This is a genomic window from Clostridia bacterium (genome assembly GCA_014360065.1).
In the GTDB taxonomy this organism is placed as follows: domain Bacteria; phylum Bacillota; class DSM-521; order Neomoorellales; family JACIYF01; genus JACIYF01.
Window position 1 is genome coordinate 1 of sequence record JACIYF010000002.1, and the last position, 91,556, is coordinate 91,556.

General features: G+C 55.6%; 87 protein-coding genes, 2 tRNA genes, 2 pseudogenes and 1 riboswitch. Of the genes and pseudogenes, 19 read left to right on the forward strand and 72 right to left on the reverse strand.

The window, feature by feature from the left end:
• The 33 genes from H5U02_00645 to H5U02_00805 form a co-directional block, all read right to left on the reverse strand.
• The coding region (locus H5U02_00645; protein MBC7340961.1) for a hydrogenase formation protein HypD at window positions 1-308 on the reverse strand (308 nt) is incomplete at its 3' end.
• The gene (locus tag H5U02_00650) at window positions 286-513 is read right to left on the reverse strand and encodes a HypC/HybG/HupF family hydrogenase formation chaperone (GenBank protein MBC7340962.1); all 228 of its coding nucleotides are present in this window, start codon (window positions 511-513) and stop codon (window positions 286-288) included. The genes H5U02_00650 and H5U02_00645, both read right to left, overlap by 23 nt.
• Window positions 504-2,804: a carbamoyltransferase HypF gene (gene hypF / locus H5U02_00655; GenBank protein MBC7340963.1), complete on the reverse strand. Its 2,301-nt coding sequence runs from the start codon at window positions 2,802-2,804 to the stop codon at window positions 504-506. The genes H5U02_00650 and hypF overlap by 10 nt, the downstream gene beginning before the upstream one ends.
• Window positions 2,765-3,424 carry a hydrogenase nickel incorporation protein HypB gene (gene hypB / locus H5U02_00660; protein ID MBC7340964.1) on the reverse strand — a complete coding sequence of 220 codons (660 nt, stop codon included), beginning with the start codon at window positions 3,422-3,424 and terminating at the stop codon, window positions 2,765-2,767. The genes hypF and hypB overlap by 40 nt, the downstream gene beginning before the upstream one ends.
• A 54-nt stretch (window positions 3,425-3,478) precedes the next feature.
• Window positions 3,479-3,832: a hydrogenase maturation nickel metallochaperone HypA gene (locus H5U02_00665; protein ID MBC7340965.1), complete on the reverse strand. Its 354-nt coding sequence runs from the start codon at window positions 3,830-3,832 to the stop codon at window positions 3,479-3,481.
• The gene (gene hycI, locus H5U02_00670) at window positions 3,816-4,352 is read right to left on the reverse strand and encodes a hydrogenase maturation peptidase HycI (protein MBC7340966.1); all 537 of its coding nucleotides are present in this window, start codon (window positions 4,350-4,352) and stop codon (window positions 3,816-3,818) included. The genes H5U02_00665 and hycI overlap by 17 nt, the downstream gene beginning before the upstream one ends.
• Complete coding sequence (locus H5U02_00675; protein ID MBC7340967.1) at window positions 4,352-4,789, reverse strand: CGGC domain-containing protein; 438 nt, start codon at window positions 4,787-4,789, stop codon at window positions 4,352-4,354. The genes hycI and H5U02_00675 overlap by 1 nt, the downstream gene beginning before the upstream one ends.
• A gap of 7 nt (window positions 4,790-4,796) precedes the next feature.
• Window positions 4,797-6,668, reverse strand: coding sequence for an FAD-dependent oxidoreductase (locus tag H5U02_00680; protein MBC7340968.1), 1,872 nt, complete (start codon window positions 6,666-6,668; stop codon window positions 4,797-4,799).
• Window positions 6,669-6,683: 15 nt separating this feature from the next.
• A complete protein-coding gene (locus tag H5U02_00685; protein ID MBC7340969.1) occupies window positions 6,684-7,625 on the reverse strand; it encodes an NADH-quinone oxidoreductase subunit H in 942 nt (313 codons plus the stop codon).
• Between the two features lie 2 nt (window positions 7,626-7,627).
• Entirely contained in the window at window positions 7,628-9,385 is a 1,758-nt protein-coding gene (locus H5U02_00690) for an NADH-quinone oxidoreductase subunit C (GenBank protein ID MBC7340970.1), read from the reverse strand.
• A gap of 50 nt (window positions 9,386-9,435) precedes the next feature.
• Window positions 9,436-9,900, reverse strand: a complete 465-nt coding sequence (nuoB, locus tag H5U02_00695; GenBank protein MBC7340971.1) for an NADH-quinone oxidoreductase subunit NuoB — start codon at window positions 9,898-9,900, stop codon at window positions 9,436-9,438.
• 1 nt (window position 9,901) lies between these two features.
• Window positions 9,902-11,749 carry a hypothetical protein gene (locus H5U02_00700; GenBank protein MBC7340972.1) on the reverse strand — a complete coding sequence of 616 codons (1,848 nt, stop codon included), beginning with the start codon at window positions 11,747-11,749 and terminating at the stop codon, window positions 9,902-9,904.
• Window position 11,750: 1 nt separating this feature from the next.
• Window positions 11,751-12,122 carry an NADH-quinone oxidoreductase subunit K gene (locus H5U02_00705; protein ID MBC7340973.1) on the reverse strand — a complete coding sequence of 124 codons (372 nt, stop codon included), beginning with the start codon at window positions 12,120-12,122 and terminating at the stop codon, window positions 11,751-11,753.
• Entirely contained in the window at window positions 12,116-12,976 is an 861-nt protein-coding gene (locus H5U02_00710; GenBank protein MBC7340974.1) for a hypothetical protein, read from the reverse strand. Before H5U02_00710 ends, H5U02_00705 begins: the two co-directional genes overlap by 7 nt.
• The gene (locus tag H5U02_00715; protein ID MBC7340975.1) at window positions 12,969-13,256 is read right to left on the reverse strand and encodes a DUF4040 domain-containing protein; all 288 of its coding nucleotides are present in this window, start codon (window positions 13,254-13,256) and stop codon (window positions 12,969-12,971) included. The genes H5U02_00710 and H5U02_00715 overlap by 8 nt, the downstream gene beginning before the upstream one ends.
• Window positions 13,256-13,591: a monovalent cation/H(+) antiporter subunit G gene (locus H5U02_00720; GenBank protein MBC7340976.1), complete on the reverse strand. Its 336-nt coding sequence runs from the start codon at window positions 13,589-13,591 to the stop codon at window positions 13,256-13,258. The genes H5U02_00715 and H5U02_00720 overlap by 1 nt, the downstream gene beginning before the upstream one ends.
• Entirely contained in the window at window positions 13,588-13,851 is a 264-nt protein-coding gene (locus tag H5U02_00725; GenBank protein ID MBC7340977.1) for a cation:proton antiporter, read from the reverse strand. The genes H5U02_00720 and H5U02_00725 overlap by 4 nt, the downstream gene beginning before the upstream one ends.
• Window positions 13,848-14,390: a Na+/H+ antiporter subunit E gene (locus tag H5U02_00730; GenBank protein MBC7340978.1), complete on the reverse strand. Its 543-nt coding sequence runs from the start codon at window positions 14,388-14,390 to the stop codon at window positions 13,848-13,850. Before H5U02_00730 ends, H5U02_00725 begins: the two co-directional genes overlap by 4 nt.
• Window positions 14,391-14,997: 607 nt before the next feature.
• A complete protein-coding gene (locus H5U02_00735; protein MBC7340979.1) occupies window positions 14,998-16,029 on the reverse strand; it encodes a DUF1646 family protein in 1,032 nt (343 codons plus the stop codon).
• Window positions 16,030-16,736: 707 nt separating this feature from the next.
• The gene (locus tag H5U02_00740) at window positions 16,737-18,131 is read right to left on the reverse strand and encodes a sigma-54-dependent Fis family transcriptional regulator (GenBank protein MBC7340980.1); all 1,395 of its coding nucleotides are present in this window, start codon (window positions 18,129-18,131) and stop codon (window positions 16,737-16,739) included.
• Between the two features lie 16 nt (window positions 18,132-18,147).
• Window positions 18,148-19,506 (reverse strand): GAF domain-containing protein, encoded by a 1,359-nt coding sequence (locus tag H5U02_00745; GenBank protein MBC7340981.1) that lies wholly within the window; start codon window positions 19,504-19,506, stop codon window positions 18,148-18,150.
• Window positions 19,507-19,518: 12 nt separating this feature from the next.
• Window positions 19,519-20,511, reverse strand: a complete 993-nt coding sequence (locus H5U02_00750; GenBank protein ID MBC7340982.1) for a uroporphyrinogen decarboxylase — start codon at window positions 20,509-20,511, stop codon at window positions 19,519-19,521.
• The gene (locus H5U02_00755) at window positions 20,508-21,146 is read right to left on the reverse strand and encodes a cobalamin B12-binding domain-containing protein (GenBank protein MBC7340983.1); all 639 of its coding nucleotides are present in this window, start codon (window positions 21,144-21,146) and stop codon (window positions 20,508-20,510) included. The genes H5U02_00750 and H5U02_00755 overlap by 4 nt, the downstream gene beginning before the upstream one ends.
• Window positions 21,147-21,732: 586 nt before the next feature.
• The gene (locus H5U02_00760) at window positions 21,733-22,344 is read right to left on the reverse strand and encodes an XTP/dITP diphosphatase (GenBank protein ID MBC7340984.1); all 612 of its coding nucleotides are present in this window, start codon (window positions 22,342-22,344) and stop codon (window positions 21,733-21,735) included.
• A complete protein-coding gene (gene rph / locus H5U02_00765) occupies window positions 22,319-23,113 on the reverse strand; it encodes a ribonuclease PH (protein ID MBC7340985.1) in 795 nt (264 codons plus the stop codon). Before rph ends, H5U02_00760 begins: the two co-directional genes overlap by 26 nt.
• Entirely contained in the window at window positions 23,082-23,948 is an 867-nt protein-coding gene (locus H5U02_00770; protein ID MBC7340986.1) for a glutamate racemase, read from the reverse strand. Before H5U02_00770 ends, rph begins: the two co-directional genes overlap by 32 nt.
• An 80-nt stretch (window positions 23,949-24,028) precedes the next feature.
• Window positions 24,029-24,580, reverse strand: coding sequence for a GerMN domain-containing protein (locus H5U02_00775; protein MBC7340987.1), 552 nt, complete (start codon window positions 24,578-24,580; stop codon window positions 24,029-24,031).
• 207 nt (window positions 24,581-24,787) lie between these two features.
• Window positions 24,788-25,894 (reverse strand): histidinol-phosphate transaminase, encoded by a 1,107-nt coding sequence (locus tag H5U02_00780; protein ID MBC7340988.1) that lies wholly within the window; start codon window positions 25,892-25,894, stop codon window positions 24,788-24,790.
• A 198-nt stretch (window positions 25,895-26,092) separates the two neighbouring features.
• Window positions 26,093-26,524 carry an ACT domain-containing protein gene (locus H5U02_00785; protein MBC7340989.1) on the reverse strand — a complete coding sequence of 144 codons (432 nt, stop codon included), beginning with the start codon at window positions 26,522-26,524 and terminating at the stop codon, window positions 26,093-26,095.
• A gap of 23 nt (window positions 26,525-26,547) precedes the next feature.
• Window positions 26,548-27,849, reverse strand: a complete 1,302-nt coding sequence (locus tag H5U02_00790) for a phenylacetate--CoA ligase (GenBank protein MBC7340990.1) — start codon at window positions 27,847-27,849, stop codon at window positions 26,548-26,550.
• A 59-nt stretch (window positions 27,850-27,908) separates the two neighbouring features.
• Window positions 27,909-28,949 carry a SpoVR family protein gene (locus H5U02_00795; protein MBC7340991.1) on the reverse strand — a complete coding sequence of 347 codons (1,041 nt, stop codon included), beginning with the start codon at window positions 28,947-28,949 and terminating at the stop codon, window positions 27,909-27,911.
• A 30-nt stretch (window positions 28,950-28,979) separates the two neighbouring features.
• Window positions 28,980-30,083, reverse strand: coding sequence for a DUF444 family protein (locus H5U02_00800; protein ID MBC7340992.1), 1,104 nt, complete (start codon window positions 30,081-30,083; stop codon window positions 28,980-28,982).
• Between the two features lie 73 nt (window positions 30,084-30,156).
• A complete protein-coding gene (locus tag H5U02_00805) occupies window positions 30,157-31,776 on the reverse strand; it encodes a protein prkA (GenBank protein MBC7340993.1) in 1,620 nt (539 codons plus the stop codon).
• 132 nt (window positions 31,777-31,908) lie between these two features.
• On the opposite strand from H5U02_00805, the gene H5U02_00810 reads away from it, so the two are divergent.
• The 3 genes and pseudogenes from H5U02_00810 to H5U02_00820 all read left to right on the forward strand — a co-directional run bounded on the left by H5U02_00810 (window position 31,909) and on the right by H5U02_00820 (window position 34,778).
• The gene (locus H5U02_00810; protein MBC7340994.1) at window positions 31,909-32,643 is read left to right on the forward strand and encodes a glucose-6-phosphate isomerase; all 735 of its coding nucleotides are present in this window, start codon (window positions 31,909-31,911) and stop codon (window positions 32,641-32,643) included.
• Between the two features lie 992 nt (window positions 32,644-33,635).
• Window positions 33,636-33,722: pseudogene (locus H5U02_00815) on the forward strand (LysM domain-containing protein).
• A gap of 876 nt (window positions 33,723-34,598) precedes the next feature.
• Entirely contained in the window at window positions 34,599-34,778 is a 180-nt protein-coding gene (locus tag H5U02_00820) for a hypothetical protein (GenBank protein MBC7340995.1), read from the forward strand.
• Here the strand turns inward: H5U02_00820 and queG are convergent.
• Genes queG through H5U02_00835 form a run of 3 tightly spaced genes read right to left on the reverse strand, consistent with a single transcriptional unit; the run spans window position 34,775 to window position 37,313 of the window.
• Complete coding sequence (gene queG / locus H5U02_00825; protein ID MBC7340996.1) at window positions 34,775-35,836, reverse strand: tRNA epoxyqueuosine(34) reductase QueG; 1,062 nt, start codon at window positions 35,834-35,836, stop codon at window positions 34,775-34,777. The two genes, H5U02_00820 and queG, sit on opposite strands and share 4 nt — an antisense overlap.
• A gap of 26 nt (window positions 35,837-35,862) precedes the next feature.
• On the reverse strand, window positions 35,863-36,774 hold the full coding sequence (locus H5U02_00830) for a quinate 5-dehydrogenase (protein MBC7340997.1): 912 nt from the start codon (window positions 36,772-36,774) through the stop codon (window positions 35,863-35,865).
• Window positions 36,771-37,313, reverse strand: coding sequence for a transcriptional regulator (locus H5U02_00835; GenBank protein ID MBC7340998.1), 543 nt, complete (start codon window positions 37,311-37,313; stop codon window positions 36,771-36,773). The genes H5U02_00830 and H5U02_00835 overlap by 4 nt, the downstream gene beginning before the upstream one ends.
• Window positions 37,314-37,752: 439 nt before the next feature.
• Here H5U02_00835 and H5U02_00840 point away from each other — a divergent pair, with 439 nt between their 5' ends.
• On the forward strand, window positions 37,753-38,412 hold the full coding sequence (locus H5U02_00840; protein MBC7340999.1) for a CBS domain-containing protein: 660 nt from the start codon (window positions 37,753-37,755) through the stop codon (window positions 38,410-38,412).
• Between the two features lie 2 nt (window positions 38,413-38,414).
• On the opposite strand, the gene dusB is transcribed toward H5U02_00840, so the two are convergent.
• From dusB to H5U02_00920, 16 genes are all read right to left on the reverse strand, one after another.
• Window positions 38,415-39,407 (reverse strand): tRNA dihydrouridine synthase DusB, encoded by a 993-nt coding sequence (dusB, locus tag H5U02_00845; GenBank protein ID MBC7341000.1) that lies wholly within the window; start codon window positions 39,405-39,407, stop codon window positions 38,415-38,417.
• Between the two features lie 42 nt (window positions 39,408-39,449).
• The gene (locus H5U02_00850) at window positions 39,450-40,244 is read right to left on the reverse strand and encodes a type III pantothenate kinase (GenBank protein ID MBC7341001.1); all 795 of its coding nucleotides are present in this window, start codon (window positions 40,242-40,244) and stop codon (window positions 39,450-39,452) included.
• Between the two features lie 226 nt (window positions 40,245-40,470).
• On the reverse strand, window positions 40,471-41,514 hold the full coding sequence (locus H5U02_00855; protein MBC7341002.1) for a P1 family peptidase: 1,044 nt from the start codon (window positions 41,512-41,514) through the stop codon (window positions 40,471-40,473).
• 50 nt (window positions 41,515-41,564) lie between these two features.
• Entirely contained in the window at window positions 41,565-42,110 is a 546-nt protein-coding gene (locus H5U02_00860; GenBank protein ID MBC7341003.1) for a biotin transporter BioY, read from the reverse strand.
• Complete coding sequence (locus H5U02_00865) at window positions 42,107-43,177, reverse strand: biotin--[acetyl-CoA-carboxylase] ligase (GenBank protein ID MBC7341004.1); 1,071 nt, start codon at window positions 43,175-43,177, stop codon at window positions 42,107-42,109. Before H5U02_00865 ends, H5U02_00860 begins: the two co-directional genes overlap by 4 nt.
• A 156-nt stretch (window positions 43,178-43,333) precedes the next feature.
• Window positions 43,334-43,717 (reverse strand): aspartate 1-decarboxylase, encoded by a 384-nt coding sequence (locus H5U02_00870; GenBank protein MBC7341005.1) that lies wholly within the window; start codon window positions 43,715-43,717, stop codon window positions 43,334-43,336.
• 126 nt (window positions 43,718-43,843) lie between these two features.
• Complete coding sequence (locus tag H5U02_00875) at window positions 43,844-44,689, reverse strand: pantoate--beta-alanine ligase (GenBank protein MBC7341006.1); 846 nt, start codon at window positions 44,687-44,689, stop codon at window positions 43,844-43,846.
• 27 nt (window positions 44,690-44,716) lie between these two features.
• Entirely contained in the window at window positions 44,717-45,649 is a 933-nt protein-coding gene (locus tag H5U02_00880; GenBank protein ID MBC7341007.1) for a DUF2520 domain-containing protein, read from the reverse strand.
• A 316-nt stretch (window positions 45,650-45,965) separates the two neighbouring features.
• Window positions 45,966-46,838 (reverse strand): 2-amino-4-hydroxy-6-hydroxymethyldihydropteridine diphosphokinase, encoded by an 873-nt coding sequence (gene folK, locus H5U02_00885; GenBank protein MBC7341008.1) that lies wholly within the window; start codon window positions 46,836-46,838, stop codon window positions 45,966-45,968.
• A 2-nt stretch (window positions 46,839-46,840) separates the two neighbouring features.
• Entirely contained in the window at window positions 46,841-48,058 is a 1,218-nt protein-coding gene (gene folP / locus H5U02_00890; protein MBC7341009.1) for a dihydropteroate synthase, read from the reverse strand.
• 74 nt (window positions 48,059-48,132) lie between these two features.
• Window positions 48,133-48,651, reverse strand: a complete 519-nt coding sequence (locus H5U02_00895) for a transcription repressor NadR (protein MBC7341010.1) — start codon at window positions 48,649-48,651, stop codon at window positions 48,133-48,135.
• A gap of 53 nt (window positions 48,652-48,704) precedes the next feature.
• Window positions 48,705-49,154 (reverse strand): nucleoside-diphosphate kinase, encoded by a 450-nt coding sequence (ndk, locus tag H5U02_00900; protein MBC7341011.1) that lies wholly within the window; start codon window positions 49,152-49,154, stop codon window positions 48,705-48,707.
• Window positions 49,155-49,391: 237 nt separating this feature from the next.
• The gene (locus H5U02_00905) at window positions 49,392-51,401 is read right to left on the reverse strand and encodes an ATP-dependent metallopeptidase FtsH/Yme1/Tma family protein (GenBank protein ID MBC7341012.1); all 2,010 of its coding nucleotides are present in this window, start codon (window positions 51,399-51,401) and stop codon (window positions 49,392-49,394) included.
• 191 nt (window positions 51,402-51,592) lie between these two features.
• Window positions 51,593-53,071, reverse strand: a complete 1,479-nt coding sequence (gene tilS, locus H5U02_00910) for a tRNA lysidine(34) synthetase TilS (protein MBC7341013.1) — start codon at window positions 53,069-53,071, stop codon at window positions 51,593-51,595.
• Between the two features lie 76 nt (window positions 53,072-53,147).
• The gene (locus tag H5U02_00915; GenBank protein ID MBC7341014.1) at window positions 53,148-55,805 is read right to left on the reverse strand and encodes a SpoIIE family protein phosphatase; all 2,658 of its coding nucleotides are present in this window, start codon (window positions 55,803-55,805) and stop codon (window positions 53,148-53,150) included.
• 350 nt (window positions 55,806-56,155) lie between these two features.
• Window positions 56,156-56,229: transfer RNA gene (locus H5U02_00920), tRNA-Met, on the reverse strand.
• Between the two features lie 212 nt (window positions 56,230-56,441).
• Here H5U02_00920 and larE point away from each other — a divergent pair.
• On the forward strand, window positions 56,442-57,251 hold the full coding sequence (larE, locus tag H5U02_00925) for an ATP-dependent sacrificial sulfur transferase LarE (GenBank protein MBC7341015.1): 810 nt from the start codon (window positions 56,442-56,444) through the stop codon (window positions 57,249-57,251).
• Here larE and H5U02_00930 read toward each other — a convergent pair.
• Complete coding sequence (locus H5U02_00930) at window positions 57,240-57,908, reverse strand: lactate utilization protein (GenBank protein ID MBC7341016.1); 669 nt, start codon at window positions 57,906-57,908, stop codon at window positions 57,240-57,242. The two genes, larE and H5U02_00930, sit on opposite strands and share 12 nt — an antisense overlap.
• A gap of 207 nt (window positions 57,909-58,115) precedes the next feature.
• Between H5U02_00930 and H5U02_00935 the strand changes: the two genes are divergently transcribed.
• Window positions 58,116-58,565: an MgtC/SapB family protein gene (locus H5U02_00935; protein MBC7341017.1), complete on the forward strand. Its 450-nt coding sequence runs from the start codon at window positions 58,116-58,118 to the stop codon at window positions 58,563-58,565.
• Between the two features lie 20 nt (window positions 58,566-58,585).
• Here H5U02_00935 and H5U02_00940 read toward each other — a convergent pair whose 3' ends face one another.
• Window positions 58,586-59,176 (reverse strand): HTH domain-containing protein, encoded by a 591-nt coding sequence (locus H5U02_00940; protein ID MBC7341018.1) that lies wholly within the window; start codon window positions 59,174-59,176, stop codon window positions 58,586-58,588.
• Between the two features lie 219 nt (window positions 59,177-59,395).
• The gene (locus H5U02_00945) at window positions 59,396-59,797 is read right to left on the reverse strand and encodes a DMT family transporter (GenBank protein MBC7341019.1); all 402 of its coding nucleotides are present in this window, start codon (window positions 59,795-59,797) and stop codon (window positions 59,396-59,398) included.
• Window positions 59,798-60,206: 409 nt separating this feature from the next.
• On the opposite strand from H5U02_00945, the gene H5U02_00950 reads away from it, so the two are divergent.
• Window positions 60,207-61,238, forward strand: coding sequence for a peptidoglycan-binding protein (locus H5U02_00950; GenBank protein MBC7341020.1), 1,032 nt, complete (start codon window positions 60,207-60,209; stop codon window positions 61,236-61,238).
• Here H5U02_00950 and H5U02_00955 read toward each other — a convergent pair.
• The 10 genes from H5U02_00955 to H5U02_01000 all read right to left on the reverse strand — a co-directional run bounded on the left by H5U02_00955 (window position 61,222) and on the right by H5U02_01000 (window position 69,050).
• Window positions 61,222-62,283, reverse strand: a complete 1,062-nt coding sequence (locus H5U02_00955) for a hypothetical protein (GenBank protein ID MBC7341021.1) — start codon at window positions 62,281-62,283, stop codon at window positions 61,222-61,224. The two genes, H5U02_00950 and H5U02_00955, sit on opposite strands and share 17 nt — an antisense overlap.
• Before the next feature lie 41 nt (window positions 62,284-62,324).
• Window positions 62,325-62,744: a 4Fe-4S binding protein gene (locus tag H5U02_00960; GenBank protein MBC7341022.1), complete on the reverse strand. Its 420-nt coding sequence runs from the start codon at window positions 62,742-62,744 to the stop codon at window positions 62,325-62,327.
• A 91-nt stretch (window positions 62,745-62,835) separates the two neighbouring features.
• A complete protein-coding gene (locus H5U02_00965; GenBank protein ID MBC7341023.1) occupies window positions 62,836-63,711 on the reverse strand; it encodes a CoB--CoM heterodisulfide reductase iron-sulfur subunit B family protein in 876 nt (291 codons plus the stop codon).
• A 2-nt stretch (window positions 63,712-63,713) separates the two neighbouring features.
• Window positions 63,714-64,325, reverse strand: coding sequence for a 4Fe-4S dicluster domain-containing protein (locus tag H5U02_00970; GenBank protein ID MBC7341024.1), 612 nt, complete (start codon window positions 64,323-64,325; stop codon window positions 63,714-63,716).
• A 42-nt stretch (window positions 64,326-64,367) separates the two neighbouring features.
• A complete protein-coding gene (locus H5U02_00975; protein ID MBC7341025.1) occupies window positions 64,368-64,811 on the reverse strand; it encodes a 4Fe-4S dicluster domain-containing protein in 444 nt (147 codons plus the stop codon).
• A 78-nt stretch (window positions 64,812-64,889) separates the two neighbouring features.
• Complete coding sequence (locus H5U02_00980; protein MBC7341026.1) at window positions 64,890-65,927, reverse strand: CoB--CoM heterodisulfide reductase iron-sulfur subunit A family protein; 1,038 nt, start codon at window positions 65,925-65,927, stop codon at window positions 64,890-64,892.
• A gap of 93 nt (window positions 65,928-66,020) precedes the next feature.
• On the reverse strand, window positions 66,021-66,989 hold the full coding sequence (locus tag H5U02_00985; protein ID MBC7341027.1) for a CoB--CoM heterodisulfide reductase iron-sulfur subunit B family protein: 969 nt from the start codon (window positions 66,987-66,989) through the stop codon (window positions 66,021-66,023).
• The gene (locus tag H5U02_00990; protein MBC7341028.1) at window positions 66,973-67,686 is read right to left on the reverse strand and encodes a 4Fe-4S dicluster domain-containing protein; all 714 of its coding nucleotides are present in this window, start codon (window positions 67,684-67,686) and stop codon (window positions 66,973-66,975) included. Before H5U02_00990 ends, H5U02_00985 begins: the two co-directional genes overlap by 17 nt.
• A gap of 49 nt (window positions 67,687-67,735) precedes the next feature.
• A complete protein-coding gene (locus H5U02_00995) occupies window positions 67,736-67,981 on the reverse strand; it encodes a hypothetical protein (GenBank protein ID MBC7341029.1) in 246 nt (81 codons plus the stop codon).
• 334 nt (window positions 67,982-68,315) lie between these two features.
• The gene (locus H5U02_01000; protein ID MBC7341030.1) at window positions 68,316-69,050 is read right to left on the reverse strand and encodes a TerC family protein; all 735 of its coding nucleotides are present in this window, start codon (window positions 69,048-69,050) and stop codon (window positions 68,316-68,318) included.
• 1,014 nt (window positions 69,051-70,064) lie between these two features.
• Here H5U02_01000 and H5U02_01005 point away from each other — a divergent pair.
• The 3 genes from H5U02_01005 (at window position 70,065) to H5U02_01015 (ending at window position 71,159) form a co-directional block, all read left to right on the forward strand.
• A complete protein-coding gene (locus tag H5U02_01005; protein ID MBC7341031.1) occupies window positions 70,065-70,604 on the forward strand; it encodes a hypothetical protein in 540 nt (179 codons plus the stop codon).
• Window positions 70,520-70,786 (forward strand): hypothetical protein, encoded by a 267-nt coding sequence (locus H5U02_01010; protein MBC7341032.1) that lies wholly within the window; start codon window positions 70,520-70,522, stop codon window positions 70,784-70,786. The genes H5U02_01005 and H5U02_01010 overlap by 85 nt, the downstream gene beginning before the upstream one ends.
• A gap of 274 nt (window positions 70,787-71,060) precedes the next feature.
• Window positions 71,061-71,159: transfer RNA gene (locus H5U02_01015), tRNA-Sec, on the forward strand.
• Window positions 71,160-71,204: 45 nt separating this feature from the next.
• On the opposite strand, the gene H5U02_01020 is transcribed toward H5U02_01015, so the two are convergent.
• The 4 genes and pseudogenes from H5U02_01020 to H5U02_01035 form a co-directional block, all read right to left on the reverse strand.
• On the reverse strand, window positions 71,205-72,410 hold the full coding sequence (locus tag H5U02_01020) for a homoserine O-acetyltransferase (GenBank protein MBC7341033.1): 1,206 nt from the start codon (window positions 72,408-72,410) through the stop codon (window positions 71,205-71,207).
• Complete coding sequence (locus H5U02_01025) at window positions 72,407-73,726, reverse strand: O-acetylhomoserine aminocarboxypropyltransferase/cysteine synthase (GenBank protein ID MBC7341034.1); 1,320 nt, start codon at window positions 73,724-73,726, stop codon at window positions 72,407-72,409. Before H5U02_01025 ends, H5U02_01020 begins: the two co-directional genes overlap by 4 nt.
• 72 nt (window positions 73,727-73,798) lie before the next feature.
• Window positions 73,799-73,917, reverse strand: a riboswitch (SAM riboswitch).
• 152 nt (window positions 73,918-74,069) lie between these two features.
• Window positions 74,070-75,227, reverse strand: coding sequence for a phosphotriesterase-related protein (locus H5U02_01030; protein ID MBC7341035.1), 1,158 nt, complete (start codon window positions 75,225-75,227; stop codon window positions 74,070-74,072).
• A 496-nt stretch (window positions 75,228-75,723) separates the two neighbouring features.
• Window positions 75,724-76,907: pseudogene (locus H5U02_01035) on the reverse strand (AMP-binding protein).
• Window positions 76,908-77,204: 297 nt separating this feature from the next.
• Here H5U02_01035 and H5U02_01040 point away from each other — a divergent pair.
• Complete coding sequence (locus tag H5U02_01040; GenBank protein MBC7341036.1) at window positions 77,205-78,425, forward strand: sigma 54-interacting transcriptional regulator; 1,221 nt, start codon at window positions 77,205-77,207, stop codon at window positions 78,423-78,425.
• 160 nt (window positions 78,426-78,585) lie between these two features.
• Here the strand turns inward: H5U02_01040 and H5U02_01045 are convergent, their stop codons facing one another.
• Complete coding sequence (locus H5U02_01045) at window positions 78,586-80,289, reverse strand: formate--tetrahydrofolate ligase (protein ID MBC7341037.1); 1,704 nt, start codon at window positions 80,287-80,289, stop codon at window positions 78,586-78,588.
• 948 nt (window positions 80,290-81,237) lie between these two features.
• Between H5U02_01045 and H5U02_01050 the strand changes: the two genes are divergently transcribed.
• The 3 genes from H5U02_01050 to H5U02_01060 all read left to right on the forward strand — a co-directional run bounded on the left by H5U02_01050 (window position 81,238) and on the right by H5U02_01060 (window position 83,846).
• Entirely contained in the window at window positions 81,238-81,966 is a 729-nt protein-coding gene (locus tag H5U02_01050) for a polysaccharide deacetylase family protein (GenBank protein ID MBC7341038.1), read from the forward strand.
• Between the two features lie 132 nt (window positions 81,967-82,098).
• Window positions 82,099-82,965: a phosphosulfolactate synthase gene (locus H5U02_01055; GenBank protein MBC7341039.1), complete on the forward strand. Its 867-nt coding sequence runs from the start codon at window positions 82,099-82,101 to the stop codon at window positions 82,963-82,965.
• 86 nt (window positions 82,966-83,051) lie between these two features.
• Window positions 83,052-83,846 carry a 2-phosphosulfolactate phosphatase gene (locus H5U02_01060; GenBank protein MBC7341040.1) on the forward strand — a complete coding sequence of 265 codons (795 nt, stop codon included), beginning with the start codon at window positions 83,052-83,054 and terminating at the stop codon, window positions 83,844-83,846.
• On the opposite strand, the gene H5U02_01065 is transcribed toward H5U02_01060, so the two are convergent.
• Window positions 83,843-85,027, reverse strand: coding sequence for a D-alanine--D-alanine ligase (locus H5U02_01065; protein MBC7341041.1), 1,185 nt, complete (start codon window positions 85,025-85,027; stop codon window positions 83,843-83,845). The two genes, H5U02_01060 and H5U02_01065, sit on opposite strands and share 4 nt — an antisense overlap.
• A 244-nt stretch (window positions 85,028-85,271) precedes the next feature.
• Between H5U02_01065 and H5U02_01070 the strand changes: the two genes are divergently transcribed.
• Together H5U02_01070 and H5U02_01075 are read left to right on the forward strand one after the other, a co-directional pair.
• Window positions 85,272-85,886 (forward strand): sigma-70 family RNA polymerase sigma factor, encoded by a 615-nt coding sequence (locus H5U02_01070; protein ID MBC7341042.1) that lies wholly within the window; start codon window positions 85,272-85,274, stop codon window positions 85,884-85,886.
• Complete coding sequence (locus H5U02_01075) at window positions 85,828-86,661, forward strand: DUF4367 domain-containing protein (GenBank protein MBC7341043.1); 834 nt, start codon at window positions 85,828-85,830, stop codon at window positions 86,659-86,661. The genes H5U02_01070 and H5U02_01075 overlap by 59 nt, the downstream gene beginning before the upstream one ends.
• Before the next feature lie 16 nt (window positions 86,662-86,677).
• On the opposite strand, the gene H5U02_01080 is transcribed toward H5U02_01075, so the two are convergent.
• The gene (locus H5U02_01080) at window positions 86,678-87,898 is read right to left on the reverse strand and encodes an MFS transporter (protein MBC7341044.1); all 1,221 of its coding nucleotides are present in this window, start codon (window positions 87,896-87,898) and stop codon (window positions 86,678-86,680) included.
• Window positions 87,899-88,018: 120 nt separating this feature from the next.
• Between H5U02_01080 and H5U02_01085 the strand changes: the two genes are divergently transcribed.
• From H5U02_01085 to H5U02_01095, 3 genes are all read left to right on the forward strand, one after another.
• Complete coding sequence (locus tag H5U02_01085; GenBank protein MBC7341045.1) at window positions 88,019-88,294, forward strand: YqhV family protein; 276 nt, start codon at window positions 88,019-88,021, stop codon at window positions 88,292-88,294.
• Between the two features lie 141 nt (window positions 88,295-88,435).
• Window positions 88,436-89,890 carry a glycosyl transferase gene (locus tag H5U02_01090; protein ID MBC7341046.1) on the forward strand — a complete coding sequence of 485 codons (1,455 nt, stop codon included), beginning with the start codon at window positions 88,436-88,438 and terminating at the stop codon, window positions 89,888-89,890.
• Window positions 89,891-90,132: 242 nt separating this feature from the next.
• Window positions 90,133-91,395 (forward strand): CoA transferase, encoded by a 1,263-nt coding sequence (locus tag H5U02_01095; protein ID MBC7341047.1) that lies wholly within the window; start codon window positions 90,133-90,135, stop codon window positions 91,393-91,395.
• The last annotated feature ends 161 nt before the right edge of the window (window positions 91,396-91,556 follow it).

Below are 91,556 nucleotides of genomic sequence, written 5' to 3' on the forward strand. Positions count from 1 at the left end.
ATCAGACTGGACCGGCTGCCTGGTACCCGCATCATATCGCCAAAGGTAGTAACAATAACTCCGGGTAGCCTGGCCAGGCCAATCATTTTATCGATATCCCCGGTATCGGTAACGCAGACGGGGCAGCCAGGACCGCTTTTAAGACGAAGTTCCCCCTTGAGAAGCTCCCTTATGCCACTGCGGGAAATGGCTACGGTATGAGTACCGCATACCTCCATAAAGTTAAGCGGCCTGGAGATCTTTTGCTGGAGCCTCTCTAAAATGCGTTGCCCGAGTTTTAGGTCTTTAAACCTCTGTAGTAACTCCATTGATTTCCTCCCATAATTTTAGAGTTTCCAGGGCTTCTTCCATATCAAGCTTACTTATGGCATACCCGGCGTGGAGGAGAACAAAATCTCCCACCTTGACTTCCGGCGTTACCCCAATGCTGATGCGACGCCGATTACCCATTATATCTACCCAGGCATACAGACCTTCAATTTTATATATCTTAGCCGGTACAGCTAGACACATGCTGCACTCCTCCAGTAGGCAATTGTCGCCTGACCTAGAGCCAGGCCTCCGTCATTGGTGGGTACCTGATGGTGGTAGTAAACGTCAAAACCTAATTCCGTTAATTTCCGGCGGGCCATTACCAGCAGGTAAGGATTTTGCCACGTTCCACCGCTTAAGACTACTTTGTTAAGGCCATTTTTGGCTCTTACCTCAGTTGCTCCTTGGCAAACCATCGCCACTAAAGTATTATGAAATTTAGTTGCAATCAAGGTTTTATCCGTACCCCTTTTTAAATCCTCGAGGATGCCCGCCAGGACTTCGGCCGGATAAAGTACTCCTTGCCGTATTTCAAAGGGATAGGATTCGCTGTACCCTCCACGCACAAGTTCGGCCAACTCCACTGCCGCCTGACCCTCGTAGAAATTTTCCCGGCAGACCTGCAACAGAGCTGCTACCGCATCAAAAAAACGACCGCAGCTGGAAGTCAAAGGAGAATTAAATTTGCTTTGGAGCAACTTGCCTACCAGGGCAACTTCCTTGTCCGAACAAGGAATAAAATTCCGGTAGCGCTCTATGCCTTCGTGACCGAAATATTGGTAGAGGTAAGCTAAGGCCATACGAAAGGGCTGGCGAACGGCTGCTTCTCCCCCTGGTAAGGGGACATAGGCTAATTGGACCTCACGCTGAAAGGAGCAAAAATCACCGCGTAGTATCTCAAAACCCCAGATGCAGCCGTCCGTCCCGTACCCGGTGCCATCACAAATTATACCGATGACCTCTTCCTGCAGTCCGTTCTCAGCCAGGCAAGAGGCCAGGTGGGCGTGGTGGTGTTGGACAGGTATAAACTGTTCAGCCGGCAGCTCTCGCGCCAGGCGGGAAATGCGGTAATTGGGGTGCAGATCATAGGCAATAACCTGGGGCACAATATTTACCAGTCGGGTTAGGGAAGCCAGGGAGGAGTGGTAAAAGGCAACACATTCCTCAGAACTCGTTTCACCGATGTACTGGCTAAAGAAGGCGCGGTTACCTTTTACCAGGCAGAAAGTATTTTTCATCTCGCCACCAGTACCCAATACACTTAACTCCCTGGGCGGGGCCGGTATTTCTAAGGGGCTGGGGACATAACCCCGGGAGCGCCGCCAAAATTGCAACTCGCCATCCATTACCTTTACTACCGAATCGTCACAACGATTTTCGATTTCCCGGTTATGCCAGAGAAAATAGTCCGCCACCTGTCCTAACTGAACCAGGGCTTCTTCATTATTCTTAACAAGGGGTTGGCCACTGGGGTTGCCACTGGTCATCACCAGGGCTTCGACTTTCCCATCAAAGAGTAGCAAGTGTAACGGCGTATAAGGTAACATGACGCCAAGGCTTTTAAGGTTGGGGGCCAGATTATCAGGTAAAGGGCTCCCGGGCTGGCGTTCCAGAACAACAATGGGGGCTGCCGGGCTAAGTAAAACTCGGGCCTCTTCGGGACTCACCCGGCAGTATTTCTGGACTGTATCTAAATCACGGCACATGATTGCCAAAGGCTTGGCCGGACGCCTTTTGCGCCGCCTTAACTCGCCAATAGCCATAGGATTACGAGCATCACAGGCCAGGTGAAAACCGCCCAACCCTTTAACAGCAACAATTTTCCCAGCCAGGATAAACTGGCGAAAACATTCCGCCCAATTTCCGGCAACCTCTCTTCCATTTCTATCTACTAGGAAAATTTGGGGGCCACATCGAGGACAAGCGTTAGGTTGCGCATGAAACCTGCGGTTACGGGGGTCATGATATTCCTGCTCGCATTCCCGGCACATAGGGAAAGCGCTCATAGAGGTTCGTTCCCGGTCATAAGGAAGATCACGAATAATGGTAAAGCGTGGGCCACAGTTCGTACAATTGGTAAAGGGATAATGAAAACGACGTTCTGCCGGGTTCAAAATATCCCGCCGGCAATCCTCGCAAATCGCGACATCCGGCGTGATAAGAACTTCTCTTTCCCCCTGACACTCGCTTTTAATTATCTCGAAGGAGGCATATCCCTGGGGATCCTGGGGAGTTAATCGTATGGCGGTAATCCTGGCCAGGCGGGGTGGATGATACTTTAGTTCCTTTAAAAAAGAGGCAACGGCAGCCGTTTCTCCTTCAATTTCCAGAGTTACCCCTGACACGGAGTTGAGTACCCACCCCTTGAGGCCGTATTTACACGCCAGGTTAAAAACATAGGGGCGAAATCCTACTCCTTGGACAATACCTTGAATTTTAACCTGGTAACTAATTATTTTTCCCGCTTCCTCCTGACGAGCTGAGTAAGCCATTGACACCAGGCCTCCACCCCCTCATCTTTCAGGGCAGATACCGGAAAGATTTGAATAGCGGAGTTGATGCCCCGCACGTCTTGCTCCAAGGCATCCATGTCAAAATTCGTATAGGGCAACAGGTCGATCTTATTAACTAACAAAGCCCTTGACTCCCGAAACATAAGTGGATATTTGCAAGGCTTATCGTTACCTTCAGTAACACTCAGAACCATTACCTTCATATCTTCACCTATGTCAAATTCGGCGGGGCAGACTAAATTGCCAACGTTTTCTACCGCCAATAGATCTAATTCATCAAGGTTCAAATCCTCGAGGCAAGAAGCAATCATATTGGCATCCAGATGGCAAGCGCCACTGGTATTGATTTGCACCACCGGTACACCTTTTTGGGCAATTCTTTCAGCATCCCTGGCCGTACAAATATCACCCTCGATGACTCCAATATTAAGTTGAGGTTGCAAATGTTCAATGGTTCTTTCCAAAATGGTGGTCTTGCCCGAACCGGGAGAACTCATTAGATTAAGGACAAAGACTCCTTTTTCCCGGAACAGTTCCCGGTTGGCAGCAGCCAGAGTATCGTTAGCCCCCAAAATACTGGAAACAAGCTTAATCTGCAACAACTTCAACCCCTTATCTTCCTAAATAATTGGGATCGCGTTGCCGAAGCATCCTTAATCACCCTCAATATAGTCAACATAGAGCTCACTCCCACTAACTACGGCGATATCGGTACACTGGCATTGGGGACAGCGGAAGCGATAACCCTCCACTAAAAACTGGTGAGAACATCGCCGGCAGCTTCCCTCTATTTCCTTTATTTCAACCTCCAGTTCCCCCTGCGCTATGAGGGGGATATCTTCTTTTAGTGTAGTAAAGCAGAATTCCAGGGAGTCAGGTACAACTGCCCTTAGCTTTCCTATAACTAACTTTATTTTCGTGATCCGGCGTAAACCGTAACTATGAGCGTTTTTGGTCACAACATCTAAGATTCCTTGCATTAATGCCAGCTCATGCATGCAGTTCATCCCCAGGCTCCACAAAGAGGATTTTTCTTAAAAGCTCCCCCACTGCCTTAACTGTAGCCGCCACCTCCGTTGTTAAAGAATCGCCAAAGGCCAAGCTGCCCGGCTGGATGCCGATTATAAATAGATCAGCGTTTGTTTCCCTTTGGAGATAAGCAGCTAAGAAAGAAAGGGGCAGGCCATGGGTAGAAGTGCAATAAGCACCTACCTCATCTATTTCGATGATGCTCACGGCACCTGGCGGTGCTCCCAAGTCTGCCGCATCGATAAAAACAATATGACTTGGTTGCAACTCAACCAGACGGCCTAAAAAGTTCTCGGGCATGTCACCGCAATTTATTAGGACTACATCCCCTCTATCCAAACCTGTTTCTTCTAAGGCGTTAATTACCGCTACCCCTGCCCCATCATCACCACGAATCTCGTTACCCACGCCGCATAAAGCTACTACCCTGCGCTTGGCAAGGCGGCAACGCAAGGCAGCTTCCAGGCTAACCTGCGCTTCCTTTGTTGTTTCTAGCACTATTCCCTCTGACCTCCTCCTTCCAACTGTTGCAGAAACTGTACAACCTCGTACATCTTGTTGTTCGAGCGGAAGTAGCGCACGCATTCCTGGTGGTTGCCTCTCACTACCCGTACCCCCAACTTTTCCAGTCCCGCAATGATCCGATCCATATGGGGGCAACGGGAATAAAAATCCTCCCAAATCAGGCAGGCAGCGACATGCACTACGTTAACACCCGTCTCCCGAATCAGCTTGCGAACAATAGGAACTACCCCTTTACCCGGACAACCGGGACATTGAAAGTTGGCTATGACCTGAAGGCTATCACCATAGCGCTTTGCTCGGGCTTCTCCCCTTAGGAATGACTTCTTACAGATAACGCTGGGGCAGGTGGTCTCTACCTTGGCGCAACCCATTAGAGCAACCTTAGCGATGTCTCCCGTCAACATAGTCACCCCTTTATTACTCGCTCCTGGCCTGCACCCTTAATTGTTCCGGATCCACCGCACCCGTAAAGCATAATTCATATTCGGAAGTTAAATGGTACATGCCACAACGGCAGACCTCCTCGCACATCTGACACATGACACACTGGAGAAGCCTGATCTCAGGGGGGCCCGTAGCCTTCCAGGCGGTATCATTCCAATAGACGTCTTCCTTTTGCGGGTCAAGCTTGAGCTCGATGGCATTAGCCGGGCAATACTTTAGACACAATTCGCAGCCCACACATTTGTAGCAGCTTAAGCAACGCCTGGCCTCGTTACGGGCCATCTCTTCGGTATAACCCAGGTAAACCTCTTTAAAATTCGACTTGCGCTCTTCGGGAGACAGCATGGGCATGGGCACTCGTTTTTTCTGCCAGGCCTCTTCCCGCAGGAACATATAACGTCGCTCGGCAGCAATGTCCAGGGCCTTTAAATCTCTACCGTAGTCATATTCATCAACAAAGGGATTGCCCTCATTACTGCCGCTTAAGTAGCGGTCGATGGCCAGAGAGGCACGGCGGCCGCCGGCCAGGGATTCTATAATAGTTGATGGTCCGCGAATTACCTCTCCCTCGGCAAAAACTCCAGCAACACTGGTGGCCCCGCTGTCCGGATCTACAGCTATCAAAGTGTCGCCGCGCGTGAGCCGGAACTGAGAGCGCTCTTCTCCCAGGACGCTTAAGTCGGCCATCTGGCCAATGGCAATGAGCACGCTGTCGCAGGGGATGACCTCGTGGGTAGACTCATCCAAGACAGGGTTGAAACGCCCTTCACTATCAAACACCGATTTGACTCCTATCAATTCGACCCCCGTTACCCGGCCATTCTTGCCCAAAATTTTTCTCGGCGCCCGGCGATGGAGAATGGTCATGCCTTCTTCGCAAGCCTCAGTTATTTCCCAGGCGTGAGCAGGCATTTCCTCCCGGCTTTCCAGGCATACCAGTTGAACTTCCGCCCCCAACCGGATAGCACAACGGGCCACATCAATGGCAACATTGCCGCCTCCAACAACTATGGCTTTTTTGCCAAGGTCGATCTTTTCGCCCAGGTTAAGGGCCCGCAAAAAATCGATGCCCCCCCATACCCCTTGTAGTTCTTCGCCCTGAACCCGCAACTTACGGCTGATATGGGAGCCAATACCTATAAAGATAGCCTTATAACCCATACCCCTGAGGTCGGCTAGGGATATATCCCGGCCAATGCGTACACCGGTGCGAAACTCTACGCCCAGGGCTGCAATAGCCTCTATTTCTGACCGGAGGACGTCTAGAGGCAACTTGTAGCGGGGCACTCCATAGCGTAACATCCCGCCCGGTTCCGGCAAGGCCTCAAAAACTGTCACCGGATAGCCTAGATAGGCCAGATCATAGGCAACCTGCAGACCGGACGGGCCGGCACCCACAACGGCAACTTTTTTTTGCGGATCCTGGTTCTTAGTGCGTACCGGCTTTTTTAGCAGTGGCTCGCCGCGTTCTCTCTTTTTTTGGTAGACCCAGTCGGCAACAAAACGCTTCAACCAGGCATCGGCTACGGGCTCCTCTTCCCCATAATTGCGTTTACACATTTCCTCACAGGGGTGATTGCAGGTACGACCAAGTGAGGCGGGCAGGCATACCTTCTGCCGGATGAGTTCAAGCGAACCTTCATAATCTCCCTCTACTATCTTACGTACGTATCCCCGTATATCTAAATGGGCCGGGCAGGCGAGACGAGCCGGGTCTGGCTTCTCATTAACGACGATTTCCGGCTTACCCCTGAACCCTGCCGGTACAGGCGGTTTAACGAAAGGGTAAGGAGTGGTGAAAGGTTTTTCTACCAGGCGCCTTAACGTTTCCAGTTTTACACTCATGCTCTTCACCTCGCCTTAGTGCATGATAATTATCCGCAACAGATCCAGGGCTGCGATGGGAGCTACGCCAAACCAGAAAAAACGCAAGGTTTGATCGATACGCAGGCGGGCGCAAACAGCCCGGATATAGCTCACCAGGCCCAATAATGCCAGGGTTTTAAGCAAAAAGCTGACTATGGGAGGCAATACAAAAGCGCCAAAATGGATGGATTCAGGTCCGCCAAAGAACAGGGATACCGCCAGTCCGGTAACGATTACCAGTTCAAGATGCTTGGCCAGGTAAAACATTGCCAATTTAGGACCCGAATACTCAATGAAAGGTCCATCATGAATCTCATAGAGAGCCAGAGGTGCATCAAAAGGTACCTTGTAGAGAATGGCAGGTAAAACCGTCAGGAGAGCAACAGCCGCCAGGGGAGCCTTCAAGAATAACCACCCGTGCTGGGCTTGGAAACTGACTATCTCGGTTAGGCCAAGGGAGCCAACGATTATTACCGGAGATAGTACGCTTAGGACCAAAGGGAATTCGTAAGCCAGCAAGAGGGTTAGACTGCGGGAACCGCCTACAGCTCCGTAAGGATTGCTCGAAGATAATCCTCCTATCCCAATGGCCAGCTCGGGAATGAGCAATAAAGCCAGAATTACCAACAAATCACCAGTGGAGGCAAGCACGGCCTGTGACGAACTCATAGGTATGAGCAGGAGCAGTACAGTAGTGCTAGCTACTGCCAGGACAGGGGCCAGGTTAAAGACGCTGCTTACAGCGGCGGCAGGTGTCAAATCCTCTTTGACAAAAAATAGTTTCCCGAAATCATAAAACGCCTGCCAGATAGGGGGCCCCATGCGATGCTGCATCCGGGCATAGAGCCTGCGGTCTATACCTTCATAGAGAAAACCTAAGAATGAGCAAAAGAGAAGACCAGGAAACCCCACAACCTGCAAGATAGTCTCGGCCATACCTACAACCTCACCCTTTCCTGATAAAGTTCATCCAGGGTATAAATCTGACGGCGACCAGTTTTGGCGCTGACCAGCGTCACCCGCTCCACACATCCGTAACAGTGATCAAAGGTGCGAATGGTAATGGGGATGTCGGCCACACTGTCTCCCACCAGGGCCGTTTTAAAAGCATTGATGTTGGCACCGGTGGGGCCGCGAAGACGGTTACGCTCCAGAACCTCGGTGCCGTTACCCCGCATATAGTGGCAGCACTCGCCCCGCGGTGCTTCCCAGCGCATAAGGGATTCCCCCTCGGGGATAGTATCCGGGGGCAAAACCCTAACGGGCCCGGCCGGCAGGTTAGCTAAAATCTGGCGGATAATCTTAGTAGATTCGTAGCACTCGTAAATCCGCACCAGGGTACGGGCCAAATTGTCACAGGTGTCAAAAACAGCCATATCCCAGTCCAGGAGAGGGTAGACCGAGGCAGGATCGGACTTACGAACGTCAAATTGAATACCGGATCCCCTGGCCATCATGCCCACGATGCAAAGCTTTCGGGCATCTTCTTTGGGGATAATGCCTACGCCCTTCAATCTCGCGATGGCAGTGGGCTCCCTGGTGAATATACTTTCGTAGTACTTGGTCTGCTCATCAAGGTAGTCCATTACCTCCAAAATCTTATGGGCTATGTCGGCATTTATATCCCGGCGCACACCGCCTTCTGTATTGTAATCTTTGCGCATGCGGTTACCGCACATGGCTTCAATGATATCATTAATTCGCTCGCGGTCGCGCCAGGTATAATGGAAAACGGTATCGAAGCCCATGTCCTGGGCAATGATGCCAAACCAAAGATAATGGGACTGCAGCCTCTCCAGCTCCATCAGTAGCGCCCGCAGGTAATGGGCCCGGGGCGGAATTTCCAACCCCATTCTTTCTTCCAGGCAGTAGGTAAAAGTACTGGATTCGGAATGATCACAGATGGCGCATACTCGCTCGATTAAATAGCGGGCTTTGGGATAGGGACGGCTTTCAACAGCCTTTTCCATGCCGCGAAAATTGTAACCCAGAATGAAGTCGACATCCACCACTTCTTCCCCGTCAATGACAAACTGAAAATGCACCGGCTCTTTTAGAATGATATGTTGCGGCCCCAGGGGCAGGATAAAGCGACCCTTCTGCCCTCCCTCCTGGCGGCCCGGGGGGTTATAGACCTTCTTGCCTATAACTTCTTCTGATGACCTTTTCTCCTGGTAAAGCCTGGTGAGGTCTTCGTTCCTATATTCCTTTCGTAGCGGGTAAACCTCTGCCGGCCAGTCTTCCGGCAGATAAATCGGCCGGTCATCGGGTATACCTTCTACCTTGACCCCGAAGAAAGACTGCAGCTCGCGTTCATACCACAAAGCCCCGGGGATCAGGTGGGTGATGGTAGGCACCCGGGCTTCACTGTACGGCACCCTCAAACGGAAATTAACGGTACAGTAAAGTTTGGGGAAATCGCCCTCCGAGATGTGGTAGAGAACTTCCAGTTCCTTATGATTATCTACCCCGGTAATGAAGGTAAGGAACCCCATGTCATGCTTTGTCATCAGGTACTTGATGCCTTCCAGCAGGCCGGTTTGATCCACGTCTATCCAGGCGCGGCCGGCGGCGGCCTCATAGGGTAGGCATACTTTCCGATCATGATCGAGGCGATACCCCAAAAAATGGGGTCCCAGAACATTTTTCAGCTCCAGAGCCAGCATTTCGGCATTCTTTTCGTTGGGACTCGCCATCTCATCTTCCCCCCAATTGTCTCTAGTCAGGGCTTTACTACTTTACCAGGTCATACGCAGGCTACCTTTTTACCGTAACGGCGGGACTTTTCTGCCAGGATGCCCAACGCCTGCACCGCGGCATGAATTACTCCGTCCGGCCGGTGAGGGCATCCCGGGACATAAACATCAACAGGAATAACTTTATCTACCCCTCCAATGATATTAAAGCAATCCCGGAACGCGCCCCCGGAGCAAGCACATGACCCCGAGGCCACTACTACCTTGGGTTCCGGCATTTGTTCATACACCCGCTGGAGAATGGGGGCCATATTATAATTAACCGGCCCGGTGACAAAGAGGATATCGCCATGGCGGGGCGAGCCTTTTAATAAAATGCCAAAGCGCTCTACATCCAAATAAGGCGTAAAGAGAGGTAACAGCTCCGCATCGCACCCGTCGCACGAACACGCGTTAACCCAAACGGCCCAGGGCGACTTGGTCTGGAAGAAAGCCCGGACATCTCCCCAATTCACTTCAAATCCCTCCTATCGTCTGTACCAGTAAGAAGATAAGCACGCCTACCGTTAGAATCACCCAGCCTAGCCCACCTTTAAGAAAACTTAAATCCAGGGCACCAAGCACCGGACCGAAGATGCGGCGAACAGCCCAGTACAGGTGCTGGCCAGCCATGTATAGCTCCCGGTCGGCGTAGCTGCAGCCCCACCCATCGCCTACTGTGGATACACCGTTGAGGTAAAGGGCGCTCTTTCCCGGGCAGGGTTGGGATCGTGTCAGCGACCTGCTGACTGCTACGACCAGGGAGGCTAAAACTGCTATTCCTAGCAAAAGCATGCCGGTTACGACCGGATCCCAGTAGCCCCAGACTTGAACCGCAGGTACAGCATCCACCAACACTGCTAAAGCCGACCTTAAATAAGTCAACGCCTGGGCTGGCCAGAGCCCCAGCAGGATACAAAGTATAGCGAGTACCCATGTAGGCAGCATGGTCAGCAACGATGGTTTAAATATTCTTCCCTCTGGTTCCCCCGGGCCCAGGAATAGTCCGGAGAATACCTTGCCGTAGGCTATAAGGGTCAGAGCGCTCACTAGCACCGCCATCACCGTGAGAACCGGCTGCCCTGCCTCTATGCCCGCTTGATATAGTAACCACTTGCTGGCAAAACCGTTTAAAGGCGGTACTCCAGCCGAGGCCAGGGCTCCCAGCCCAAAGAGCATGGTAATGGTGGGAAACCGCCGGCCCCAGCCGCCCAGGTAGCGCAGCTCACTGGTGCCAGCCTGACGGATGATGACTCCCGCTGCCAGGAACAGCAGGGTCTCCATAATAGCGAAGTTCATCAGGTGAAGTAAGGCGCCACTGGAGCCAATTGGTGTCCATAAGCCCAAGCCCAGCAGGATATAGCCTACCTGGCTAATGGAAGAGTAAGCCAGAACGCGCCGCAAATCATTTTGCTGGAGAATTAGAAAGCCGCCAACGAGCATCGTCAGCACGGCTAAGGCCAGTAGTATGGGCCGGACTATATTTAGCCAGGGAATATAAATGACAACCAGGAGACGTACCAGGGCATAAAGAGAGGCAGTCGTCGAGGCAGCCGCAAGAACAGCTCCTACTGGCATGCTTGCGCCAGCGTAGGCATCGGGCTTCCAGGAGTGCAGCGGTACTACCCCCGCCTTTAGCCCCAGACCGGCAATTAACGCGGCCATAGCCACAGACAAGGCCAGGGGCGGCTGCCCCTGGATCCCTAAGGCCTGGACTTTAAGGGCAAGGTCCCTCATATTCAAGGTGCCAACTAAGCCGTAAAGAACAGCAATCCCCAGCAGGACAGCTCCAGTCCCCACCGATCCAAGCACCAGGTATTTGTAGGCACCAGCTATCGCCTCAGCCCGCTCCTCTTCAAAGGCTACTAAGCCGTAAGCAGCAACGCTCATGATCTCCAGGAATACGTAAAGGTTAAAAATATCACCGGTAAAGGTAAGGCCCATTATTCCGACAGTGAGTAAAAGATAGAGGGTATAAAATCGTGTTAGTCCACTGTTTTGTCGCATATCGGCTATGGCATAAATACCCACCAGCAAACTGACCCCGATCGCCAGAAGCGCCACAATCAGATTAAAGCCGTCGATATTAAGGGTGATGCCCCACGGAGCCGGCCAACTTCCTAACCGGTACTCAACTTCTCCCCGGGTCCAGATGATCTGGGTCAGGCCAAGGCAAGCTGCTCCACTGATACCGAGGCTGGCCACGGCAAACCAGTCGCGAAGGCGCGGCAACCTCCATCGCTCCACTACCATCCCGACCAGCGGTGTAAGGAAAGCCGCCGCAAAAAGAATCACTATGGGTAAGATCGGCAATTGTTCCCGCATTTTATTTCCCCCTCAGCCCGACAGTATCCGTAACTCCCAAACGTTGGTATGCTTTTACGGCCAGGGATAAGGCTACGGCCGATACGCAAACGCCGATAACAATGGCGGTAAGAACCAGGGCCTGGGGGAGGGGGTCTACGAATGAAGTGGCCAAGTTTGTTACTATTTCCTTCGCCCCTCCGCCCTCTGGTAAAATGGGAGCCCTCCCGCCAGCGCGATAACCCAGACACAGCAGGAGTAGATGCAAACCGTCGCTCATAATCTTTAGGCCAATGGCGATCTTAATCAGGTTTCTCTTGAACAGCAGGCAATAGATGCCCAGCATAAAAGTTAAAATGGCCACTCCATACGGTAAGTTCTGCCACATTAACATTCCGACCCCCTTCCCACCTCTGGTGCTACCGGTTTCTGCCTTGCAGAACGATAAGCCTGGTCACCTCCGGCCAGAATGAAGGCCAGGACGACGGTGAGAAGACCAGCTGCTACATGCAATCCTGTTCCCAGGTTATATAGAGGAACGGCACCACCGCTAAAAAGAGTACCGAAGCCACCTTTGGGGAAAATGTTGGTCATAAAACCTACCCCAGCCAGCAAACTAGCTATACCTACAACAACAAGCAGGAAGATGCCGAAAGCATCCATTGCCTCCAGGCGGTGGGACGTAATTCTACTCCTTAATCCATCGATACCATAAGCCAGGATAAGCATGATCACCGCTGAGGCTACGATCACCCCGCCGGCAAAGCCGCCACCCGGCGTCAGGTGCCCATGGGCAACGACGTAGACACCGAAAAGCAGGGCGATGGGACACAGTATCCTCGCCACAACTTTTACAATTACAGTCATCCCATGGCCCATTTTTGAATCCCCCGCTAAGTTACCCGCTTGCTTCCTGCTGCTTTTAACGCCTTCCCGGTTACGAAAGAGAGCGGCTGCTGCGCAAACGGCAGTAAACAAAACAGTGGCTTCTCCCAAGGTATCAAAGCCGCGGTAATCCCACATAACAGCTGCCACTATATTGCGATTACCGCTTTCGCTGGCGGCCCGGACATTAAAATCGGTAGCGATGCTTTCAGTGTGGAATCCCAGCCACTGGCGCTGGGGAAAATCGCCGAAAGGCGGAAAGGCTTGGAGAGCGGCTGCAACCAAAAAAATGGTTAAAGCAACCACTAACGCCAACATCAGCCACCTTCCTAAGAAGTCACCAGCGCGCTCCTGCCTATTCATTTTTCGTCACCACCTTAGAAAGGCCCTCAGCTTCCTCTTCCCTTTTGGTGAGGCTAATGGCTAGGACATATAGAACCGTGCTCAGACCCGCCCCCACTGCCGCTTCGGTAATAGCCACATCAGGAGCCTGGAGCATGTAAAAGACCAGGGCCAGGATAGCACTAGCGCCCCCGCTAGCCAGGACGGCATAGAGCAGGTCATGTTGATGTACTGCCAGAACGCAGGCCAACAAGAAAAGAAGGAGAAGCCCGTAGAAGATATAAGCCTCGATTCCGTTCATCAATTACCCACCTCCCGCAGTAAATCTCGATTGGGTTCCTTCAACCATGGTTTCGTCCCGGCATAGTGAGCCGCCCGGCTGATGGCATGGGCTCCCACCGGCGAGGTACAAAACAAAAATAGTACTACCAGGACTGCCTTGAGGCTATAAGGGCTACCAAAACGATAAAGGGCAATCCCTATCAGACAGAGCCCGGCCCCACCCGCCACCGCTACCGTACTGGCATGGAGGCGGCAGTAAACATCAGGAAGGCGTATGAGGCCAAGAGCACCTACCAAAGCGCAAAAGGCGCCGATGGCAAGGAGGGATTTTCCGGCCAGGTCCAGGAGGTTCATGACCCAATCTCCCTTCCTTCAAGGTATTTGGCTATGGCCAGGGTGCCAACGAATGCTAGCAGCGCGTAGACAAAAGCTATGTCCAGGTAGAAATCTTTTTGATAATAAGTGCCAAGAATAATTAAGATTGCCGCCAGTAAAGCTGTAAAGGCATCCAACCCTACTACCCGGTCGGCCAGGGTAGGCCCCACTGCCACCCGGAACAAGCAAAGGATAGATGCCACTCCCAGTGCTAAAGTTATTATTAATAAAAAGTTCATTCTACCACCTTCTGCCACAATTTTGCCCAGGGCCCAAGGATCGCGCTGGCAGCCATTTCAGGGACGAGGGTGGACGCATTCAGCCAGTGCACATAAAGGTGTCGTTGATCGCGGTCAACGTCCATTGTCAAGGTGCCCGGCGTCATGGTGATCCCGTTGGCTACCCCGGTTAGACTGACCTCATGTTTGGCTTCAAGGGGTATACAAACAATAGCCGGATTTATGGGAAGACGCGGGTGCAGGATTAAATAAATAACCTGCAAGTGGGATTGTATTTCCGCCCAGATGTAAGCCAGGAGAAAAAGCAGTGCCTTGCCCCACCGTAACGGGTTTAACAGCGGGGCAACACGACCTGTAAAGAAAAAATCTGTAGCCAGCAAGGCAATCACTAAGGCCACCGCCGCGCCGGTGTAAACCTCGGGCAGAAGCACAGCTATACTTGCGCCCGGTAAAACCGCTCCAGCAAAGATGAGCCACATCAGCCACAGGAAAACAGCGGTAGCAGTAAATCTTATAAATTTGGGAGACGAGGTTGACAAAAAAGATTACCTCCTTTCCTTGGAACATGAAGGTTTCCCAACACACCCAGGCTTAAGCGTTTACCTCTTCAAGGCAATTTGCCCCCAGGAAATGCTAGATAAGCGTTGCACCTCCTTCTTTACCTCAGGCCAAAGTTAGACAGATACCTCAGTGGCACATGTCACAAGGCCTTACTGTGTGATTGTGGCTACAATTAACAAGGTTTCTGTGACACTCTCTTTACGCAAAATCCGTGCCGGATTTATAGCAGTGCCACTAACCCAGGCGAAATACGGAGAATGTCCTGGGAATACTCAATTATTAAGAGATACAAAAAAGCCGCGGATGGGGCATAAATGCCCCATCCGGCAGGCCTCAATCCTTATTTGTATCTCTGCTTGGGAATTACAAACCTGTGGCAAATATGCCACAGGTTTGTGGCTTCGAACCCACATGTTTCGTTTTTCTGGTCAAGCTGCCTCCGAAATATTGCCACGGTGTTGTTCCAGGAACAGAAGGATTGGACGAAACTTAACCACATTTCAACAGCAGCAGTTGCTCTAAAAGCCACCCTATGTAGGGCGGCTTATTGTCGAAAAAATAATCCATCTGTTACAGCGGAATGGTTTATAAAATCACAAACAGGATTACATAGTAGGCAATCATTATTGCCAGGCCCAAAGGTACCCCCAGTCGAGCCCATTCGCTGCTAGAAATCTCCAGTTTTCCGGCCGAAATGATATTGGGAATATTCCCTGGTATCAACATACCGCCACTTATTAATAGCCCCATTAAAACGGCTTTTACCTGGATACTGGTCATTGCGGGGCTAATTTCCGCAGCTGCCAGGGTTGCGTTATCTAAAATAGCAGAAATCATATTAATCCAATATAAAATCCGGCTATCTAGGCAGATAATGTAAGTATCAATAACAGGCTTAAAGCCAGCCCCCAGGAGTTCAAGGGCCAGGACAAAGACAAACACCTTTGCTGCCCGAACAAGCACCCCCGTATAAGATTCTACATTTCCCTCCACTCCAGCAACCTCGGTTGCCTTCACCACCCCACCCCGATCCACTAAAATCGTACTTAAGAGTCCTATTACCAGTACACCAGGGATAATGAATTCACCTACTTCGCGCATTAAGTACCAGAAGCCGCCACCCATTTTGGAGACAACAATGGTTGCTAAGGGTTCTCCAACCGGAGTCAAAACTGCTCCCAAGCCAACTGCAAAACAAGCCAGAATGTCCAAGCGTATCTTGTTGCGTCGATTTAGAGGGAGGTTATTAACTATCTCTACCAGGACCAGGGAAGCAATAATGGCCGTAATTACACTAGAAAGTAAACCGAGGAGGATAACTACCAGAAATATGAAAACCTTGAGGGGCATAAACCGCAAAATAGCATCAATGCCTACTTTAATTCGATCTTGGAGCAACTTAAATAAGATACCTGCAATTAGGACGGCTGCCGTAATCATGTATAAAAGATGATTCTCTAGAATTTCCAGGACTAACCCATTGCTAAAGACGCCGGAAACAATGGTCGCTGCCAGGCCCATGAAGAAAAGAAAAGGTTCAAGGTTATGTTCTACCTGTTTGATAAAAAAGGGCAAGGTAAGCACCAACAGTAAAATGATTATTAGGCCAATTAACAACTACCCTACCTCCCGATATGGAAGGGCCATGTCAAGCCCCTTCAAAAATCTATTGCGAGAATACCATTTAGAGACAAAATTATCCCCATACTCCTTCAGAATGTAGATGGCAATAGGTAGATTTAACTAAATCGGCGGTTGTTTAACCTGCTATACGCGGATTGAATACCACAAAAATTTATACGGAGGGAACGGCCCCGTGCGGTTGGTCACCTCCCCCTTTGCCCCAGGTCGAGGCTAAACAAGTATCCCAGCGGCACACATCACCAGACATTTCTGTGTGATGGTAGCTACAAGTAACAAGTTTGCACAAAATCATCGTTACACGCAAAATGCATGCCAGATATATGCCAGTGCCAATAATCCTGTAGGAAATACGGAAAGAACCCTCGAAGTATCCCGATTATGGAGGCGCGAAAGCTGGCGGATGGGGCATAAAGGCCCCATCCGCCAGGCCATCAATTTTTTTACCTCTCATCTTGCTAGTTGCAAACCTGGGGGGCGTTTGCCACAGGTTCGTGGCTTCAATTCCTTGGGGTTCGTTTTTGTGGTCATTATATATAAGCTCACATTCCGCACCCCTTTCCGGAATACCTAAACACACAGCTTGTACATTTTAGCGCAATGTGTTGCCAAAGCCACACGTCTAGTATTCGTACAGCCTCCGGGTAATGGATGCGGAAAATAAGTATTAGCTTCGCCATTCATTATTTTTCTGGCTTGAGGTTATGTTTGGCCAGCAACCGATAGAGGGTCTTCCGGTCCATTCGCGCCGTCCGAGCTGCCTCCGAAATATTGCCACCGTGTTGTTCCAAGAGCCTCAGCAAGTATTGACGTTCAAAATTGGCTATCCACTTTTTCTTGGCGGCAGCAAAGGAACTCCCGCCCATGGTTGCCTGTTCATCATCACCAGTACCCCTTACTAACGAACGGAATTGTTCCGGCAAATCCTCAGGCATGATAAAATCGTTTTCCGTAAGAGCTACTGCTCTTTCCAGTACGTTTTGCAATTCCCTAACATTACCTGGCCAGTGGTAGTTCTGCAATAGCTCCAAGGTCTGGGAGGAGATACCCTTTACTTGCTTATTATACATAAGGGTAAACTTGCCAAGAAAATGAACAGCAAGTAAGGGGATGTCTTCCAAGCGCTCCCGCAAAGGCGGTAAAGTCAGGGAAATAACGTTCAGGCGATAAAAGAGATCTTCGCGGAAAGTCTTTTCTTGCATAGCCTTATTCAGATCAACATTGGTAGCGGCTATTAGCCGGAAATCTACCTGGATGAGGTGAGTCCCACCAATCCGGCGGACTTCACCCTCTTGCAGTACTCGGAGCAGCTTGGCCTGCAAATTAATGTCCAGGTTGCCGATCTCATCCAAAAAGAGGGTACCAGTGTGCACCAGCTCAAAAATGCCTGGTTTTGTGCGGATAGCTCCTGTAAAGCTCCCCTTTTCGTAACCAAAAAGCTCACTTTCCAGCAAAGTTGGAGGTAAAGAGGAACAATCTACAGGAATGAAAGGCTTTCCGGCCCGCTGACTACTAGCATGGATGGCCCTGGCCAGTAGTTCTTTACCTGTACCACTTTCTCCGCCAATAAGAACGTTGGCATCCGTGCGGGCTGCTTTTATAGCCAGCCGAATGACATGCTGCATAGCCTTGCTCTTACCGATCAATTGGTTAAAGCTATGGTGTTCTTGTAATTGGCGCCGCAACTCCCTGTTTTCTTCCACCAGGTTCCTTTGCTGGAGAGCTCGTTCTATTACCAGGTGTAACTGACTTGCTGTGAAAGGCTTGGGAATATAATCATAAGCTCCGTTTTTTATAGCTTCCACCGCAGACTCGATGGTGGCATAAGCCGTAAAAAATATGACCATGATATCAGGGTCATAATCCTTGGCGGCCCGGAGAATAGCCATCCCATCCAATCGCGGCATTTTCAGGTCTGTTAAAACTACGTCTGGTTTCTCTTGCCTCAGGACGGCCAAGGCCTGTTCGCCATTTAGGAAAGTGACTACCTCATATCCAAGGGGCATCAATAAACGCCGGCAATTTTCTAGCATGTCTTCCTCATCATCAATGACCATGATCTTCCTTTTTCCTGCCATTTATCTCTATCTCCCTTCAGGAAGCATCTTTTATTTCCCGTTGATGAGGACTTGATACGGCGGGCTTCGAAGGACCTTGTCCAACTCTGGCCCCGGCAGCCGGCAGGGTTATTATAAACGTAGCCCCCTGGCCGGGTTGGCTGTTAACCTCAATACGGCCACCGTGATTTTCAATGATACCCTGGGTCACGAAGAGTCCCAGGCCTGTACCTTTACCCACCTCTTTAGTGGTAAAGAAAGGGTCAAAAATCCGCTCTAGGTTTTCCGGAGCAATTCCAACTCCTGTGTCGCTAACTTCTATTTTCACCCAGCCCGGGACAGACGAATAGGACGCAACCCTAATGATGCCTTCTCGTATGATAGCATCCCTGGCATTTTGGAGGAGATTGATCAGGACCTGTTGCAGGTGATCCGGATTGCCGTATACAAAGGGCAGTTTGCAGTCCAGGTGCTTCTGCAGCTGGATCTGGGCTTTCTCCAATTGATTACCTAGCAAAGAGAGCACCCCTTCCACTACCTCATTGAGGTCCACGAGTTGGAAGGTTTCCGTTGGGCGCCGGGCAAAGGAAAGAAGACTCTGGGTGGTAGTAGTTATACGCCGAGCATGCTTACCAATTACCTGCAGGTCTGTAATCAGGGAAGAAAGTTCTGGTTGTAGCCCGTTTTGTAATTCTGACAGCATACATTCCAGGCGGGCAAGAATAATACTGGCCGGATTATTGATTTCGTGGGCAAGCCCCGCCGCCAGCTGGCCAACAACCGCCATTTTTTCTGACTGGATTAGCAGTCGCTCGAACCTTTTTAGTTCCTCGTACCTTTCTACCAGAGCCTTATTTAACTGGTTTATCTCCCGGTTGGCCTCTTCCAGTTGTTGTTTTTCTTTTTGTAACCTGGCAATTAGCCTGCTTCTTTGGATGGCCAGGCCGGTAAGGTTAGCTATGGCCAGGATTACCTCCTGGTCCTCTAAGGTAAAAACTCCAGGTTCGGCACTGGCTATGGATAGAACGGCTATAATTTTCTGGTCAACTTTAACGGGGAGGCAGAGATATTTTTGGATGGCCGTCTCTGTCATCAGGTAAGCACAGTCTTGAGCGCCATTAGAGAGGTTAACTATCACCGGGAAACCATCACGCAGAGCCGGACACTGCCTGGAATTCAGTGCTTCCTGGCAAAGGTTTGTGCGAGGCTGTGATAGGAAACACCGGTGAGCTTGTAAGGAAAAAGTTTCTCCCTCCAGCAAGAAAAATCGACAACAGTAAGTGGGGAAGAGCTGCCTCATTTCCCTTACCACCACGGTTGCTATCTGGTCCACTTCCATAGGCAGGTAACCAAAAAGGTTATTTAGTTTAAGCACAGTGGCAAAAGCCTTATTCACCTTGCCTCGCCCCTATTGTCTTTTGGCTGCCATGAATGCCGTTACATACTCAGGCCGGGCGTCCAGGGGTAGTTCGCAACCAGAGCTGAGGATAAGTTGTTGACCAGGCAATTGAGTTAAGGCCTGAACTTCTTCCTGAATCTTTTTTTCTGGTCCTGATACAAAAAGGTAAGGTTTGACGTTACCTATGAAGCAAATGCCAGGTAATAGTTGCATGGCCTCGACAGGCGAAACGACGTAATCAAGCCCCACCAAATTTACAGGTATCTCTTCCAGGCAGGGAAGGATTTTTCCTACCGGACCGGTAATTTGCAACCAGCGAATACTAGCCCCCGCAACCGCATAGGCTGAGAATATACTCTCCAGGAGGGGAACAAGATAGCTGTGAAAAGCAGCCGCGGGCAAAACGGCGAGTGAGCCAGCTGGTTCTAGAAGTACCAGACCATGGGCTCCTGCGGCTAAAAGAGCCTGGCCCTGCAGGGTGCTCACCCGGGCCGTGAAGGCCAGGATTTCCTGGAATCTCGCTGGAGCGTCAATTATCAGGTATAAGAGCTGTTCCAGACCCAGTAATTGACCGGCTATTGTCATAGGTCCTGTCACTTTGCCCACCACTGGTACCTGGTTTTTCACCTGCCGGCGCAACAAGGCACAGGCCTTAAGAATGACTGGCATTCGCCCCGCCTTTGTAGGTTCAGGCAATCGCAAGGAAGCCAGGTCGTTAAAACCTAGCCGGCCGATTACATAGGGATAATCATCTTCAGGATATTCCAGGATGGCTCCCAGGGCCTCAGCCTCCACCGAATTATCGGCCCCTACCAGGAGTAAATCGTATTTGAAACGCCTGTAGCTGGTAAGGAGGCTCTCTGCCATAGCCTCAGCTTCTGTCACATAACGGCGGACTGGAACTCCGGCTATTCTTGCTGCCCAGGCTAGCACCTGCGGCGCTGCTGGTATTGTTTCTGGCTTTAGCTCAATAGCTCGCATTATCCTCGTGTAGGAATTCACGGTTTAACCCCCTTCGCGGTACAAAGCCTCAGCGCAGTAAAGACGTCTCTGGCTATCAAATCCACGTTGAGATCTTCGGGGCAGCACTGCTGTACAGCTGCGCCCCCAGCAATTACTTTTATTCCCTCAAGACCGACTTTTTGGGCGAAGGGCTTGATTTCCCGTACGGTATGAAATGTAGTGGAAATGAGGGTGGAAACGCCAATCCAGCTTGCCTGTTCCTGCTGGGCTACAGTAACGAAGGTCTGGGGCGGTACGTCTGTTCCCAGGTCTATTACCCGAAAGCCTGCTGCGGTAAAGATTATTTTTACTATGTTTTTGCCTAAGTCGTGGATATCGCCCTGGATGGTGCCTAAGACTATGGTGTCTTGCAGCACCTGCTTCATATTTAAATGACCGTGAGCTTGTAAAACGTTCATGACGCTCATTACGGCCCGGCCGGCCAACAAGATTTCCAGCAGGTTAAATTCATCGTTGGTACATTTTATGTCCAGGGAACGCAAGGCATGGGTCAACCCCAGTTCTATCACAGCCTCTACCGGGAGACCGGCTCGCAACAGTTGGAGAGCGATCTCTGCCGCTTCTGCACTGCGGCCTTCCATAATAACTGTAGCCAGTTTGTTAGCATCCACCATGGCTCCATCTCCTAAAAAGAAAATTAAGCCAAAAAATATAGCACCTTGCTGTACCTAGGCTTGGTATCAAGCACCTGAAGCCAGGTCACCCAAAGCCTTTTCCTGGAGCCTCTAAATCTGATAACTAAATTTTCTAACGCCTGCTATCCAGGTTTCTTAGCACGAGATAGGAATAACCGAGCCTTGCAGGCAGATAAAATGCCGCCCATTATCGACATAAGACGGATGCCCGCAGGTCTACTAGTCATGCTTTTAATTCGCCAGACAGGAAGTATGTTCCTCCCGAGTTCGACAGTTTTGAGGCACATGGGGAAGCGTGGATCTTGCAATGGCGCGGTTTTCGGGGATTTGGATTAGGGAAAACGAGAGAAGGCGTAGGCACACCATATACGGCCGGGTATCAGGAATATGCGTGGCAGTAGCGAATAGAGTAGGCATGTACATCCGAACTGCGCAGCGCAACAACAAGGACCACGCTTACGTCCATGTAATGTAAGGACTTTGTCAGAGTTACTCCCAACGCTCTTCGCCAAAGCATAGACCATATACTGATCAAGGCTCACGTTTTCTTTCCTATGGCCAGGGGTCAAGTGCCGGATATAACTTTTTTACGTAAATACCCAGCGGCGGATTGAAAGGCCCGGGCCCGGTGGCTAATGCGGTTTTTTACCATCGGCGGCAGCTCAGCCATGGTGGCCCGGTACCTGGGGACCACAAATAGGGGGTCATAGCCAAAGCCGTGGTGACCGCGGGGAGAAAAGCCAATGTAACCTTCGCAACAACCTTCAAACCAGCGCTTTTCCCCCGAGGGGAGGGCAATGCAGATGACGCAACGGAAGCGGGCCCGGCGCCGGGGTTTGGGCACCCCACGAAGCAGCGCCAATAGCTTCTGGTTGTTGCGGGCATCGTCCTTGGGTTCGCCGGCAAAACGGGCCGAATGTACCCCAGGAGCACCTCCTAGATAATCCACTTCCAGGCCCGAGTCATCGGCTAGGGAGAGCTTACCGGTGGCGCGCAGGGCAAAGTCAGCTTTGAGCTGGGCATTGGCTTTAAAAGTGGCGCCCGACTCCTTCGGCTCACCCACCCCGGGAAAGTCAGCCAGGCACAAGAGTTCCAGGCCGCTAATGCCTGCGGCCTGGAACAGCTCTTGGTATTCGCGGATCTTGCCTCGATTATGGCTGGCTATCACTATCTCCATGGCTGGGCTCTCCGTCTGCCTGGGGAATCCACTTCCCCACCAGCTCGGCCACTTCCCCCAGGCATTGGCGCTGGTAGGCTATCAATTGTTCAATACCTTGCCAGGCAAGGGCCAGCATGGCATCCATCTCTTCTTTGCTAAAGGGGCTGCCCTCGGCTGTGCCCTGGATTTCAACCAGCTGGCCTCGACCGGTCATGACCACGTTCATATCTACTTGGGCCTGAGAGTCTTCATGATAGTTAAGGTCGAGGAGGATCTCGTCCCCAATCTTGCCAACGCTCACCGCCGCTACGTAGTCGGTAACCGGCAAGTTCGGCCACCCCTCTTGGTCCGCCAAGGGCTTAAGGGCGTCGACCAGAGCCATAAAGCTCCCAGTAATGGCTGCGGTCCTGGTACCGCCATCGGCTTGGATGACGTCGCAATCAATCCAAATAGTTCGCTCTTTTAGGGCCGATAAATCCACCACCGAACGCAAGGAGCGCCCAATTAGCCGTTGAATCTCATAAGTTCGGCCTCCGGGGTGGCCCTTAGCTGCCTCCCGGACCGACCGCACCTGAGTCGAACGGGGAAGCAACCCGTATTCGGCCGTGATCCATCCCTTGTTCTGACCCTTTAAAAAGGTGGGTACCTTGTCCTCAATGCTGGCAGTACAGATCACCCGGGTATCTCCCATCTCCATCAGCACCGAGCCCTCAGGGTACTTGAGATAGGGGCGGATTATCCTCACCTGACGGAGCTCATTGGCTTTGCGCCCCTCCAACCTTTGCAAGGGCCATACCCCCCACTTCCAGTTCGGGGCCAAAAATATCGGCCCGAGTCACCGGCCCTAGCCGGCCCTCGCCCACCAGCTGGGTCGCGGTGCGATAGAAAGCCTCCGGGCTCCCGCTGACATAAAATTCCTGCCGGCAGCAGCATGAAGCATCGGCCAAGGCTTGGTTTTTGGCCAGCAGGGCTTTCACTTCCAGCACCGTAGCTTCGGCGGGATCAACCAGCTCTACCCCCACCCCCGCTATCTCGGACACCAAGTCGCGTAGGTACGGGTAATGAGTGCAACCGTACACCAGGGTATCAATACCTTGTCTCAACAAAGGCTGCAAGTAGCGATATACCGCCTCCCGAGCCCTCAATGAATGGGTTTCCCCGGCTTCGATCAGCGGCACCAGGAGCGGGCAGGCCTCCATCCATACCTCCGCTTTGGGATTCTCCCGCTTAAGGGCCCGGAGATAGGCCTCGCTCTTAACCGTAGCCTCGGTGGCAATAACTCCAATTTTTCCCCCTCGGCTGGCCCGCACCGCCGCCTGGGCCCCGGGCTCGACTACCCCTACCACAGGAATTTGGTACTTTCGCTTTAGGCTATCCAGGGCTACCGAAGATGTAGTATTGCAAGCATCAATAATAACTTTGCACCCTTTTTCCACTAGAAAAGCAGTGATGGAATCGGCCAAACTAATTAATTCGGCGACCTCCCGCGAACCGTAAGGTACGTGGGCAGTATCGCCGAAATAGACGATGGACTCATATGGCAGGTGCTTCCAGAGCTGTTCAACTACTGTAAGGCCCCCTACGCCGGAGTCAAAGACCCCTATAGGCCGGCACTTTAGCAACGCTCTACCCCTCTTTTCTCGCCTCCCGGCAATTTGCTTCATCATTGTAACAACCACAATCGGCAGTGTCAAACTAGAAACTATTGGCCAATCACCAACGAGTGGTCAGGCGCCAAGGCCTCGGAAACGTCCAAATGGCCGGCCAGGCTCTGGATCTCCTTCCCATCCACCAGGATCTTGACTTGCTTGACAGTAGGAAACTGGGCCAAAGTATTGACGATGGAATAAACCGTTAAGGCCTCGCCAGTGGAACCGCCTTTGTGGTTTTTCACCAACTCCTCCGAGAAATCAACGATGCACAGCCCATCCTTGCGCACATTGATATCTTTTAGCTGGGTACCCTGGGGAATGGTCGGTATCAGCGCCGATCCCGGTGCCGGCCCCTTAATCAGCTCTTCGATGGTGGCTCGGGCAATCCCTTCCACCTTGGGGATGGAGCGCTCTTCCTTGACCAATCCTTTCCCCTGGGCATCGCTGAAGTACAGCACCACCGTCTGCGTCTCTTGGCTGGGAGCTGGTGCCCCTGGTTCCGGAGCCGGCAGAGCTGGAGGCGGGGCAGTGGAAGAATTAGATTCCGGCTGGCCTTGGATTTGTTGCTGGATCTCTCTTAAGCGCTCCCCGCACCCGCCCATGCCTGTTACTAACCCTGTGGCCAGCGCGCCCAACAATACCCACGATAACCATTTGTTTCCTCTCAGTCGGCCAAAACTCATAGGTTCTTCCTCCCTTTCCTACTTTTGTTAAATTTATATAGTCAAGCCCTCAAGCTTATGACTAAATCTGGTCTTACCGAGGGCTAAGGAAAGGAAGGTGGATAGAGTTAGTGACGACTAGGACGACTAGTCGACTTGGCTCAGCACCTTTTCTAAAGCGGAAACGAGCTTCCGGTTCTCCTCCGGCTTGCCGATACTGATGCGAAGGAAATTGTCCAGGCCGAAAATGTCGCCGGTGCGGGTAATCACCCCTTCCTTGAGCAGTGCCTGGAACACCTTCCGGCTATCCCGGCCAACGTTGACGAAAATGAAGTTGGCCTGGGTGGGGAGATAGGCTAAGCCCAGCCGAGCCAACTCGCCGTAAAGGTACCGCTTTCCTTGCTGGTTGTTCTCCTGGGTACGCTTAACATGCGCGCCATCGCCAAGGGCGGCACAGGCTGCCTTTTGGGCCAGACGGTTGACGTTAAAAGGCTCGCGCACTCGGTGAATCCAGCTTATGACCTCCGGATTGCCCACGCCGTAGCCCACCCGCAACCCGGCCAAGCCATAGACCTTGGAAAATGTGCGCAGCACAACCAGGTTAGGGTAATTGGGCAGAAGTTCCAGTCCCTGGGGGTAATCAGGATCGTCGGCAAACTCACCATAGGCCTCATCCAGTATGACCAGCACTTGGGGTGGCACTTGGTCTAAGAATTGGACTAGCTCCCCGCGCTTGACTATGGTCCCGGTGGGATTGTTGGGATTGCAGATGAAAATCAGTTTGGTGCCATGGTTAATCCTTTTGGCCATGGCCGGCAGATCAAAACGGAACTCGGCGTCTAGCGGCACCGGAACCACCTTGCCGCCCATGAGCTGAGCGCAGAAATCGTATTCCGAGAAGCTAGGTTGGCCTACTATCACTTCCTCATCGGGCCGCAAGAAGGCCTCGGCAATGAGCTTGATGATCTCATCGGCGCCATTGCCCAAGATAAGCGATTCCTCGGTAACTTGCAGGTGCTGGGCCAGCGCCCGACGAAGCTCGAAGCAGGTGCCGTCGGGGTAGAGATTTACGCCCGCTGCTTCCTCCTGGATGGCCTTTATGGCTAAGGGCGAAGGCCCCAAGGGGTTCTCATTGGAAGCAAGCTTAACTACGTCGCTAAGGCCTAGCTCCCGCTGTACTTCTTCGATGGGCTTACCCGGGACATATGGTTTGATATCGCGAATCGCTTCCCGAATCAATGCTTCCACTTCCATTAGAAAGCCTCCTCGTAAAAACACATGCTCCTAGCTGCCAAGCACTCAACTTGTTCAACATCAACCAGCAAGGCATTGGCCTATCCGGGTCCGGTTAGACCCCATATCTGTAGTGTCGACTCGAGTACTGGCTTCGCTCCATAACCCTGCGTGGAGTCGCCACCGGGCCTTGGGCCAAAGCCTGAGCCCAAGGTCCAGCTAAAGGCTGTAGAGGGCATCACCCTCCAGCACCCTAAACCCAGCCTGGCTGAGCTTGGACTGCGCCTCTTCCACCTCTTCCACCCGGAAAATCACCAGCGCCCCGTTACTTCCCCTGCCGATAAAGGCATACAAGTATTCCACGTTTAGTTGGGCCTGTTCCAAAAGGTCCAGCACCCCTGCCAATCCGCCTGGCTGGTCCGGCATCTCCACCGCAATGACGTCGGTTTGGCCGACGGTAAAGCCGTCCTCCCGGAGGACACTAAGGGCCCGATCCGGGTCATTGACGATCAGCCGCAGGATTCCAAAATCGGAGGTATCGGCGATGGATAGGGCCCGGATATTGATTTGGGCAGCCGCCAGGGTACGGGTCACTGCAGCTAGGCGACCAGACTTGTTTTCCAAAAACACGGAAATCTGCTTGACGGGCATTCTATGCTCCTCCCTCCGCCAGTTTATATTTGGCGCCGATCGACTACCCGCACAGCCTTGCCCTCGCTGCGCTGGATGGTTTTGGGCTCCACCAGCCGCACCTTGGCGCTGATGCCTAGGGTGCTTTCAATCTCCCGGCGGATTACCGCCTCTAGCTCCTCCAGCCCCCTCACCTTATCGGAGAAGAACTGCGAGGATACCTCCACCTGGATCTCCAAGGTATCCAGATTGCCTTCCCGATCCACAATCAACAGGTACTGCGGCTCGGTGTAACCGATGGACAACAGCACGCTCTCCACCTGGGATGGAAAGACATTGACGCCGCGGATAATCAACATATCATCGGTACGCCCGGTAATCCGGCCGATGCGCATGTGGGTGCGGCCGCAATTGGGGCATTCCCCCTCGATCATGGCGGTGACATCCCGGGTCCGGTAGCGGATCAGGGGAAAGGCTTCCTTGGTAATGGTAGTTATAACCAGTTCCCCCGGCTCGCCCGGCGCCACCGGTTCTCCGGTCTGGGGATCAATGATCTCGGCAATGAAATGATCTTCAAAAATATGTAGGCCGTGCTTGCCTTGGCATTCCATGGCCACCCCAGGACCAATAACCTCGCTCAGGCCATAGATGTCATAGGCGTCAATCCCCAGCTTGGCCTCCAAATTGCGGCGCATGTTTTCCGACCAGGGTTCAGCCCCAAAAATGCCACAGCGGAGTTTGGTCTCTTCGGGCTTAACCCCCATCTCTGCCATCACCTCAGCAATATGGAGGGCATAAGAAGGGGTACAGGTCAATACGGTGGTCCCGAAATCCTTCATGATCATGACCTGCCGCTTGGTATTGCCGCCGGAAATGGGTATGACTGAGGCCCCAAGACATTCGGCTCCGTAATGGATCCCTAACCCCCCGGTGAAAAGGCCATAACCAAAGGCGTTTTGGATCACATCCTGGCGGGATGCGCCTCCACATACTAAAGCCCGGGCCATGAGTTCAGCCCAGGTAGCCAAATCCCGGCGGGTATAGCCTACCACGGTTGGCTTGCCAGTGGTTCCCGAGGAGGCATGGATGCGAACTACCTCGCTCAGGGGCACGGCAAACATGTCGTAGGGATAATTATCCCGAAGATCCTGCTTAGTGGTAAAGGGCAAGAGCCTCAAGTCCTCTAGGCTATTGATGTCCTCCGGCCGGACGCCGATTTCCTGAAACTGCCGGCGATAGTGGGGAACATCGTGGTAAACCCGGCTAACGGTCTGTTTAAGCCGCTCCAGCTGCAGCTCCCGCAGCTCGTCCCGCGGCATGCACTCGGCCTTCTGGTTCCAGTACAAACCATCGCCTCCCTGGTTTTAATTACGGTTGGGTTCGACACCTGAGGCAGTTTTTCCTTTTACTCCGGGTAGCAAAATTGGCGGCAGATTAAGTGCCCTGCCCGCTCCACCCAGGTTTCTAAATAGACCCGGCGGCGCCAAAGGTAATGGATGTGCTCCAGAGTATAAGGAAGAAGGCGAAGGTCCAGCGGCCTTCCGGTCCAGCGATGCTGGAGGTACAGGTAACCGCAGCTGCGGTAGTTGGTATCCGCAATCTGTATCGCCGGAGGGCAGGCCGGCTTTCCCCTAGCCGTTAGAGCCAAGATTTGGGAATCATCGCCTTGCCGGCACAGGCGTAGGTACCCCTCTTCGCCCAGTCGCTCTCGGGCCCGCTGGGCGATTTCGGCAGCCCAGCGGTAATTCTCCCAGCCTGGCCCCGAAGCTAGAGCCGGCATCTGCCCAAGGCCGAAGGTCTCCTGGCAGATCTTCCCCTGCCAGTGCAACGCCCACCCCTCATTTAGCCACCAGGTTTCCCGCTCCGCCTCCAAGTACTGCAACTCTGCCCATACTCCTCGGGCTAGGCTCTGCTCCCATTCTTCCAGACTTTGGGCCTCCTCCAGGATCTGACCCAGGAGGTGCGAGTGGTGTTCCAGCGCTAAGCAAGCGGAGAGGAGGTCTTCCACCGGCTGCTCCCCCAGGTGCATCCGCCAGCGCCGGGCTTCAGCCGCCAGCACCGGCGCCAAGGCGGGAACCCGCCGCCGTTCCGGTCGCCCCAACCGTTCATGGTTGTTGATGAAATCGGCATGGGCCAGTCCATGGGCTAGGGCTAAGGCCAAAGCCCAGGGCAGATCTAACCCCAGGCAAAAATAGATCCGAGCTGGCTGGCTGCCCACGGTTAGCTCCGAGATAAAGAGCTGCCCTTGCTGCTTTTGCCGGCGCAGCCGCTCCAGGCGCATGCCAAAGATCCAGTGGCGAAAACGCCCGGGCAAACCATAGGCTTCCAGGGCCAAGAGCTCGCCCTGGTGGCAGGGAATGTATTCCACCTCTCCGGGAGCCAGGCCCAAGGCTTGGGCCGTTGCCTCTAACCTTTGGGTCAGATCCCTCCATCCAACAGTCGCCAAGGTTACCAAGCCTCCAAGAGGTAGAGGACGCTATTCTTTCTCAAGAAATGTCTCCAGCCAGGCCCAGGGGGGTAGGGCAGCCTCCAGGCGCACCAGGCGAAATTTCTGCCCCCCGCCCAGTGAAGGAGTAGCCCCGGCTCTGGCTCCAACCAGCCTTTCGAGGTACCCCATCCAGCTAGATCGGCTCCTGGATAGACCAGGTTGCTGGCTCAGCTCTCCGTAAGCAAACAGCTGTACCTTGGCGCTAAGAGCCCGGGCCGCTCGCCCAGCTTCCAGATAGTCGGAAGGAAGGTTATCGCCGTCGCTAAGGTGGAAGAAGTATACTGAGCGCCGCCCGTAGCGGTGGGCAATAATGGCATCCGCAGCCCGGTATCCAGAGGAGTAACGGGTTCCGCCCCCAGGGAGGAGCGAGAAAAATTCATTGCTGGTAACCTCCCGGCAGTCAACATGGTGAACTAGGAATACTATCTCACACCCAGGATAACGCCACTCGAGAAAGCGCGCTAGCGCCCAGAAAAATTTCCGATCTGACCTCTGGGCCAGGCTTTGCGTGGAAGCGGAGATATCCCGGAGCAGGATCACTACCGGGTTGGCTTCTTCCCTATGCCCAAAAGGAACGCAGCGCCGGCGCCGGTCCCGTAACTGGATGTCACCCACCAGCGGAGCTTGTGCTTTCGCCCGCCGCCTCAAGTTAGCCTTGAGGGTACGGCGGCGGTCAAGCAGACAAATCTCCTCCTGCCGGCCCAAACCATACGGTTGGTCACCCAGGGCCAAGGAGAAATCCGCCGGGGAGCTGGCGGCTTGATCTAGACCCGGCAGGCACATCCGAGGCCACCAGGGGCCAGGACCTTGCTCCTTGGGGCGCCAAGCCTCCCGCATCTCGCCCCCCGGTTTATCGCCGGCCCGGCTGAAGGCTGGACCGGGCGCTGCGGCGGGGCTGTATCGCGAAGGTCCACCCCCATCTTCGGCTTGGTCGCCGCCCCCGTCTTCGGCAAAGAAAAAGCCGGGGGGACGGAGAAACTCCCAGGGCCCGGCCAACTCCTCCCATCCCACCCGATCATGCTGTCCCTGCCGCCGGGCCTCATTTAGTTTTTCCCGGTGTCGTACCGCATCGATGCTGGAGTTGGTAACCATGGGCCTGCCTCCCCAAAGGACATTCCCCTGCCTGGTGCCCGGGTATAGGTGCCAAGTTCCTACCCGGGTAGTTTCAGCCCATTTGGTCATAGGCCTGACCGTAAGTAAGGTCGGTTTCCGGAAGGCCGTAAAAAAGGCGGCGAAATTCCTCAGCGCAAACCTCGCAGAAGTCACAGCGGGACCAAAGATACCTTTTAACCTGGTTCCAGCGTTCCTCCCCGCCAGAAGCCCCAGGGCAAAGCCAGCCCTGGCCAAGAGCCTGATAGGCCAGGGCCCTGACCGGGTCAATGCCGGGGCCAATACCAAGGCCTGGTCCCGGATAGCTATCCTGCCCGGAGGTAGCTCTTACCCCCTCCCCTAGCCCAGCTGCCGCCAAAGCCGTCCCCACTACTTGTAGTGTCCGCTCTTGGATATATTCCTGAGCCAAATCCAGTAGATAAACCAGCCGCTTCTTTTCCTCCTCGCTTTTCTCCCACCAGGCCAGGATGGCTTGCTCCAGGTTCCCCCGAAGCGCCTGCCAGGCCAGGCAGGACGACTGGTAAGCGCTGGCCAGCACATCGACTACCCAGCGCGGGCCCACTCCGCTCATGCCCGCCGGCCAAGCCCCAGGGGTGAAAGCCGCATTGGCACCCGCCCGGCCATCTGCGGCTAGGTGTGGATGCAAGCGTTGCAACAGCTCCGTAGCCTCCCTTTGGCCGTCATCCAATCGGGTTAGCACTGCCCAGGCGGCTGCCCCTTCCAAGGCCAGGGGCGAAAGGTGCACTCCGCCTAAAAGCTTACGGTAGATCTTTACTTCCGTTTCCGGCGACAAGGCATAAGGTACCGGAACCACAAACATGCGCGAAGCTAAGGCCTGGTTACGGGGATTGCGGACAAAAGCCACGTACTCGGCCGGGTTGGTGTGGCCAATTACCACCTCATCGGCGCTAATCAAAGCAAACCGCCCGGCCTTAAACTGGCCTTCCTGCACCAAGCTTAAAAGTGGGTACAGAAACCTTTCATCGCACTTTAAGAGCTCGTGAAACTCCATGATCCCTCGGTTGGCGGCGCTGAGTTCGCCATCGAAACAGTAAGCTCGGGGATCGGACTCGCTGCCGTATTGGCCCACGGTGGCAAAATTGACGCTGCCCAGAAGGTCGGCCAGGTCTTGGCTTTTGGGATCCCCGGGGACGAAGGTACCGATGCCTACCCGTTTGGCTTCCGATATCTCCACTGGTTCCACCGGAAACCTTTCTGCCTGGCTCTGATATTCCTCCTCCAGCCGAAGCTGACAGCGGGGGCAAAGCCGGCCCTCAATGGTTATTCCCAATTCCTGTTCCCAAAAGGGCCGTTCTTCTCGGCTGAGCAAGTGAAGCGGTTCCTCGTGCATGGGGCAGCCCTGAAGGCCAAACAGCGCCCCCTCCTCCTGGCGGCTATACCATTCCAAACCGCGCTTCAGCCATTCGGCAATGGTAGATTTGCCGCTGCCCGGTGGCCCTACCAAAAGCAGAATGCGGTGCCTGACATCCATGCCTCGGGCCGCCGCACCGAAATAGCCTTCCACCAGGCGGTCCAAGGTGGTTTCCAGCCCAAACAGCTGGGAGGAGAGATGGGCCCGCCCCCATTTGGTGAGCCACCTGTACAGGCGCCGGTGCGAAGTCTGAGCCACTTCCGGCCTTTGTCGAACCAAGGCCAGGTAATCGCTAAAAGTCATGGCATCCCCTCCTCTTTCCCCCGGTTACAGCTTATGCCGCCAACCCAAGAACCAAGCTCGCTTTATTTTCCCAGCCGATTTGGGTTATAATTAAGGCGTATGTTTCCCAAAACTGGTTGGGAGGGCTTGGATATGATATTTCAGCAGGATTTTACTCTGGAACCAGAAGGCCTATTAGCCTTTTCTCCTAACATCATTCATCCTGAGCCTGATATCCGCAGGCTTCGCGATGCAGCCCCGGTATTAAAGAACCAGCTCCCTTTAGATGACCGCCCTCTCTACTACATGTACCGGGAAGTAACGCGCCAAGGCGATGAGAAAGTATTTCGGGAATATAACCTCCGCTATGACATTACCGTCCTGGTTCCTGGGCTGCTGGGAGACGAATTTATCAAGACAGTAGGGCACTTCCACCCCCTAAAGCCCCACTCATCGGAAACCTACCCGGAGTATTACGAAGTGCTATACGGGGAAGCCATCTACCTCTTGCAGAAAAACGATCGGGCTAGCGAAGCCGAAGAAGTAATTGCAGTGCGGGCCAAGAAGGGAGATAAAGTCTACATACCGCCCAACTACGGCCACGTCACCATTAACCCCGGCGAAACCCACCTGGTCATGGCCAACTTGGTCGAGAGGAATTTTAAATCCATCTATGAACCATTTGCCGAGAAGCGAGGAGCGGCCTACTACTACATCCAAGTCAACGATAAAAAGAATGATTTCGTTAAGAATCCGGCCTACAGCCACCAGGTGGCCCTAAAAATGGTAGGCGCCCCTAGCCTCCCCGCCCCCGTCGAGGGAATTGAAAACCAGGGCCTATACGAGGCCTTCCTGAAGAACCCCGAGGGGTTCAAGTTCCTCGTATAGGCCCATTAACGTGGGCATAGGCCCGCGGGGAGGAGCAGATAGGAAGCCTCGCTTCAGGCCTTAGCCTTAGGCTCTAGGAACCGCCACCCTCGCCGCTCTGGCCGCTGCCACCGCCTCCACCGCCTTGGCCGCCGCCACCGGCGCCGCTCTGGCCACCGCCTTGCGCCCCTGGAGCTGCGCCCGGTCCAGGCGGCTGAGGTTTAATTTGCACGCTCTGGATTTCCCCTTCTACCTCCATGGTGAAGGTCTTGCCATCTTTAGTCTTGATCTGCACCAGATTGCGGGGTTTGGGGCCGCCTTGGCCACCGCCAGCCTGGCCACTTTGGCCTTCTCCGCCACCGCCTTGACCGCCCTGGCTGCCGCCTCCAGATCCGCCGCCGCTTTGGCCGCCGCCTTGGCCACCGCCACCGCCTCCACCGCCTTGGCCGCCTGCTTGACCAGGAGCAGCAGCATGGCGCTGCTGGATGAGGTAGACGTTCTCCGGCTGCACCAACCGGGCAGGAACAATCTTGGCAGGCACATCGTAATCTCCTGCCGCCAACTGCTGGTTGTAGCTCCAGTTGGATCGCTGGGCCAGCTCCCGGGCGGCTTCATAAGCCGTTTGTAAAGCTACATCCGGCTGGGTATCGATCTCAGCTTGTTGGCTTCCCTGGTTGAGGGCGCTGGCCGCATCTTTGCCCCCACCTACGCCTACGCATATGACCTTGCCGGCCAGGTTATTAGCAACCAGCGCCTGGCTAAGGGAGGAAGCAATCTGATCGTCGGCTGCCAGCACTGCACCCAAGGGAAGGTGCTTCTTTAGCAGAGAGAAAACGGTGGCATCGGGGCTCAGGCCGGCCGGGACCTGGTCAGTTATAACCTGTAGCTGGTTACCAACTGCCGAGCGTAAACCCGACAGCATCAGGCTGGTCTCCGGCTGAGCGTTACCCCGGCTAATGAAAAGCACCCGAGGGCTGGTCAGGGCTAGGGTTCGCATGGGGCCGGCCGCTTGGCCAGCTCCGCCTCCGCCCGCGCCCCCACCGCCGGCACCCCCGCCACCAGCTCCGCCGCCCGGGCTACCACCGGCTGCGCCTCCTCCCTGACCGCCGCCGGCTGCACCTGCACCGCCGCCACCGCCCCCGCCGACGGCTCCCAGCATGGTAGGCGCTGGGGCCTTAGCTTCGCCCCGGCGGACTTTCTGCAGAAACTGGCCCTGGAGCTCACCGATGCGTCGGGGATCGGCACCCACATAACCTTGGACTGGTACCCCATCGGGTAAGCGGCCGATGGCCACGATGGGCAGCTGCCGATTCAGGGCTTCACGCAGGACGGTGGAGCCCTGCTTAGGATCAACGGGCTCAATGATTAGAGCCTTGATCTCCGATTTTACCAATTCGCCCACATCCCGCTCTTGCTGGCTACTATCACCCTTGGCATCTTTTACGATCAGCTGCACCCGGTCCTGCTGCTGCCTAGGCATCAAGGTGCGCTGAACCAACTCGGCCGTCCCCCCGACCCCGGCCAAGCTGACCCCAATCTTGGTAGGTGGAGTAATGGGTTTTTGGGAGCCCCGCCGGCTGCAACCGCCCATGCAGGTACTAACAGCAATGATGATGACGGTAACTGTAACAGCAACAACCGAGATCAGACTAGAACCCCTGGATTTGGCCACGACATCCACCCTTTAGCTCATTCTTCCCGCTCGCTCTTTATTATCCTCAGCTGGGGGATTTTTATGTTTGCGGGCCCCTCCTCCCTCAGGTTTAGGAATTGTCGAAAGTGCGTAGACTATTAGTGCCCCGCGGGACTGAGCCGCGCAGGATTACGGAGCGGACCTAGCACTCAAATCGGGGCTTCCATCGCGAGATCTAGCCTGAATTGGATAGCCAAACCTTGCCAGTGATGGCGAGCCCGAGATTGAGTGCTGGGCGACCGGAAATAAATGGTTTTTGAGGGAGAAAAGGGGAGAGGAAGAGTTGCTGTCCAAGGCCCGCAAGCAAAAGTCCCTTGAACTCTTCGTTGCCCAAGGGACTGCCTACCAAAAGCTGCTGGAAAAGGTGAACGACCAGGGGCGATACAATCGGGAAATCGCCCAAGTTCGCACCCAGGTGAAAAAGGCCCAGTATTTCCTGCGGCTGATGGGAAACAGCCGTTAGGCCTGGCTTTGTTCCTGGCCTAACTTGGCCTCAACGGCCGCAAGCGCCCACCGGGCGTGGGCGCTAACCACCGGCGACGGGTCTTGGGCCAAGCTCTTCAGCCAGGGTAGGGCTTGGGAAGAACCCCGGTTGCCCAGGACAATGGCAGCGTTGCGCCGCAACACCTGGTGTCCCTTCCAATTCATGGCGGTCTGGCCAAGCCAATCTTGAAATTGCTTCCGATCCAGGTTAATTAACGGTTCTAATTTGATGGTAGGCGGGCTATCGTCAGGCAACGCCAGTCTGGGGTTGGCCGGGCAAGCTTCCTGGCAGCGGTCACACCCCCAGAGGCGATCCTCAAAGAAGGGCCGCATATCCTCAGGAACTAAACCCCGGCGCTGGGTAAGATAGGAAAGGCAGCGCTCGGGATCAAGGGCATATGGCTCTACCAATGCCCCGGTGGGGCAAGAAGACACGCAGCGGCCGCACCGGGAGCAAGGCTGGCCCTCACCATTTACCATCAGGGCGCGAGGAAGCGGAACCGCCTCGACGACGCCGGGCAAATCTACATCCACCGCCAGCTCCCCTAGGTGCACCCAAGTGCCGTATTGGGGGGTCCAGATGAGGGTATTGGGTGCCCAGTGGCCTAACCCCGCCCGGAAGGCCCAGCGCTTGTCAGCCAGCGGCCCATTGTCAACGCTAACGAAGCCGCCGATGGGCCGACCCACCTGCCGTTCCAATCGGCCTTTGAGCTCCATCAGCAAAGTGGCAATGAATTGATGGTAGTCCTGGCGAGAGGCGTAGCGGGCAATCACCCCCGTAGGGGCCTTTTCGCCATCGGTAGGTAGGCTTTGCCCTCGTAGCTCACCCGGTAACGCCTCAGGTAGGTGCTTGATAGGAACAGCTACGCATATAACCCACCGGGCCCCCGCCTCCTGTAAAGCTCGCCACTCTCCAGGGGCAATCCGGGTGTAGGGAGGTTTAGAACTGGAGGTAGTGGCTTCCGCAGGCACGCGAGCTGCTCCTACTAGAACCCCGTGCTCCTCTGCCCAGCTGGCCATGATGCTCGTAAGCGCCATCTGTCTTCAGCTCAGCCCGCTTTTCCCTAATTGAGCTCCACTATCCGCGGCACCAGCCCCATGCGGTCAATCAAATCCTCATAATCTTGGCGCTTAATCTCAGCCAGGGGTTTCTGCAAAAGCGCTACCATTACCGCCTCCATGACGTTGGTGCCAAATGACCGCCCTTCTAGTTCCGGCGTAGTGGTGACCAAAGTCCGGATCCCGCGCTGGCGCAAGAATTCGATGTCCGCGGCCGTCACCGTATTGGTAACAATTATCCGCCCGGGCAAGCTAGGCGGCATGTGCCGGCGAATAAAGAGGAAGTCCCCGCCTATGATGTCGGCTTCCTGATAATACTTCCATAGCTTGCTCGATTCGCTATCAGTCTTTTCCTGCTCGGAACCGGTGGGGTATAACATTTTAAAGGGCAAACGAACAATGATAGGAGCTAGGATACTAGCAGCGATTCTCAGCTGTCTCATGGTTCGGAACGGCAGCGGGATCTTGAGGGCGAATACCAAATCGGCCATGACTAAGCGGGCACCTTCTTCATCGAAGGCCAGGGCCATGCCATATCGATCCACTGCAGCGGTGATCAGTACCCTCTTGCCTCGAAAATCCATTCCCTTTTCCCGGGCCAGGTACTTTACTGCCCGGTACTCCAAGATATTCTTTAAACCCCCGCCGTCCACCATGGGGGTCTTTTGCGCTGCCTTAAGGATCTTGGCCGCATCGCGAATCAGGTAGCGCCGGCTGCCAGTGGTTAAGTACAGATCGGTGCCCCCCATGCCAAAGGCATCTACCTTTCCATCTAGCTCCTTGATGAGGGATATGGCCTTATCTATGTCGCCGTCGGTGCCAATCCGTTCAATGATAAATTCCTCGCCTAAAAACTCAGCCCGAGCCTTATGATCTCGCTTGGAAGAGCCTATGCTCACGCTGACCACGTGCTTCATAGCTGTTCTCCCTTCTCCCTTTTGATACTGCGGACGAGTGTCCGCAGCTCAGCTACATCCACCACCTTGTCCTCGGTGATGGGTGAGGTGCCAATTTCCATACCTATGACTTCCCGTCCCAGCAGCGCATTGGATAGCTGGATCCGGTAGTTGGACCCGATCATGATTACCGCATCGAAGGTCCGCAAGGAAGCTATGATTTCCATGAGCTCATTCACCAACTGCTGCCCGCTCTTCCCCTGCGCAAACTGCCAGCGCTCCGCATCGGTAAGGATCAGGGAGTACTCCACCCCTTCCTCCTCCAGAACCTGCAGGACTTCCTCCTTGTTGGCCACCGGAAAGCCCACCACCGCAATCCGGCTTCCCCGCCGTACTTCCCCCAAGCCCTCCAGGCGAGAAATGAAGCTGCGGTCAATGCCCAAGCGGTTGGCCGCCTCCTGCTGGGATAGCCCTTGCACCCGAAGTTCAAGGATCTGGTCTATGGCCCGCTGCATTTTGGAGCGGCTAATGAGCTTATCCCCGATGCGGATTAGATCCATATTTACCTTCCTTTTCGCTCATCCATTAACCCGTCTCTAACAGAGGGCCGGGTAAAGGCATTAATGTTGTGCACAATATGGTGTACAGCTATTTTAGCAGGCCCATCCCCTACCGTCAATATACAGAAACGCCAACACTAGCGAGCAAGGAGCACAGAAGCCATAAGCAAGCGACCAGGTGAAATAATGCTATTCGGTCATGCTACCTGAAAAGTTTAGGGCAAGTGGACTTCCTGGGGCTGAGGGTAAGACAGACAAAGCAGGGTCTGGGCCAAGGCGGGGGCCGAGGAAGGCCAAGGCTTAAAAACTGAAGTGAAGGCTGAAGTACGGTGAGTGGGCAGCTACAAACCAGGGTTAATTTGCAGTATAATGAAATTAACAAGCTAGGCCAACCGCCCACGGCGTGGCCCCGGCCCTGGCCTTAGGGGGAGGGTACATAATGCTGGTTAAGGACCGCATGACGCCAAACCCCGTCACCATTACCCGGCAGACCACCATTGCTGAAGCCCTGGAGCTAATGCGCTCCCACAACATTCGCCGCCTGCCGATAATGGATAAGGGGAAACTGGTGGGAATTGTCACCGACCGTGATTTGAGCGAAGTCTCACCTTCTCCAGCCACATCCTTGAGCATCTTTGAAATCAACTATCTTTTGGCCAAGACCAAAATCGGCGACGTTCTTCCCAAGAAGCAAAAAGTATACACGGTCAGCCCCGATGCTTATTTGGAAGAGGCAGCCCTGGTCATGCGCGATCACCAGGTGGGCGCAGTGCCGGTAGTGGATGCCAAGGGGCAACTGGTAGGCATCATCACTGAAACCAACCTGTTCGACGCCTTTCTGGATATTATGGGCGTCCGCCAGCCTGGTACCCGGATTCACCTGGCAGTGGAGGACCGCCCCGGCCTGCTGGCCGATTTGGCGTCGCTAATTAAAGATTATGGTGGCAATATTACCCATATTGTCAGCTATCCCATTAGTAACCCCCGCCCTGGAGCTGACGTGGATCTGTTAATTCGCTTGAGCTCGGGCAAAAAGCAGGAATTGATTACTGCCTTGCGCCAAGCCGGGTACCAAGTGGTCTCGGTGACTGAGACTTGAGCTCAAGTAATCAACCCCAATAACAGCTTTTTTAGTCCAGCTAAGGAAGTTTCGCGGTTAATCTGCTCCCGGAGCCGGGCAGCGCCGGGAAGGCCCTTTAGGTACCAGACCAGGTGCTTGCGCATTTGCCGGATGGCTATGGCTTCGCCTTTATCCTCTATGGCCATGGTCAGGTGGCGTAATGCCACGTTTACCCTTTCAGCCACCGAGGGTAGCGCTTGTGGCGGAAGGCCTTTCAGCACGGCGTTGGCCTGGGCAAAGATCCAAGGATTGCCGATGGCCCCGCGGCCGATCATCACCGCATCGCACCGGGTGGTAGCCAGCATTTTGAGAACATCCTCGGCCTTTCGAATATCCCCATTGCCTATGACCGGAATGTTCAGGGCCGCTTTGACTTGGCCGATGATTTCCCAATCGGCGCATCCGGAATAGAACTGGTTGCGGGTCCGACCATGGACGGTTATGGCTTGGAGGCCAGCCGCTTGTAAGCGGCCGGCCACCTCGATCGCGTTCACCGAGCCCTCATCCCAACCCTTGCGAATCTTGGCGGTCACAGGCACCGATCCCGGCCCAGACGGACCGCTGCTTGCCCTGACGGCTTCAACTACAGCCTGGGCAATAGCCGCTGCCCGGCCAGGATCCCGCATTAGGGCAGCCCCATCGCCATTCTTGACTACCTTGGGAGTCGGGCATCCCATGTTGAGATCGACCAGGGCCGCCCCTAGCTCCAAGGCCACCTGGGCCGCCTGGGCCATTACTTCCGGGTCGTGCCCAAAGAGCTGAATTGCTACCGGGCCTTTTTCGTCCCTGACCCGGGCCAATTCCCGGGTGCGCTGGTTCCCGTGGATGAGGGCCTGGGCGCTGACCATCTCCGTATAAGTTAAAGCTGCCCCCATTTCCCGGGCCAGTAACCGAAAGGAACGGTCCGTATACCCGGCCATGGGGGCTAAGAAGACTTGCCCGTCAAGCTTAAGGTTGCCTATGCTCCACTCCATGTAACCGCCTCGCCTTTGCCCATCCCGGGGCCGGCGCCCCGCCTAGGAAGCGGGCGGGGCGCCGGCCCCGGCCCGCAGGTTGCGCTCATAGATGAGCCGCAACCCCTCCAAGGTTAGGTAAGGATCAACGGCATCGATGAGAGGAGATTCTTGGCCAAATAACCGGGACAATCCACCGGTGGCTACCACCGCCGCCTTTCCCCCTAGCTCCTTTTGCATCCGAGAGACGATGCCTTCGATCTGCCCCAAGAAGCCATAGACAATGCCCGATTGCATGCTGCTAACCGTATTCTTGCCGATGACGGCCCGGGGCTTGACGATCTCCACCCGCGGCAGCTTGGCCGCATAGCGAAACAGCGCCTCCACCGAAATCCCGATGCCAGGGGCGATGGCCCCGCCTAGGTACTCACCCTGGGCGGAAATAGCGTCAAAGGTGGTGGCGGTACCAAAATCTACTACGATCACTGGGCCCCCGTAGCGGTCATAGGCGGCTACCGCATTGACGATCCGGTCTGCCCCCACCTCATGGGGGTTATCATAGCGGATGGGCATCCCGGTCTTGGTCCCCGGGCCCACTACCAAGGGTCGAAGGTGCAAATACTGCTGGCACATGTTCTCGATCACCGGGGTAAGGGGCGGAACTACGGAAGCAATTACGGCAGCGGTAATATCTTTAAAATCCAGCCCCTTGAAGGCAAAAAGTTCCCGCACCAGCATCCCCGCCTCATCTTCACTGCGTTCTAGGCGGGTAGAAATCCGCCAGTCGGCCACCAGCTCCTTGTCCCGGTAGACGCCTAACACTACGTGGGTGTTGCCAATATCGATCGCCAGCAGCATTTAATTTTCCTCCCAAAGACCAGTATGTTCCAGATCATCTATGCCGGAGCCTTGATCCTCCGCTCCGCCCAACCCTCGACCGTGGACCCAATATAACCAGACCAAGCCTTGGCTACCTGGTCCAGGCAAACTCCGCACCGGCGATGCCGAATTGAGCGCTGGGTGCAGAGCCACCTAAAGCGCCACCTCAGGCTCCGATGACAGGGGAAACGGCTGACTTCGGCGCCTACGCCAGTTGGCTGGCTGCGGGTATTCCTCCGGCAGGCTCGGCCGCCTCCACCGCCCGGACTATGGCCCGGCCTACCACCTCGGCCGCCAGAGCTCCCACCACCGATACGTCCGCCCCTCCCGGCACCGGGCCGGCATTCGACGGTTGCCCCCCGTGGAGCTCAGGATCGGCAACCGACAGGGCAAAAACGGCATCTCCATCGAACATGGTATGCACCGGGTTGATGGCTCGGGCCAGGCCATCGTGCGCCATCTGGGCCACCTTAGTAATTTCCGTCTTGCTCAATGCAGCATTGGTAGCTACTACCGCCAAGGTAGTACTCTGGCCCCACCCCTGCTTCCAATCGGGGCGCCTTTGGGCCATCTTGTCCCTGAAAGCAGTTAGGCTCATGGAGCGCAAATACTCCATGGTGGGAACCAGCTTGCCATTCTCAGGACTCCTGAGCCCAGCCAGCATCCGGCCTGTTTTCCAGTCAAATACGTCGCCAAAGGCATTGACCACCGCCAAGGCTCCTACTATCAGGTCTCCCCATTTTTCCGCCCAGGTGCCGACACCGCTTTTGGTGGCTTGGTTGATTCCCAAGAGCTTCCCCACGGTAGCGCCGGTGCCGGCGCCCACGTTGCCTTCAAGCACCGGGCCGGGGCCGGCGGCTAGGCAGGCCTGGTAGCCCATTTCCGCATCCGGATGCTTCACTTCTCCTACGGCCAGATCAAACAGGATGGCGGCTGGAACGATGGGGATCTTGGCGACGCCGGTATCGTAGCCTATTCCTCGCTCCTTGAGGTAGCGCACCACCCCCGCGGCCGCATCTAGCCCGGGAGCGCTGCCCCCGGCTAGCATCACCGCCTGGACTTTAGGAACCAGGTTGGTGGGTTTCAAGAGGTCGGTTTCCCGCGTCCCCGGAGCCGAACCTCTCACGTCAACGCCGGCCACCGCCCCGGCTTCCAAAAGCACCACCGTCACTCCGGTAAGGGCGGTCAGGTCGGTAAAGTGGCCTACCTTTACTCCAGGAACCGCAGTAATGCTCATTTCCCCATCCATGGTTTTGCCCCCGCCTCCTGACCGGCCGAGCCAGGTTGGAGTCTTAGCGCCTATGGTTTCACCAGCCCGGCCTGAATGAGGGCCTGGCGCACCGCCAAGGCCAAACTTGCAGCTATGACCAGTTTCACCAGATCCAAAGCCACATAAGGCACCACTGCCAGCAGCAAGGCTTCCCCTAGGCTGCGGCCAGTCACCCAAGCAAATTGCACCGTCCCCAGCGCGTAGGAAGTTAGCATACAGACCACCATGCCCAAGGCATTGGTCCAGAAGGTCGGAGATTTGGCCGCTTCCACTATTTTGCCCAGGAAGTAAACGCCCAGAACAAAACCGATTAGGTAGCCTCCCGTAGGCCCTACTAGCACCCCCACCCCGGCTTTACCCTGGGCGAAAACAGGAAGACCAATAACGCCAAGCAGGATATAGATCACCAGCGCCCAAGTTCCGCCCCGGCTCCCTAAAATAGCTCCAGCCAGGAACACTCCGACCAGCTGCCCGGTGATGGGCACTCCCCACGGCAAAGGTATGGCTACCTGGGCCAAAACCGCGATTACCGCTGCCATCAAAGCTACCCGGGCCCAAAACTTGATGTCGGTCATGACAACATCTCCTCCCCATAGGATGCTTGAGCCATCGGGTTTTCATTGTGGTGCCCAGGGAGGCGAAGCAAGGTCACTTCCCCGGCTATGAAGGCCCGCCGCTCTCCCCCCTCACCTTCCACCACCAGTGAGCCGTCTTCCTGTAGATCTACCGCCCGGCCCCGGAAGATCTCGCCGCCAACATCGCTGATAGCCACCGGCTCCCCCAGGGTAACGCTCAAGTTGACCCAGCGTTGGCGCAACACCCCTAGACCGGTGGGGGGGAGCGATAGATAATCCGCCTCCAAGCGGTTGAGGATGTCGGCAATTAGCTCGGCCCTGGTAACCGCCGGTTCCGAGCCGTGGGCTTGGCCCAGTTCGGCAGCAATGGAAGTGGCAATACCCCTTAATTCCGGGGGAAAGGCATCAGCCGGCTGGCTGACGTTGATGCCCACTCCTACTATGGCGTAGGCCACTGCCTCGGGTTCGGCCCGGAGCTCAGTTAGGATGCCGGCTACCTTACGGCCCCTGATTAAGACGTCATTGGGCCACTTTATCCCTGCCGCAAGCCCGGTAAGGGAACGAATGGCCTCAGCCACGGCCACCCCCACCACCAAGGTATAGCGGGGAGCTTGAGCTAGGCTTACCCGGGGACGCAGGATCAGCGACATCCAGATGCCGCTCCCCGGCGGCGAGAACCAACTCCGCTTGAGCCTACCCCTTCCAGCACTCTGCTGATCGGCCACCACCAGCGTCCCTTCTGGCGCTCCCTTTTCGGCTACCTCCTTGGCTACATCGTTGGTGGACCCCACCAGCGGGTAGTAGAGGACCTGCCGCCCCAGAAAGCGGGTACTGAGCCGGCGCCGGATCTCCTCCGGGCCGAGTACATCTGCCCTGCCAGTCAAGTAGTAGCCGGCGCGGGAACGGCCTTCAATGGAGTAGCCCAGCCGCCGTAAAGCTTGGATATGTTTCCACACCGCGGTACGGCTGATCCCCAGCCGCTCAGCTATTTCTTGGCCGGAGATGGCTTCCGGTGCAGTTTCCAGCAGCTCCAGTACCCGGCTTCTAAGTTGATCTGGTTGGTTCAAGCTCACCACTTCTTTGGCCTAACCCTTCTACCCCAAGCGGATCTCCTTTGTCCCTCTCTAACCGGTTCCAGGTTTCTTCCAACCCCCCTGGGCGCCTATTGTTAACCCATAATGGCTCGTAAGGTTAACAATATTATATTACGCCCTAGGGAGGAATTATCCTGCCGTAAAAGGTGCCTCCAAGGAAGCAATTCTTTCAATGCGATTACCTTCGTCCACAAACACTACCTGGGGCCGGTGGCCTTTAATCTCCTCGTCGCTGTAGATGCCATAAGAAATAATGATAACGATGTCGCCCGGTTGGGCCAGCCGCGCTGCCGCCCCGTTCAGGCAAATAACGCCGCTTCCCGCTTCGCCAGCAATTACATAGGTTTCTAGCCGGGCACCATTGTTATTGTTAACCACCTGGACCTTCTCGTAGGGAAGGATTCCGGCCGCCTCAAGGAGCTGGCTATCGATAGTTATGCTTCCTACATAATTGAGGTCAGCCTGAGTGACTCGGGCCCGGTGGATCTTGGATTTCATCATGGTTCGCAGCATAGTTTCACCTCCCCCAAACCTACACTTCCACAGGCCGCTGGTTGCCCACTTTACCCAGCCCTCAACCGTGGGCTCAAAATATCCCTCGCTTTTTGCACCTAATTGCAAAGCTTAGCCGCGCATGGCTTAAGGTGCTACCACCAAGTTATCGATGAGCCGGGTTTGGCCCACAAAAGCCGCTACCGCCAGCAGGACTTCTCCGTCGATGGTGGAGACGGGCTCGAGGCTTTCCGGATCCCGCACCTCCACATAGTCAATGCGAACTCGAGGATCGCTGCCAAGGGTTTCGGCCATAGCCTGCCTTATCTTTTGCGCCTGGCTTTCTCCGCTACGAATCAGGGCTTCTCCCTGCTTCAGCGAACGAATCAAGGCCAGGGCGCTCTTTCGCTCTTCCGGGCTCAAGTAGGCGTTGCGGGAACTCATGGCCAGACCATCTGGCTCCCGAACCGTAGGGACCGTTACTATGGTCAATGGGAAGTTTAGGTCCCTCACCATGCGCCGGATGATCAGCTGCTGCTGGAAGTCCTTTTGGCCAAAATAGGCTCGATCGGGCTGGACGATGTTAAATAATTTGCATACCACCGTAGCCACGCCGCGAAAGTGCCCGGGCCGGGATTGGCCGCACAGCCCCTGACTAAGCCTTTCCACTTCCACATAAGTGGCGTAGCCGGGCGGATACATCTCCTCAGGAGTTGGAGCAAAGATGGCATCCACCCCCACCTCGGCTGCCAGCCTTTGATCCCGATCGAAGTCCCGAGGATAACGGTCCAGGTCTTCGTTGGGTCCAAATTGGGTAGGATTGACGAAAAGGCTTACTACCACCACGTCGTTGTCCTGTCGGGCGGCCCGCATCAGGCTTAAATGGCCCTCATGAAAATATCCCATGGTAGGTACCAGGCCAATTGATGCCCCTTGGCTACGCTTCTCCCGCAGGTAGGTTCGCAGGGGCTCAACCCGAGAGAATATCTCCAAACTAAAGACACCTCCGTATCCAGCCGGCTAATTGGTGGAAGCAGTGTCAACTGCTTCGGCCCGCCGGCACTCGGCTATCTCGTACTGCTTCTCGTATCGATGCAAGAGATCTTCCAAAAGGGCTGCCTTTCTCCGGTCTAGGGTGCCCTTACGCAGCGCCACTTCAATAGTATGCCGGCCCAAGGCAACATACAGAGGAATGAGCTGGGGACAAGCTTCCCCCATGCTGTGCAAGTGATCGCTTATGGTGATCACATCGCCGCGGGATATAGGGCCGGTCAAGGCTTTGGGTATGCCGATCTCCTCCACATTGGCTAGGGTCCCCTTGACCAAAGGCAGGAGGGCCGGTAAGAACAACCTTTCCGGCATCCCGGTTGCCTGCATCAGCTTTTGGCTGAGATCCAAAAGCGCCACTAGGTAATTGGAAGCTACGGCAGCAGCAGCATGGTATAGCACTTTGGCTTCCCGATCAATGTGGAAGGCTTCTCCCCCCAAGTCCTTAACGATCTGTTCCGCTACCGGGTAGGCTTCCCTGTCTCCCTGGATAGAGAACACCGAGCCGGGCAAGTTGGTGATGGCTCTTTCGGCGCTGGCGCAGGATTGCAGAGGGTGAATGGATACTACTTTGGCCCCTAAATCAGCTACCGGCTGAAGGACGTCGGTAGTAAGGGACCCGCTCATATGGACTACCGTGTGCTCACGCCCCACCGCTCGGTGGCGAGCCAGCTCTTTGGCTACTTCACCGATGGCGGTATCGGAGGTAGTGATGAAAACCACCTCTGCCGGCCGGGCCACTTCCGCCGGCGATCCTACCGGGCAGCGGAGGCGTTCGGCAGCACGGGCGGCTGACTCCGGTGTGCGGCTGGCCACACCTACCACCTGGTACCCCTGGCGCTGAAGCAGCACGGCCACCCCGGTGCCTACGGATCCAGCTCCAATGACGGCAATCTTAAAGCCCATGTTTTCCCCTCCATTGGGAAGCCGCTTTGCCCCGACGACAAACAAAAAGCCTTCCGGCCCGCAAACGATCCAGAAGGCGTAATCTGCCTGTCTTTGGCCGTCTCGGTCCTGCACATGATCCAAGCGGCGCCCCACAGTATTAAAATCATCTTTCCACACAGTCCAAACCATTGTGATTCAGGTCGTACGGCTCGCCCGCAAGCGATGCCGTCCCCGGCATAACTATTCTAACACCTTCTTAATGCCGGCGCAACAATTGCTTGGCAATTACGGCTGGCAAAGCCATGGCGGCGGAAGGACTGAGCCAGAATGGTCTTCAGGGGCGATAAAGGCGAATGCTGTCGGGCCCGGAGGGCAAAGCGGCCAGGCGCTCTTCTACTGTCACCCCACTGGGCAGGCGTAGATTAGGTTCCAAGTCGGCCAGAGGTTTGATGACGAATATCCTTTCCTCCAGGCGAGGGTGGGGGACCTCTAGGCCTGGCTCATCCAGCCTCTGGTCTTGGTAGAGCAAGAGGTCGAGGTCAATGGTGCGCGGGCCCCAGCGCACCGTGCGCACCCTTCCCAGCGCCGCTTCCGTGCGAAGGAGCTCCTCCAAGAGTTCCCGGGGGCCAAGGTTGGTGGCTAGCTCGGCCACGGCGTTTAAGAACCAACCCTGGTCGGTCATGCCCACCGGCGCCGTTTCATATAAAGGCGAGGTCCGGAGGACTACGATTTGCGGGTGAGAAGCAAGCTTCTCCAGGGCTTGCTGAATGTTGGCCTCACGATCTCCTAGATTACTTCCCAGGCCCACGTAAACTCCTCGGCGCCAAGTACCCTCTCCACGAGAGCGACGGATCTCCACTCCTACCGAACGCCAGCGGCCTGGTAGCGGCGCCTGGGGTTTCTCTACCCGTACTGTCAGTGCCTGGAGGCGGGAGAAAGTGTTCAGCAAGCTATCGGCTATCCGCGCCGCTAGGGCCTCGATGAGGTTGTACCTCTCTCCTTCCACTAACTCCTTTACCGTCTTCTGAACCGCAGCATAGTCGACGGTATCCTCCAGGGCATCACTTTGGCCCGCCTTGGCCAAGTCCAACTCCAAGATTAAGTCCACCAAAAACTTTTGGCCCCTGGACTTTTCCTGAGGGTAGAGGCCGTGGTAACCGTAAAACTCCATGCCAGTAAAAAAGATGCGATCCGGGCTGTGATCCATACTTATGCTTCTGCCTCCGCTTGCAAGCGCCGCCGGACAATGGCATCCGCCATCCGCGCTACCCGCACCATGGCGGCCACATCGTGAACCCTGACAATATCAGCTCCGAAAGCAATTCCCAGAGCCACCGTGGCCGCAGTCCCTTCCAGACGCTGGTCCACCGGCAGGCCCAAGGTGTTGCCAATAACCGACTTGCGGGAGGTGCCCAGAAGAATGGGGTATCCCAGCACTTTTAACTCCTTCAGGCGGGCTAGGACTTCCAGGTTTTGGTCGGTAGTCTTGCCGAAGCCGATGCCGGGGTCAGTCACGATTTGCTCCTCCCCTACCCCGGCCGCCTTGGCCGTCTCGATGCTCCAGCGCAGAGAAGTAAGCAAATCCGCCATTAAGTCCTGGTATTCAGTTCCATCCTGGTTGTGCATGAGGATTATGGGTGCACCGGCCCGAGCGGCTACTTCCGCCAGCCTAGGATCCTTTTTTAGGCCCCAGATATCATTGATGATATGAACCCCCTGATCTAGCGCCCACTGGGCGGTTTCGGAACGGTAAGTATCGATGGATACGGGCCTAGGGAGCTCCTGGACCAGCCGCTTGAGGACCGGAGCCAGCCTCTCCCTCTCCACCTCGCTGGTCACGGGTACATGGCCGGGCCGGGTAGATTCGGCCCCTACGTCGATGATATCCGCCCCGTCTTCCACCATTTGGTGAGCATGTTCCAGGGCTCGTCCCGGGTCCAGCCATAGGCCGCCATCGGAAAAGGAGTCTGGAGTCACGTTAAGAATTCCCATGACCAGGGTGCGCTCCCCTAAGGTTAAAACCTGATCCCTCGCCCGTATCTGCCGGGCTCGGCCAGCCTTGTCCCAGTTGTCCAAGGCCGAGCGCAACTCTCGAGCCAAATCCTTGAGCCCAAAGGGCTGAAGCAAAAGCTTACCGATGGCCTGGTGATATTGCTTTACCGTACCCATGAGCAGAACATCGGTGGTGGAATCGCGAAACCGGCTGGCGCCTTCGGAAACCGCTGCCTCAGCTCCTACAGCCAGCATTTGCTGCTTAAGCAAGTTGGCCGCCTTAACTGAAAGGCCACGAACCCAAAACTGGCGGAATACCCCCTTGGGAGCCATCAACGGCACTCCCCGGGCATCCACCTTAATTTGCCTCAAGGCCGCCTCTACCTCGGTCTGATCTTTGAGCTCCACGATCCGCACCTGGTTCACCTGGTCCATATGTTGTCCCTCCCAGAAACCAACCGGTCTTTCCCAAACCGGCTGCACGGCTCGGCAAAAGCTACCCCGTAAAGCTAAGCCTGCTTTAGAAGTAGCCCCACCCGGTCTAGCTCCTTCTCAATCGCTTCGAGCACTTGCTCGTCGCTTGCCTCCACCGTATGTAGGTGCACACCTGAAGTCAAGGCCGAGAGAGGCTGAGCACCAGATCGGACCAGATTGTCGCTGAAGCGCCGCACCTCAGCCTCATTGTGCAACATCAGCATGCCCTTGAGCTCACCATAAAGGGGATGCTCCACTACTACATCTATGACCCTACCGCCCAGGCTCACCATGAGATGCAACTCCTCATACAGCCGGTCCATGCCGTGCTGCACAGCAAAGGTGCGCCGGGGAAAGCGCACCGCCTCTTCCATGATTATATATCCCTGGGGAGTAGCTAGAATACCGGCTCCCCGTGCCCTAAGCAAAGCAATATCCTGAACAATCACCTGGCGGCTGACTCCCAGGCGGCCAGATAGCTCGTGACCGGTGAGCGGTGCATTAGCCAAGCGCAACAGGCGCATAATCTCTGCCCGCCGCGCTTCCGCTTCCATGGGTAGCGCCGGCATACCCCTTGGGCACCCCCTCAAGCAGGTTTCTCCTTAATTTAGCTGTAAATCCACTTCTCTACATCCCGGGTATATTGGCAAATCTCACTGGCATCGAAGTAAAGGTTAATCTCGCGCTCAGCGCTGGCCAGAGAATCCGACCCATGGACCACATTGCGGCTGATGTCGAGGCCCAGGTCACCGCGGATGGTGCCCGGAGCTGATTTCTGCGGATCGGTGGCCCCCATCATTTGTCGAACCCCAGCCACCGCGTTAGCGCCCTCTACCACCATGGCCACTACCGGACCTGAGGTTATGTATTCGACCAGGTCTTCAAAGAAATCTTTGCCCCGGTGTTCGGCATAGTGTTTTTCCGCCTGGCTGCGGCTGATGGCTAGTAACTTCATGGCCGCCAAACGGTAGCCGCGCCGCTCCAACCGGGAGATTACTTCTCCCACCAGGCCCCGTTGGACCCCGTCTGGCTTGACTAGGACTAGAGTACGTTCCATATTGCATCTCCTCCAAGCAACCATTTACTTCTGCCCCCAGCACTCAACCCAGTGCTCAACACAACCCGACAAGGTGTTGGTTGTTGTCCGGTCCGGCTAGACTCCGCGCCTACAGCCCCGATTTGAGTGCTGGGCCTTTTCCGCTGGCCCTTTCCTTTGACCCTATGGGGGCCCGACTTATAAAAAGAAAGGCCTTCGGGCGGACCTCTCCTCTCCCCTCTGAAGGCCTTTCTTTCTCTACATCAACATCAACAGCCACTGACTATTGTTGCTCCAGAAATTCATCTTAATCGTAGGAAGTACCGGAGCCGGACTAGGTTCTTTCCTCTCCTTCTCCCTTTCCGGGGCCCGAACCGGCTCGGCCGCCTTCTCCTCGCTGGCGGCAGCCACCGGCAGCTCGGTTCTTTTCACCACTTCCTCCAGCACCGACTCCGGATCCCGACCAGCATCGACCGCCTGCAGAAGGGCCTCAAACTCTTCCGCCTCAAGGGTTTCCTTCTGCATCAAGGTCCGCGCCACCAAATGCAGCTTGGCCATGTTCTCCTCCAGGACCTTTTGGGCTCGGCTGTAACACTCATCCATGATCCGCCGCGCTTCTTTATCGATGCTGTAAGCTACGGCTTCGCTGTAATTGCGGTCTCGAGCCAAGTCCCGGCCCAAAAACACTGCTTCCTGCCGATAGCCAAAGGTCATCGGTCCCAATTCCTCGGACATGCCGTATTCGGTAATCAACTTGCGCACCAGCTCGGTGGCCCTCTCTAGGTCGTTTTGGGCTCCAGTGCTGACTTCCTTCAACACTAGCTCCTCCGCCACCCGGCCGCCGAGAAGCATAGTAACTTGATCAAGGATCTGCGATCGAGTCATATAGCGCCGATCTTCCTTGGGCAAAAGCAGCGTGTAACCGCCCGCCCTGCCCCGCGGTATAATAGAAACCTTATGGAGCGGGTCGGTATGGGGCAGATAATGGCCCAAGAGAGCGTGTCCAGCCTCATGATAAGCTACCAACTTCTTTTCAAAATCGCTGATCACCCGCGATTTCTTCTCCGGACCGGCAATGACTCGCTCGATAGAGTCCTCTAGCTCACGCATGCCAATCCGCTTCTTGCCCCGCCGCGCCGCCAGCAGAGCACCCTCGTTGATCAGATTGGCTAGATCCGCCCCGGTGAAACCAGGGGTCCTCCGGGCCAATATATCCAAGTCGACATCATTGTCGAAGGGCTTGCCCCGAGCATGCACCTTGAGGATCTCCCTCCGGCCAGTGACATCCGGGATATCAACCACAATTTGGCGGTCAAATCTCCCCGGACGCAACAGGGCCGGGTCCAATATGTCCGGCCGGTTGGTGGCCGCCATAATAATAATGCCCTCGTTGGCACTAAACCCGTCCATCTCTACTAGCAGCTGGTTTAAGGTTTGCTCCCTCTCATCATGGCCACCGCCTAAACCAGCGCCCCGCTGCCGGCCTACGGCATCAATTTCGTCCACAAATACGATGCAGGGAGCATTTTTCTTGGCCTGCTCGAACAGGTCGCGTACCCGCGCTGCCCCCACGCCCACGAACATCTCCACAAAGTCGGAGCCGCTGATGCTAAAGAAAGGCACGCCAGCTTCTCCCGCCACTGCCCGAGCCAGAAGGGTCTTGCCGGTACCTGGCGGTCCGAACAGCAACACCCCTTTGGGAATTCGAGCGCCAATCTCGTTGAACTTGCGGGGATTCTTGAGGAATTCAACTACCTCCTCCAGTTCCTCTTTAGCCTCATCCACCCCAGCCACATCGGCAAAGGTTACTCGCTTCTTATCCTCCGTATGCAGCCGAGCCCGGCTTTTCCCAAACTGCATAACCCTGCTGCCGCCGCCCTGGGTCTGCTGCATCATGAAGAAAAACAGGCCCACCAAAAGGAGAATGGGGAAGATTGTCCCCAGCATATTGGTCCACCATGGAGTCTCTGGAGTTGGCTTAGTTTCCACCTGCACATTATGCTGGGCCAGGTAATCACCTAACCCGGGATCCTGAGGCGCGTTAAGGGAAAAAGTCTTGCCGTCTTGGAACGTGCCCTGGATCTTCCATATACCCGACTGGCTGGTCATGACTACCTCTTTAACCTGCTTCTGCTCCACTGCCTCCCGGAACTGGGTGTAATTGAGTTCTGACACTTGGGCTGGGGCTTGGGAAGTCATATGGACCAAAGAAACGGCTATGAGTACCAAAAGCAGGTATATGGTAAGATTCCTCATAAGACGCGGCATGACTTCACCCTCCTTTCCTTTAATGATTTGCCCTGGCTATCTAATCGGCATATCTAATCCGCGTGCTATGCCGGTTGTATTCCCTCTAAATTCTTGCCAGAGCCAAGCATGGCTAACCCTCTCGCCAACGGCCCCATGGCTTTGGATTGTACCATAGTATCATGATAATGACAACTGCAAGAAATTCCAGACTATCCGTTATTCCCCTCGGTGGGGCCACCTGCTTCCCTTGCTTGGAGGTTATCACATTTAAGTAGCTCTAGCTGAAGTACGCGACTAGTATCAGGGGTTACTTTCCACCGGTCGTCCAGGCGCACCCCGCCCACCCAGATGATGCCTTGGGCCGATGCAATTATGGGGATCTGTAGTCGCTTTTCGGAAGGGATTTTAGCGTCCACGAATAAATCCTGAACCTTCTTCCTTCGTCCTCCCATCCCCAGCGGACACATCCAGTCCCCCGGCTCCCAGGTGCGAACCCAAAGCGGGAGTTCCACCAAATCTAAATCCACATAGGCCCGCTCGGGTGGCGCCGAAACGATTTCCTTTTCCACCGGCGCAGGAGCCTGGCGCTGAAATATGTCCACCGCCACCATTATACCAAGCTCAGGGACATTAGTTCGACCCTTAAGCCCCAAAAAATGAAAAATTTTTTGGGGCGGGGATATTTCTTCGACTTGCTCATCATCCTTTTCCGCTCTTATGTAAAGCCGATCGCCTGAGGTTCTAGCTTCCATTTTTCCTGGCAACTTGATGGTACCAGATTCGTCTTGGCGGATTAGGTATCGCACCATTTCCACATGCTCAAAATCTAAGCTGGGCTTATGTCCCCTTTCCCAGGAAGCCTGGCGGGCATAGAGCCGCCGAATGACCCGGCGCTCCAGGGCTTCCGGCAGCAGGGCCAACTGCCTGCGGTTGACCGGCAGTTCTCCCAGCTTCGAAAGAGCTGCTTCCGCCTGCTCTTCCATCCAATCATCTTCAGCAGCCAAGATGGTGGCAGTGCGGTTTAAAGCCGGGACGATGGCGGGGTTAAAGTTTTGGGCCAACCAAGGAAGCAGTTGCCAACGAATGCGGTTGCGCAGGTAGGCAACGTCGAAATTGGTACTGTCTTGAATAAACGGCAACCCGTGCTCCCGACAGTATTGCTCAATTTCTGGGCGAGTAACCTCCAGCAGAGGCCGGATGATTCGGCCTCGGCGAGGGGCCATGCCCCGCAAGCCCTCGGTCCCGCCTCCGCGAATCAGGTGCATTAGCACTGTCTCGGCCTGATCATTGGCGTGATGAGCCACCGCAATCTTGGCAGCCTGAACTTTGGCAGCCGTAGCCTCTAAGAACTGATAGCGAGCCTGGCGGGCAGCCTCCTCCAAGGAGACGCCGCTTTCAGCTCGAAGCCGGGGAACATCGACCCGTCCCACCTGGACGGGGATACCCAACTTTTGCCCCAACTCTAAGACCAGCTGTTGATCCCGCTCAGCTTCTTGGCCTCGGATAAGGTGATTGAGGTGGGCGGCCACCACCTTGATGGCCCACACTTGAGAAAGCTGGTACAAAACGTGAAGCAGGCATACTGAATCCGCTCCCCCCGAAACTCCCACTAGAACCGTTTCGCCCGGGGCGAGCAACTGGTAACGCTTGATGGTTAAGCGCACCTTGTTCACCAGCGTCTCCGGCACCCGCACCCCACTCCCCCGTCGAACTTTGAGGCTGTATGTTCAGTATAGCACATGGCTGGGCTGGAGGAGCCGAAAACTATTCCAACAAGGCCACCACTACGGTCATATCATCGTAAGCTACCCCGCGGGCATGGTTGAGAGCTTCCTGAAGAATCACTTGGGCCATGGCCTGAGCATCGGCCGGGGGCAGGTCCCTAAAAAAGGTTGGCAACCATTCTCCCCCGCCTCCGCCCTTATCTTCACCGTTCCCCCAATCCGCCTCCATCGTAGCGCTAAGGCTGGCTACCCGAGGGCTAGTAGCGGAAGGGCCCGTGGCCGGAGGGCCAACCGCCAGCGAGCCAGCTGCCGGGGACCCGTTGGCAACCCTGTTGGCCCGGTCGGAATGATTGTGCCGAGCCGCATCCAGAACCCCGTCGCTAAACAGGCAAAGGATATCTCCGCTCCGCAACCGATAACGAACCGGGTGGATCTCAATCTGGTCCAGGATCCCGGCTGGCAGGCTGGGGGAGCGCACCATGGCCACCCGTCTCCCCCTCTTCACCAGGCTGGGCAAGGCGCCAACTTTAATAAACTCCCCCTCGCCGGAATGCAGGTTCAATATCACCAGATCGATGGTGGCAAAGCTATCCTCCTGGGAAGTAAGCAGCATAGAACCATTAGCCAAGCGGACCGCGGTCTCGGCAGGCAATCCCGCCTCCAGGAACTCTCTGATCAGGCCAATGGTCTTGGCGCTCTGCTGGGCCGCTTCGGATCCCGACCCCATGCCATCGCTTACGACCAAGGCCCAACGTCCTGACCCTAACGGAAAGCTGGCCCAATTGTCCCCGCAAAGTTGCTTGCCCTCCCGACAAGCTTGGGCGCCGCCAACCTTCACCTTGAGCGGCGGTGCAGCTACGATGGAGAAATTGCAAGTAGAAGGGCCGCAAGCCCGGTTGTCCAAGGTCATAGGTTTACCTACCAGTTTGCCGACCAGGGGAACAATTTGGCTTAAGCATAGCCCGCTTTGGCCGCAAAGCCTTCCTGCGGCTCCTTCCTGGCCACCCTCCGTATCATTAAGCCCCGGCGCTGCCGGGACTGGCCCGGGTACCTCCAAACCCACTATTATCTCCAAAGGCTCCTTCAGCACCTTAACTTCGCTCACCGGTAGTCGCCGTTCCTTGAGTTGGGCCGATATTCCTTGCTCCCAATCAGCATCGAACTCAACCTCGGACTGAACTTGAGTAGCAGCCTGCTCCAGGAAGCTGGCCATGCCTCCAGCTTGGTAGGCGAGAATGCGCCGACCTTCATTTACCTTCTGCCTCCACCACCGCTGCTGCTGCCAGCTTTCTCGCCACCACTCCGCCAGCCAAAGCAGTTCCCGAGTGCGTGAGCAACGCCGGGCGATGTCCTTGTCTAGATGCTTCTCTTCCACCGGCCCCATCCGGGCAGCAGCCAAAAGGCCTAGAAAGGCCCGATAAGTGTCGTAATAGTTTTTCTCCCAGCACAGGCGATAGAGGGTGCAAGGGCGACAGATCTCCCGCTCCAAGCGTTCCACTCCTTGGGTGAGCTTGTCCTCCTCAGCGCCGGTGACCACTGCATCCTGAAAAGTCCGCCTGAGTTCATCCATGGCTCGGGCCGAGCGCCGGAGGCGTTGCCCCACTATCCACCGCCATTTTTTACCCTCGCTAGAAGCCTTCTTATTGGCAGCTGGCAGACCGGCGCTAGACCGCCAACCCAGCCCGGCCAACAATCGCCCGGGAAGGGCTAAAAACAGAGCCACAGCTACTACGGTTTCCCCCAAGAAGCCTAGCAGAGTGACCCGGTCAGCCGCATAGGGAGAGAGCGTGAGGGTGCCGATGATAAAAGCCAAAGCCAGCCCCCATTTACCATAGCGGCGCAAGGCGCCAGCCAAAAGCCCTATTAGGGCATAGTAGCCTATGGCCGGCGATAGGATTAAAGATGAGAGGGAAGGAATTAGGCCCACCGCCGCCCCTACGCCAGCTCCTGCTCCACTGCCTCCGGCAGCCGCAGCTAGGAGAATCAGCAACCGGCCGGCTACCCCTAGGGCAGAAATCCCTCCCCACTCCCAGCCGCCGAGGCCGGAAACCATACCCAAGGCTAGAATCAGAAGAGCTACCACCTCCTCTCCAGCCAAGCGCTGATCCTTAAGCCGGTATATAGCCTCGGTAGCCGCCAAAAAGGCTACCGCTAAACCACCCGCTAAACCAGCTTCCAGTACCACCTTCCCAAGCCAAGCTAGATCGATTCCCCTCAGAGCGCCCACCCCGGAATTTAGGCCTGAGGTTAGGACTCCTTGCCCCTCTGCCCCTAAGGGCAACGGGGCAATGGACCTGGCTTGAAACATATGGATGGCCAGCTCTCCCACTCCCTGGGTAATCAAGGTGGATATAACAACCAACCCCGGCACCATCAGCCAACGGCGGTCGAAAGGCAGGTTAGCCCGCCGCAGCATAACGGCTAGCAGAACCAAGTTTACTAGGCGGGGCCAAAGCTGCGGCCCCTGGGCAGCGGAGATGGTGCCGGCCAGGCTTCCCAAAAGTATCGGTCCGGCCCGGGAAGGGTTAAAGGCTATGGCTGCCGCCAAAAAGGCTGGCCCCATAGGAAAGAGCTGGTCTTGAATGCTGGCCCGGCTAAGCAGGAACGCACTGAAAGCCCAAGCCAGCACCCGGGCCACATCCGCCCAAGTAGGCCCGGCCCGCTCTAGGTTGGTAGGTGTAGACCTGCCTCTTGCCATCTTGCGCGCCCGCTGTCGCCGCCAGATAACTGAACTCTCATACCCAGATGGCCGAGATTCGAGCACCGGCATCGCCCCCAGCATTATCTGGCGCTAATTATAGACACCATCAAGCAAAAAGCTTGTCGGTAAAACTGCCAGGGGCAAGTCAACTTTCGACGGCCAGAAACTATTAATTTTTCGCCGGTGACCATAGCGCGAAGGATTAAGCTCTTTGTCAAAGCGTCACTAAATTTATAGTCTCGCTCGCAACGTCAGGGTTACAGGCCAGCAGGCGGAAGCACTACCAAACTCCATGCGGCAAAAATAAAAGAGCCTACCGCAAATGTAGGCTCTTTTTGTTTTCCCGGTAGCGGTGGTAGGATTCGAACCTACGACACTACGGGTATGAACCGTATGCTCTAACCAGCTGAGCTACACCGCCATCCTGCCACCGAAACCACGTTAAGCAATTATATTATGGCCAACTTCCACCCCGCTGTCAAGAACCTGCGGTCGCCCAAACTTGCCCACACCTAGGGTTCTGATCATGACAACAGCCTGTCGGTTTTTTTGGAGGCAGGATTCAGGCTTTAGCTGTCTAACCTAACCCAAGGAAACAAGTAGCTTAAGCTTAAGGTTATGGGGGCATAGTTGATGCAGAAATTGACTGAACTCTTTGACCGCCTTCGGAGTTTAGAATCGGTCCTTGTGGCCTTTTCGGGAGGGGTAGACAGTACCTTTCTCCTTTGGGCGGCAGTTCAAGCCTTAGGCCCCAAGGTGCTGGCGGTAACTGCTAGCGGCCCGGCCCGGCCACCGGGAGAAGAAAAGGAAGCGGAAAAGTTGGCTCGCCAACTAGGGATCGAGTTTATGGTAATCCAGGGCAGAGAGCTCAACTTACCAGAGTTTACCGCCAACCCGCCCAGCCGCTGCTATTTTTGCCGGCGCAACCTTTATCAGCAGCTGAAGCAGATAGCCAAAAGCCGAGGGCTGAATCAGGTTATCGATGGGACCAATTTCGATGATGGGTCCGACTACCGCCCCGGGATCCGCGCCGCCAAGGAGGCAGGTATTATCAGCCCTCTAGCTGAAGTCGGCCTCACCAAGGCCGAGATCCGCCAATTGGCTCGCCAGGCGGGGCTACCCATCTGGGATAAACCAGCCGAGCCCTGCCTAGCTTCCCGCATTCCTTATAATCAGCCCATTACCGAGGAGAAACTGCGCCAGATAGCGCTGGCTGAGGCCCATTTGCGACAACTGGGTTTCGTCCCCTGCCGAGTACGACACCACGGCGATACGGCTCGCATCGAAGTGGAGGCTTCCCAGCTGGCAGAAGTGACAAAGAAGGCCAGCGAATTGGTTACCTTTCTAGAAAACCTTGGCTTTACCTACGTCACTTTGGATCTCAAGGGCTTTCGTAGCGGCAGCTTAAACGAGGTTTTGGAAATCCAGGCCCTAAAACCCTAATTCCTGCCCTACTATGATTACGTGATAATCCCTGGATCCTGAGCCATCCTGGGGGCGGCGGTGGAAGATGACCGTGACGTTGCAGATCCGGTCGGGGCGCTGGCAATCGCTGCAGCGGCCCAGCTCGACGCAGGGGGTATCGCACTTGAGGCGAGCGGCGTTCATTACCCCCGCCACCCCCCGGGACCGGCTCAACGCGTCCTCCAAGGTGGGCACCAGCTTGTTGATCCCAGCTACGATGATCACCTTTTTAGGGCCAAAGATGCTGGAGGCAACCCGGTTGCCGGTGCCATCCACATTGACGATCTGTCCGTCCATGGAAATGGCGTTGGCGCTAGTAATAAAAACATCGCTAGTAAGCTGCCGACGTAGGGTAAGGGCCCGTTCCTCTCCGCTAAGCTCAGGGTTCCAATGGTCAAAAACCTCATGGCCCCGCTGGCGTAGAGCCTCAGGAATTCTCATTTCCCTGATGGTGATGCTGCCACCCACGCCCACGCTGGCTCCTGCCGGTATGAGCTCTAGGATCTTCTGGGCAGCTTCTTCAGCCCTGGCAAAATACCAGGCATCATAGCCCTTGCGCTTCAGCGCCTGTACTACCGCGTTGCCTCTAACTGCTAGAGCTATCTCCTTCACCGTCGGATTCGACTCCTGCGCCATGTCTTGCTACAACCTCCAATCTCTAGATGTTATATGACCACGCCTACCATATGTAAATTATACCAACACTAAACCAGACTGGCTGTCCTCGGCTAAAGCTGGAGCTGGATTGGTTGCGCCCTTCTGCATACTCAAGCTACCTAAAGGCGAAAAATACTACCAAGGAAAATCGAGGTGCTATACGCCAACCAAGCTAGGAGCGGGGCCATGGTAGGAAATGTGGAAATAGCTGTTCGTTTGATCGGGGCCTTTATCCTGGGCACCATTATTGGGCTAGAGAGGGAGCGGCGGCAAAAACCAGCCGGGCTAAGGACCCATGCCCTGGTATGCTTGGGTTCGGCCCTCTTTACGGCAGTCGGTTCCTATGGGCTCATCAATTCTGGACTGCTCACCCCTGCCACTAGTGCTGACCGCATCGCCGCCCAGATCGTATCCGGGGTGGGCTTTATCGGCGCCGGACTCATCTTTAAAGAGCAAAGCCACGTCCGCGGCCTGACTACCGCTGCCAGCATCTGGCTGACCGCTGCCATCGGCATGGCCATCGCCATCGGTTTCTATGCGCCCGCTCTGATCGGTACTGCCATTGGCTTCCTGGGACTGCGCCTGCACCACCTTTTGCGCCGCTTGGGGCTGGAGATAGGCCCCGAGGAAGACTAGAACTTGGCCGACCAATCTTATTACTTGAGCAGATCCGCCAAAGTCTCTTCCTCCACTACCTCTACCCCGGCAATAATGCGCACCTTCACTTTTCCCCGGCTTATGAGATAGCGCAGCAGGCTGGGTGACAGGCTGTACCTTTTTAGTGCCTCCGGTATAGTGATCCACCCGCTGGGGATAGGCTGGTGCTCCACGGCATCCTCCCCCTCTTCCTGCATCACTATCAGCGGCCAGCGCCGGGAGTCCAAGCCCAGCAAGGTTGCCAACTTTTCGGTCATCCCTATGACCTGATAGCCTTGGCGGTAGCGGGACACCACAAACCCCATTTCCCGTAATTCCTTGACGTAGCGCTCAATGGTCCTGAGGCTGCAACCGAATTTTACCGCCAAGACCTCAGTGGACATGCGCCGGCGTGCCAGCATAAAAAAAAGGGCCAACACTGAAGGTCCTTTTCGAGAAGCAATTTCCGGAGGCATGAGGAAAGTATTGGCCGTGGTAAGGTTATAGTCGACTGGGGCATCATATACCGAGGGAAGCTCTTCCTTGCTAATCCTCAGCCTTGCCAACTTTGCCTGTACCTCATCAGCATTCCCTGCTGCAATCCTGGCCACCAAGCTACCCCTCCCGGCATTCCCTACCAAAACTGGTATGGCACGCATTGGCCCTTTACATAGATAATTCGTATCAATACCTAGAAATCCGGGGTTATCACCCCTCTATTTTTATATTCGGCACCAATTGCTCCGATCTGAATGTTGACCATGACAAAATTGCCGAACAAAAGGCCCGGTGCTATCAATTGTCGGTTTACTTGGCAGGAATTGTCATCCCTAGTTGAGCATTACTTTGGCACCCGCTGCCAGGAGACCGAGGCCCACCAGCTTCATCCAAGTAAAAGGGATGGTTTTCAGCCCAAATAGACCAAAATGATCGATGATCAAGGCGCAAGTAACCTGGCCGACAATGATGGCCGTGGTCGCCCAAGCCACGCCAATTTTGGGAATGCTGAAGGCCACCGCATAGATAATACCGACGCTAATAATTCCTCCCAAGTAGGCATACCAAGGGCCAGCCCAAGCTCGGGCCCAGGTAATCTTCTCCCAACCGGCCACAAGAATAGCTAAACAAAGCAAACTGCTAGTGATGGTGCCGATCAGGTGGACGGCCAGTGTGGCCATCAGGGTGCTAGTAGCTTTGCCAAGGGCCGAGTTGAGCGATCCTTGGATGGCCATGCTGGCACCCGCCGCTAGAGCTATCAAAAGAGCTACCCAGGTTCCCAGCAAATTAGCTTCCTCCTCCAAAAAACATATATTTCCAGCTGGGGCGCTGTTCCTCCGCTCCGTAATCCTGCGCGCCCAGCACTCAATCCTGGACTCAACCTAGTCTCATTAAAGCTCTACCTTGGTCTCCGGTGACAGGGGCACTCCTAAGGCGAAATTGAAAAAGTAGCTGTCGTAAGAGCAGCTCGCCAAATTAGTATTCCCATGGCCAGCGTGGCCAATTAGCGCTTTGCCACTAGGCCGATTTGGAGCGACCTGATTTTACCGCTTATAGAAACAGGTGCGAAGCACATTCTAATTTACGGAAGTAACCTAGCCGGCATTTAGCCTGGGCCGCACCTGGGCTAGAGTGAGGGTAACCATGCGAGCCAGCCGCCGCCAAATCTTAAGTAATAAGTTGTTGCCCTTAGCCTTATCAGCCATAATGGCCGGGGCTTTCTTTGCCAGCCGCCTTTGCCAACTGGCCTGGGCTCATTCGCCATCCCCTCCGACTGCCCGCACAACTCAGATCGTTACTTGGGGTAGCCTGGGGGGTTGCGATTGCCGAGGACAGATCCTTAAGCCAACTCCTGAACCCCACCAAAAGGGGTTGGATGTGGAGGAACTGCAGCAACGTTTGCGTGAGCTAGGTTACTATTTCGGACCCATAAACGGCGTTTACGGGCCGGACACTTGGAAGGCGGTACGGCAGTTTAAGGCCAACCTGGGTTTGCCTCCGGATGCAGTGGTAGATGAAGCTACCTGGGAAGCCCTAGGGTACGGGATTGAAATCCCGATTTCTAAAGATCCCCTCCCGCCTCCTGAAGAGCCAATCGCCATAACCATCGACACCGACCGCAAGCGCCTGATGGTCTACAGCAAGGGCGATCTATACTCAGAGTTCCCGGTGGCAGTTGGCAAGCCGGAAACTCCTACCCCTCGAGGAGAATGGAAGATAATATACAAAGGAAGGGACTGGGGCGGGGGCTTCGGTACCCGGTGGTTAGGGTTAAACGTCCCCTGGGGCATCTATGGCATCCACGGCACTAATAAGCCCTGGTCCATAGGCACGGCAGCCTCCCACGGCTGCATTCGCATGTTCAACCATCACGTGGAACAGCTCTGGGAGTGGGTAAAAGTGGGCACACCGGTAACTATCGTTGGCCCACCCGGTTTTCCCGATTACTGGAGCTTCCGTACCATTGAACCCAAAGCGGTGGGTCCCGATGTGGTGGAAGTACAGAAGCGGCTCCGCCAGGAAGGGCTCTATTGGTCCTGGATTGATGGCTCCTACGGGGATGCGACCATACGGGCGGTGAAGTACTTCCAGGCCCTGCAAGGTTTACCCATCACCGGGGTGGTGGATCGCAAGACCTATCAGGCTTTAGGCCTAAAGATTATCGAGTGGGATTGAAACTAATTAGCATCCCATGGAGCAACCCGGTATCGCTGACAATCACCTGGCCGACACCTAGGACCAGAAGCACAGCATAAAGGATCATGGCTCCGGCCGTAATGATCTCTGCTCGCGGCGGATCAAAGGCTAGGAGCTCTTGCCGCTCGGCCGGGGCAGCCAGGGCCAGCCTCTCCCACCACTCTTTGACCGCACTACGCCTCAGGATATGCCCATGCACCTGGCCGGGATCATAGCTCTTAAGTCCAAGGTCCATAGCCCCCAAGGCAGTTATGGTGCCACCGATCCCGATCACCGGCCGGCTAGCGGGAGCAATGTCACTGGGGGGCAGCCGCATCCCCGTAGCTACCAAGCCATCTTCCAGCAAGGCCTGGGCCTCGGCCAGGGTGGTAGCGACTCGGGTGCACCGCACCGACCCCAAAGGGAAACTTAGAGCCTGAAGCTCCGGCCCGCCGCCAGGCTTGCTAGCAGTAATTTCGGTGCTGCCCCCACCGATATCTATAACCACGGGCGGCAAGGTCAAAGCGGCTTCGTCCCACCCTGCCTGCGCCCACGTTCTTCGCATCCGCTCTTCTGCCAATACCAAGGAAGCGCCCCGGTACCCCAGCTCACCTTCCCGAGCACCATCGATGATTTCGACCGCAAAACCGGTTTCTTTAGCAATGGTCACCAGAACTTCTTCCCGATTGGCAGCTTCCCGCAGGGCACTGGTCCCCACCGCCCAAACCCCAGCCGGCCGGTAGCTAGCCACTATCTCTTGGTATTCCTTGAGAGCAGCAACTGTCCTTTCCAGGGCAGCCAGAGAAATAAAGCTAGGGCCGAGCCCGGCCCGGAAGCCGGGCTCGGCCCTAGCCACTTGCCTTTCTCCCAAACGGGTGGTGCGGATCTCAGCCCGCAAGCGCCGGATCTGCCAATTGGCACAGCTTCCCTGGTTAAGCCCGGGGCCGGCACTCCCGCGCTGCCTCGGCAACCGCTCCACCTCGGCTATCAGCAATCTTACCGTGTTGCTACCCACGTCGATGGCCGCCAAGGTCTGTCCGCCCATTTCGGTAACCTGAACTAACCTCCTGACTTATAACCCCTGGCCTAGCCATGAATCAGCTTGGGCAGGCAGCGGGCGCAAGCCCACCTCTCCCGGCCGCGAAAGCGGACGGGGAAGAGGTAAACTATGCTGTCGTTGGCCTGGCAGAATAGGCAACGGGCCTCCTCGCCGCCGCCCCAGCTCTGGGCCTGGACTGGGGATGGCGCTGGCGCCGCCCAGGCTAGCCCTGCCGGCTCGGCCTTGGCAGCCTTGGGATCAAAAGGCGGAGCTTCCCGCTCCTCCAGGCTTAAGGCGCCGGTAGGGCAAACGCTCAAGCAAACGCCGCCGCCATCACAGATCTCCTCTCGGAGCACCTTGGCCTTGCCGTTTACCAGGGTTATAGCTCCTTCCACGCAAGGGCTAATGCATTGGCCGCAACCGTTGCATAGCTCTTCGTCGATCTTGACGATAGTGCGCTTCACCATGGTTCCCACCTCCAGGAACCATTATACCCCGGTTTTGGCCCCTGATCGGTGAGCTGCATCACACTACCGCCTTGGCTCCCGAGGCCGCCGCTCATCCTGCTAGCAATCCATGCCGCACCAGGGTGGGAATGGGGCTCACCAGGTGCTTTTTCAGCCAGCTCCGGGCCGGCTCCATGCCCATGGCCAAGCCCACCAGCTCAGTAAAATACACCACCGGCAGCCCAAAGTCCTGCCCGGAAGCCCTGGCGATCTGCGGTTGCCTGAGTTCCAAGTTGGGCTGGCACAATGGGCAAGCCGACACTATCAATTCTGCGCCCTCAGTTTTGGCTTCACTCAAGATATGGCCCCCAAGCCGATAGGTAACCTCGGGGGCAGTAATGCTATAGGACGCCCCGCAGCAATCGGTCTTGGCTCCCCAAGGGGCTACTTCCGCTCCCAAGACTTCCAGCAAGCGATCTAAGCTGCTAGGATTGGTGGGGTGATCGAATTGAGCTACTTTCTCCGGACGGGTCAGCAGGCACCCGTAGTAGGGAACCACCCGTAAGCCGTTTAGCGGCCGCTTAATCTGGTTGGCCAAAGCATCCAGGCCCACTTGGTTCACTAATAGGTCCAGCGAGCTCCGAACTTGCACCCGGTTGTTAAAGGTCTGCCCGATTACTTCCTCGATCTGGCGCACCCCTTCTTGGTCCTCAGCGTAGATTTTGGCTGCCCGCAGGTGGCTAAAACAAGCCGCGCAGGGCGTCATCACCTGCTCCAGCCCAGCCTTTTCCGCCAGGACCAAGTTTCTGGCGCTGAGGCAAGCGCTGAGGAGGGCGCTTTCCGCATAGGCAGGGGTTGAACCGCAGCAGTTCCACTTAGGTATTTCCACCAAGTCTACCCCCAGGGACGCAAATACCGCCCGGGTGGAGGCATCGTAGCTTCGAGCCATGCCATGGGCCGAACAACCAGGATAATAGCCAACTCGGATAGTCATGACGCTTTTTCCACCTGCCTTACCCTCATTAAGATTCGCCTGAGCTCCTCCCCTTCCGCCGACGTCTGCCGCCGGATGCCGGGCAAGCCTAGGCTGCCAGCGGCTCGCCACATATCACCGATCCGCACCATCCCCCGCTGAAACAACTTGATCCCCAGGGGCAAATCCTGAAATGGCTTCCCGCTTTTCAAGTCATATTCCAACATTAGCCCTATTTCCTCCACCCGGCCAGTGGCCATCATGTTCTCCAGGAAGAGACGGTTAAAGCGAACAACACTGGCGTCTGGAGCCCCATAACCCTCATGCCGAGCCATTTCCCGCAAGGTTTCATTGACCCGGTACATGGCAAACCCCGAAGGGCAGTTGGCCTCACAGGTAGCACAGCCCAGGCATAAATAGATGGCCCGACTGGCAAACAGCTTTTCCTTTTGCCCATCCACAATCATTTGCACGATCTGGTTGGGAGGGTAATCCATAATTGATCCCAACGGGCAGCCGCCCGAGCACTTGCCGCACTGGTAGCACTCGTATACCTTTTGGCCACTCCTCCTCTCCACTTCATTAAGGAACCAAGTCCCTTCTTGGTCCTGCTTGACCGATATTCGCACAGGCACCCGACCTCCTTTGCCGAATCTTTGCGGCAGTTTGGACTAACCGCTTGCTCCCGCTAGCCCCGGGCGCGACCCCTCCACTGCGGCTTGGCGAGCCTTCTGGGCCCGAGCCTTAGGGCAATCAAACTCTCGCCTAAACTCCCGGTCTATGGGGCGATAATCAGGCTCAATGCCCTGCTTCAAGGCTAGCTGGCGCAATACTGCCATTAGGCGCGCAACATTGATGCCGGCTGGACAATTGATGCTGCATTCATGGCATTTCTCGCAATACCAAATGGCGCGGCAGTTCAAGACGCGACCTTCAAATCCATCCAGTATGCTCTCCACCAATTGCCGGGGAGTAAGATCAAACTCGGCTCCTTTTGCGCATGAACCGCCACATTTAGAGCATTGTAAGCAAGATCGCAGGTTAATGTGAGCTTCCCGCTCCACTTCCTGTCGGAAGCTCTCCTCAGGGCCAAATGGGTCCAACAACAGGCGCATGTTTTCTCCCTACTCTCTTCCTAAGAACTAGCTACTCCCGGCCCGCCCAGCACTCCACCCTTGACGCAGGGACATTGCTCACTTTTGGCCGGCCAAGTAGCCCAGCACTTCTGCCGCCGCGCTCCCGGCTTGGGCAACCGCCTGGCTGATTTCCATAGGTGCCAGGCAGGAGCCAGCTAGATAGATCCCTGGCCGAGAAGAGCGAACTGGTTGGGTGTTGTAGTCGGCCTCTTGGAAGAACCCGTACTCATCGCAGGCTAAGTCCAGCATCTCCGCCAGCTGGCGGGAGTCGGAGCCTGGCTCCATGGCCGAAGCCAAGACTACCAAGTCGGCTTCCAGTTCCACTGGATTGCCAATAAGGGAATCCTCGGCCCGAACCGTCAGTTTACCGCGGTTGGGAACAACCTTAGCCACCCGGCCCCGGATGTAGCGAACGCCATATTCTTCGATGGCGGAGCGCACCAGCTCCTCATAGCCTTTACCTAAAGCCCGGATATCGATGTAGAACACAAAGACTTGCGCTTCGGGAATCTGCTGCTTGATGAGGATAGCCTCCTTGGCACAGTAGGAGCAGCAGATCTTGGAACAATAGCGATAGCCCTTGGCCCGGTCGCGAGAACCGACACAATGGACCAAGGCCACCACCGGCCTCGAGCCGGCGCCGAGGTATTGGGGCAGCTGCCTCGTTTGCAGAAGCCTTTCCAGCTCCAAGCTGGTGATAACTGATTTTAGCCGGCCGTAGCCATACTCGGTGTAAGCGGTGGGCTCAAAGTATTTAAACCCGGTGGCCACCACCACTGCACCCACCGTTTCTTTGCGGGTGCCGTCTGGACCTTCAAGCACCGCCTCGAAGTTACCAGCCTGGCCGCTAAGCTGTTTGAGCTTAAACCCGGTCAGGATGGCAACCTGAGGGTCGGCTTGCACGGATTCAAGTTCTTGCTTCAGCATAGCCTGGGCATCCTGGAGCCGCGGGAAAGTCATGGATATATCCCGCATATGCCCGCCCAGCTGGGACTCCTTCTCCACCAAGACCACCGGAACCCCACCAGCAGCAATTTTCTGAGCCGCTTTGATGCCGGCGATGCCTCCCCCGATAACTAGAGCCTTCCTCTCCATGTTCTGTCCTCCTCCAAAAAACATTTACTTCCAGCCACCCAGCACTTAACGCAGAGCAACTCCACTCTCGCAAGCCGCCTATTGCCTAACTCCTCACGCTACTCCTGGCCTGCCCACGGGATGAGCTGCCCGCTGGTTGAGCCGCTCAAAAATGGCTTTGAGCCGCTCGGGACCGCTAATGTGAGCTTTGAAGGCCAGGCGGTTTTCCGGGACGCCCAAGGCCAAACCCACCAGCTGGGCTAAGTGCACCACCGGCAGGTGGAAGTCGGTCCCTTCCCGGTAGTTCAACTGCTGCTGCATCCGATCCAATTGGCTGTGGCAATAAGGGCAAATCACCACCACCATGTCCGCGCCTGAATCCTTGAGGCTGTTCAATTTACTCCGGCTGTGGTTCAGAGAATACTCCTTGAAATTGATGACCTGGGTAAAGCCAGTGCCACAGCATTCCCGGTTGGCGGGGTAGGAGGCCACTTCCCCACCCATAATTTCAATTAATTCCTCCAAAAAAGTAGGGTAATTAGCATCATCGATGGCTACGTACTTGCCGCCGCTAAGGTAATGGCAGCCGTAGTGGGTAGCGATCCTAAAGCCCGTAAGCGGGCGACGAACTTTTTCGGCAATCCGGTCCTTTAAGCGGTAAGCCATTTCCGCAAAATGAAATACCTTGCTAGTGCCCTTATACTCGTGCCCCATCATGTGCAGCATCATGTTGACGCTGGCCCGCGGTTCCGGATTGTGGTTGAGGAAATGACCAAACTCAGTGAGGAAAGTCCAACAACCATTGCAGACCGCCACTATATCTAGCCCTTGCTCTTCCGCCAAGGCAATGTTTCTGGCCACCGCCGGCATGGAAGCGGTAGGCGGGGCCACATTGGCAAAGGTAACGAAACCGCCGCAACAGGTCTGGTCATCGGTTTCGTAAGTATCCACGCCCAACTGGTGCAGCACATCCACAGCGCTAGCCTCAATTCCCGGATACTTATTGCTGGCCACGCAGCTACGGAAAAAGAATATTTTCTCAGGGATGGGGATGGCGGCAATCTTATCAGATCTTACGGGCAACTACTTCACCCCCCGGAACTCCATAGTTGAAGAAGCGGTTCTTGGTAGCCACTTTTCCGACCTTCCTGGGCACCACTTTCTCCCGGCACTTCCTCTCCACCTCAGGAGTACAAACAGCGCACTCCTGCTTTTCTACCCCACCTATGGACTTGATGAAAGCAGTCATGCCGGATAGATCAGAAATCAAATTGATCTCGGCCAAGGCCCGCTCGGATACCCGCCGTTGCCTCGGCAGGCCCGCTTCCTCACGAATGCTAGCGATATCCCCACGGTGTTCCTGGATATAGGGGTTGCGCTCATGAGTGTTGACAGTAATACCGTTTACTAGGTAATCCTTTTCCGCGTAAGCTTCCAGCCGCTTTACGTCCTCCCAGCCATAGCCCTCGCTCATGGCCGCCAGCCGGAGCATAAACACGAAAAAGGGGAAATTGATGTCCATGGGACAAGCCGCGTAGCAACCGCTGCAGAAAAAGCATTGCCATAGCTCAACGCTGGAAAGCAAGCGCTTGATGTTACCAAAAACTAGATCGCGGATGAGCTTTCTGGGGTTGTAGCTGGGGGTGACTGCTGCCGCTGGGCATTGGCCGGTGCATTTGCCGCATTGGATACACTTTTCCGCCTCGTTTACAAAACCCATGGCAATAGGCTTCCAGCGCTCGTAGAATTCAGGATCCCAATCCTTTACTTCCTCTAACAATGGCAGTACCTCCTTTGGGGCTAACCGGAGCTGACTTCACGCAAACCGGTTAGCTAGCCTTCTTCTCTCCCAAGCCCAAAGCCTTCTTGATCATCGGGGTCATCTCGGGCGCAAAGCGCACCAGGTCGCGGCGGCAATCTGAGCCCTTGAGCGCAAATTTCACCATACCCGGCATCATCTTCACCATCCGGCCCAGGGGCATCTCCAAGCTGAAGAGCTGGGTGAAGAAACCTAGCACCTGCTCCCCCACCTGTTTGCCCGACCGCGATCCATAGCTCTTTAGGTAATCGCTCATTCTCCTCACCTCCTCGAAACAAACCTTTTACTTCCACCACCAGCCCTGGCCCCTACCCTTGCGAACCTCGGTAGGGTTAGGTGGACAGGGACCGGCTTCCGCAAATTGTCTTATACTGTTATGAATATATGCTCACAATTGTATTAGCGAAACAAGGCTCACAAATTGAGGCCAGGAGAAAAGGATTGGGCTCCTGGCCTCATGAAACCTCTGTGAAAAATGGAACGTTGTCTTTCCTACTTAACTTCGAATTCTTTTTGCTGATATTGTATATCGCATAAAAGCCAACTGCAACCCTTTTAGCAAAATTTTTTGGTTTCTCGGCGATGGTTCATCATTGGTGGCTGCCGCTGCTCGCCGCTGATCGGCCAGAGCCAGCGGTGGCGGCAGTCTCTACCGCTCCCGATTGAATTCTAGCTTGCTGGTGGCGGTAACGTCCCCAGGCCCAGATAAATACCAACCCTGCCGCGACCCAGGGTATGAGGGTTGCCGCCATGTGACCAGTATAGGCAGGCAGGTTGAGCCCTTTATCGTCAAAGAACATGGCGAAGGAAGTATGGGCTAACACCGCGCCGCCGACGAAGATGATGACCGGATAACGGTTCATTAAGGTGGCAAGCCAATTGCTCCCAGCCACCAAGATGGGAATGCTTACTGCCAGTCCAAAAATAACCAAAAGAATGTTGCCGTGGGCAGCCCCAGCTACTCCCAACACGTTGTCAAAGGCCATAGACAAATCAGCTATGATGATAGTGCCCACAGCCGCCCAAAAGCGGGTGGCAGCGTTGACATGCTCATCCTCTTGGTTATCGCCAGAGATCAGCTTCCAGGTAATCCAAACCAGGATTACCCCACCAACCGCATTGACATAGGGAATCCTGGTAAGCATAGTGGCCAGGATAGTAAGTAGCACCCTAAGAACGATGGCGCCCCCAGCGCCTATCAGCGCAGCTCTGCTTCTTTGCAGAGGAGGCAAATTGCGGATGGCCAGACCGATCACTGCTGCGTTGTCACCAGAAAGGGCAAGGTCGATGATGGTTATGGAGAGAATAGCGCCGATTAAATGCAAGAAAGGTACCTCCCTGTGGCTAAATATGGACGTTAATCAAATGTAGGCTCGCCTTTACTAGAAAATCCACTGCTTGTCCAAAATGCTTTTGGATTACCCGTCTTAAACCAAAGTGGTCTCCGGAGTTAGTCCTTAAGCAGATCCCTGGCTACCTTTTACCCAACTGTAAAAGCAGCAGACGGGCTCGATGCTGATTATACTCCTCGGTTGCACAGAGTTAAAGGGGACAAGCGGTGAAACGGTGGGAACCTTGACATAGCCAGCTATGGCCAGTGTGCTGGTAAGCCAGGATTCACCGACCGCTGTCTTTAAGCGTAAAATACAGGCAGGAGTGGATAAGGATGGCGCCGGAACCATCTTTAGATAAGAATAGAGGAAATAAAGACAGAGACTTAAGTCGGGACGAAATAGAAATCGTCATTAATGGCGTGACTATGCGGGTGCGCCGCCAAACCAGCTTACCCTGGCCTCACGAAGTCACGGCAGTCATCCCCCGGGCGGAGCTGCGCCAGCGTCGCTATCAAGATGGCCAGCTGGTTTCGGAAGATGAACTCATCCTTAATAGCATCACCATCGTCCATGCCCCCAGGCACCCATTGGCCGGAGAGAAGCCGCCCGCACCCGCGCTGCCTGGCTCTCCAGGCGGATCTTTGCCCAGCCCCGGGCCTGGGCCTGGCTCGGGACCTGGACCTGGGCCCAGGACTAAGCCTGGACCTGGTCCTGGTCCGGGGCCTAAGCCGGCATCGGCAGCCCCAGTTGAACCCAGGCCTACACCAGCTCCTCGGTACCGGATCACTCTCCCTTGCCCCAGCCATCCCCGCCAGCGGCCGAAAGCCCCTGACACCTAAGCCGGCTAAATCGCATATACATCTATCAGCAGTAAAGGGTAACGGGGCAATGGAGCCCCCTGAAGGCAATGGCGCCTAACCTTTCGGTGGGGCGCCTTTTTGTTCGCTTTCGCCACCACCGCCGGTGGAGCTCATAACTGAGACGAGAGCAAGGGGGTAAGGCTTCATGTGCGGAATTGCTGGCTGGGTGGACTGGGAAATCAACCTCAGTAAGGAGACAAGAATCCTTGAGGCTATGAGTAAAGCCTTGGCCTGCCGGGGGCCCGACGCCTCCGGGATCTGGTTGTCACCCCATGCTGGCTTGGCCCATCGCCGTCTAACGGTAATCGATCCAGAAGGGGGAAGCCAGCCCATGATTGGCCAGCAAGGTGACCATGCCTTGGTCATTGTCTACAACGGAGAGCTCTATAATACCGAGGAATTGCGCCAGGAATTGCGGCTTAAGGGCCACCGCTTCTTCGGCTACAGCGACACCGAGGTGTTGCTCAAAGCCTATATGCAATGGGGAGCGGAGTGCCTGGAGCGCTTAAATGGAATCTTTGCTTTCGCAATCTGGGGTGAAAAGGATCAGACTAGGGAATTTTGCGGCAGGCGCTTAAAGGGGTACTGCCGCCGCAGGTTTTGGCCCGCCCCAAAAGCCCTTACCCCAAAACCCACCACCCTGAGTATCTCGAGGCAGTCCGAAACTGGTTACTTCACATTCTAAGTGACCCAACCTCCCCTTTGCAGGGGCTGGTAGATGGGCCGACTGTGCGCAGGTTGGCCTTATCCGGAGCCGATCAAATCAATCTGCCCTGGTACGGTCAACTCATGACTGGTCCACAACTGTTAGCCTATCTGATCCAAATCGACATTTGGTTGAGGGAATACCGGGTCAGCATCGGCTAAACTCCTAACCATCCCCGTGGGCCAAAAGAAGGGGGCGGAGCCAGCGACGGAACTAGCTGGGTAAAGAAAGCCAGGGAGTCCCCCGTGCCGCTCACAAGTAGCATCACCAAGGAAGAAAATAGCCCAGGTAATAATGGGGGCTGGCATGGAGTGCTAGTTGGCTCCGCCGAGGATATGGAGCAAGGGGCCAGCACCGCAGGTGGCATGCGATAGCAACCGGTTTGTCAGCAACCCAAGAATGTGCTAAAATGGGCTCGCTGTTGGAGGAACTTGCGGGGGTGGATGGGTCCTGGTGGGTTCCCTGGACTTCAAATCCAGTGGCGCTCAGGCCACTCCTGGGCGCGGTGGGTTCGATTCCCACACACTCCCGCCAAACGTTTTCAAGGGCAACAGTGCAGGGGCTCTAGGACTATTTTGGCTAGGCTTCTAGGAAGCGTTTGATTATGGGGGTAACTTTATTGGCTTCCAAAAGGAACGCGTCATGCCCGTATAATGAAGCCAGATTAAAGTAAATTACCGATTTGCCAGCTTTCTTTATAGCCCTGGCCAGTTGCTTAGTCTGAGCTGGCGGGTACAGCCAATCGGAAGAAAAGGACAGCAAAAGGAATTGGCTTTTTGCTCGGATGCACGCCCTTACCAGATCCCCTTCGCCCCAACTGGCGGCATCATAGTAGTCCATAGCTTTGGTTATGTAAAGGTAACTATTGGCATCAAAGCGCTCTACAAAGGAACGCCCTTGGTGCTCTAAGTATCGCTCCACCTCAAAGTCAAGGTTAAAACCAAAGCTAGGCCCGCCTTTGTGGCAGTATCGCCGTCCAAATTTCCAGCCCATGGATGTTTCCGAGAGATAAGTTATGTGTCCCAACATGCGGGCAATGGCCAGCCCCCTCTCAGGACCGCGCTCCCCGTAGTAGTCGCCTCCTCGAAAACCGGGGTCATTGATTATGGCCTGCCGGGCCACCTGGTTAAAGGCGATGCCTTGGTCGCTAAGCCGAGCTGAGGAGGCGAGGATTATGACTTTTTGCACCCGCTCCGGGTACGCCAACGCCCACTCTAAGGCCTGTTGCCCTCCCAGCGAACCCCCCGCCACCGCCCACAGCCTTTCGATCCCCAGGTGGGAGACGAGCCGTTCCTGGAGGCGCACCCAGTCGCCCACTGTAACCACGGGAAAGCGCAGCCCATACGGCCTGCCGGTAGCTGGGTCGACTGATCCCGGCCCGGTAGTCCCGTAGCAGCCGCCCAAAACATTGGAGCAAATGACAAAGTATTTCCTGGTGTCAAAAGCCTTCCCCGGCCCCACCATGGAGTCCCACCAGCCCGGCCGGTCCAACCGCCAAGGCCGGCCATATTCTCGAGCACTGGCATCCCAGCCAGCGACATGGGCGTCTCCCGACAGGGCATGGAGAATAAGAATGGCATTGCTAGCATCTTGGTTTAGCTGGCCGTAGGTCTCGTATTCAACTTCCACCGGAGCAAGGCTCCCTCCACCCTCCAGCGGCAAGGGGTTAGTAGCATCGGCCAACTGCACCCTCTGGGGAAAAGTCCACCCTACCGAGCCAGGTGAATCCGGAACCTCAAATCTCGATGACTTTTTAGCCGGAAGCAAGTTCAAAGGGTCGCTCATCGGGTTCCCTCCTGTTGGCTAGCCGCAATCGCTTGGTCCAGGTCAGCGATGATGTCCTCAACTTCTTCTAGGCCAACCGACAACCTGATATAATCGTCAGTTACTCCGGCTGATAACCGTTCCTCCTGACTCAACTGCTGGTGGGTAGTGGAAGCCGGGTGGATGATCAGGCTCTTGGCGTCGCCAATATTGGCCAGATGTGAAATTAGCTTAACCGATCGGATCAGCTTCACCGCCGCCTGGTACCCGCCCCGGATCCCAAAGCCAATGATGGCCCCTTGACCCCGAGGCAAGTAGCGCTTGGCTCGCCCGTAGTCGGGATGATTGGGTAAGCCAGGGTAGTTGACCCAGGACACCTCCGGGTGCCCCGCCAACCACTCTGCCACCGCTTGGGCATTCTGACAATGGCGCTGCATCCTCAGGGGAAGGGTTTCTATCCCCTGCAGGAAAAGAAAGGCATTGAAGGGTGAAAGGGCAGGGCCCAGATCCCGAAGCAGCTGGACTCTGGCCTTGACAATATAGGCAGTACTTAGCTTTGCATCGGCGGCCTTGGCCCCAAACAGCTCCCAGTAACAAAGGTTGTGGTAGGATGGGTCGGGCTCGGATAGCTCCGGGAACTTGCCGTTATCCCAGTTAAAGCGTCCTGACTCCACTATGGCCCCGCCAATGGAAGTGCCGTGACCATTTATAAACTTGGTTAGCGAGTGGACGACAACATCGGCACCGTGCTCAAAGGGCCGCAATAAGTAAGGTGTAGTGACGGTGTTGTCCACGATCAAGGGAATCCCGTGCCGGTGGGCAACGGCAGCAATTGCCTCAAAGTCATCCACGTTATTCTTGGGGTTGCCAATGGACTCCAAGTAAACCAGCCGGGTCCGGCCGTCGATGGCAGCTTCGATATGGCCGGGGTCAGAGGAGTCCACAAAGCGAACCTCAATACCTAGACGAGCTAGGGTATAGTGAAAAAGATTATAGGTCCCCCCATAGAGGCAGCTGCTGCTGACGATGTTTTGGCCCGCTCGAGTTATGTTTAGGACCGCCAAGGTTATGGCCGCCTGCCCCGAGGCTACCGCCAAAGCCGCGCTTCCCCCTTCCAGGGCAGCCAATCGCTTTTCCAAGACTTCGGTGGTGGGATTGGCGATGCGGGCATAGACGTAGCCCGGCTGCTCGAGGGCAAATTGGGCTGCTGCTTCCTCAGCGGTATCAAAGACATAGGAGCTGGTTTGGTAGATGGGCACCGAGCGAGCTTTGGTCAAAGGATCCGGCACCTGCCCGGCATGGATGGATAAGGTTGAAAAGCGTTGGGCATTAGTCATTTTATCGTAGCCTCCTAGCAGACGATAATTAAAAACCCTCTTCGATAAGAAGAGGGTTTTCAGCTTAGCCCCTTCTTATCTTTCCGGCCGTTGTTATCCAACGCCGGCAGGAGTTGGCACCTTTCAGGCGCTAGCCGCCTGGAGGTTGCCGAGGTTCATCGGGCCTTTCCCTCCCCTACTCTGGATAAGAAGTGATGCAACTTGGTATGCAGTTGGTTTAGTACGACAATTCCGAGTGAGTTGATAAGATTTTAAGTCATTATAGACTCCCCATCTTTACTTGTCAACAGTTATTTGGCTTCGGTACATTTTGGGCTGCCTTGATGTTCAATCGTCATTGATATTACCTTCCCTGATACATGGCCCGAAATCGTTCCAGCATCTTTCGCGGCGTCACCGTAGGCCTCTCGTAGCGAGCCAGCTCCTTCTCGATCCCGGCCAGGTACTTAGCGATGCCCTTTAGGCTTTCCAGGTCGTAGCGGGACATCATGGTGATAGTCTCCATCTGGGGGGAGCCGCCCCCGTGCAGCCCGGCCACCTGCATCACCCCGGCCAGGTCGGAAACCAGGGAGCTGATCTGTTCCTCGGTGATCCCTGCTTTTCTCAGGGCCGGAATGATATTCTTAAAGAGGTGGGTGGGATGCCACTCGGCTATGAGCGGAAGCGCCACCTCTGGAAGGGCAAAGGGTCGACCCAGCCAATGGGCAATGGTATCGTGGGAGATCATAATTTTGTCGCCGTAGCCAATGCCAATGAGTCCAATAATGCAGGCATACCTCTCCCTATCCATGGGGCACCCTACTAAGCCCTGGAGGCCCATGCGGTCAAAGCCAATGTAGACACCCTGGTTAAGGACGTCCAAGTGGTAACGAATATCGGTGTTATCGCTCATATGCCCGATCATGATGCGGCTGGGATCGGCGCCCTCGCGGAGCAAGAGGTCGGCCTGTTCCGGACCCATGGTTCCTTCCTGGGTGTGGGTGATAATGGGTACGCCGGTTTCCTTCTGGGCTTTGGCGGCCGCCCGGAAAAATGCCTTTTCGTAATCGGTGATCATCCCCTTGCTGGAGGCTAGCTTTATGACTCCTGCCCTTATCCCCGTCCTGCCAATGCCCTCGGTGATTTCCTTCACGAACATCTCGTAAATCTCGGCGATGATGTCGGCAAAGTTGCTCCGGAATTTGAAGTAGGCTGGAGCTCCTTCCTCCTCGTAGTAGAAACCAGTAGCGCAGATGATGTTGACCCCGGTCTTCTCCGAAATCTCTCGATATAGCTCGGGGTCGCGACCGGCCTCGTTGGGAGTAGCATCCACAAAGGTCTTAACCCCATAATCTTTGAGCTGTTGCATTAGCTCAATACCAGCTTTGAGCGCTGCCTGGCGGTCAGGCGGGGCCAGGGTGGCATCCCCATACCAACCGGGATAGCCAAAGACGATGTGTTCATGCATGAGAGTAATCCCTAAATCCTCTGGCGATACGGGACCTAAAACCGTATTGACCATTTACTTAGCCCTCCTTTTCCCTAGAAAGAAGCTTCCGAAACGTTCCCTATGCCAGGTCGCTGCCGCCGGCTCCGGATGGCCTCGCCGGCAATCCGTATGGCTCCCCCTCGCCCTCCGGCGCCCAGCACTCAGCTGACTGACCCTAGCTTGGGTTCCACACTATGCGCAGCAAGCTGTTTGTGGGGGCTGCAGTCTCGCGGTTGGTTGAGTGCTGGGCGACCAATTCGACCTCCTGTCTCAAGAGGCCGGCCTCCCCAGCACTCAACCACAAAAAATACCATGGCCCATGGACACTCGCTTTCTGGGCAGGGTAACCCCATTACCGGGTTCATAAGTTGAGTGCTGGGTCGGGCCCGCCTCCGGACTCGGTTTTGCTAGCGTCTCGCGAGGCTCGCCCAAAGTCGCCTTGCGCCAGAGCACCCGGCATTTTCATACTTCTTTCGGGTGTACCCCTGGAAACATTCGACGTCCAGCCTGAGATACTGCGCCTTCGCGACTAGCTCTTTTGGGCCGCCCGTTCCTTTTCCCGCTGCTGCAGTTCCCGCCAGAGGATCTTGCCGGCCCCGCTCTTCGGCAGAGCCTCCACCAACTCCACCATCCGGGGGTACTTATAGGCGGCCATCTGCTGTTTGGACCAGTCGATGATCCCCTGGGCAGTCACCTTATCCTTAAACTCAGGCCGGGGAACTATAAACGCCTTGACGTTTTCAATGCGCTCAGGGTCAGGTACACCCACCACGCAGGCTTCGGCCACGGCCGGATGCCGGTAGAGAATGGCTTCCACTTCCGCCGGCCAAACCTTGAACCCGGCGGCATTGATCATCCGCTTGGAACGGTCGATTACGTAAAAATAGCCATCCTCATCCATGCGGCAGATGTCTCCAGTGCGGAAAAAGCTTTTGCCATCGAGTTCGATGAAGGCTTCCTTGGTCTCCTCCGGCTTATTCCAGTAGCCCTTGAATACCTCGGGGCCATTTACTACCAGCTCCCCTTCTTCCCCTACTTCCAGCTCCTTAAGAGTTTCCACATCGACAATGCGGGCATCCACCCCAAAATCGGGAATGCCTATGCACTGGAGCTTGGCTCGATCGGGGGGGTTGAAGTGAGTCTGAGAGATGGTCTCGGTAAGGCCGTAGCCCTCAATGTAATTAAGCCCGGTTACCTGGTTCAGCCTTTCGGCTACTGCCGCCGGCATAGGTGCCCCGCCCCCGCCCACCGCCACCAGCGAGCTCAGGTCACGGCTGCCAATGGTGGGAGAAGCCAAGAGGTCGATTACCATGGTGGTAATGTTGACCCAATGGCTGCAGCGGTAGTTTTCGATGGCCGCCAAGGCCGCTTCCCGATCCCAGCGAGTTAGAAGTACTATGGTTCCGCCGGCAATGATGGGAGCGTTTAGGCTATGAACCATTCCAGTTACATGAAAAAGCGGCAGGGAAGCCAAGTTCACGCTGGAGGAGGTAGCCGCGAGCCAATGATACGAACTTAAGGAATTGGAAATGACCGTGGCTGGCAACTCTCCCATAGCTCTGCATAGGTGATGGTTTTACCATAGTAAATCACCGCCGCATGAGCCGGAAAGCGCCGGGCCGACGCCTCCAAGAAATCAAAAAGCGGCACCTGGGGGTAAACCAAGGTCTTGGGTAAGCGGGCCGGCCAGTAAGGAAAATGGCGCTGGTTCATAAGATACTGGTTCCTCCTTTCCGGGTAACCCGGTTGGTCTTGGCCAACCAACCCTACGCCCTGCCCAAGCTGCCTAGCCTTAGCCTGACCAAGGGGCTTTTATCCTAACCGCCGGGAGTGCCGTGGCCCGGGGCGGGCTTGAGCACGGTTAGTCATAGCCGGGCATGGTTGGCGTCGATTGACACTGTCGCCATTATGCAATCTGAATGCCAATGGCAGGATGGCAAGGCTGGGGAGACCCATCCCCTCCCAAGTGTCCCAGGATAGGACGCCCGAGTTTAAGCTGGGTGTAGGAAAATGAGCCGGCCATGGGTCAGGCTCAAAGGCATAACCGTTTGGGAAGCCAATTTGCCCGCTCGTCTAATCCTTGCCCCCACCCGCCTCACCGATAAGATGGCCAATCTCCGCACCCGGGCCGGAACCGTTAGCTTTAGCCTCACCACCAGACCATTGGTCTCGGCCTGCGGAAGGCGAGTGGGCACGGTGCTGGTCCTCTCCGAGGCCAAGCGCCTGCATAGGTGGCTGAACGAAGCCATGGGCAGCCGGGCCAGGATTACTTTTGCCGACTTAGTTGGGGAAAGCCGCGAGTTCATTGTGGCCAGACACCTGGCCATGATGGCCAGCTGCTCGGACAGCAACATTCTGCTTACAGGTGAAACAGGAACCGGAAAGGATGCCTTGGCTCAGGCCATTCACAATGCCAGCTCCCGCAGCCAAGGTCCGTTTGTGGCCCTCAACTGCGCCGCCATCCCCCGCGAATTGATTGCCAGCGAGCTTTTCGGCTACGCCTACGGGGCCTTTACCGGGGCGCGCCGAGGCGGCTACATGGGCAAGTTCCTTTTGGCCAACGGGGGCACGCTATTCCTGGACGAAATCGGGGAAATGCCCTTAGATATGCAGGCAGCATTGCTCCGGGTGCTAGAGGATAAAGAGGTTACCCCGGTAGGAAGCACGGAGACCATCTCCCTCGACGTCCGAGTCATCGCCGCCAGCAACAAGGACTTGGCCCAGGAAGCCCGAAAGGGTAATTTTCGGTCAGACCTATATTACCGGCTAAACGTAATCATCATCCATTTGCCTCCGCTCCGGGAAAGGCGCCTGGATATTCCCCTCCTGGCCAGAGCTTTCGTGGAGAGGTTCTGCCGCCGAAACAAGAGGGCTATGGCTCAGATCAGTAGCGAAGCCATGGAAATTCTAAGTTCTTATTCCTGGCCTGGCAACATCCGCGAGCTCCAAAACGTTATCGAGCGGGCTTTAGTCTTGTGCCAGGAAGGGGAAATTGGGGTCGGCCACCTCCCGCCCCATCTCCAGCTCAGGGATAAGGTGACTGGAGCCAACAGTGCCTTCCAGTCACCACCGGAAAAGCTGCCCCTTAGATCCCTGGAAGCTGAGGCCATCCGCGCTTGCCTAGCCCGCTGCAGCGGCAACCGGGCATTGGCGGCCAGGGAGCTGGGCATCGCCCGTAGCACCCTATACCGCAAGCTCAAAGCTATGAGTAATGCCCCGACTAGGGTTTAGGCAAAGGCCGTACCACTGCTTAGCCAGCGCGACATCCTGCCGGTAAGCAATGGGGGAAGTAAAAGGCTGCCCTCAATAAGCAGGGCAGCCTTAGTTTCCTTGCCAGGCCGGGTAACTGGTAGGTGCCCAGCGGCATAAGGCTCAGCTTCAGGCTTGCGCCTTAGAACAGGCCCAAGGTGCGGCCGTTCTCGTCGATATCCACCTTGAAGGCGGCCGGCTGCGACGGTAGGCCCGGCATGGTCCGCATGGCACCAGCCAGCGGGTAGACAAAGCCAGCCCCTACTGAAGCCCGGATATCCCGGATGGGAAAGATGTAACCCGAGGGGACACCCTTCCAGTTGGGGTCATGGCTAATGGAGAGGTGGGTCTTGGCCATGCATACCGGTAGCTTGCCCAGGCCCATGTCCTCGAACTGCTTGATCTTCCGCTCCGCCAGCGGCTCATAACGAACCCCATCGGCGTTGTAGACCACCTTGGCCAAGGTTTCGATCTTCTCCTTGAGGGAAGCACTGTCCGGATAAGTGAACTGGAAGTTGGAAGGCTTCTCGCAGGCTTCCACCACTGCCTTGGCCAGCTCGGTGCCGCCCTCGCCGCCGTCAGCCCAAACCGTAATCGGAACTGCCGTCTCGGCTCCGGCCTCCACCGCCTTCTGGCGAATCAGCTCTACCTCAGCATCGGTATCGGCAACGAACCGGTTCACCGATACTACCACCGGCACCCCGAAGGACTTGGCCAGCTTGACCATGTGGGCTAGGTTGACGCAGCCTTTCTCCAGGGCGGGAAGGTTCTCCTTGGTCAGCTCCTCTGGTAAAGGCTTGCCGGCCACTACCGTTCCCAGTCCGCCGTGCATCTTGAGGGCGCGCACGGTGCAGGTGATGACTACGCAGCTCGGGCGCAAACCGGACTGGCGGCATTTGATGTTCATGAACTTCTCCATGCCCAAGTCAGCGCCGAATCCGCTCTCCGTTACTACGTAGTCAGCCAGCTTGAGGGCGATTCGGTCGGCCAGCACCGAGTTATTACCATGGGCAATATTGGCAAAAGGACCGGCGTGCATGAAGCAGGCCTGTCCCTCCAGGGTCTGAATCAGGTTGGGCTTTAAGGCTTCCTTCAAAAGCACGGTCATGGCTCCCGCCGCCTTCAGGTCCTCGGCGGTAACCGGCTTGCCATCATAGCTGTAGCCAATGACAATCCGGGCCAGGCGCTGCCGCAGATCCTTAAGGCTGGTAGCCAGGGCGAGGATGGCCATCACTTCTGAGGCTACCGTAATGTCAAATCCAGCCTCGCGGGGATAACCGTTCTCGCGGCCGCCCAACCCAATCACTATGTTCCGCAATGCCCGGTCGCTGATGTCCACCACCCGGGGCCACATAATGGTCAAGGGGTCAATGTTGAGAGGGTTACCATGGAGGATAGAAGCATCAATCATGGCCGCCAACAGATTATGAGCCGCCCCCACGGCATGGATATCCCCGGTGAAATGCAGGTTGAGGTCTTCCATGGGCACCACTTGCGAGTAGCCGCCGCCAGCCGCTCCCCCCTTGATGCCAAACACAGGGCCCATGGACGGTTCCCGCAAGGTGCAAACTACCTTCTTGCCAATTTTGCCTAGGCCCTGGGTCAAGCCAATGGTAGTGACGGTTTTGCCTTCACCCAAGGGGGTGGGGGTTATGGCAGTAACATCGATAAGCTTGCCGTCGGGGCGATCCTTAAAGGCCTCCAATACATCCAGGGAAACCTTAGCCTTATACTTGCCATAATAGTCCAGGTACTCTTCGTCCAACCCTATGGAAGCTGCAATTTCCTTGATGGGTATCATCTTATGAGCTTGGGCTATCTCCAGATCACTAGGAACCGTTTTCACTAAACATCCCTCCACTTTTCCAGTTTGCAACCTATGGTACCGTCAGCCAGCCCATTTCACTACCAACTCCACCCTACTAGCGCTCCGGCCTAAGCTCAAGGCCTACCTTAGGCTCAAGCCCCTTATCAACCCTAAGATCCTTTCTGCCCTTCACCCCCTATTTCAACGGTTGCATGCCCACCTGCTACCGTTGGCTCGATAACTTTGTGATAATTTTCTCTATCGCTTTAAATATAAAAGTTCGCATAACTAATCATCCACGCCAACGTTAAGTGCCAGCACCCCATTTCCTGTTTGTAAACCCAACCTGCGTCGACCTACTGTCATAGTGAGCCAGCAAGGGTGATTAACCTCAATCGCCCTGATGGAGCTTGTGGTTTGTGTTCTAACAGATTGTATTTTCTACCTAGGGTACTAATTTCCTGCTTTGGTCATAAAAAATTAACCTAACCCCAGGCAACTTTTTGGCCGGATGCTCCGTCAATATCATTGGAGGGGACAGGAGGCTAACAACAACTGACAACTAAGGTTGTGACCAAAATGACCAGCTTCCTCAACCGGTGGCGTCAGATCTCCCCAAGACCATTCCTGTGGCGTTTGCTTCCCATTCTGGCCTTTTTTATCTGGATCGGTTTCCCAACCGGATGGGAGTGGATCCTGGGAGCGCTCCGATTCGGCGCCAGCTCACCCAGTGCCCTAGCGCTGGCTTCTTTGGAGACATGGCCAGGGGAGGCTTTACCTTCGTGGCTTCCAGCGCCAAGCCCTGCTCCGCCACTAGAACCGCCAAAGCCTTCCCCACCCAAGCCTCAGCCAACTAGTAATTCGGAGCCTAAGGCCGGACCCATCCAAGACCAGGGAACCCAATCTCGTCCGGCCCCTGCGCCAATAGCCGAAGCCAGCCCCAAGCCGAGTTCCGACCCAGCCGGCCAACCCTCTCAGCCACCCAAAATGGCCGGCCTGGCCTTAGGTTCAGTTTCCCAAGCCGGTAAGAAAATTGCCCTCACCTTTGACGACGGCCCCAGTGAGGCTTGGACGGCCAAGTACCTGGAGGTGCTAAAGGAGTACCAAGCGCCAGCTACTTTCTTTCTAATCGGTAAGCACTCCCAAGCTCATCCAGAGCTGGTCCGGTTAATCGCCTCCACCGCCGTAGAGGTGCCTTGGTGCGCCGCCGCCCAACCCACGGTTGCAAGCAGTAGTCCGGCTCCAGATCAGGGCAACGCCAAGGTGCCCGGCTCCCAGATAAAAAGCCAGCGGGTGTTTATGGAAATCGGGGCCCATTCCTGGTCGCACCAGAACCTCCGCAAGGCCAGCCCTTCCGCCATAGAGGCTGAGCTCAACCAAACCTCCCAGCTGCTTGGCCGCCTGATGCAAAGGCCGGTTACCCTGTTTCGTCCCCCGGGCGGCAACTACAATCAGACCTTGATTGCCCGGGCCAACCAAAAGGGGCAAACCGTAGTCCTCTGGAACATAGATCCTAAGGACTGGATGCCCTCCCACGCCCAGGCTGGGCACCTGGCTAGGCACGTCCTTGCCCATGCCCGCCCCGGATCCATCGTTCTTCCCCACGAGGGTAAACCCGCCACCTTGGCTGCCCTGCCCGCCATAATCAAAGGGCTACGTAGCCGCGGGTATGAGCTGGTCACTGTTTCTGAGCTTCTGGCTGCTAACTCCAAATAGCGGTTTTCCTGGCAGGCCTTCCTCCAACTCCCGACCTTTTTTTGAGCGGGACAAATGTCCTTTCCGGCGCTTCTCCATAGATATACAGTATGCAGAACTCAATCTCAGGAGGGAAAGCCAATGGCCTTAAAAATGAACGGCACCGCCAAGTGGACAGAGATACTGGACTTTCCTCTGGAAGGCCGCCAATCTAAGCCGCGAAATGTGGGTTGGACCATGATCATCGATAAGGGGCTGGGTGTGGCCACCACCCAAGAGCTGGTAGAAATAGCCGCCCCCTACATAGACATATGGAAGTTAGGCTTTGGAACTTCCGCCCTTTACCCCCGGCCGGTTCTTGAGAAGAAACTGGAAATAATCGTGGAAGCTGGCATTCACACCTGCCCCGGCGGCACCTTTTTAGAAATAGCGCTGCTCCAGGATAAATTGGTAGCTTTCCTTGACCTGGCCCAAGAGATGGGTTATACCTGCATTGAGGTTTCCGACGGCACCATCGTGATGGACCGATCAGTTAGAAGGAAGGCTATCAGCTTGGCCCGAGAAAAGGGCTTGCAGGTCATTACCGAGCTAGGCAAGAAGGACCCCCGGGACCAAGTGGCTACCGCCTTCCTGATTCGCCAAGGTCGGGCCGATCTGGCCGATGGCGCTCATAAGGTCATCATTGAGGGGCGGGAGTCAGGAAAGGGCATAATGATTTACGACCAGCAGGGCAAGCTCCGCGTGGGCGAGATGGAAGAAATAGCTGAGGGATTGGGCGACGTGGATAGGATCATCTGGGAGGCGCCACTGAAATCCCAGCAACAGGAGCTCATCCTGCGCTTTGGCCCTAATGTCAACCTGGGCAATATCCCTCCCGGCGAGGTGCTGGCGTTGGAGGCCCTGCGCCGAGGGCTTAGGGGCGACACCCTGCGGGCCTGCCTGGCCAAGCGCGAACAGGCCAAGGCGGCGATCGCCGACCAGGCAACCGCCGAGGCGGCGCTGGTTCCGTTGCAGGTGTAAGTGGACGGGTGCGCGAGCAACCCAGGCCCTAAATGTGGTGTGGCAGGGAAGGCTTTGAGCAAGGGATGCCAAGGAAGGAGAATAGGATGCAACTGGAAGTCGATGTAGCTTTCACCTGGAAAGAAGTGGCCGACCGAAAAAGCTTTAGCCCGCAAGTAGCAGTAGTGATTGACGTCCTCCGGGCCACCAGCACCATGGTAGCCGCCCTAGCCCATGGAGCCCAGGCTATCGTTCCCACCACCACCGTAGAAGAAGCTTGGGCTCTGCGCTCCCGCTATCTTAATTCCGGTTTCCGGCACCCCCTGCTGCTCGGGGGGGAACGAGGCGGCGTCAAGATAGAAGGCTTTGATTTGGGCAATTCCCCTGGGGAGTATACCCCCGAGCGGGTGGCAGAAAAGACCATTATATTTTCTACCACCAATGGCACCCAAGCCCTAGCCGCCGCCCGCTCCCTGCCCGAGCCCAAAGTCATCCTAGCCGCCGCTTTGCTCAATGCCCGAGCTGCCAGCGACTATATTAGCCAGCTAGCCCAAAACCAAAGTGGGTCGCCAGCAAGAGAAGCCTTTAAGCTGCTCCTCATCTGCTCGGGAACTGAGGGGAGAGTGAGCGCCGAGGACACCGTCGCTGCCGGGTCCATAGTCCACCGCCTGCACCTAAGCTTCCCTCTCTTGACCCCGACTGATGCCGCCATGGTGGCTGAAGCTTTTTATCTTACCTACCGGAGCCGTTTGCCCGACCTGCTTTTAGGCACCAAGCACGGTCAAAAGCTGGCAGCCCTCGGTTTCCAAGACGACCTATCCTTCTGCGCCCGGGAGGATGAGTTTGTCCTGGTGCCGATTTGGGCTGGCGACCGACTAAGGGCGGCGACACCGGCAGTCTAGCCTTCATAGCGCCTGACGGTCCGCGACTGGTCGATGAAACGCTCCAGGGCCAGTTCTACGAGGCGATTAAGCAAAAAGCTGTAGGGGAGCCCGCTGGCCTCCCAGAGTTTGGGGTACATGCTAATGGCAGTAAAGCCGGGAATGGTATTGATCTCATTCACCAGAATGCGCCCGCGCTTTGAATTTGACTCCTGGCCTTCTCCCCTATACCCTTCGATGAAGAAATCGACCCGAGCCATGCCGGCCCCGTCGATGGCCCGGAAGGCCAAAAGTGCTAGATTTTGCATTTCCGCCAACGTATCCGGGTCCAAAGGAGCAGGGATGATCAGCCGCGAAGCTTCATCTACATATTTGGCCTGGTAATCGTAGAATTCTCGGCTGGGGATGATTTGGCCCGCCACCGAAGCGGCAGGATAATCATTTCCGAGGACGCTGATTTCGAATTCGCCCCCGTCTATGGCTTCCTCCACCAGCAGCTTGCGATCGTAGCGGCAGGCCAAATCTAAAGCTTGGGCCAAGTCTTCGGCTCGCTTAACCTTGGTAATGCCTACGCTCGACCCAGCGTTGGCCGGTTTCACGAAGCAAGGAAAACCGATTTCTGATTCCACCTGCTCCAGGACCGACTTAGGCCGCTTCTCCCATTCCGCCCGCAAGAAAGCCAAATACTTGGCCATGGGAATTCCCGCCTGGGCAAAAGTTTGCCGCATCAGGACTTTATCCATTCCCAAGGCGCTCGCCGCTACCCCACACCCCACATAAGGGATGTGAGCCATCTCCAACCATCCCTGTACGGTCCCGTCCTCGCCCATGGTACCATGCAAAACCGGGAAGACCACATCTACTCCCCGCAAGAACTCCGGCACCCAGTCGGGAAGGCGCCTTTTGGGTAAAGCTGCCAAGAGCTCCTCCAAGGGTCGATAATCATAGGGTCGCCAGTACAGGCTCTCGGCTGGGTCGCCGGGCTTGAGCTGCCCAGGAGGGATCCCAGGCGGCCGGCTGGGTTGAGGGTTTAGGGCCACCTCAGCCTGGCGCCATTCCCCTTCTAGGGAGATTTCTACCGCCACCACCTCATATCGGTCCGGGTCTAAGGCTTCCATTATCGATCGAGCTGACACCTTGGAGACCTCATGTTCTCCCGATTCCCCGCCCATCAGGATTGCTATCTTAACTTTCCTTGCCATTTTTGCTGGACCCCCTGCCAAGCCATAGACTATACTCATAAACTATACTCAGTTGACTAGACTTCAACAACATCCTTTCATAGTTCGGCTCCGGCTAATTATTACCTTCTTGCCCCGGCAGGTAAAAAGCGACAAAAAACGAAGATATATCTAGTCCGAGCATTATAAATTAGGGAACTAATTGAGGCCTAGATACGTCTACGATAACGAGGGGACTGCGAGGTGCCCTATGGAAGTCACCGATATGGTAAAACGGTCCCGTGCCGGCGACCATAAGGCCTTTCGGCTACTTTTTGAGACCTATTATCCTGAGGCTTACCGGACCGCTTACTTGATTGTGCGGGATTCACAACTGGCCGAAGACGTGGTGCAGGAAGCTTTTATCAAAGTCTTTCGGCGTTTAGAGACTCTAAAAGAGCCAGCTAAGTTTTCCGGCTGGTTACATAGCATCGTAAGTTACTGTGCCGTAGATATGCTAAATGCCCGCCAGAATTGCGTACTCATGGCTGACGATAGCGCCGCGACTAGTGACGGTGTTTTAACGGCTGGTATACCTTCACCCGAGACAGAAACCGAAAGGGCTGAGCTGCGTTGCCTGATCGCCAAGGCCCTGGCTGGGTTGGAACCAATTCACAGGCAGGTAATAGTGCTTAGGTTCTTTCGGGAAATGAATGAGCAAGAGATAGCTCAAGCAATTGGGTGCCCTGTGGGAACCGTTAAGTCGCGGCTGCACCGGGCGCTCAAGGCAATTGAACGTAAGCTGTACGCTTTGAGGCCCAGCACAGTTAGAGGTGAGGGTTATGAAGCCAACCATCATGGAGGAGCTGGTACAAGAAGCGCTGGCCAAGGAAGCCCATGATACAGTCGTTCCCGACGTTGATCAGGCATGGGCACGGCTGGCGGTAAGGCTCTCGCAGGAAGAGCGGCGAAGATATCGCTGGCCCCAGATGGGCATTTTGGTAGCTGGCCTAGCTGCCGGGCTGTTGTGCTCGCTTTTGCCCCCGGTCCAATATGCTCAACAATACCTGCTAGGGGGGATTTCAGCATTTTATCAGCCGCTCAAGGCCGAGAGCACCGCCAACCCCATCATAACCCCACCTTATGCCAAAACCGAACCAGGTAGCGATTCTAGCTTGGCCTCGCGCAATGGAGCCCAGACTCCGTCAGCTGGGCAGCCCCAGGCACAGTTGCCGGAAGAGCCCCCCAGCCAGGCGCCAGCCGCACCCTCCGGAGACACCAGCCAAGCAGCTGGCCCAAGCGGCGAGCAAGTCATAACCTTGGCCGATTTAAAATCTATCGTACCTTACCCAATTCCGCTTCCCAGCTACTTGCCTTCAGACATGAAGCTAGAGCGGATTACCTATCGCAAGGTAGATCCATCCTTGGCAGTTTTGACCCTGTATTACCGCGGCGCCGAGCACAGCCTCACCATCAAACAGAGCGTTCCTGGGGATGATGCGGCTGCTGCCAAGGTAAAGAGGACCAGGATCGGCAATAGCGATGCCACAGTGTTGGCCCAAAAGGGTGGAGTTACCATCATGTGGTTAAAGAACAGCCTCAAGATCGAACTCCACACCAATCTGGGTGAAAAGGAAGCTTTACAGATAGCCCAGTCGGTAGCCCCCGCTAGCTAAGTATAGAAGTCCCAAGCTAGCTAGGGCTGGGCTGAGGAACAAGGAGGCTATCGGCTTTAAGGAAGGCCAAGGTGCCGACCAAGATGGCGGCCGTCAAAGTGGCGGCCGCAAAGAATAAAGTTGATCTGCCAATGGCCGGCATTAAGCCAAAGACCGGCGGGCCAAGGGCCACCCCGCCAAAGCGCATGGATCCATACAGGCAAGTAATGATCCCTCGCTCTTCCTTGTTGGCTGCCCCGGTGATCAAAGTATTCACCGCGGTCAGCACCCCACCGGTACCGATACCCTGGATAATGACTGCCAAGAAGGATGAGTATATATTGGTAACCAGCCCAAACAACACCAGCCCCAGGGCTACCAGAGTCAAGCCGGCCAAAGTAACCAACTTGATGGTCCTTGGCTCTTGACCCTGGAGGTAAGCGCCCGAAAAATAGGACGTCAGTGCCATGGCGCCCACCGGCAAAGCTATCAGCAACCCCGCCCACAATCCCCGGATTCCATGGCTGGCCTCGATGCCATCGGAAAGCAGGCTGAGCACCCCAAACAGGTTGAAGAGCACTAAAGAGCCCGCCAAGAAGGTCGTCCCCAGCGAAGCTCCCTTAGCGCGAAAGATATGTTTCAACGTCTTTAGGTACTCCTCCCCGGTCAGGTTGTCGGCCTTGGGCTTGGCTGGTTCCTTGACCACCAAGGCCACCAGTCCGGCAATGGGCAAGGCCAAGATTCCATAAGCAAAAAAGGGGGCGATCCAGGAAATCAGTCCAAAGGCAGCCCCGGCTATGGGACTGACCACCTTGCCCAGGCCATTGGAAGCTTCCAGGAGGCCCAAGGCCCAGGAGCGCTCTGCCGATTGGAAGACGTCGCCAGTCAGGGCCATGGCTAGCTGATAGGTGCCTCCAGCCCCAATTCCTTGCACCACCCTTCCTGCCAGTATCACCGGGTAAGGCCGGGCCAGGATTAGGGCCGCGACTCCAGCAATCAAACCGCCCAAACCGTAAATGCAAAGGGCCGGCACCATGACTACCTTTCGGCTCAGCCGATCCGACAGGTACCCGGCCAAGGGAATGATTAGAGCCGCCGGCAGGGAAAAAGCGGTAATGAGCAGACCTACTTGGGACAAGGTTAGGTTTAAAGCTCCCCGGATAACCGGGAGCAGGGGAATGAGCATGGAATTGCCTAGCACCATGATGAAGGGAACCGCGCAAAGGATGGCAAAAGGGATCTTCATTTCCCGCCGCATCAGTCCTACCTCCGTTTGCAAATGCCGGCATTATTATGCCCGAATGCGGTTTAGGGTTTTAAGGAAATAGCATCCAGCATAGGCTATCATGGGTAAACAAAAAGGCTGGTGATAGGTAACATGTTTTTTACTGTTGATCGCTACGTATTGGGGATGGCCTTAACCCGCATCCTTTCCGCTACTATCGAATTTACTGCTGCCCTCATCATGCTCAAGCTCAACCGTGTCGATCGGGCTCTGGAGGTGAATGCCATCCTGGCCGGGGTAGGGCCCACCATATTGATAATTGTCACCGCCATAGGGTTGGCCGGATTGGCCGGCCGGGCTCCCCTGGACAAAATGCTTCTCATCATAATCGGCATTGGTCTAGTGCTCTACGGTGTCCGCAGCCTTTGATCTGCCATTTCCTCTCCTCAGACTTTCAGAGGCTTGCCGTTTTCAATTTCTTCTTTTTTCCATATGCAGGGAACTATTTCCTTGGTTAACCTGTCATTAAAATTGGTAGCTTGTGCATCCTACATCTATGGAGATGAGAACATGGATTTAGCACACTTTTTGGCCTGGGCCACAGTGTGCCTTTATGGCGTAGTTCTTTTCTTGTTCCTGCGCTATTTTACCTGGAGGCACTTTGCCAACAAGCATTACTGGAAGGTGCGGCCTAAGCTTTCCCGCTCTCTGGTTGAGCGGCTGGCCCAAGCCAAAGGTCAATCGCTGCCCTTCATTTCCATTATGGTTCCCGCCCGCGATGAGGCTCGGGTCATCGGCAATACCATCGAGCACCTGGCCCAGCTGGACTACCCGGCGGATCGGTATGAGATCCTGGTAATTACCGATGAAAAGGAACTGTTGGCCAGCGAGGAAGTGCGGAAACGACAGCGCCAGTTGGGTGAACCAGAAGAGCCTACCACCCAAGAAGTGGTGGAGGCCAAGATCAAGCTTATCAAAGAGCGGGGTACGCCCGCCCCGCCCATTCGTCACTATATAGTCCCAGACGGCTTCCGCGGGCCTTATGGAGGGCCAACCCTGCCCCGCAGCATCCCTTCCACCAAGGGCCGGGCCCTTAACTACGGCATGAGCTTTCTAAACCCCGGTACCCAGATATGCGGGTTCTACGACGCCGAAAGCCGGCCAGCTCGAGAAGTGCTCCTCTATGTGGTCTACCGCTGGCTCAAGACCGACGGAAAAGTCAAGATCTGGCAGGGGCCAGTATTCCAGATTCGCAATTTTTACCAGCTGGGACCTATTAACAAGGTGGCTGCCCTCTTCCAGGCCCTCTCCCACGAGTGGTACTTGCCGGTGCTGATGCAGAAGCTCCCCTTTGTAGGCGGCACCAACTTGTTCGTGGACTGCGACTTATTGAAGCGAGTCGGCGGCTATGACCACGAGGCCTTGACCGAGGACCTGGAGCTGGGGGTGCGTTCTTATCTGGCTGGGGATGCCTGGCCCGAGTATTTGCCCTGCGCCTCCAGCGAGCAAACTCCGCCCACCTACCTGGGATTCTTCCACCAGCGGTTGCGCTGGGGAAGCGGCCACCTACAGGTGGAAGAAAAGTTTCAGCGCGCCGATGAGTACCCCTGGTCCAAGCGCCGGCCGCTTCTGCGGGCTCTCTTTTGGCAGGGTCAAGGCCAGTGGCTGATCTACCAGTTTTTTGTCTTGCTGCCGCTGTTGTTCTTGCCGTTTATCTCGGCCGGCTACTATGATCCGTATCTAATACCTTTCCCCATCCGGTTGCTGATGCGGATCAACATTGTCCTTTATTATGGCTTTGCTTTTTGGTTGTACTTTCGCTACCGCCGCTTCATTGACTTCCGGGTTGCGCCCCGCCAGGCGTGGAAGCGGGCCTTGGCGGTATCCCAGCTGATCTTTTTACCGCTGGGAGGATTCTTCTTTACGCTGCCCTTCACCGCTGCTTGGGTGCTCAGAAAGCTGCACCAAGAGCCCAAGGCCTGGGTCAAGACTCCCAGGACCCAGGAGGTGCCGCGCTGGTCGTAGGCCAGTGCGCCACCTCCCCGGCACTCAATCGGAGGCCGCAGGCGCCCGAATTCACCTACCTCATGTGGTATAGCCCTCAGTGAGTTCGGTTGACCCGCGGTTGAGTGCTGGGCGGAGCATCCCCCATGGGGCAAGCCGATTTCGATTTGGCCCCTGCCCACCTAGGGTTACGAGGTTCGCAAGGGCAGGGGCCAGGGCTGGTGGCTCGAGCTAAATGGTTTTTTCCGAGGAGGAGATTGAGTTTGCAGAAACTACTGGGAGGCATGAAAATTCTTGATCTTACCCGGCTGCTGCCAGGCGGCTTCTGTACTCAGCTGCTCGCCGACCTGGGAGCGGAAGTGCTCAAGGTGGAGGAACCTGGCCAAGGCGATTATATGCGCTTCATGGGCCCTCCCGTAGGGGAATACGCTGCTGGGTTTTTGAGTTTAAACCGCAACAAGAAGAGCCTAGCCCTTAACCTTAAAGCGCCGGCTGGCCGAGAGATATTCCTGGAATTGGCCCGGCGCTTTAATGTGGTCATCGAAGGTTTTCGGCCCGGGGTTATGGAACAGCTGGGTTTGGGCTTTGATACGCTGGTGGCAGTCAATCCCGGCCTAGTAATGTGTTCCCTTTCCGGCTACGGCCAAGACGGCCCCTACGCCCACCGGTCCGGCCACGACATTAACTACTGCGGGTTAGCCGGAGCCCTGGAGGTTGACTGTTGGAATCAGGGTCACCGTGACCAAAGAGACCCGGCTGAACCAGCCCGGCCTCCAAGGGTACCCCCGGTACAGGTGGCCGATATTGGCGGCGGAGCTTTAATGGCAGCCATCGGCATCCTAGCCGCTTACCACCACGCGCGCACTACCGGACAAGGTGCCCACGTGGACATCTCCATGTTCGATGGGGTGGTTTCCTGGCTCTCCCTTTATCTCGGCGACCTTTTAAACGGACTCCCGGTTCAGAGTAGCACTGCCTGGCTTTTAGCTTCGGGAGCGCTGTGCTACAACCTCTATCGCACCCGGGATGGCGGTTACCTTTCTTTGGGAGCCCTAGAACCTAAGTTTTGGCAAAACTTTTGCCAAAGGATCGGCCGGCCCGACCTGATCCCCCACCAGTTTTCCCGCCACCCCCAGCACTTAGCTGACCTGGCTTCGGTTCTGGCCCAGCGATCGCGGGATGAATGGATGAGCTTCTTTGCGGGGGTCGACTGCTGCTTGGAGCCGGTCTTGACTTTGGAGGAGGCAGCCAATCACCCCCAGGTACAGCACCGGCAAATGATCATATCCCTGCCCCTTCCAGAAAACCCTGCTGACACTGGCGCTGGACCCTCCTGCTTCCATGGCGTGGCCAACCCTATCAGAGTAAAGTTAGCCTCAACTGGTACCAGCATCAACCACCACCAACCCGATCACCCACCCCCCCGGCTAGGCCAGCATACCCGGGTAGTGCTAATGGAACTAGGCTACCAAGAAGAGGAGATCTTAAGGCTAGCCAGGGCAGGGGTCATCATTTTAGGCGCCTAACTTAAGCCTGGACCTTTAACTAATTTTTAATAAACATTCTGCCTAAAATCCCCATTTTTGCTAGTGCTAGTAGTATAATTCATTTAGTGGAACCTCTTCTCGAGTCTACGTGAGAATAAGCCAATGGCGGACAGCGAAATGCTGGTGGGAAGCGAGGGCTT

Excerpts from the sequence above, each read along its gene's own strand:
- H5U02_00935 (MBC7341017.1), top strand. The coding sequence starts at position 58,116 with ATGGTAGGAAATGTGGAAATAGCTGTTCGTTTGATCGGGGCCTTTATC.
- H5U02_00835 (MBC7340998.1), bottom strand. The coding sequence starts at position 37,313 with ATGGATCTAATCCGCATCGGGGATAAGCTCATTAGCCGCTCCAAAATG.
- H5U02_00700 (MBC7340972.1), bottom strand. The coding sequence starts at position 11,749 with ATGCGGGAACAATTGCCGATCTTACCCATAGTGATTCTTTTTGCGGCG.
- H5U02_01070 (MBC7341042.1), top strand. The coding sequence starts at position 85,272 with ATGGTAAAACGGTCCCGTGCCGGCGACCATAAGGCCTTTCGGCTACTT.
- H5U02_01085 (MBC7341045.1), top strand. The coding sequence starts at position 88,019 with ATGTTTTTTACTGTTGATCGCTACGTATTGGGGATGGCCTTAACCCGC.
- H5U02_01075 (MBC7341043.1), top strand. The coding sequence starts at position 85,828 with ATGAAGCCAACCATCATGGAGGAGCTGGTACAAGAAGCGCTGGCCAAG.
- H5U02_00860 (MBC7341003.1), bottom strand. The coding sequence starts at position 42,110 with ATGACCGACATCAAGTTTTGGGCCCGGGTAGCTTTGATGGCAGCGGTA.
- H5U02_00800 (MBC7340992.1), bottom strand. The coding sequence starts at position 30,083 with ATGGTTACCAACTCCAGCATCGATGCGGTACGACACCGGGAAAAACTA.
- H5U02_01050 (MBC7341038.1), top strand. The coding sequence starts at position 81,238 with ATGGCCGGCCTGGCCTTAGGTTCAGTTTCCCAAGCCGGTAAGAAAATT.
- H5U02_00760 (MBC7340984.1), bottom strand. The coding sequence starts at position 22,344 with ATGGAGATAGTGATAGCCAGCCATAATCGAGGCAAGATCCGCGAATAC.
- H5U02_00975 (MBC7341025.1), bottom strand. The coding sequence starts at position 64,811 with ATGCGCCTGTTGTTGGACCCATTTGGCCCTGAGGAGAGCTTCCGACAG.
- H5U02_00710 (MBC7340974.1), bottom strand. The coding sequence starts at position 12,976 with ATGAATAGGCAGGAGCGCGCTGGTGACTTCTTAGGAAGGTGGCTGATG.
- H5U02_00830 (MBC7340997.1), bottom strand. The coding sequence starts at position 36,774 with ATGAAGCACGTGGTCAGCGTGAGCATAGGCTCTTCCAAGCGAGATCAT.
- larE (MBC7341015.1), top strand. The coding sequence starts at position 56,442 with ATGCAGAAATTGACTGAACTCTTTGACCGCCTTCGGAGTTTAGAATCG.
- H5U02_01055 (MBC7341039.1), top strand. The coding sequence starts at position 82,099 with ATGAACGGCACCGCCAAGTGGACAGAGATACTGGACTTTCCTCTGGAA.
- H5U02_00780 (MBC7340988.1), bottom strand. The coding sequence starts at position 25,894 with ATGGAAGTGGAAGCATTGATTCGGGAAGCGATTCGCGATATCAAACCA.
- H5U02_00950 (MBC7341020.1), top strand. The coding sequence starts at position 60,207 with ATGCGAGCCAGCCGCCGCCAAATCTTAAGTAATAAGTTGTTGCCCTTA.
- H5U02_00810 (MBC7340994.1), top strand. The coding sequence starts at position 31,909 with ATGATATTTCAGCAGGATTTTACTCTGGAACCAGAAGGCCTATTAGCC.
- H5U02_00805 (MBC7340993.1), bottom strand. The coding sequence starts at position 31,776 with ATGACTTTTAGCGATTACCTGGCCTTGGTTCGACAAAGGCCGGAAGTG.
- H5U02_01020 (MBC7341033.1), bottom strand. The coding sequence starts at position 72,410 with ATGAGCGACCCTTTGAACTTGCTTCCGGCTAAAAAGTCATCGAGATTT.
- H5U02_00650 (MBC7340962.1), bottom strand. The coding sequence starts at position 513 with ATGTGTCTAGCTGTACCGGCTAAGATATATAAAATTGAAGGTCTGTAT.
- H5U02_00680 (MBC7340968.1), bottom strand. The coding sequence starts at position 6,668 with ATGAGTGTAAAACTGGAAACGTTAAGGCGCCTGGTAGAAAAACCTTTC.
- H5U02_00785 (MBC7340989.1), bottom strand. The coding sequence starts at position 26,524 with ATGCCCGTCAAGCAGATTTCCGTGTTTTTGGAAAACAAGTCTGGTCGC.
- H5U02_00980 (MBC7341026.1), bottom strand. The coding sequence starts at position 65,927 with ATGGAGAGGAAGGCTCTAGTTATCGGGGGAGGCATCGCCGGCATCAAA.
- H5U02_00930 (MBC7341016.1), bottom strand. The coding sequence starts at position 57,908 with ATGGCGCAGGAGTCGAATCCGACGGTGAAGGAGATAGCTCTAGCAGTT.
- H5U02_01080 (MBC7341044.1), bottom strand. The coding sequence starts at position 87,898 with ATGCGGCGGGAAATGAAGATCCCTTTTGCCATCCTTTGCGCGGTTCCC.
- H5U02_00850 (MBC7341001.1), bottom strand. The coding sequence starts at position 40,244 with ATGCTGCTGGCGATCGATATTGGCAACACCCACGTAGTGTTAGGCGTC.
- H5U02_00740 (MBC7340980.1), bottom strand. The coding sequence starts at position 18,131 with ATGGCAGGAAAAAGGAAGATCATGGTCATTGATGATGAGGAAGACATG.
- H5U02_00725 (MBC7340977.1), bottom strand. The coding sequence starts at position 13,851 with ATGAACTTTTTATTAATAATAACTTTAGCACTGGGAGTGGCATCTATC.
- H5U02_00995 (MBC7341029.1), bottom strand. The coding sequence starts at position 67,981 with ATGAGCGATTACCTAAAGAGCTATGGATCGCGGTCGGGCAAACAGGTG.
- folK (MBC7341008.1), bottom strand. The coding sequence starts at position 46,838 with ATGGATCACAGCCCGGATCGCATCTTTTTTACTGGCATGGAGTTTTAC.
- H5U02_00855 (MBC7341002.1), bottom strand. The coding sequence starts at position 41,514 with ATGGATGGGGAAATGAGCATTACTGCGGTTCCTGGAGTAAAGGTAGGC.
- H5U02_00685 (MBC7340969.1), bottom strand. The coding sequence starts at position 7,625 with ATGGCCGAGACTATCTTGCAGGTTGTGGGGTTTCCTGGTCTTCTCTTT.
- H5U02_00720 (MBC7340976.1), bottom strand. The coding sequence starts at position 13,591 with ATGAACCTCCTGGACCTGGCCGGAAAATCCCTCCTTGCCATCGGCGCC.
- H5U02_01060 (MBC7341040.1), top strand. The coding sequence starts at position 83,052 with ATGCAACTGGAAGTCGATGTAGCTTTCACCTGGAAAGAAGTGGCCGAC.
- H5U02_00960 (MBC7341022.1), bottom strand. The coding sequence starts at position 62,744 with ATGGTGAAGCGCACTATCGTCAAGATCGACGAAGAGCTATGCAACGGT.
- queG (MBC7340996.1), bottom strand. The coding sequence starts at position 35,836 with ATGGCGCTTACGAGCATCATGGCCAGCTGGGCAGAGGAGCACGGGGTT.
- H5U02_00690 (MBC7340970.1), bottom strand. The coding sequence starts at position 9,385 with ATGGCGAGTCCCAACGAAAAGAATGCCGAAATGCTGGCTCTGGAGCTG.
- H5U02_00905 (MBC7341012.1), bottom strand. The coding sequence starts at position 51,401 with ATGCCGCGTCTTATGAGGAATCTTACCATATACCTGCTTTTGGTACTC.
- ndk (MBC7341011.1), bottom strand. The coding sequence starts at position 49,154 with ATGGAACGTACTCTAGTCCTAGTCAAGCCAGACGGGGTCCAACGGGGC.
- H5U02_01090 (MBC7341046.1), top strand. The coding sequence starts at position 88,436 with ATGGATTTAGCACACTTTTTGGCCTGGGCCACAGTGTGCCTTTATGGC.
- H5U02_00915 (MBC7341014.1), bottom strand. The coding sequence starts at position 55,805 with ATGGCAAGAGGCAGGTCTACACCTACCAACCTAGAGCGGGCCGGGCCT.
- H5U02_00775 (MBC7340987.1), bottom strand. The coding sequence starts at position 24,580 with ATGGGCGGGTGCGGGGAGCGCTTAAGAGAGATCCAGCAACAAATCCAA.
- H5U02_00880 (MBC7341007.1), bottom strand. The coding sequence starts at position 45,649 with ATGGGCTTTAAGATTGCCGTCATTGGAGCTGGATCCGTAGGCACCGGG.
- H5U02_01040 (MBC7341036.1), top strand. The coding sequence starts at position 77,205 with ATGAGCCGGCCATGGGTCAGGCTCAAAGGCATAACCGTTTGGGAAGCC.
- H5U02_00665 (MBC7340965.1), bottom strand. The coding sequence starts at position 3,832 with ATGAACTGCATGCATGAGCTGGCATTAATGCAAGGAATCTTAGATGTT.
- H5U02_01030 (MBC7341035.1), bottom strand. The coding sequence starts at position 75,227 with ATGGTCAATACGGTTTTAGGTCCCGTATCGCCAGAGGATTTAGGGATT.
- hypF (MBC7340963.1), bottom strand. The coding sequence starts at position 2,804 with ATGGCTTACTCAGCTCGTCAGGAGGAAGCGGGAAAAATAATTAGTTAC.
- dusB (MBC7341000.1), bottom strand. The coding sequence starts at position 39,407 with ATGGAGTGGAGCATAGGCAACCTTAAGCTTGACGGGCAAGTCTTCTTA.
- H5U02_00755 (MBC7340983.1), bottom strand. The coding sequence starts at position 21,146 with ATGGTGGATGCTAACAAACTGGCTACAGTTATTATGGAAGGCCGCAGT.
- H5U02_00955 (MBC7341021.1), bottom strand. The coding sequence starts at position 62,283 with ATGGGCGGACAGACCTTGGCGGCCATCGACGTGGGTAGCAACACGGTA.
- H5U02_01005 (MBC7341031.1), top strand. The coding sequence starts at position 70,065 with ATGTGCGGAATTGCTGGCTGGGTGGACTGGGAAATCAACCTCAGTAAG.
- folP (MBC7341009.1), bottom strand. The coding sequence starts at position 48,058 with ATGGACCAGGTGAACCAGGTGCGGATCGTGGAGCTCAAAGATCAGACC.
- H5U02_00840 (MBC7340999.1), top strand. The coding sequence starts at position 37,753 with ATGCTGGTTAAGGACCGCATGACGCCAAACCCCGTCACCATTACCCGG.
- H5U02_00870 (MBC7341005.1), bottom strand. The coding sequence starts at position 43,717 with ATGCTGCGAACCATGATGAAATCCAAGATCCACCGGGCCCGAGTCACT.
- H5U02_00705 (MBC7340973.1), bottom strand. The coding sequence starts at position 12,122 with ATGTTAATGTGGCAGAACTTACCGTATGGAGTGGCCATTTTAACTTTT.
- H5U02_01025 (MBC7341034.1), bottom strand. The coding sequence starts at position 73,726 with ATGACTAATGCCCAACGCTTTTCAACCTTATCCATCCATGCCGGGCAG.
- H5U02_01065 (MBC7341041.1), bottom strand. The coding sequence starts at position 85,027 with ATGGCAAGGAAAGTTAAGATAGCAATCCTGATGGGCGGGGAATCGGGA.
- H5U02_00895 (MBC7341010.1), bottom strand. The coding sequence starts at position 48,651 with ATGGAAGCGGAAGCGCGGCGGGCAGAGATTATGCGCCTGTTGCGCTTG.
- H5U02_00715 (MBC7340975.1), bottom strand. The coding sequence starts at position 13,256 with ATGAACGGAATCGAGGCTTATATCTTCTACGGGCTTCTCCTTCTTTTC.
- H5U02_00945 (MBC7341019.1), bottom strand. The coding sequence starts at position 59,797 with ATGGCCATCCAAGGATCGCTCAACTCGGCCCTTGGCAAAGCTACTAGC.